This is a genomic window from Halopiger goleimassiliensis, assembly GCF_000455345.1.
Lineage (GTDB): Archaea > Halobacteriota > Halobacteria > Halobacteriales > Natrialbaceae > Halopiger_A > Halopiger_A goleimassiliensis.
Window position 1 is genome coordinate 1,501,360 of the sequence record NZ_HG315690.1, and the last position, 113,117, is coordinate 1,614,476.

110 protein-coding genes and 2 pseudogenes (1 of these 112 running past the window's edge) are annotated in these 113,117 nt (G+C 65.6%); 72 read left to right on the top strand and 40 right to left on the bottom strand.

Annotated features, from left to right (window positions below; genetic code table 11):
• A partial coding sequence (locus TX79_RS20090) for a hypothetical protein (protein ID WP_394324998.1) occupies positions 1-55 on the top strand: 55 nt, incomplete at its 5' end.
• Positions 56-273: 218 nt separating this feature from the next.
• On the opposite strand, the gene TX79_RS07345 is transcribed toward TX79_RS20090, so the two are convergent.
• Positions 274-1,071: an SDR family oxidoreductase gene (locus TX79_RS07345; RefSeq protein WP_049926816.1), complete on the bottom strand. Its 798-nt coding sequence runs from the start codon at positions 1,069-1,071 to the stop codon at positions 274-276.
• Positions 1,072-1,452: 381 nt separating this feature from the next.
• Between TX79_RS07345 and TX79_RS07350 the strand changes: the two genes are divergently transcribed.
• Entirely contained in the window at positions 1,453-2,223 is a 771-nt protein-coding gene (locus tag TX79_RS07350; protein WP_049926818.1) for an IclR family transcriptional regulator, read from the top strand.
• An 839-nt stretch (positions 2,224-3,062) separates the two neighbouring features.
• Here the strand turns inward: TX79_RS07350 and TX79_RS07355 are convergent.
• Positions 3,063-3,884: a fumarylacetoacetate hydrolase family protein gene (locus TX79_RS07355; RefSeq protein ID WP_049926819.1), complete on the bottom strand. Its 822-nt coding sequence runs from the start codon at positions 3,882-3,884 to the stop codon at positions 3,063-3,065.
• Between the two features lie 272 nt (positions 3,885-4,156).
• Here TX79_RS07355 and TX79_RS07360 point away from each other — a divergent pair, with 272 nt between their 5' ends.
• The 4 genes and pseudogenes from TX79_RS07360 to rdfA all read left to right on the top strand — a co-directional run bounded on the left by TX79_RS07360 (position 4,157) and on the right by rdfA (position 10,331).
• A complete protein-coding gene (locus TX79_RS07360; protein ID WP_049926820.1) occupies positions 4,157-5,458 on the top strand; it encodes a lactate racemase domain-containing protein in 1,302 nt (433 codons plus the stop codon).
• A gap of 218 nt (positions 5,459-5,676) precedes the next feature.
• Positions 5,677-7,928 (top strand): annotated as a pseudogene (locus tag TX79_RS07365) (NADP-dependent malic enzyme).
• Positions 7,929-8,102: 174 nt separating this feature from the next.
• On the top strand, positions 8,103-9,482 hold the full coding sequence (locus tag TX79_RS07370; RefSeq protein ID WP_049926821.1) for a glycerate kinase type-2 family protein: 1,380 nt from the start codon (positions 8,103-8,105) through the stop codon (positions 9,480-9,482).
• 207 nt (positions 9,483-9,689) lie between these two features.
• Positions 9,690-10,331 carry a rod-determining factor RdfA gene (gene rdfA, locus TX79_RS07375; protein ID WP_049926822.1) on the top strand — a complete coding sequence of 214 codons (642 nt, stop codon included), beginning with the start codon at positions 9,690-9,692 and terminating at the stop codon, positions 10,329-10,331.
• 254 nt (positions 10,332-10,585) lie between these two features.
• On the opposite strand, the gene TX79_RS07380 is transcribed toward rdfA, so the two are convergent.
• Positions 10,586-11,665 (bottom strand): Vms1/Ankzf1 family peptidyl-tRNA hydrolase, encoded by a 1,080-nt coding sequence (locus tag TX79_RS07380; RefSeq protein ID WP_049926823.1) that lies wholly within the window; start codon positions 11,663-11,665, stop codon positions 10,586-10,588.
• A 12-nt stretch (positions 11,666-11,677) separates the two neighbouring features.
• On the opposite strand from TX79_RS07380, the gene TX79_RS19250 reads away from it, so the two are divergent.
• The 3 genes from TX79_RS19250 (at position 11,678) to hemH (ending at position 14,312) form a co-directional block, all read left to right on the top strand.
• Positions 11,678-11,836 carry a hypothetical protein gene (locus tag TX79_RS19250; RefSeq protein ID WP_154660473.1) on the top strand — a complete coding sequence of 53 codons (159 nt, stop codon included), beginning with the start codon at positions 11,678-11,680 and terminating at the stop codon, positions 11,834-11,836.
• A gap of 28 nt (positions 11,837-11,864) precedes the next feature.
• Complete coding sequence (gene hemG, locus TX79_RS07385) at positions 11,865-13,142, top strand: protoporphyrinogen oxidase (protein ID WP_049928316.1); 1,278 nt, start codon at positions 11,865-11,867, stop codon at positions 13,140-13,142.
• Between the two features lie 108 nt (positions 13,143-13,250).
• The gene (hemH, locus tag TX79_RS07390; RefSeq protein WP_049926824.1) at positions 13,251-14,312 is read left to right on the top strand and encodes a ferrochelatase; all 1,062 of its coding nucleotides are present in this window, start codon (positions 13,251-13,253) and stop codon (positions 14,310-14,312) included.
• 26 nt (positions 14,313-14,338) lie between these two features.
• Here the strand turns inward: hemH and hemE are convergent, their stop codons facing one another.
• A complete protein-coding gene (gene hemE / locus TX79_RS07395) occupies positions 14,339-15,343 on the bottom strand; it encodes a uroporphyrinogen decarboxylase (protein ID WP_049926825.1) in 1,005 nt (334 codons plus the stop codon).
• A 90-nt stretch (positions 15,344-15,433) separates the two neighbouring features.
• A complete protein-coding gene (locus TX79_RS07400) occupies positions 15,434-16,672 on the bottom strand; it encodes an HD domain-containing protein (RefSeq protein ID WP_049926826.1) in 1,239 nt (412 codons plus the stop codon).
• Positions 16,673-17,107: 435 nt separating this feature from the next.
• Here TX79_RS07400 and TX79_RS07405 point away from each other — a divergent pair, with 435 nt between their 5' ends.
• A complete protein-coding gene (locus TX79_RS07405) occupies positions 17,108-17,575 on the top strand; it encodes a GNAT family N-acetyltransferase (RefSeq protein ID WP_049926827.1) in 468 nt (155 codons plus the stop codon).
• A gap of 180 nt (positions 17,576-17,755) precedes the next feature.
• Positions 17,756-18,016: a hypothetical protein gene (locus TX79_RS19255; protein ID WP_154660474.1), complete on the top strand. Its 261-nt coding sequence runs from the start codon at positions 17,756-17,758 to the stop codon at positions 18,014-18,016.
• Positions 18,017-18,137: 121 nt separating this feature from the next.
• Here TX79_RS19255 and TX79_RS07410 read toward each other — a convergent pair whose 3' ends face one another.
• Positions 18,138-19,316, bottom strand: a complete 1,179-nt coding sequence (locus tag TX79_RS07410) for a redox-regulated ATPase YchF (protein ID WP_049926828.1) — start codon at positions 19,314-19,316, stop codon at positions 18,138-18,140.
• A gap of 110 nt (positions 19,317-19,426) precedes the next feature.
• Positions 19,427-19,630, bottom strand: coding sequence for a hypothetical protein (locus TX79_RS07415; protein ID WP_049926829.1), 204 nt, complete (start codon positions 19,628-19,630; stop codon positions 19,427-19,429).
• 139 nt (positions 19,631-19,769) lie between these two features.
• Here TX79_RS07415 and priS point away from each other — a divergent pair, with 139 nt between their 5' ends.
• The 4 genes from priS to TX79_RS07435 all read left to right on the top strand — a co-directional run bounded on the left by priS (position 19,770) and on the right by TX79_RS07435 (position 23,078).
• Positions 19,770-20,945 carry a DNA primase small subunit PriS gene (priS, locus tag TX79_RS07420; RefSeq protein ID WP_049926830.1) on the top strand — a complete coding sequence of 392 codons (1,176 nt, stop codon included), beginning with the start codon at positions 19,770-19,772 and terminating at the stop codon, positions 20,943-20,945.
• Entirely contained in the window at positions 20,942-21,955 is a 1,014-nt protein-coding gene (locus TX79_RS07425; RefSeq protein WP_049926831.1) for a DNA replication complex subunit Gins51, read from the top strand. The genes priS and TX79_RS07425 overlap by 4 nt, the downstream gene beginning before the upstream one ends.
• A 107-nt stretch (positions 21,956-22,062) precedes the next feature.
• Positions 22,063-22,536: a peroxiredoxin gene (locus tag TX79_RS07430; RefSeq protein WP_049926832.1), complete on the top strand. Its 474-nt coding sequence runs from the start codon at positions 22,063-22,065 to the stop codon at positions 22,534-22,536.
• Positions 22,537-22,601: 65 nt separating this feature from the next.
• Positions 22,602-23,078: an Lrp/AsnC family transcriptional regulator gene (locus TX79_RS07435; protein WP_049926833.1), complete on the top strand. Its 477-nt coding sequence runs from the start codon at positions 22,602-22,604 to the stop codon at positions 23,076-23,078.
• A gap of 66 nt (positions 23,079-23,144) precedes the next feature.
• Here TX79_RS07435 and TX79_RS07440 read toward each other — a convergent pair whose 3' ends face one another.
• Complete coding sequence (locus TX79_RS07440; RefSeq protein ID WP_049926834.1) at positions 23,145-25,409, bottom strand: CDC48 family AAA ATPase; 2,265 nt, start codon at positions 25,407-25,409, stop codon at positions 23,145-23,147.
• Positions 25,406-25,705: a DUF7127 family protein gene (locus tag TX79_RS07445; protein WP_049926835.1), complete on the bottom strand. Its 300-nt coding sequence runs from the start codon at positions 25,703-25,705 to the stop codon at positions 25,406-25,408. The genes TX79_RS07440 and TX79_RS07445 overlap by 4 nt, the downstream gene beginning before the upstream one ends.
• 206 nt (positions 25,706-25,911) lie before the next feature.
• On the opposite strand from TX79_RS07445, the gene TX79_RS07450 reads away from it, so the two are divergent.
• From TX79_RS07450 to TX79_RS19260, 3 genes are all read left to right on the top strand, one after another.
• Positions 25,912-26,694 (top strand): alpha/beta fold hydrolase, encoded by a 783-nt coding sequence (locus tag TX79_RS07450; RefSeq protein WP_049926836.1) that lies wholly within the window; start codon positions 25,912-25,914, stop codon positions 26,692-26,694.
• Positions 26,695-26,769: 75 nt separating this feature from the next.
• The gene (locus tag TX79_RS07455; protein WP_154660475.1) at positions 26,770-27,069 is read left to right on the top strand and encodes a hypothetical protein; all 300 of its coding nucleotides are present in this window, start codon (positions 26,770-26,772) and stop codon (positions 27,067-27,069) included.
• On the top strand, positions 27,066-27,425 hold the full coding sequence (locus TX79_RS19260; protein WP_154660476.1) for a hypothetical protein: 360 nt from the start codon (positions 27,066-27,068) through the stop codon (positions 27,423-27,425). The genes TX79_RS07455 and TX79_RS19260 overlap by 4 nt, the downstream gene beginning before the upstream one ends.
• A 175-nt stretch (positions 27,426-27,600) precedes the next feature.
• Here TX79_RS19260 and panB read toward each other — a convergent pair whose 3' ends face one another.
• Entirely contained in the window at positions 27,601-28,413 is an 813-nt protein-coding gene (panB, locus tag TX79_RS07465) for a 3-methyl-2-oxobutanoate hydroxymethyltransferase (protein WP_049926839.1), read from the bottom strand.
• 105 nt (positions 28,414-28,518) lie between these two features.
• On the opposite strand from panB, the gene TX79_RS07470 reads away from it, so the two are divergent.
• A complete protein-coding gene (locus TX79_RS07470; RefSeq protein ID WP_049928317.1) occupies positions 28,519-28,752 on the top strand; it encodes a DUF5822 domain-containing protein in 234 nt (77 codons plus the stop codon).
• Between the two features lie 29 nt (positions 28,753-28,781).
• Here the strand turns inward: TX79_RS07470 and TX79_RS07475 are convergent, their stop codons facing one another.
• Together TX79_RS07475 and TX79_RS07480 are read right to left on the bottom strand one after the other, a co-directional pair.
• Positions 28,782-29,306: an HAD family hydrolase gene (locus TX79_RS07475; protein ID WP_049926840.1), complete on the bottom strand. Its 525-nt coding sequence runs from the start codon at positions 29,304-29,306 to the stop codon at positions 28,782-28,784.
• 80 nt (positions 29,307-29,386) lie between these two features.
• Positions 29,387-30,547, bottom strand: a complete 1,161-nt coding sequence (locus tag TX79_RS07480; RefSeq protein ID WP_049926841.1) for an acyl-CoA dehydrogenase family protein — start codon at positions 30,545-30,547, stop codon at positions 29,387-29,389.
• A 132-nt stretch (positions 30,548-30,679) separates the two neighbouring features.
• Here TX79_RS07480 and TX79_RS07485 point away from each other — a divergent pair, with 132 nt between their 5' ends.
• A complete protein-coding gene (locus TX79_RS07485) occupies positions 30,680-31,750 on the top strand; it encodes a hypothetical protein (protein WP_049926842.1) in 1,071 nt (356 codons plus the stop codon).
• 78 nt (positions 31,751-31,828) lie between these two features.
• Here the strand turns inward: TX79_RS07485 and TX79_RS07490 are convergent, their stop codons facing one another.
• Together TX79_RS07490 and TX79_RS07495 are read right to left on the bottom strand one after the other, a co-directional pair.
• Entirely contained in the window at positions 31,829-32,506 is a 678-nt protein-coding gene (locus tag TX79_RS07490; protein ID WP_049926843.1) for a helix-turn-helix domain-containing protein, read from the bottom strand.
• Between the two features lie 231 nt (positions 32,507-32,737).
• Positions 32,738-34,015 carry an HAD family hydrolase gene (locus TX79_RS07495; protein ID WP_049926844.1) on the bottom strand — a complete coding sequence of 426 codons (1,278 nt, stop codon included), beginning with the start codon at positions 34,013-34,015 and terminating at the stop codon, positions 32,738-32,740.
• Positions 34,016-34,136: 121 nt separating this feature from the next.
• On the opposite strand from TX79_RS07495, the gene gfcR reads away from it, so the two are divergent.
• Positions 34,137-34,787, top strand: a complete 651-nt coding sequence (gene gfcR, locus TX79_RS07500) for a transcriptional regulator GfcR (RefSeq protein WP_049926845.1) — start codon at positions 34,137-34,139, stop codon at positions 34,785-34,787.
• Positions 34,788-34,920: 133 nt separating this feature from the next.
• Positions 34,921-35,589 (top strand): DUF4399 domain-containing protein, encoded by a 669-nt coding sequence (locus TX79_RS07505; protein ID WP_081655507.1) that lies wholly within the window; start codon positions 34,921-34,923, stop codon positions 35,587-35,589.
• Positions 35,590-35,679: 90 nt separating this feature from the next.
• Here TX79_RS07505 and TX79_RS07510 read toward each other — a convergent pair whose 3' ends face one another.
• Positions 35,680-36,642: a transcription initiation factor IIB gene (locus tag TX79_RS07510; protein WP_049926846.1), complete on the bottom strand. Its 963-nt coding sequence runs from the start codon at positions 36,640-36,642 to the stop codon at positions 35,680-35,682.
• 162 nt (positions 36,643-36,804) lie between these two features.
• Here TX79_RS07510 and rnhA point away from each other — a divergent pair, with 162 nt between their 5' ends.
• Together rnhA and TX79_RS07520 are read left to right on the top strand one after the other, a co-directional pair.
• Complete coding sequence (gene rnhA, locus TX79_RS07515) at positions 36,805-37,398, top strand: ribonuclease HI (RefSeq protein WP_049926847.1); 594 nt, start codon at positions 36,805-36,807, stop codon at positions 37,396-37,398.
• A 60-nt stretch (positions 37,399-37,458) separates the two neighbouring features.
• Positions 37,459-38,106, top strand: a complete 648-nt coding sequence (locus TX79_RS07520; protein WP_049926848.1) for a DUF7108 family protein — start codon at positions 37,459-37,461, stop codon at positions 38,104-38,106.
• A 39-nt stretch (positions 38,107-38,145) separates the two neighbouring features.
• Here TX79_RS07520 and TX79_RS07525 read toward each other — a convergent pair whose 3' ends face one another.
• Positions 38,146-38,514: a PadR family transcriptional regulator gene (locus TX79_RS07525; RefSeq protein ID WP_049926849.1), complete on the bottom strand. Its 369-nt coding sequence runs from the start codon at positions 38,512-38,514 to the stop codon at positions 38,146-38,148.
• 201 nt (positions 38,515-38,715) lie between these two features.
• Between TX79_RS07525 and TX79_RS07530 the strand changes: the two genes are divergently transcribed.
• The 5 genes from TX79_RS07530 (at position 38,716) to TX79_RS07550 (ending at position 42,723) form a co-directional block, all read left to right on the top strand.
• The gene (locus tag TX79_RS07530) at positions 38,716-39,249 is read left to right on the top strand and encodes an inorganic diphosphatase (RefSeq protein ID WP_049926850.1); all 534 of its coding nucleotides are present in this window, start codon (positions 38,716-38,718) and stop codon (positions 39,247-39,249) included.
• A gap of 521 nt (positions 39,250-39,770) precedes the next feature.
• On the top strand, positions 39,771-41,114 hold the full coding sequence (locus TX79_RS07535; protein WP_049926851.1) for an alkaline phosphatase family protein: 1,344 nt from the start codon (positions 39,771-39,773) through the stop codon (positions 41,112-41,114).
• A gap of 87 nt (positions 41,115-41,201) precedes the next feature.
• Positions 41,202-41,891 carry a DUF6498-containing protein gene (locus TX79_RS07540; protein WP_154660477.1) on the top strand — a complete coding sequence of 230 codons (690 nt, stop codon included), beginning with the start codon at positions 41,202-41,204 and terminating at the stop codon, positions 41,889-41,891.
• Positions 41,892-41,977: 86 nt separating this feature from the next.
• Positions 41,978-42,391 carry a DUF371 domain-containing protein gene (locus TX79_RS07545; RefSeq protein WP_049926853.1) on the top strand — a complete coding sequence of 138 codons (414 nt, stop codon included), beginning with the start codon at positions 41,978-41,980 and terminating at the stop codon, positions 42,389-42,391.
• 152 nt (positions 42,392-42,543) lie between these two features.
• The gene (locus TX79_RS07550; protein ID WP_049926854.1) at positions 42,544-42,723 is read left to right on the top strand and encodes a hypothetical protein; all 180 of its coding nucleotides are present in this window, start codon (positions 42,544-42,546) and stop codon (positions 42,721-42,723) included.
• Positions 42,724-42,904: 181 nt separating this feature from the next.
• On the opposite strand, the gene TX79_RS07555 is transcribed toward TX79_RS07550, so the two are convergent.
• Entirely contained in the window at positions 42,905-45,802 is a 2,898-nt protein-coding gene (locus TX79_RS07555; protein ID WP_081655595.1) for an MEDS domain-containing protein, read from the bottom strand.
• A 263-nt stretch (positions 45,803-46,065) separates the two neighbouring features.
• Here TX79_RS07555 and TX79_RS07560 point away from each other — a divergent pair, with 263 nt between their 5' ends.
• Complete coding sequence (locus tag TX79_RS07560) at positions 46,066-46,878, top strand: endonuclease III domain-containing protein (protein ID WP_049926856.1); 813 nt, start codon at positions 46,066-46,068, stop codon at positions 46,876-46,878.
• 37 nt (positions 46,879-46,915) lie between these two features.
• Here the strand turns inward: TX79_RS07560 and TX79_RS07565 are convergent, their stop codons facing one another.
• Positions 46,916-47,380, bottom strand: a complete 465-nt coding sequence (locus TX79_RS07565; RefSeq protein WP_049926857.1) for a GNAT family N-acetyltransferase — start codon at positions 47,378-47,380, stop codon at positions 46,916-46,918.
• Between the two features lie 314 nt (positions 47,381-47,694).
• Between TX79_RS07565 and TX79_RS07575 the strand changes: the two genes are divergently transcribed.
• The 6 genes from TX79_RS07575 (at position 47,695) to TX79_RS07600 (ending at position 53,615) form a co-directional block, all read left to right on the top strand.
• Positions 47,695-49,203 (top strand): TrkH family potassium uptake protein, encoded by a 1,509-nt coding sequence (locus TX79_RS07575; RefSeq protein ID WP_049926859.1) that lies wholly within the window; start codon positions 47,695-47,697, stop codon positions 49,201-49,203.
• Positions 49,203-49,508 carry a hypothetical protein gene (locus TX79_RS07580; RefSeq protein ID WP_049926860.1) on the top strand — a complete coding sequence of 102 codons (306 nt, stop codon included), beginning with the start codon at positions 49,203-49,205 and terminating at the stop codon, positions 49,506-49,508. Before TX79_RS07575 ends, TX79_RS07580 begins: the two co-directional genes overlap by 1 nt.
• A 105-nt stretch (positions 49,509-49,613) precedes the next feature.
• Positions 49,614-50,744 carry an ABC transporter substrate-binding protein gene (locus TX79_RS07585; protein ID WP_049926861.1) on the top strand — a complete coding sequence of 377 codons (1,131 nt, stop codon included), beginning with the start codon at positions 49,614-49,616 and terminating at the stop codon, positions 50,742-50,744.
• A gap of 6 nt (positions 50,745-50,750) precedes the next feature.
• A complete protein-coding gene (locus TX79_RS07590; RefSeq protein ID WP_049926862.1) occupies positions 50,751-51,878 on the top strand; it encodes an ABC transporter ATP-binding protein in 1,128 nt (375 codons plus the stop codon).
• Positions 51,879-51,883: 5 nt separating this feature from the next.
• Positions 51,884-52,816, top strand: a complete 933-nt coding sequence (locus TX79_RS07595) for an ABC transporter permease (RefSeq protein ID WP_049928319.1) — start codon at positions 51,884-51,886, stop codon at positions 52,814-52,816.
• The gene (locus TX79_RS07600) at positions 52,809-53,615 is read left to right on the top strand and encodes an ABC transporter permease (RefSeq protein ID WP_049926863.1); all 807 of its coding nucleotides are present in this window, start codon (positions 52,809-52,811) and stop codon (positions 53,613-53,615) included. Before TX79_RS07595 ends, TX79_RS07600 begins: the two co-directional genes overlap by 8 nt.
• Positions 53,616-53,658: 43 nt before the next feature.
• Here the strand turns inward: TX79_RS07600 and TX79_RS07605 are convergent, their stop codons facing one another.
• Together TX79_RS07605 and TX79_RS07610 are read right to left on the bottom strand one after the other, a co-directional pair.
• A complete protein-coding gene (locus TX79_RS07605; protein ID WP_049926864.1) occupies positions 53,659-54,072 on the bottom strand; it encodes an EamA family transporter in 414 nt (137 codons plus the stop codon).
• Positions 54,073-54,373: 301 nt separating this feature from the next.
• The gene (locus TX79_RS07610; RefSeq protein WP_049926865.1) at positions 54,374-56,305 is read right to left on the bottom strand and encodes a beta-CASP ribonuclease aCPSF1; all 1,932 of its coding nucleotides are present in this window, start codon (positions 56,303-56,305) and stop codon (positions 54,374-54,376) included.
• 325 nt (positions 56,306-56,630) lie between these two features.
• Here TX79_RS07610 and TX79_RS07615 point away from each other — a divergent pair, with 325 nt between their 5' ends.
• Positions 56,631-57,116, top strand: coding sequence for a hypothetical protein (locus tag TX79_RS07615; protein WP_049926866.1), 486 nt, complete (start codon positions 56,631-56,633; stop codon positions 57,114-57,116).
• Positions 57,117-57,145: 29 nt separating this feature from the next.
• Here the strand turns inward: TX79_RS07615 and TX79_RS07620 are convergent, their stop codons facing one another.
• Positions 57,146-57,745, bottom strand: coding sequence for a hypothetical protein (locus TX79_RS07620; protein ID WP_049926867.1), 600 nt, complete (start codon positions 57,743-57,745; stop codon positions 57,146-57,148).
• A gap of 115 nt (positions 57,746-57,860) precedes the next feature.
• Here TX79_RS07620 and nucS point away from each other — a divergent pair, with 115 nt between their 5' ends.
• Complete coding sequence (gene nucS / locus TX79_RS07625) at positions 57,861-58,646, top strand: endonuclease NucS (protein WP_049926868.1); 786 nt, start codon at positions 57,861-57,863, stop codon at positions 58,644-58,646.
• A 3-nt stretch (positions 58,647-58,649) separates the two neighbouring features.
• Here nucS and TX79_RS07630 read toward each other — a convergent pair whose 3' ends face one another.
• Positions 58,650-60,116, bottom strand: a complete 1,467-nt coding sequence (locus TX79_RS07630; protein ID WP_230198551.1) for a M48 family metalloprotease — start codon at positions 60,114-60,116, stop codon at positions 58,650-58,652.
• Between the two features lie 187 nt (positions 60,117-60,303).
• Here TX79_RS07630 and TX79_RS07635 point away from each other — a divergent pair, with 187 nt between their 5' ends.
• Together TX79_RS07635 and TX79_RS07640 are read left to right on the top strand one after the other, a co-directional pair.
• Positions 60,304-60,762: a DoxX family protein gene (locus TX79_RS07635; protein ID WP_049926870.1), complete on the top strand. Its 459-nt coding sequence runs from the start codon at positions 60,304-60,306 to the stop codon at positions 60,760-60,762.
• 52 nt (positions 60,763-60,814) lie between these two features.
• On the top strand, positions 60,815-61,243 hold the full coding sequence (locus tag TX79_RS07640; protein ID WP_049926871.1) for a hypothetical protein: 429 nt from the start codon (positions 60,815-60,817) through the stop codon (positions 61,241-61,243).
• A 71-nt stretch (positions 61,244-61,314) separates the two neighbouring features.
• On the opposite strand, the gene mutS is transcribed toward TX79_RS07640, so the two are convergent.
• The 5 genes from mutS to gvpA all read right to left on the bottom strand — a co-directional run bounded on the left by mutS (position 61,315) and on the right by gvpA (position 68,135).
• The gene (gene mutS, locus TX79_RS07645; RefSeq protein ID WP_049926872.1) at positions 61,315-64,101 is read right to left on the bottom strand and encodes a DNA mismatch repair protein MutS; all 2,787 of its coding nucleotides are present in this window, start codon (positions 64,099-64,101) and stop codon (positions 61,315-61,317) included.
• Between the two features lie 51 nt (positions 64,102-64,152).
• Complete coding sequence (locus tag TX79_RS07650) at positions 64,153-65,910, bottom strand: gamma-glutamyltransferase family protein (RefSeq protein WP_049926873.1); 1,758 nt, start codon at positions 65,908-65,910, stop codon at positions 64,153-64,155.
• Positions 65,911-66,226: 316 nt separating this feature from the next.
• Positions 66,227-66,775, bottom strand: a complete 549-nt coding sequence (gene gvpO / locus TX79_RS19835; protein WP_049926874.1) for a gas vesicle protein GvpO, halophile-type — start codon at positions 66,773-66,775, stop codon at positions 66,227-66,229.
• A gap of 46 nt (positions 66,776-66,821) precedes the next feature.
• The gene (gene gvpN, locus TX79_RS07660; protein ID WP_049926875.1) at positions 66,822-67,844 is read right to left on the bottom strand and encodes a gas vesicle protein GvpN; all 1,023 of its coding nucleotides are present in this window, start codon (positions 67,842-67,844) and stop codon (positions 66,822-66,824) included.
• A gap of 6 nt (positions 67,845-67,850) precedes the next feature.
• On the bottom strand, positions 67,851-68,135 hold the full coding sequence (gene gvpA, locus TX79_RS07665) for a gas vesicle protein GvpA (protein ID WP_008159420.1): 285 nt from the start codon (positions 68,133-68,135) through the stop codon (positions 67,851-67,853).
• A gap of 186 nt (positions 68,136-68,321) precedes the next feature.
• Here gvpA and TX79_RS07670 point away from each other — a divergent pair, with 186 nt between their 5' ends.
• The 10 genes from TX79_RS07670 (at position 68,322) to gvpM (ending at position 74,121) form a co-directional block, all read left to right on the top strand.
• Complete coding sequence (locus tag TX79_RS07670; RefSeq protein WP_049926876.1) at positions 68,322-68,894, top strand: hypothetical protein; 573 nt, start codon at positions 68,322-68,324, stop codon at positions 68,892-68,894.
• Between the two features lie 74 nt (positions 68,895-68,968).
• Positions 68,969-69,364: a hypothetical protein gene (locus TX79_RS07675; RefSeq protein WP_154660478.1), complete on the top strand. Its 396-nt coding sequence runs from the start codon at positions 68,969-68,971 to the stop codon at positions 69,362-69,364.
• Positions 69,365-69,514: 150 nt separating this feature from the next.
• Complete coding sequence (locus TX79_RS07680) at positions 69,515-70,138, top strand: GvpL/GvpF family gas vesicle protein (RefSeq protein WP_049926877.1); 624 nt, start codon at positions 69,515-69,517, stop codon at positions 70,136-70,138.
• Between the two features lie 2 nt (positions 70,139-70,140).
• Positions 70,141-70,395, top strand: a complete 255-nt coding sequence (gvpF, locus tag TX79_RS07685) for a gas vesicle protein GvpF (protein WP_049926878.1) — start codon at positions 70,141-70,143, stop codon at positions 70,393-70,395.
• Positions 70,395-70,964, top strand: coding sequence for an Hsp20/alpha crystallin family protein (gene gvpH / locus TX79_RS07690; protein WP_049926879.1), 570 nt, complete (start codon positions 70,395-70,397; stop codon positions 70,962-70,964). Before gvpF ends, gvpH begins: the two co-directional genes overlap by 1 nt.
• Entirely contained in the window at positions 70,957-71,889 is a 933-nt protein-coding gene (locus tag TX79_RS07695; RefSeq protein WP_049926880.1) for a hypothetical protein, read from the top strand. The genes gvpH and TX79_RS07695 overlap by 8 nt, the downstream gene beginning before the upstream one ends.
• 95 nt (positions 71,890-71,984) lie before the next feature.
• Entirely contained in the window at positions 71,985-72,569 is a 585-nt protein-coding gene (gene gvpJ / locus TX79_RS07700; protein WP_049926881.1) for a gas vesicle protein GvpJ, read from the top strand.
• 24 nt (positions 72,570-72,593) lie between these two features.
• Entirely contained in the window at positions 72,594-72,938 is a 345-nt protein-coding gene (locus TX79_RS07705; RefSeq protein ID WP_049926882.1) for a gas vesicle protein K, read from the top strand.
• A gap of 11 nt (positions 72,939-72,949) precedes the next feature.
• A complete protein-coding gene (gene gvpL / locus TX79_RS07710) occupies positions 72,950-73,843 on the top strand; it encodes a gas vesicle protein GvpL (RefSeq protein WP_049926883.1) in 894 nt (297 codons plus the stop codon).
• On the top strand, positions 73,840-74,121 hold the full coding sequence (gene gvpM / locus TX79_RS07715) for a gas vesicle protein GvpM (protein WP_049926884.1): 282 nt from the start codon (positions 73,840-73,842) through the stop codon (positions 74,119-74,121). The genes gvpL and gvpM overlap by 4 nt, the downstream gene beginning before the upstream one ends.
• A gap of 111 nt (positions 74,122-74,232) precedes the next feature.
• On the opposite strand, the gene TX79_RS07720 is transcribed toward gvpM, so the two are convergent.
• From TX79_RS07720 to grpE, 5 genes are all read right to left on the bottom strand, one after another.
• On the bottom strand, positions 74,233-74,448 hold the full coding sequence (locus tag TX79_RS07720; RefSeq protein ID WP_049926885.1) for a hypothetical protein: 216 nt from the start codon (positions 74,446-74,448) through the stop codon (positions 74,233-74,235).
• Between the two features lie 593 nt (positions 74,449-75,041).
• Entirely contained in the window at positions 75,042-76,103 is a 1,062-nt protein-coding gene (locus tag TX79_RS07725; RefSeq protein WP_049926886.1) for a zinc-dependent alcohol dehydrogenase family protein, read from the bottom strand.
• A gap of 237 nt (positions 76,104-76,340) precedes the next feature.
• Positions 76,341-76,679 (bottom strand): hypothetical protein, encoded by a 339-nt coding sequence (locus TX79_RS07730; protein ID WP_230198552.1) that lies wholly within the window; start codon positions 76,677-76,679, stop codon positions 76,341-76,343.
• A 315-nt stretch (positions 76,680-76,994) separates the two neighbouring features.
• The gene (gene dnaK / locus TX79_RS07735; RefSeq protein ID WP_049926887.1) at positions 76,995-78,920 is read right to left on the bottom strand and encodes a molecular chaperone DnaK; all 1,926 of its coding nucleotides are present in this window, start codon (positions 78,918-78,920) and stop codon (positions 76,995-76,997) included.
• A 187-nt stretch (positions 78,921-79,107) separates the two neighbouring features.
• Positions 79,108-80,271, bottom strand: a complete 1,164-nt coding sequence (gene grpE / locus TX79_RS07740) for a nucleotide exchange factor GrpE (protein WP_049926888.1) — start codon at positions 80,269-80,271, stop codon at positions 79,108-79,110.
• 156 nt (positions 80,272-80,427) lie between these two features.
• On the opposite strand from grpE, the gene TX79_RS07745 reads away from it, so the two are divergent.
• Together TX79_RS07745 and TX79_RS07750 are read left to right on the top strand one after the other, a co-directional pair.
• Entirely contained in the window at positions 80,428-81,294 is an 867-nt protein-coding gene (locus TX79_RS07745) for an SDR family oxidoreductase (RefSeq protein WP_049926889.1), read from the top strand.
• Positions 81,295-81,365: 71 nt separating this feature from the next.
• The gene (locus TX79_RS07750; protein ID WP_049926890.1) at positions 81,366-82,805 is read left to right on the top strand and encodes a DEAD/DEAH box helicase; all 1,440 of its coding nucleotides are present in this window, start codon (positions 81,366-81,368) and stop codon (positions 82,803-82,805) included.
• A gap of 28 nt (positions 82,806-82,833) precedes the next feature.
• Here the strand turns inward: TX79_RS07750 and TX79_RS07755 are convergent, their stop codons facing one another.
• On the bottom strand, positions 82,834-83,406 hold the full coding sequence (locus TX79_RS07755; protein ID WP_049926891.1) for a diadenylate cyclase: 573 nt from the start codon (positions 83,404-83,406) through the stop codon (positions 82,834-82,836).
• 135 nt (positions 83,407-83,541) lie between these two features.
• Between TX79_RS07755 and TX79_RS07760 the strand changes: the two genes are divergently transcribed.
• The 5 genes from TX79_RS07760 to TX79_RS07775 all read left to right on the top strand — a co-directional run bounded on the left by TX79_RS07760 (position 83,542) and on the right by TX79_RS07775 (position 87,288).
• Positions 83,542-85,095 carry a DUF790 family protein gene (locus tag TX79_RS07760; protein ID WP_049926892.1) on the top strand — a complete coding sequence of 518 codons (1,554 nt, stop codon included), beginning with the start codon at positions 83,542-83,544 and terminating at the stop codon, positions 85,093-85,095.
• Between the two features lie 81 nt (positions 85,096-85,176).
• Entirely contained in the window at positions 85,177-85,314 is a 138-nt protein-coding gene (locus TX79_RS19630; protein ID WP_195892475.1) for a hypothetical protein, read from the top strand.
• Between the two features lie 257 nt (positions 85,315-85,571).
• On the top strand, positions 85,572-86,420 hold the full coding sequence (locus TX79_RS07765) for an alpha/beta fold hydrolase (protein ID WP_154660480.1): 849 nt from the start codon (positions 85,572-85,574) through the stop codon (positions 86,418-86,420).
• 114 nt (positions 86,421-86,534) lie between these two features.
• Positions 86,535-86,813, top strand: coding sequence for a hypothetical protein (locus TX79_RS07770; protein WP_230198553.1), 279 nt, complete (start codon positions 86,535-86,537; stop codon positions 86,811-86,813).
• Between the two features lie 109 nt (positions 86,814-86,922).
• On the top strand, positions 86,923-87,288 hold the full coding sequence (locus TX79_RS07775; protein WP_230198554.1) for a hypothetical protein: 366 nt from the start codon (positions 86,923-86,925) through the stop codon (positions 87,286-87,288).
• Here TX79_RS07775 and TX79_RS07780 read toward each other — a convergent pair whose 3' ends face one another.
• The gene (locus TX79_RS07780) at positions 87,289-88,170 is read right to left on the bottom strand and encodes a UbiA family prenyltransferase (RefSeq protein ID WP_049926895.1); all 882 of its coding nucleotides are present in this window, start codon (positions 88,168-88,170) and stop codon (positions 87,289-87,291) included.
• 115 nt (positions 88,171-88,285) lie between these two features.
• Here TX79_RS07780 and TX79_RS07785 point away from each other — a divergent pair, with 115 nt between their 5' ends.
• The 4 genes from TX79_RS07785 (at position 88,286) to TX79_RS19635 (ending at position 91,781) form a co-directional block, all read left to right on the top strand.
• Complete coding sequence (locus TX79_RS07785) at positions 88,286-89,977, top strand: thiamine pyrophosphate-binding protein (protein ID WP_049926896.1); 1,692 nt, start codon at positions 88,286-88,288, stop codon at positions 89,975-89,977.
• A gap of 115 nt (positions 89,978-90,092) precedes the next feature.
• Positions 90,093-90,428: a hypothetical protein gene (locus TX79_RS07790; protein ID WP_230198555.1), complete on the top strand. Its 336-nt coding sequence runs from the start codon at positions 90,093-90,095 to the stop codon at positions 90,426-90,428.
• Between the two features lie 91 nt (positions 90,429-90,519).
• Positions 90,520-91,527, top strand: coding sequence for a TIGR04024 family LLM class F420-dependent oxidoreductase (locus TX79_RS07795; RefSeq protein ID WP_049928325.1), 1,008 nt, complete (start codon positions 90,520-90,522; stop codon positions 91,525-91,527).
• A 95-nt stretch (positions 91,528-91,622) separates the two neighbouring features.
• On the top strand, positions 91,623-91,781 hold the full coding sequence (locus TX79_RS19635) for a hypothetical protein (RefSeq protein ID WP_195892476.1): 159 nt from the start codon (positions 91,623-91,625) through the stop codon (positions 91,779-91,781).
• Positions 91,782-91,833: 52 nt separating this feature from the next.
• Here TX79_RS19635 and TX79_RS07800 read toward each other — a convergent pair whose 3' ends face one another.
• A complete protein-coding gene (locus TX79_RS07800) occupies positions 91,834-94,134 on the bottom strand; it encodes a hybrid sensor histidine kinase/response regulator (RefSeq protein WP_049926897.1) in 2,301 nt (766 codons plus the stop codon).
• Between the two features lie 432 nt (positions 94,135-94,566).
• Between TX79_RS07800 and TX79_RS07805 the strand changes: the two genes are divergently transcribed.
• The 3 genes from TX79_RS07805 to TX79_RS07815 all read left to right on the top strand — a co-directional run bounded on the left by TX79_RS07805 (position 94,567) and on the right by TX79_RS07815 (position 97,919).
• A complete protein-coding gene (locus TX79_RS07805; protein ID WP_049926898.1) occupies positions 94,567-95,823 on the top strand; it encodes an RNA-guided endonuclease TnpB family protein in 1,257 nt (418 codons plus the stop codon).
• Positions 95,824-96,038: 215 nt separating this feature from the next.
• On the top strand, positions 96,039-96,263 hold the full coding sequence (locus TX79_RS07810) for a hypothetical protein (RefSeq protein WP_049926899.1): 225 nt from the start codon (positions 96,039-96,041) through the stop codon (positions 96,261-96,263).
• 87 nt (positions 96,264-96,350) lie between these two features.
• The gene (locus TX79_RS07815; RefSeq protein ID WP_049926900.1) at positions 96,351-97,919 is read left to right on the top strand and encodes a spermidine synthase; all 1,569 of its coding nucleotides are present in this window, start codon (positions 96,351-96,353) and stop codon (positions 97,917-97,919) included.
• A gap of 576 nt (positions 97,920-98,495) precedes the next feature.
• On the opposite strand, the gene TX79_RS07820 is transcribed toward TX79_RS07815, so the two are convergent.
• Together TX79_RS07820 and TX79_RS07825 are read right to left on the bottom strand one after the other, a co-directional pair.
• Positions 98,496-99,560 (bottom strand): TrmB family transcriptional regulator, encoded by a 1,065-nt coding sequence (locus TX79_RS07820; protein WP_049926901.1) that lies wholly within the window; start codon positions 99,558-99,560, stop codon positions 98,496-98,498.
• Between the two features lie 243 nt (positions 99,561-99,803).
• Positions 99,804-102,014 (bottom strand): glycoside hydrolase family 3 N-terminal domain-containing protein, encoded by a 2,211-nt coding sequence (locus tag TX79_RS07825; RefSeq protein WP_049926902.1) that lies wholly within the window; start codon positions 102,012-102,014, stop codon positions 99,804-99,806.
• 222 nt (positions 102,015-102,236) lie between these two features.
• Here TX79_RS07825 and TX79_RS07830 point away from each other — a divergent pair, with 222 nt between their 5' ends.
• The 4 genes from TX79_RS07830 to TX79_RS07845 all read left to right on the top strand — a co-directional run bounded on the left by TX79_RS07830 (position 102,237) and on the right by TX79_RS07845 (position 106,669).
• On the top strand, positions 102,237-103,583 hold the full coding sequence (locus TX79_RS07830) for an ABC transporter substrate-binding protein (protein ID WP_081655509.1): 1,347 nt from the start codon (positions 102,237-102,239) through the stop codon (positions 103,581-103,583).
• Between the two features lie 3 nt (positions 103,584-103,586).
• A complete protein-coding gene (locus tag TX79_RS07835; RefSeq protein WP_049926904.1) occupies positions 103,587-104,579 on the top strand; it encodes a carbohydrate ABC transporter permease in 993 nt (330 codons plus the stop codon).
• 2 nt (positions 104,580-104,581) lie between these two features.
• A complete protein-coding gene (locus tag TX79_RS07840) occupies positions 104,582-105,409 on the top strand; it encodes a carbohydrate ABC transporter permease (RefSeq protein WP_049926905.1) in 828 nt (275 codons plus the stop codon).
• 102 nt (positions 105,410-105,511) lie between these two features.
• Positions 105,512-106,669 carry an ABC transporter ATP-binding protein gene (locus TX79_RS07845; protein WP_049926906.1) on the top strand — a complete coding sequence of 386 codons (1,158 nt, stop codon included), beginning with the start codon at positions 105,512-105,514 and terminating at the stop codon, positions 106,667-106,669.
• 609 nt (positions 106,670-107,278) lie between these two features.
• On the opposite strand, the gene TX79_RS07850 is transcribed toward TX79_RS07845, so the two are convergent.
• The 3 genes from TX79_RS07850 to TX79_RS07865 all read right to left on the bottom strand — a co-directional run bounded on the left by TX79_RS07850 (position 107,279) and on the right by TX79_RS07865 (position 110,010).
• The gene (locus TX79_RS07850; RefSeq protein ID WP_049926907.1) at positions 107,279-107,494 is read right to left on the bottom strand and encodes a hypothetical protein; all 216 of its coding nucleotides are present in this window, start codon (positions 107,492-107,494) and stop codon (positions 107,279-107,281) included.
• 181 nt (positions 107,495-107,675) lie between these two features.
• Positions 107,676-108,098 (bottom strand): universal stress protein, encoded by a 423-nt coding sequence (locus TX79_RS07855; RefSeq protein WP_049926908.1) that lies wholly within the window; start codon positions 108,096-108,098, stop codon positions 107,676-107,678.
• A gap of 235 nt (positions 108,099-108,333) precedes the next feature.
• Entirely contained in the window at positions 108,334-110,010 is a 1,677-nt protein-coding gene (locus tag TX79_RS07865) for an acyl-CoA synthetase (protein WP_049926910.1), read from the bottom strand.
• Positions 110,011-110,363: 353 nt separating this feature from the next.
• Between TX79_RS07865 and TX79_RS07870 the strand changes: the two genes are divergently transcribed.
• The 4 genes and pseudogenes from TX79_RS07870 to TX79_RS07885 form a co-directional block, all read left to right on the top strand.
• Positions 110,364-110,867, top strand: a complete 504-nt coding sequence (locus TX79_RS07870; protein ID WP_049926911.1) for a hypothetical protein — start codon at positions 110,364-110,366, stop codon at positions 110,865-110,867.
• 69 nt (positions 110,868-110,936) lie between these two features.
• A pseudogene (gene mvk / locus TX79_RS07875) lies at positions 110,937-111,926 on the top strand (mevalonate kinase); the annotation flags it as partial.
• A gap of 307 nt (positions 111,927-112,233) precedes the next feature.
• Positions 112,234-112,485, top strand: coding sequence for a hypothetical protein (locus TX79_RS19270; RefSeq protein WP_154660481.1), 252 nt, complete (start codon positions 112,234-112,236; stop codon positions 112,483-112,485).
• A 216-nt stretch (positions 112,486-112,701) separates the two neighbouring features.
• Positions 112,702-113,117, top strand: partial view of an isopentenyl phosphate kinase gene (locus TX79_RS07885; protein WP_049926914.1) — the 5' portion only. 328 nt of this gene lie beyond the right edge of the window; the window shows 416 of its 744 coding nt (coding positions 1-416); it begins with the start codon at positions 112,702-112,704; its stop codon lies beyond the right edge, outside the window.

Below are 113,117 nucleotides of genomic sequence, written 5' to 3' on the forward strand. Positions count from 1 at the left end.
AGAGCTTCTCGCACTCTCGCGGTGTAACCGCGTGAATATCGAGCGACTCGCGTAGCGTCGCTCGGACTCTCGCGGCACGGTTGCGAAACGTGCCGATTCCCTCGACTCGTTCGCCTGGGTGACGAAGGGACGACGTTCAGTGTGCGTATGAGGACGCTACCGTACAGGAACCGAACGGTCGTCGGTCCGTACTGGTTCCCTCGGTAAAACGTGGACGTGCCACACCGAATCCAACTGTCGTCGCGGACAGCAGGGACAACCGATCGAGCGCCGTTAGAAGGCGTGTTCGGACCAGCCGCCGTCGACGGTGAGCACCGCGCCCGTCGTGAACCCGGCGGCCGGCGACGCGATGAAGGCGACGGCCCGCCCGAACTCCTCGGGGGAGCCGAGCCGGGAGAGCGGTAGTTCGTTCTCCCGGCGTTCGGTCGCTTCCTCGATGGAGATGCCTTCGTCTTCGGCGAGTTGCGTGATCTTGTGGTCGATGCGGTCGGTGTGGACGCCGCGTGGCGCGACGCAGTTGACGCGGACGCCGTCGTCGCCGTACTGCCTCGAGAGGGTCTTCGAGAGACCGTAGATTCCCGATCGGAAGACGTTGCCGAACAGCCCGAATTCGTTCGGTTCTAGCGCAGAAGCCGCGACCAGATTCGTGATCGAGCCGCCGCCATCACGGAGGTGGGGCAGCGCGATCTGACAGGTCTGGATCGTACTCCGGAGGATGGACTGGTAGTGGTCGTCGAACTCCTCGAGGGTGGCGTCAGCGAACGCTTTGGAGGCCGGTCCGCCGTGGTTGGTCACGAGAACGTCCAGTCCGCCGAGCGAATCGATGGCGTCTGTCACGCCGGCTTCGATCGAATCGGGATCGGTCAGATCACAGACCTGATAGCCGACGCGGTCGGGATCGCAGTCCGTCTCGGCACGGATGTCCGCGACGGCGGCTTCCAGATTGTCCGGATCGCTCGAGGTGACGACGACGTCGGCCCCTTCGGCGGCGAACTGTGTCGCGGCGGCCCGGCCGAGTCCCTTGCTTCCTGCCAGTACGAGCGCGGAGTTGCCCGCTAATCCGAGATCCATACCTCCGGTACAGAGACTGTACACTTATTCTCGTCGGAACAAGTAATCGAGACGACCTGTTTCGGTCACAACCGTGGTACTGGTGAACCGCTCGTCCCATTCCGATCGGTGAGATACGACAACCATATGGATCGGATCGAAAAAGACGGACGGATTCCGATCCGTGTGCGTGATCCCGACCGGATCGGCACCAAAACCCTATCCCGGCATATTGTTCACGGAGTATGTGGGCCGGGGAACACCGAATTTACGTCCCGCATCGTGGGATTTTATACCTTAAACTCCGATTCATATTCGAAAAGTTTGCTAAATTCCGCCCAAGAAATGGGTGAAGGTTTCGCGTGATGGGATTTTATAAGTGGTGGGGCCGTAGCAGTGAGCATGAAACAGGAACAGTCCACGCCACCAGTCCAATCGACCGAAACGACGCTGGACGTGATCGAGGCGCTCAGATCCCTCGAGGGCGGCCGAGTGAACGAGATCGCGGAATACCTCGAGAAGTCACCGAGTACCGTCCACCGCCACCTGAACACGCTACTAACGCACGATTACGTCACGAAGGAGGGCGACACCTATCACCTGGGCATGCGGGTGTTGACGCTCGCTGGCGTCGTCCAGACGCGGGACCCAGCGTACCAGCTGGCCAAGACGAAGGTCGACGAACTCGCCGAGGAAACCGGAGAACACGTCCAGTTCCTCGTCGAAGAACACGGGAAACGGTACTACGTCCATACGGGAACCGGAAAACAGGCCGTACAGACGGATAGCCAACTCGGGAAGACTGGCTACCTCCACTGCAGCGCCGCTGGCAAATCCATGCTTGCGAAACTCCCCGACGCGTACGTCGAGGAAATCATCGACTACCACGGTCTGCCGCCGATCACGCCTCACACGATCACGGACGAAAACGCCCTGTACGACGAACTCGAGACGGTTCGAGAGACCGAGATCGCGTTCAACTTCGAGGAGTCGACGGAAGGATTGAACGCTATCGGAACGGCCATCACCGATCCCAGCGGATCGGTGATCGGTGGTCTGAGCATCTCCGGACCGGCACACCGAATGAAAGGCGAACGACTCGAGTCCGAGATGGCGGACCTGTTGTTAGGAATCGCGAATGAACTCGAACTGAAGATAAAATACGAGTTGTGATTACAGGGGTACTCCTGTAAATGAAGGTCGTTCGTTCCACGGGTCGGCCGAGAAATATGTGGGACGGTGAACGCCAGTTATTTTACACCAGTACTTCCGTAAACAGTCCTGGGATGATTCGTTTACGGAACTGAGTTAGTAACCCGGTTGGTTTTACACTGTTGGTGGTAACGCAATTAGCCATTCCCTTCGGCGGCGGTTCGGGCGGTCGATTTTCGCCGCACGAATTTGAAAAGGAACGATTTCACGAGGAGAAATCGACCCCATGGGAGGACTTACGAAATAGTAGTGTTTTCTTTCCGGGCCGGTTAATGGTCGATCGTTCGAAATTGGTAGGGAATATACGAAGATCCAACGATCGCAGATGTGGGGAACCGATAGCAGGTCGACTCGACGGCTCGTCCGTCCAGTCGCGTTCGGCTTCCGACGATCGTCTCGAGCCGAGGCCGATCGCTCTGGGATCGATCGCTCTCCGTATTCCAAATATTATCGGATTTGTATTATGTGTGTTTCATATATACGTAACGTACGTATCACGGTTTCGGCGACATGGAATAATCGGAAGATACCAAGTGGACGATACGCCGTATCCGAGCTTTCAGAATTCGAAATCCGATGATTGGTGGAGTATATCCGATACTGGCGGTGGTGGTATACTTCGGTCCCTTCCGATACGACGGCGTGCTAGGTGGATCCAGCCGTGATTCGAAGTTCCGGAAGATAATAGTCGATGACTAGATAGAACCCAAAATTGTCAGATGAGTATGTATTGGCGTGACGGGGTGTTCGACGGGATGATCGTCGACTCGGGAGACCGGGGTGACGGAGACCGACGGTCGTTATCGGACCACGTCGGCGCTTACGTCTCCCACGACGTCGACGCTCGCGGTTACGTGATCGCCGGCGTCGATCGGCGACGCTCCTGGCGTACCGGTCGAGATCACGTCCCCCGGTTCGAACGTCATCACGTCCGAGTGGAACGAGACGAGTTCCTTCGGGGGCGTCATCATGTTATGAACGCGGTTTTCGGCCACGACCTCGTCGTTGACGATTGTCCGGACCGTGATCGACTCGAGGTCGTCGACTTCGTCGGTCGTGATGATCGAGGGGCCGACGACGAGAAACGTGTCGAAGCTCTTCGATCGGGTGAGGAAACGCGGGTTCTGCTCGAGGACGTCCTCGGCGGTCATGTCGATGACGGGCAGGTAGCCGGCGATGACGTTTTCGGCCTCCTCGCGCTCGAGGTCGCGACAGGTCTGCCCGAGAACGACGGCGAGTTCCGCCTCGGCGGTAACGCGGTCCGTGATCGCCGGGTCGGGGAGGCGAATGGGGCCGCCGGGCCCGGTCGCTGCCGTCGTTGGTTTCATGAAACTCGCGGGTTCGGTCGGTCGGTCCTCGTCGAGGTCCGAAGCGTGTTCCGCGTAGTTGAGCCCGATCCCCCAGAGTTTGCCGTACTCCGCGAGCGGCGACGCGAACGCGAGGTCCGACGCCGGGACCGGTTCGGCAGAGGCGTCTGCTGGATCGGCGAGGTCGCCGGCGGCAGCGAGCGGCAGGGCGTCACGAACGGTCTCGAGCGACGGATCGGCGGCCGAAAGCGGGACGAACCCGCTGTCGTCGCCCAGCAGCGGCGTGCCGTCCGCGGAGCGAGCGAGACGAACCATCGTCAGCGGCTCCCCTCCTCAGCGCCGGGCAATCGGTCGGACTCGAGCGTGGCGGCCGCGTTCGTCTCGATTTCCGTTCCGTCAGTGGACCGCGTCGTCACTGTACACATACGGACGGCTATCTCGCGGTCGCGTGGAAAACGTTGTCGATCGTGTTGATTGGTAACGTGGGATCGGACGGCCGGATTCCGGAGTCACGTCGCTCGAGATTTTCTCGACGGAGCGAAACGTCGGAACTGACTTACAGCAGCCGGTTCGACCCAACGACAGACATGGAGTTTCCGACCCGGGACGACGTCGACGGGTTGCTCGACCCGCAACCGCTGCCTCCGTTCGCCCGCGTCGCCTACGAGCCACCGACCGAGACGGTCACGAATCCACGACAGCGGCTCCGGTCGGAACTGGCTACGCTCCCGCTCGAGGAGCTCGAGCGGGGAGCGACGGTCGCGCTGGGGGTCGGCAGCCGCGGCATCCACGACCTCGCGGCATACGTGACGGAGGCGGTATCCGCACTCCGGGATCGGGATCTCGAGCCAGTGATCGTGCCGGCGATGGGGAGCCACGGCGGGGCGACGGCCGAGGGCCAGCGCGATCTGCTCGCGGCGCTCGACGTCACGGAAGAGCGGATCGGAGCCCCGATCGATGCCCGGATGGACGTCGAGGAAGTTGGGGAGGTGACCGTCGGCGAGACCACGGTCCCGGCGTACGTTTCGACCGCAGCCCTCGAGGCCGATGGCGTCGTCGTGCTCAACCGGGTCAAACCGCACACGAACTTCACCGGACGGATCGAGAGCGGCCTCGTCAAGATGGCGGTCGTCGGGCTGGGAAAACAGGCCGGAGCGAACGCCTTTCACTCGACCGCGATCGCGGAGGGATACGTGCCGACGCTGGAGGCGCTGCTGTCGGTCGTCAGGGAGGCCCTGCCGTTGCTCGGAGGGATCGCGCTCGTCGAGAACTTCTACGAGGAGACCGCCCACGTCGAGGGTGTTCCCGCCGACGCGTTCGAGGAACGCGAACCCGATCTACTCGAGCGCGCCCGCGAGGAGATGGCGACGTTGCCCCACGACGACCTGGATCTCCTCGTCGTCGACGAGATCGGCAAGGAGATTTCAGGGGCCGGCATGGATACCAACGTGATCGGCCGGTACGAGGTCCTCAACGCCCCGGAACCGGAACGGCCGGACGTCGACCTGATCTACGTGCGCGGCCTCACTGCTCACACCAAGGGCAACGGCAACGGGATCGGCCTCGCCGACCTCACGCGTCGATCGGCGGTCGAACAGCTCGACCTCCAGCAGACGTACGCGAACGCGCTGACCAGCGGGTCGCTCGCGAAAGCGCGGCTCCCGGTGGTCGCGCCGGACGACGAACTCGCGGTCAGGATCGCATGCAGTGCGCTCGGCGGCTACGACCCCGACGAGGTCCGGATCGCCTGGATCGAGAACACCACCGACCTCGAGGAACTCTACGTCTCCGAGGCGCTGCTCGAGGAACTCACGGACGACGTGGCGGTGCTCGAGCACGGACGGCTCTCGTTCGACGACGGGGCGATGACGTTCGCGGCCGAGGAGTGACGGGTACGGCCCGGCCGACGTGACAGCCTTGCCCGGGATTCGATCCCCGGCAGTCGAGCGGGTATCGACTCCGGCCGTCCGGTCGGCTCCCGGCAGCGATCCGGTCGAACGCACGTAATCGGTCGTTCAGATACCCGAACGTGGACGCTTCGCCGTCGTCACGACGTGTTCGCCCTTCGGATCCACAGGCTTTTGCCCGTCTGTTCGGAACGAAACCTATGTCACTGGAAGACGACTCCCTCGGCTATCACGAGACGGAGCCGCCGGGGAAGATCGAGGTACGGACGACGAAACCGACGAACACCCAGCGGGAACTCAGCCTCGCGTACTCGCCGGGGGTCGCGGGTCCGTGTCGCGAGATCGCGGACGATCCCGACGCGGCCTACCAGTATACGATCAAGGGGAACCTCGTCGGCGTCGTCTCGAACGGCTCGGCCGTGCTCGGACTCGGCGACATCGGTCCGCAGGCCTCGAAGCCGGTCATGGAGGGGAAAGGCGTCTTGTTCAAACGCTTCGCCGATATCGACGTCTTCGACGTGGAACTCGATCACGACGACCCCGACGCGTTCGTGGAGTCGGTCGCCGGCATGGAACCGACCTTCGGGGGATCAACCTCGAGGACGTCAAGGCCCCCGAGTGCTTCGAGATCGAGGAACGATTGCGCGAGCGGATGGACGTGCCGGTGTTCCACGACGACCAGCACGGGACCGCGATCATCTCCGGCGCGGCACTGTTGAACGCGGCTGAGATCGTGGGGAAGGACCTCGAGGACCTCGAGGTGACCTTCGCGGGTGCGGGGGCGGCGGCGGTCGCGACGGCTCGCTTCTACGTCTCGCTGGGCGTCCGCAAGGAGAACGTCACGATGGTGGACATCGACGGCATTCTCACCACGGAGCGAGCCGAAGCCGGCGATCTGAACCCGTACAACCGCGACTTCGCCCGCGACGTGCCGGAGGGAGATCTGGCGGACGCGATGGAAGGCGCGGACGTCTTCGTCGGGCTCTCGGTCGGCGGCATCGTCGATCAGGCGATGGTGCGCTCGATGGCCGAGAATCCGATCATCTTCGCGATGGCCAACCCCGATCCCGAGATCGGCTACGAGGAGGCCAAAGCGGCCCGCGACGACACGGTCATCATGGCCACGGGCCGGTCGGACTACCCGAACCAGGTCAACAACGTCCTCGGGTTCCCGTTCCTCTTCCGCGGGGCACTCGACGTACGCGCGACCGAGATCAACGAACCGATGAAGGTCGCGGCCGCCGAGGCGCTGGCCGATCTGGCGAAAGCGGACGTGCCCGACGCCGTCCGCAAGGCATACGGCGATCAACCCCTCCAGTTCGGTCCCGAGTACATCATCCCGAAGCCGATGGATCCCCGCGTCCTGTTCGAGGTCGCACCGGCCGTCGCCGAGGCGGCGATGGAGAGCGGTGCCGCTCGATCCGCTGTCGAACGCGACCAGTACGTCGAACGCCTCGAGGCCCGCCTGGGGAAGTCCCGGGAGATGATGCGCGTCGTCCTGAACAAGGCCCAGAGCGATCCCAAACGGCTGGCGCTGGCGGAGGGACACAACGAGAAGATGATCCGGGCGGCCTACCAGCTACAGGAGCAGGGCATCGCGGAGCCGGTCCTGATCGGAAACCGCCAGGAGATCGAACGCACGGCCGGTGACCTCGGCCTCGAGTTCGATCCCGAGGTCGTCGATCCCGAAACCGGTGACTACGACGAGTACGTCGACGCGCTGTATCAACGGCGCAAGCGAAAGGGGATCACTCGGAACGAAGCCGCGGAGTTCATCGAGGACAGCAACTACTTCGCGTCGGTGATGGTCGATCAGGGCGACGCCGACGCGATGCTGACGGGGCTGACCCACCACTACCCCTCGGCGTTGCGTCCGCTCTTGCAGGTCATCGGGACTGCCGAGGACGTCGAGTACGCCGCCGGCGTCTACATGCTCACGTTCAAGAACCGGGTCGTCTTCCTTGCCGACGCGACGGTCAACCAGGATCCCAACGCGGAAACGCTCGCGGAGGTGACCCAGCACGCGGCAGACATCGCGCGACGGTTCGACGTCGACCCGCGCGCCGCGTTGCTATCGTACTCGGACTTCGGTAGCGTCGACAACGAAGGCACCCGGAAACCCCGCCGTGCGGCCGACATGCTACGGACCGATCCGTCGGTCGAGTTCCCCGTCGACGGGGAGATGCAGGCCGACACCGCCGTCGTCGAGGACATCCTCCAGGGAACCTACGAGTTCGCCGACCTCGACGACCCCGCGAACGTGCTCGTCCTGCCGAACCTCGAGGCGGGGAACATCGCGTACAAACTCCTCCAGCGACTCGGCGGCGCGGAGGCCGTCGGACCGATGCTCGCTGGCATGGCCAAACCGGTCCACGTCCTCCAGCGCGACGACGAGGTCAAGGACATCGTCAACCTCGCGGCCGTCGCGACGGTCGAGGCCCAGCAGAAGTAGTCCGTCCCCGGCAACGGGGGACGGTCCATGCTTCTGAACGGAGGCTCACGCACGAGGAACGGACCATCGTCGTCACCGGTACGAGCCAGGGGGATCGGACGGACGATCGCGCTCCAGCCCTCCGAGCAGGGGCGAAGGTCGCGGTTTGAAACCGCTGGCGCGCGATGGACCGGTATGGAACCGGTCACCGTCCCCAATCGCGACGCGCTTCAAGCGACCCCTGCCCACGCGGTGGCTCTCGACTGTCTCGTCAGCGGTATCGAGGCCGCCCATCCTCGCCGACTGGTCGAGGAGCGCGTCTCGGTACGGGACGATACCCTCCGGATCGAGACCGTCGACGGAAACAGCACCGCGTACGACCTCGAGCGATACGACGACGTCGTGGTCGTCGGCGGCGGAAACGCAGTGAGAGGGTTCGCCCGAGCGCTCGAGGACGCGCTCGACGATCGGCTGACCGGCGGCGCGGTAGTCACCGACGATCTGGCGGCGACAGTCGAAGATGGAGTGAGCGACGAATCGGACGAGCGCATCGAGGTACTCCCGGGCGAGCACCCGGTTCCGACCGAGACGAACGTCCGGAACACCCGGCGATTGCTCGAGGTCGCGGCCGACGTTAGCGCGGACGATCTCGTCGTCGCGGTCGTCACTGGCGGGGCGAGCGCGCTCCTCACGGCTCCCGCGCAGCCCCTCTCGCTGGCCAACCTCCGGTCGACGACCGAGGCGCTGCTGGGGAGCGGAGCACCGATCGACGAGATCAACGCCGTTCGGAAACACTGCAGCGCGATCAAAGGCGGGCGGCTGGCGGAGACGCTCGCGCCGGCGACCGTCTGTGCGCTCGTTCTGAGCGACGTCGTCGGCGACGACCCGAGCGTGATCGGGAGCGGCCCGACGGTCCCCGATCCGTCGACGTACGCCGACGCCCGGGCGGTTCTCGAGCGATACGATCTCGAGGTCCCCGACGCGGTCGAACGGCTACTCACGGACGGATCGACAGGTGACCGTCCCGAGACGCCCACGGCCGACGATTCGGCGTTCGATCGCGTGACGACCCACGTCGTCGGAAGTAATCGAACGGCGCTCGAAGCGGCCCGCGAGACGGCGAGCGAGCGCGGATACGAACCGCTCGTCCTCTCCTCGCGCGTCCGGGGTGAGGCCCGCGAGGCTGCACTCACGCACGTCGCCATCGCCGAGGAGTGTCGCGAAACCGCGACGCCGATCGAACCGCCGGCAGTGCTGCTCTCGGGTGGTGAGACGACCGTGGCTCTCGGCCCGTCGGCCGGCGAAGGTGGTCCGAACCAGGAGTTCGTGACGGCCGCCACGCTCGCGCTCGAGGCCGATCGGGTGGTCGTCTCGAGCGTCGATACGGACGGAATCGACGGCTCGACGGATGCAGCCGGAGCGATCGCCGCCGGATCGACGCTGGACCCCGCGTCAGCCCGCGATGCCCTCGATCGCAACGACGTCGAACCACTGCTTGCGACCGCCGGTGCGCTCGTCCGGACCGGACCGACGGGGACGAACGTCAACGACCTACGCGTGATCGTCGTCGAGTAGTTCAGGGTTCACGGTGCCCGATTAGTATCCGAATTAGAACCATATTCAGATATTATCATATATGGTATATCTTCTGCGCTGTTTCTCGGACGCCGAGGTTCCGGCTCGGGACGAGTCGACAGTTGGTCGGCCGTTACGGCCGTATTCCTGTAAACGGTCTTCTTCAGGCGGAATCTTTTTTACGACCAGTCGGGTACGTTCAGTTCAGTGAGCGAACGTAGTACGGAGTCGACGGGTGAACCGTCGTGCGGATGCAAAGTCGGTCGGGTGGCCGGCGAGTACGACCTCACCGGTCTGGACGAGGAACTGGTCACCTACTGGACCGACCAGTCCGAGGACCGATACAGCACCCGTGATCTCGCCGCTCACGTCAACCAGCGCATCCTCGAGTCGGCGCTCGTGGAGGCCGGCCTCCAGTACCGGGACGGCGAGGTCGAGAACACCTACCGGTTGCTCACCGACGACGACGTCAGCAGCGGGACCCGCGTCCAGACGCGCAAAGAACTCGAGCGCGACGGCGTGCCCGTCGAGGACATCGAGAGCGACTTCGTCTCCCACCAGACCGTCTACAACCACCTGACCGCCTGTCTCGAGGCATCGCTCGAGTCGCCCAGCGACGAGGAGCGCATCGAACGCAGCCGGGACAAACTGGGGGCGCTCCGTAATCGGACGAGCGCGGTGACAGCCGATACGATCGAACAGCTCGATCGCAACGACGTCCTCGAGATCGGCGAGTTCGACGTCCTCGTCGACGTCACCGTGACCTGCAAGGACTGCCGCCAGCAGTACACCGTCCGCGACCTGCTCGAGCAAGGCGGCTGTGACTGCGAGTCCGTCGCCGACGACTGAGGCCGGTTCTCGTCGCCGTACCGACGTAGTTGGATCCAGATTATTTCGTCCAACCGGTCGTGTCGATGTCCCCGGAGAGGCGAGTGTGGGTTCTTCTCCGCTTTCCGGAGGCCCATGGCGAGCGTGAGCTATCGGATTTGAATGATATATTCCAGATAGACAAAAGGTGGGTGGGGGCGGTTCGATGGTTCTCGGCCACCGGTAAAACGCCGGTCCGGCCCGGACGGCTAGCAATCGACGGGGTTGTGTCGGAGTCACTCGATCGGGAACCGCAACAGGGCACCGATGCCGTCGAACGCCTCGGCAAACCGGTCGCCGCCGGGGAAGTCGTCCGGGACGACGACCGTCTCCCCGCCCTGCTCGACGGCCCGGTCGCCGAACCGCTGGAGCTGTCGGCCCTCGAGCGCGGTCGAGAGCAACAGCGTCTCCACGGCGTCGTACTCGAGGGCGTCGTCGACCTCGTCCGTACCGTACGCGACGGGACGATCGTCGTCGCGCACCACGTCGAAAAACGACGAGAGCGTCTCGCGAGCGTCGCGTCGGTCCCGCTCTGCGAGCGCGGACTCGCCCTTCCGCGCCAGTTGTCGGAGGCCCTGTTCGCTCGCGTACTCGACCGCGAACGTGTCGACGATGCGATCCTCGAGTTCGTGATCGAGGTCGGCCTCGTCGCGAAAGCGTTCGATCGTTCCGGTAGTGCCGCCGAACAACACGCTGTCGACGGGATCGTCGTCCAGAAACTCGAGCGCGGCGCGTTCGGCTACCTCGTCGAAGAACTCGCGTTTCTGTCGTTCGCGGTCCCGCTCGAATCGCTCGGCGGACTGTCCGCCGGCGCTGGATTTTCCCGGCACGTCGCTGTCGAACGTGTCGATCGGATCGACGCCTTCGTCGGTGAGTCGCCCGATCGCCGCGCCGCCGCGTTCGACCACCAGCAGGCCGTGCGTCGACGCGGGTTCGGTGACGCCCTCGAGCGGGTCGAGGTCGAACTCGTTGGCGTGTTCGTACCGTTCCGCCTCGATCGGCGCGGGGAGGTCGTCGAACGTCGCCGTGAGCAAGTCGCCGTCGACGACGCCGGCGTAGATCGCCAGTCCGTCCTCGGGTATCTCGTCGTACTCGTTCAACGCCTGTCGCGTCGCCTCGAGCGCATCGGTCAGGGGCTCCGGCGCGGTGCTCTCGTCGAGTTGCGTCGCCTCCGCGTAGTCGGTTTCGACGGGCTGGCGGGCCGCGCCGATCGATTCCTCCGGCGGGACGGTCCGGGTGACGAGTACGTCCCGGTCCGCGTCGGCGTTCGCGAGTCGGTCGAGACGGTCGTGTAGTTCGTATTCCTCGAACGTCATGGAGAATCGTTGGTGGCACGTGGACCACCGGTTCGGCTTCGTCCATCGTTGGCCGACGAGGAGGGAGAGGTGCCGGCCGGCGTGGTCAAGGCGGTCGAGGTGCGCGAACGCGAGCCTGGCTCGAGAACCACACCCCGTAGCGGCAATCCCATCGCCGTGACGACACAGTGAAATGCGTCCGATCGAAACCATCGGAGAGATGAGAGTTGGCGTCGTGGGGGCCGGGATCTCCGGCCTGTCACTCGTACACGCGCTCGCGGACCGGGACGTAGACGTCGTCGGGTTCGAGGCGCGGGCGGAACCGGGCGGTATCATGCGGAGTCGACGGGTGGACGGCCGGACCGTCGAACTCGGGCCACAGCGACTGCGACTGACGCCCGGACTCGAGTCGATGGTGACCGACCTCGGACTCGAGGATCGGCTCCGAACCGGCGACGACGACCAGCCGATCTACATCTACCACGACGAGTCGCTACACGTCGCGCCGCTGTCCGTCCGCGAGGCGCTGACGACCGACCTGCTCTCCCTGCGGGGAAAGCTCCGCATCCTCCTCGAGCCGCTGTACGGGCCGCCGAAGCCGGACGAAACCGTCGACGAGTACCTCACCCGAAAGTTCGGACGGCAGGCCGCACGCCGCTATCTCGGCCCGTTGTACAGCGGCCTCTACGGCACCCATCCGGACGACATGCTCGTCGAGTACTCGCTCGGACGAGCCCTGGAGAAGGCCGGCATCGATCGGAGCGTTCTCCTGTGGGTTGCCAGGAAACTCCTCTCCGGCCGGGAGACGCCCCCGATCGTGACCTTCGAGGACGGCCTCGGCGAGCTATCCACGGCGCTGTACGAGGCCCACAGCGACGCCGTCCGGCTCGAGACGCCGGTCGAATCGATCCACGAGACCGACGACGGCTACGAACTCCGGACCCCGGAGGACAGCGAACGCGTCGACGAGGTCGTCCTGACGACGCCGGCCGAAACCTGTGCCGACCTGCTCGAGCCGGTCGACGCGGACCTCGAGTCGGTGCTGCGACGGTTCACCTACAACCCGATCGGGATGGTGTACCTCGACTCCGGGTTCGACGGCGAGGGCATCGGGACGCTCGTCCCGCCGGGGTCCGACGTTCGGATCAGCGGCCTCACCTGGAACGCGAGTTTCCTCGGGCGGGAGCGCCTTTACACCTGCTACGTCGATCCCGGCACGTATCCGGAGATGGAGTCGAGCACGGACGAGGAACTCGGCGACGTCGCGGCCGCCGAGTTCGAGCGGATCACGGGGGCGTCGGCGACGCCGATCCACGTCCACCGGTGGGATCCGGGCATGCCGGCCTACGATCGGTCCTGGACGGCGATGGACGACCTCGAGCCGCCGGCGGGCGTCCACTTCTGTACGAACTTCGTCGACCGGCCGGGGATTCCCGGGCGCATCCGCAGCGCGAGGCGACTCGCCGACGAACTGGCCGACAGATCGACCGGAAAATAACCTGGACGCGTTCAGCCGGGTGCCGAACGCGTTCGTCTCCGTCGGCGGGCGACGCGGGCGACTGCCGGCTTCGAAGTTCCTATACCGGGCCTGTCCTAACGGCCGCGTATGGACACTGGGATCGTGCTCTTGAACTTCGGCGAGCCGTCCGAACCCGACCGGGACGTCGTCTTCGAGTACCTCACGCGCATCTTCTTCGACAACGCAGACCTCGAGGAGGCCGAGTCCGAGGAGGCCGCCTGGGAACGGTCCGAAGAACTCGCACGTCGCCGACTCCCCGGACTCATGGAGGAGTACGAGGAGATCGGCGGCTCGCCGCTGCAGGAGCAGGCCGACGCGCAGGCGGCCGCGCTCGAGGAACGACTCGCCGAACGCGGCCACGATGTCGAGATCTACCGGGCCATGCAGTTCATGGAACCGCTGATCCCCGACGTGGCCGAGGAACTGGCCGCCGACGGCATCGAGTCGGTGATCGCCGTCCCGATCTACCCGCTCTGTGGCCCCTCGACGACGGTCGCCTCGATCGATTCCCTCGAGTCGGCGATCGAGGACGTCGAGGGCTACGATCCGGATATGACGGCGATCACGGGGTGGCACCGCGTCCCCGCCTACAACCGCATCCGGGCCGAGACGATCTCCGAGTTCGTCGAGGCGGAGGGCGTCGACCTCGACGATCCCGACACCGCCTTCGTCTTCTCGGCTCACGGTACCCCCAAGAAGTACCTCGAGGAGGGGAGCCGCTACGACCAGTACGTCGAGGAACACGCGGCCGCCATCGCGAGCATCGTCGGCATCGACGACTACGAGATCGGCTACCAGAACCACGCCAACCGCGGCATCGAGTGGACCGAACCCGACACGGAGGACGTCGTCGAGGGGCTCGAGGGCGAGGCCGAGCGCGTCGTCGTCGAGCCGATGAGCTTCATGCACGAACAGTCGGAGACGCTGGTCGAACTCGACGTCGACCTCCGCGAGGACGCCGAGGCGGTCGGCCTCGACCTTCACCGGGTGCCCGTTCCCCACGACGATCCCCGGTTCCCGACGCTGCTCGCCGACACCGTCGAGCCGTTCCTCTCGGGTTTCGAACCCTCCTACTACCAGCTTCGGCCGTGTCAGTGCCGGGACGAACCGGGTACGTACTGTTACAACGCCGGATTGCCGCCACAGTGAGGCGGCGCGAGTAGACGCGACTCGGTTCAGGCGGCGTCCTTCGCCGCCTCGAAGAACGCCTCGACGTTTTCGACGGGCGTGTTCCGATCGACGCCGTGGCCGAGGTTGAGGATGTGGCCCTCGGAGCCGCCGGCTTCGACGACGGCTCGAGTGCGCTCTCTGACGGTCTCGGGATCGCCGTAGAGGAGCGCCGGGTCGAGGTTCCCCTGGATCGCGACGTCGCCGAGTTCTTCGCGGGCGGCCTCGAGGTCGACCGTCCAGTCAAGCGCCACGACGTCTGCGCCCGTCTCCTCGAGCAGTGCGAGGTTACCGCTGACGTTGCGGACGAAGACGATGGTCGGCACGTCGACGGCGTCGACGATCTCCCGGTGGAGCGGCAGGAGGAACTCGCGGTAGTCCGCGGGCGAGAGCAGGCCGGCGTACGTATCGAACAACTGTATCGCGTCGGCCCCCGACTCGACCTGGTACGTGACGTAGTCGACGACGACGTCGGTGAACGCCCGCAACAGCCGTCGGAACGCCTCGGGGTGTTCCGCCCGGAGCCGACGGACCGCCATGAACGATCGGGACGGCGTCCCCTCGCAGACGTACGCCGAGAGGGTGAAGGGGCCGCCAGTGAACCCGAGGACGGCCGCCTCCGAGCCGAGCTCCGCCGAGAGGCGCTCGAGCAGTTCGCCGACGTAGGGGAGTTCCTCGGCGACCGGCTGGTGTTCCCGGTGGGTATCGGCTGGCGACTCGACCGGGTTCTCCACGACCGGGCCGACTCCGGACTCGAGGTGATAGGAGAAACCCAGCGGCTCGAGCACCGTCAGGATGTCAGAGTACATGACGACGCCGTCCGGCGCGAACCGCTCGTAGGGCTGGAGGCTGATCTCGGCAGCGACCGACGGCGTCGAGATCGCCTCGAGAAACGAGTACTCCTCCCGAAGCTCCCGATACTCCGGGAGATAGCGCCCCGCCTGTCGCATCATCCACACCGGGGGCCGATCGGTTCGCTCCCCGCGCGCCGCCCGGAGGAATCGGTCTTTCATACCGCCGGATTGCCATCCGAGCGGCCTAATTGTTGTGAAAGGAGCACGGACGACGGGTGCCGCGTCCCGCACGTGTTCGGCGGCCGTCGCTCACGCCGAGTCGACGAACTCGTCGAGCGTCGCGTCGAGTCCGTTTCGGACCTCGCTGACCAGCGCGCCGTCGATGTCGAGGCCGAGCACCGATACCGCCGCGCGGCCGACGCGCTCGCGCATCTCGGCCGGCGAGTAGACGCCAAGCCGCCACTGGGAGTACTGGGCCGCTCGCAGCGCGCCGACCAGCGGCGACTGCTGGTCGAGTCGGCGGATCTCGCCGTTGACCATCACTCGCGAGGTCGACTCCTTCATGGACGGCCGACTCGGCACGTCGACGATCACGCACTCGGGATCGACCTCCGCTCGGGCGGCGATCTCGCGTTCGAACTCGCGGATCGCCTCGTGGTCCGACTCGATGATTCCGCCGGGAACGTCGTCGATCTCGGCCCAGACCGCGCGCTTGTAGAGGTCGCGCTGATCCAGCCGCCGGGAGAACTCCGCGGTCGCCTCGCTCGAGCGCAGCGCGACGGTGAGATCGGCGTCGTCCATCCGCTGGAGCGTCGCCGCGTCCACGTCGTTGTCGGACGACTCGAGCAGGCGCTCGGCGGCCCGACGGAGCATCGCCTTGCTGATCCGGGCGACGCTGTGGCTGTAGACCGTCGGGTTCATCAGCGCCCGGGCGACGAGCAGGCTCTCGGCCGTCTGGACGTTGCCCTCGGTGAGGACCAGTTCGCCGTCCGTGAAGGTCAGTTCGCGGACCAGCCGGCCGGTGTCGATCGTCCCGTAAGGAACGCCGGTGTGGTGGGCGTCCCGAACCAGGTAGTCCATCCGGTCGACGTCGAGTTCGCCCGAGACGAGCTGGCCGAACCGGCCGTCGCCGGCCACCAGATCCGCTACGGCCGCCGGCTCGATGTCGTGGTCGCGCAACACCTCGCCGACCGTCCCCTCAGCGAGGAGGTCGTGGACGTCGTCGTGATAGCGGCCGGTACGGCGGTAGGTCAGCGACTCGAGATTGTGACTGAAGGGGCCGTGTCCGATGTCGTGGAGGATGGCAGCCGCCTGCACGCGATCGGCCTGTTTCCCCTCCACGCCGAGGTGCTCGAGGGCGCGACAGGCCAGGTGATAGACGCCGAGGCTGTGTTCGAACCGCGTGTGGTTCGCCGACGGATAGACGAGCGAGGCGGTCCCCAGCTGGCTGATCCGCCGCAGCCGCTGGAGTTCGGGCGTGTCGACCAGGTCGCGGGCGACCCCCTCGACCTGGATGTGGTCGTGCACGCTGTCCTTGATGACCTTCATACCCGGTCTTCGGCCGGTTCCTACAAAAACCGTCGGATGCTCGAGACGTTTCGGCCCGCGACGGGGCTCGAGCGATCGGTACGGCTTTCACCGCCGAATTCGAAGGTCGAATATGGTCGCACCCTGGTGGATGACGGTCGGGCTGTTCGCCGTCGTCATCCTCTGTCTGATCGCGTTGCTGTACATCTCGACCCAGTGGGAGGAGTGACGTATTCCCCTGTGTGCCAGTCGTCCCCCGATATTCCGCTCTTCGTTCCCGGCTTGGGCCGTTCGATGGCCGTCCCGGACCGAACTGTGCCGCTTTCGATCGGCCGTCCGTCAGTCGTCGACGCTTGTTCCAGTCGCCGTCTCATCGATCGTCCGGTTGTCGGTTCGGTGTGTCAGAACCCAACACATCGTCCAAACCCTGACAAGTGAGCGCCACCCCGTCCACCTATGAAGCTCGTCGAAGCAACCGACGCCGACCTCGAGGCGCTCGTCGATCGCTGGTACGATCTCGCAGTCGCGATGGAGGAGTACTCCCAGTTGAACGAACTCACCTCCGCGGACGTAGACGAGGTTTCCGAGGAGGTCTTCCGGGCACACCTCGAGGACGAGGAGATCACTGACCACCTCGTCGTTCACGACGGCGAGACGATCGGTTTCGTCACGCTTCGCGAGGGTAGCCATCCGTCCCGACAGTACTCGAAATACCTCCGCATCGTGAACCTCGCTATCGACGAGGGCCACCGGAATCGGGGGCACGGCACGGCGGTCGTCGAGCGGGTGAAAGCCCTCGCTCGAGAGCGCGGCTGTGACCACCTCAAGGTCTCCTGCGAGTGGGAAAACGAGGACGCGCGCCGATTCTACCGTGCGACGGACTTCCGGCCGAAGCAAGTCGATTACGCACAGCCGCTCGAGTGAGTTGACAGACGCCAGCCTCGCTGCCAGTTTTGAATTCTGGCGAGGATGCCATTCTCACGGGGTGCTTCTGGTCGATCCGTCCTCACGGTATTCGCTTGAACGATCACTTACGTAGTGTGTTCTGCCGAGACTGTTCTAATACTAAATATATATTAGTTCACCACTGTTAGCAAGCGGATAATGAGTCGAGCGATACTGGTCGTCATCTCACTATATCTGCTTATCGTCGGTCCAATTGCTGCCCTAGTGTGTTGGGATGCTCGAAAAAGCGAACTGGAGAGCCCGTTACAGTGGGCTGCCTTCGTGTTCGTCTTCAATGGTATCGGATTGATCCTCTATTTGTCCGAGAAGGATACACAACTCCACGATGAGGCGGATGCCACTCCGTACTCGTTACCTGGGAAGAAGAAAAACGGTCACGACGACCAACAGCGCGAGTGATGACGTAATGGACGATCGCCGACGAGAACTCGTCCAGCGGGTGGCAGCGGCTGACCGGGACGCGAACCGCGATATCTACGACCCGCTCGAAAACGAGTAACGCACTTCGACTCTCTTTTTATCAGTTGGTGCTCACGATCTTGATCACGTCGCCTTCCTCGAGTTCGTAGTCCTCGCCGACCTCCCGGTTCGACTTGGCGTCGACGGCGTGGAGGTAGCCGTCGCCGATGTCGGAGTGGACGGCGTACGCGAGGTCGACGGGCGTCGACCCCTCGGGCAGGAGATGCGCGTCTGGCAGTACGTTGCCGCTGCCGTCGGACCACTTCGCCGCGTCCTCGACCGGATAGGCGGTGAGGTGCTCGAGCAACTCGTAGACGGCGTAGTTCAGCGCACCCTGGACGCCGGTGCCGCCGTACTCGGCCATCGTCTCCGCGAGGTCCTCGAGGGCCTCGCGCTGGGCGTCGTTGACGCCGTCGCCGATTTCGAGCGTCTCGTCGCCGGGGTCGTAGTCGACGAGATCGTTGTCCGCGGCCCGGCGAAGCGCGAGTTCGCCTTCGGCGGTCGTGGGGATCACCGGCTTGTCCAGCTCGAGCAGTTTCTCGACGTGCCCCTCGGGGGCGACGTCGATCTTGTTCGCGGCGACGACGATCGGCTTGGTGCGCTCGCGGACCAGCCGCGCGAGTTCCTCGCGGTGGTCGTCCTCCCACTGGATCGGATCTTCGGGGTAGTCGAGTTCCCGAAGCACTTTCGCGATCTGGGTCGGCGACGCGCCGAACCCCGAGAGCATGTCCGCGAGCGCGTCGTCGATGTCGAAATCGGGTGACCGGGACTTCCGTTCGACGGACTCCCAGTTGTTCTCGACGATGCCGGCCAGCCAGAGGTCCATCTCCTCCTCGACGAAGTCGATGTCCTCGAGCGGGTCGTGGTCGCCGATATCGACGGGTTCACCCTTCTCGTTGGTCCCGCCGGAGGCGTCGATCACGTTGACGATGACGTCCGCGTTCGTCAGTTCGTCGAGGAACTGGTTGCCCAGGCCCTTCCCCTCGTGAGCGCCCGGAACCAGGCCCGCCACGTCGAGCAGTTCGATCGGAACGTAGCGCTTGCCGTCCTCGCAGTTGTCCGCGTTACAGCGCTGGTCGCGCTCGAGGCAGGGACACTCCGTCCGGACGTAGCTCACCCCCCGATTGGCGTCGATCGTCGTGAACGGGTAGTTGGCGACGTCCACGTCGGCCATCGTCGCCGCGGTGTAGAACGTGGACTTGCCGGCGTTTGGCTTCCCGGCAAGCGCGATCGAGAGCATACGGAGCGCTACTCGTGTGGCTCAAAACTGCCTTTCGATTCCGGGACCCCGGTGACGCCCTCGAAAAATCGAACCACGAGCGACGATCGGCGAGGGCCGACCGTCGGCACCTACGGACTCGCCTCGACCGATTCGGGGTCGTCGATGGCGTCGTCCAGGCCGTGGAACGACGCCGCGTCGACCGTTTCGTCGGTCGCGTCGGTCCGCAGTTCGCGGGAGGACGAATCCGCCTCCTGTGGTTCGACCACGGAATCGCTCCCGGTCACCGATACGAACAGCGAGCCGAGGTCGTCGGTTCGGTCGGTATCGGTCATCGGTCGACACCTCCGCGGCGGGCACGTATACGCAGTCGGACAGGAAATATGCACCGAACCGATCCGCGCCGCGCCGGGAACGCCAGCGTCGATCGTTCCGGCAGCGTTATACTCCCCCACCGACGAATACCCGAGGCGCATGGAGGAGCGAACGAGGGCCTATCTTCGGGGGCGGTTTCGCGATCATTACCGACGGACGGAGATCACGCCACCGCCCGCGGCCAACGAACGCGAGTGGGGGTTCATCCCCTGGACCGAGGGACCCGGCACGACGATGGTCCGCCACCGATCCCTGCTCGAGCTCGGCGACCTCTCGGAGTTTCTCGTTCGCAAACGGCCCCGGCACGTCTACTTCTCCGCGGGCCGGTTCCGCGACCCGGGGGCCAAGTCGATGCACGCCAAGGACTGGCAGTCGGCGGATCTGGTCTTCGACCTCGACGCCGACCACCTCCCCGGCGTCACCCTCGGCGAGGACTCCTACGCCGAGATGCTCGCGACCTGCAAGGACGCCCTCGTTCGCTTGCTCGACTTTCTGGAGGACGACTTCGGCTTCGAGGACCTCGAGATCGTCTTCTCGGGCGGCCGCGGCTACCACGTTCACGTCCGCGACGAGAACGTGCTCCACCTGGAGCGCGAACACCGCCGCGAGATCGTCGACTACGTCCGGGGCATCGGACTCGAGTACGAGGAACTGATCGACACCGAGACCGTCGCCGGGATCGGCCGCAAGACCCCGACGGAGCGACGAACCCTCCGGACCGAGGGCGGCTGGGGCGAACGCATCCACGCCCACTTCATGGCGTTCGTCGACGAGTTGCTCGAGATGGACGAGGAAGCAGCCCTCGAGCGGCTCCAGGCGTTCGACGGCATCGGCCAAGGGAAAGCCCAAGCGACGTTAAACGCCGCCCGGAACAACCGCGAGCAACTCGAGGCGGGCAACGTGACGGTTCACACCGCCGTCTCCCAACTGGCCGAACGCTTCGCCTCGCGGGCGGTCGAGCGTGACAACGCGCCGATCGACGAACCCGTCACGACCGACACGAACCGGCTCATTCGGCTGCCCGGCAGCCTCCACGGCGGCAGCGGCCTCGAGACGATGCGACTCGAACGCGGGGAGATCGACGACTTCGAGCCGCTGGTCGACGCCGTCCCGGAGACGTTCCGGGGCCAGGAGATCGCCGTCGACGTCACGGACGGTGGCACGGTCGAACTGGGAGGAGATAGTTTTACAATCGCGGAGGGCGACCAGTCACTTCCGGAGTACGTTGCCGTGTTTCTGATGGCGCGCGGCAGGGCTGAAAAGGAGAAAGAATGAACTTAGACGAGTTGCGCTCGGTCCAGAGCACGGAGCGAAAGAAAGACAGCCTCCAGAACCTTCGCCCGTCGTTCTACCAGGAGGTCGGCGAGTACATCGCGGACCTCGAGGACGAGCGCGACCGGGTCGCCGAGCAAGCGGACGATCCGTTCTCCTCCCCCGAAGTGAGCCGCCTCACCGACGAGATCGAGACGGCCAAAGACGTGGTCGAAGCCATCTACGAGCGGCGGATGGGCAAACTCGTCAAGCAGGCCAGCCTCGCGGCGGCCGGGATGCCGGCCGACGACGAGGGGCTGACCGCCGAGGAACAGGACCTCTTCGAGGATCTGGTCGGGCGCATCGAGTCGAACAAGTCTCACGTGCTCGACGTCCTCGAGGGTAAGACGGTGGACGACACCGCGGAAACGGAATCGGCCCCTGGGGCCAGCGCCACGGATACGCCCGGCCAGGCGGGGACCGAGCCTCGAGCGGACGCCGGAGCCACACGCGACGAGCCACGGGACGTGGCACCACCGGAGTCGTCCGATCCGGACCCGCCGGCCCCGCCGGCACCCGAACCGGATCCGACGGCGAACCCAAACGACGACGCAACCGAAAGCGGTCTCTCGCCGGCCGACGCGATGGGCGGTGGCTCGCCCGCCGAAACGTCGTCGGGCACCGCACCCGACTCGTCCGGATCGCCGGACTCCACAGCTGACGCTCCTGGATCACCGGGTGCTGCTCCCGATCCCAGCCACCCGGATGCAGGTGGGACCGACCTGGACGGATCGGTCGAAACGGCGTCCGGATCGACGGACCCAGCGTCGGGTGCGGGACACTCCGACGCCGCCGCTCGAGCGCCGGCCGACGAGGACGTCGACCGCGTCACCGTCAGGATCACCCGCGACGTCGGCTCCATCCTCGGCGTGGACAACCGCGAGTACACCCTCTCCTCGGACGACATCGTCACCCTGCCGGAACAGAACGCCGATCCGCTGCTCGAGCAGGAAGCGGCCGAACCGCTCGAGTGACGGATCGATTCAGCCGCGGTTTCGAAAGCGGTGGATTCGACCGTGGAGCGTCCGCTCGCGACGGCAGAAATCGGAATACCTACAACGACCGTCGCGAACACGCCCCTATGCTCGACGTAGGCGACAGCGCTCCCGAGTTCGAACTCCCGAACCAACACGGCGAGACCGTCCGCCGATCCGACGTCGACGGTCGGCTGATCGTGTACTTCTTCCCCCGGGCCAACACCGACGGCTGTACGACAGAAGCCCGCGAGTTCGACGAGGTGATCGCCCGGGCCGACGACGTCGACTGCGAGGTCGTCGGCATCAGCGACGATCCCGTGGCGGATCTGGCTGACTTCGCCAACGAGTACGATCTCTCGTTCGATCTGCTCTCGGACGAGTTCGGCGAGGTCGCCACGCTCTACGACTCCTACGGAGAGAAACAGATGTTCGGCAACACGTTCGACGGCGTCTTCCGGAACACCTACGTCGTCGATTCCGACGGCACCGTCGAAGCGGCCTACGAGAACGTCTCCCCGGAGGGCCACGCCGAAACCGTCCTCGAGGACATCCACGGAGCGATTGCGGAACTGGACTGACGCCCCACGGTCCAGATCGCGAAAAGCGTTGAAAGACCCAAATAGGTCGATCGAATAAGCCGTCTATGGACGGTCCCCTCGACAGCACCGACGAGGCGATTCTCCAGGCGCTCCAGGACGACGCGCGGAACGTGACGACCGAGGAGATCGGCGAGCAGGTCGGCATCGCGGCGAGTACGGCCGCCTCGCGGCTGGCCGACCTCGAGGAGCGCGGGGTGATCGAGGGCTACATGCCGGTGATCGACTACGAGAAGGCGGGTTACGACTATCACATGCTCCTCGTGGGGACGATCCGCGACGACGAACGGGATTCCATCGTCGATCGCATCACCGAGATCGAGAACGTCATCTCGGTGACCGAACTGCTCGTCGACGAGAACAACGTCCACGTCGAACTGATCAGTCGCTCGCAGGAACGCACCGAAGACGTCGTCGAGGAACTAAACGAGCTCGGGCTCGAGATCACGACGACGGGCGTCGTCACCGACGAGCGGGATCGGACGTTCGATCACTTCGGCACGGAATCGACGAGCGGGGAGTGAGCCGGTCGCCGGAGCGTCGTCCGTCGGGCGTGAAAGAACCGAAAATCGGACCGCGGGACCGACGAGCTACTGGAAGGTGCGACCGAGCTGGTCCTGTTCCTGGGCCGGTTCGGCCCTGTCGAACTCCTCTTCGATCTCCTCGTAGCGCTCGCGCGTTTCGGGGGTCACGCTCGGGTTGACCTCCTCGAGGGCGTGCTCGAAGTGCTCGCGGCTGATGCGGACGTTCTCGATGGTGTCGGCCATCTCCTCGGGGTCGACCGAGTTGATGAACTCGCGGCTGGCGGCCATCGAGGCCTCGCGGCAGACCGCCTCGATGTCGGCACCGACGTAGCCCTCGGTTTCGCCCGCGAGCCAGTCGAGGTCGACCGCGTCGGCCAGGGGCTTGTCGCGGGTGTGAACCTCGAAGATCTTCTTGCGGGCCTCCTCGTCGGGGACGGGCACGTGGACGTGGCGGTCCAGCCGTCCCGGACGGAGCAACGCCTGGTCGATCAGGTCGGGACGGTTGGTCGTCGCGATGACGACGACGTCCTCGAGTTCCTCGAGGCCGTCCAGTTCCGTCAGCAGCTGTGAGACGACCCGCTCGCCGACGCCGGAGTCGGTCTGCGTGCGGCCGCGTTCGCCCGCGATGGAGTCGATCTCGTCGAAGAAGATCACCGTGGGTGCGTTCGCACGGGCCTTCTCGAAGATCTCGCGGACGCCCTTCTCCGACTCGCCGACGTACTTGTTCAGCAGTTCGGGACCCTTGATCGAGATGAAGTTCGACTGGGCCTCGTTGGCGACGGCTTTCGCGAGCAGCGTCTTCCCGGTGCCGGGCGGACCGTACATGAGGACGCCCTTGGCGGCCTGCATGTCCATCTGCTCGAAGACTTCGGGGTAGTCCAGCGGCCACTGGATCGTCTCGCGGAGGCGTTCCTTGGTGTCCTCTAAGCCGCCGACGTCGTTCCAGGTGACGTCGGGAACCTCGACGAAGACCTCCCGCATCGCGGAGGGCTGGATGCCCTTGAGCGCCTCCTTGAAGTCCTCCTCGCTGACCTGCAGCGACTCGAGCACCTCGGCGTCGATCTCGTCCTCCTCCAGGTCGAGGTCGGGACGGATGCGACGGAGGGCGTTCATCGCCCCTTCGCGGGCCAGCGACTCGAGGTCGGCCCCGACGAAGCCGTGGGTGTTCTCGGCGTACCGCTCGAGGTCGATCTCTTCCTCTAAGGGCATCCCGCGGGTGTGGACCTGCAGGATCTCCTTGCGGCCGTCCTTGTCGGGGACGCCGATCTCGATCTCGCGGTCGAAGCGACCGCCGCGACGGAGCGCGGGGTCGATGTCGTCGACGCGGTTGGTCGCGGCGATGACGGTGACGCGGCCGCGCTCCTCGAGGCCGTCCATCAGCGAGAGGAGTTGGGCGACCACGCGGCGTTCGACGTCGCCGCCGGCTTCCTCGCGCTTGGCCGCGATGGAGTCGAGTTCGTCGATGAAGATGATCGCGGGAGCGTTCTCCTCGGCCTCCTCGAAGACCTCGCGGAGTTGCTCCTCGCTCTCGCCGTAGTACTTGGACATGATCTCCGGACCGGAGATCGTCTCGAAGTGGGCGTCGATCTCGTTGGCGACGGCTTTCGCCATCAGCGTCTTGCCGGTGCCCGGCGGGCCGTGCAGGAGGACGCCCTTCGGTGGCTCGATGCCCAGCTGCTGGAACAGCTCGGGGTGGCGCATCGGCAACTCGATCATCTCGCGGACCTGGTCGAGTTCGTCGTCCAGGCCGCCGATGTCCTCGTAGGTGACGTCCGGGACGCCCTCCGGGGAGGCCCCGGTGCCGGAACTGACCTGTTCGGCGGGCGTCTCGGAGATCTCGATGTTCGTCGAGTCGGTGATGACGACCGTACCCGAGGGCGAGGTGCTCGCGATCTTCAGCGGCACCGACTGGCCGGAACTGGCCATCGGGCCGAACGAGAGCGAGAACGGCACCGTCTGCCCCTCGGTGACGGCCTGTCCGGAGAGCTTATCACGGACGAGCGGGCCGATGTCGCCGCGAATACGGAGGTTCTGCGGGAGCGCGACGGTGATCGACTTGGCGGGTTTGACGTCCGCCTGCTCGATGGTGACGGTGTCGTCGATCCCGACGTCGGCCTCCTGGCGGAGTCGTCCGTCGATCCGGACGATTCCGCGGCCCTCGTCCTCGGGATAGCCTGGCCAGACGCGAGCGACGGCCTGGCTGTCGCCTTTGCCCTGAATGACGATGTAATCGCCGTTCTCGAGGTCGAGTTCGCGCATCGACACGCGGTCGATGGCGGCCAGTCCGCGACCAGCGTCCTTCTGCTTGAGGGGTTTGACGGTGAGTTTCATACGGAAGCCTCCGTTTCGATAGTGAGGACCCCGTTTTTGATAAACGTGTGCGCGTCGTCAGCGTGCTCGGGGAGGTCGATCTCGTACTGCTCGTCGTCTTCGAGCGGCGCATCGCCGCTCGAACGGTCAGCGGAACGTCGTTCCGCGCTATCGACCACCACGATCACGGTGTCGTCGACGATGTCGACGGACGCGTCCGTCGCGGGCCCGAAGTCCACCGCCAGCACCGTGCTGTCGTCGTACTGGTACTGACGGGCTACCGTGCCCTCCTTGCGGGTGAATTGTTCGAGAGTCATATCGTACTAACTCGAGGTAAGCACTGCTACTATTTAAATCTTTCTCCAAGTAAGTCGGAGACGGTAGTACGATTCCTCGGAAATGATTGTTTGTGGTTCACAGCACTCCATCGGTGAACCGACCCGGATCGACTCGATCGGGGGACGTGCTCTCAGCAGGCTGGGTCGGTTCGAGCTTTTATGCGTACGTCCGGCGTAGTACGCGTATGTCGACGGTAGAACACCACGGTCGAGGGACGGCCTACGAGGTCGCCGATCGGTCCGGGGGTGGCCCTGCAGTCTGTTGTATCCACGGAAGCGGCGGGTCGCGGTCCGTCTGGCGCGCCCAGCACCGACTCGCCGACGACCGACCCATCGTCACGCTCGACCTCAGCGGTCACGGCGCGTCCGACGACATCGACGCCCGTCCGGGCTACGCCACGTTGTCGGCCTACGCCGACGACGTCATCGCCGTCGCCGAGGCGACCGACGCCCGCTATCTCGTCGGAAACTCGCTCGGCGGGGCGGTCGTCCTCCACGTCCTGCTCGAGCGCGACCTCGACCTCGACGGCGTCGTTCTCGCGGGAACGGGTGCCCGCCTGGGCGTGCTCGAGGACCTCCTCGAGTGGCTGAACGACGACTTCGACCGGGCCGTGGAGTTCCTGCACGGCCCGGGACGGCTCTTCGACGATCCGGACCCGCAACTCCGGGAGCGATCCAAGGAGGTGATGTACGACTGTGGGCAGGCCGTCACCAGGCGGGACTTTCTGACCTGCCATCGGTTCGACGTCAGGGATCGCCTCGACGAGATCGACGTCCCCGCGTTGGCAATCTGCGGTGAGAACGATCGACTGACGCCGCCACGATACCACGAGTACCTCGCGGACGGGATCGACGACGGGCGCTGCGTCACGATCGAGAACGCGGCCCACCTCGCGATGCTCGAGCGGCCGACCGCGTTCAACGACGCCGTCCGTGACTTCCTCGAGCGCGTCGGCGGGGACGCGTAACACTCTCCTGCCCGGGGTTCTCTACCTGGCGCTCACCGGGCGTTCTCGAGCGCCACGAACGACTCCCCGTCGGCCGTGATCCACCGGGAAATGATATTATCTTCCTCGAAATGCATGGTAATAAATATGCTCCGGAGACACATTCTCGCGGTGGTCGGTGGGATCGCTGCCGTCGGAGGGTATCTGGCTGGTCGATTTCACGGCGGCGATCGGTGGGGGACGCCGGACTACGAACAGCGATACGAACTGGGACACGCTGACAGGTTGTCGGTGGACACTGTTCCCAACCGGGAGTTCGAGTTACAAGACGACGGAGAGACGGTTGTGCTCGATCACGAACCGGGGGACACCTACGAAGTCGAACTCGACTCGTGAGCACAGGCGTCGCCGCCAGCGTGGCGAGTACGGCAGTCAGGGAGGAACTTCGCTCATCCCTTTCGATCGACCACATCACGATCGGATTTGGAGGCGTAGAGTTCAACCGGCTTCCGGACGCAGACGCTTCGGAGTTCGACGCCGACGAGGGCGTGAAAGTGACGTGGCCCGCCCAAGTAGACGTCGATGCCCCGGCGACGACCTTCGATGATCTCGTCGATGCCCCGGCGACGACCTTCGATGATCTCGTCGATGCCAGTCCGCGATCGGTCACCGTCACCCTTGACGTTGACGGGCACGAGTACACGGCAGTCGTGCCGGTTGTGTGCGTTATCCGAGCCAGGAAACGCTACTGAGGCCGGTCCTCGTGACGACAACGACTCTCCGAATCGGTCTTTGAACTGACTACTTCCAGGATGAGAACCGATAGGTTTGGCTCCTATTCGATATGAGATACGACTGGAACGTCGTCTTTTACTCGGCGAAAACCGCAAGATGTGGCGGCTTATTGTACTTTCGCTCTTTTTGAGTTCAGTAGATGTCCTCGAGGTCGCCCTCCTCGTGGCTGTGTTCCTCGGCGGGGAACGCGCCGGATTCGACGGCCTCGACGTACGCCTCGACTGCGGACGCCATCTCGGCGCGGACGTCGCCGAACTGCTTCGCGAACGAGGGTGACCACTCGCTCAGCCCCACCGCGTCGTCGACGACGAGCACCTGGCCGTCGCAGTCCGGCCCCGCGCCGATACCGATCGTCGGCGTCTCGAGGGTCTCGGTGACCGTCGCCGCGAGGTTCGCGGGCACGTGCTCGAGGACGAGCGAGAACGCGCCCGCGTCCTCGTGGGCCTGTGCGAGCTCGAGGATGCGCTCGGCGGCGTCCTGATCGGTTCCCTGTCGCGGGTAGCCGCCGTACTGGTTGACGTGCTGGGGAGTCAGGCCGAGGTGAGCCATGACCGGGATGCCCAGTTCGACCAGCCGTTCGGTCAACTCGACCGTGTGCGGGCCGCACTCGAGTTTGACGGCCTCGGCGTCGGCCTCCTTGAGCATCCGGCCCGCGTTCTCGATGCTGTCGCTCTCGTCGACGCCGAAGGAGAGGAAAGGCATATCGGCGACGACGAGCGCGTCGTCGATCGCCCGCGAGACGGCGCTGACGTGGCGAACCATGTCGTCGACGGTGACCGGCAGCGTCGTCTCGTAGCCCAGCGACGTGTTGCCGACGCTGTCGCCCACGAGGACGATATCGACGCCCGCCTCGTCGACGATGGCGGCGGTCGGCGCGTCGTAGGCCGTCAGCATGGTGATCGGTTCGTCTCCCTCGTTCGTTCGGATGTCCCGAACCGTGGGCATGCCCGACCGTTGGCGTGCGAGCACTAAACGTCACCCGTTCCACGGTGCGGCCGGGCGAACGCGTAACCCGCGAGGCTTAAGGGGACACGCTCTGGAGTGTCCATCGTGCCGGAACCCGTCGAAACGACCAACCCTGACGGCGTCGATTACGGGTGGGTGATGCAGGTCACCTTCCTGCTGACGATCCTGGTCGGCGTCCCGATCGTCGCCCTCCTCTCGACGCTCGTCGACCTGCCGTCCTGGGGCGCTCGAGCGGAGTTCGCGGTCCGGGTTGGCGCACCCATCTGGCTGGTGACGTCGCTGGCCGTGTTCGCGTACGCGAAGCGAACCCAGGAGTGACGGAGCGTCGTCTCGAGCGTGCCCCGCTGTCACTCCTGCACGTACTCGAAGGCCGTTCCCGCCCGTTCGGCGGTCAGTTCGTCGCGAGGGGAGTCGCCGACGAACAGCGTTCCCTCGGGCGTTGCGCCGAGTCGCGATATCGCCTCGAGCAACGGCTCCGGATCCGGTTTTCGCGTATCGACCGTATCGCGACCGACGACTGCCGCTACCTCGCCCGTCAGGTCGTGTTCCTCGAGCGCGATCCGGCAGGCCCGCTCGCAGTTCAGCGAACAGACGCCGACCGGCACCGACAGATCGACGAGTTCGTCGGCGTGAGCGAGGCGTGGCGCGGATCTGGCACCTTCCCGCTCGTACCTCGCGACGGTCGACTCGACCTCGCCGTCGAGTCCGGCCTCGGCGGCCCCGTCGAGGAGGTCCCAGAGATCGCGGCTCGGCGGTTCGACGCCGGCGGACTCGTACACCGAGCGGACGTCCGAAGCGACGGCGTCCCAGTCGACGTCGAGTTCCACGAGGGTGCCGTCGAGGTCGTAGACGACGGCGTCGTACTCGCTCATGGTCGCCGATAGGACGGGGAGCGGAATAGCGACTTCGGTGCCGAACGCGGCCCCCGAGTGGAACGGATCGGGGCGTCCGGCTACTCGAGCAGTTCCCGGGCGATCACCGTCTTCTGGATTTCGGTCGTCCCCTCGTAGATTTCGGTGATCTTGGCGTCGCGGTAGAGCCGTTCGACCTCGCCCTCGGTGACGTAGCCGTAGCCGCCGTGGATCTGGACGGCCTCGTTCGTGACGAACATCGCGGTCTCGCTCGCGAAGTACTTCGCCATGCTCGCCTCGAGCGCGGCGGCCTTGCCCGACTCGTCCTCGTTGTCGGCCCGCTTGCGGGCCGCGTCGCGCGTGAGCAGGCGGGCGGCACGGACTCGAGTGGCCATCTCGGCCAGTTTGTGCCTGATGGTCTGGACGTCCGCGATGGGCTGGTCGAACTGCTCGCGGTCCTGTGCGTACGCGAGCGCTTCGTCGAGGGCCCGCTGGGCGAGCCCCACCGACTGGGCTGCGATGGCGATCCGGCCCCCGGTGAGGATGTGGAAGGCGGCGGAGAGGCCGTCGCCGACCGCGGTCAGGCGGTTCTCCGCGGGGATGCGTACGCCGTCGAAGGTAAGGCTCGTGGTGTCGCTCGCGCGCAGGCCGAGTTTGTCCTCGGGGTCGCCCACGGAGAGACCGTCGACGTCACCTGGAACCAGGAACTGCGTGACCGTCGACGGATCGTCCCGGTCCGTCTTCGCGAACAGGACGTAGACGTCGGCCCGCTGTCCGTTCGTGATCCACTGTTTCTCGCCAGTGATCTCGTAGGCCTCGACTTCGCCGTCCGGCCCCTCGACGGGGCGGGCCTCCGTCGTCATCTCCGCGGGGTTCGATCCAGCGTGGGGTTCCGAAAGTGCGAACGCACCGACCGGGCGGCCCTCGGCCATCTCGGGCAGCCACCGTTCGCGCTGTGGTTCGCTTCCGAACGCGGCGATGCAGGAGGTGGCCAGCCCGTGGACGGACAGCGCCGTCGCGACGGCCAGGCTGCCGTAGGCCAGTTCCTCGTAGACGACGCTCGCGGTGACGGGATCGGCGTCGAACCCGCCGTACGTCTCGGGAACCGTCATCCCGGTCAGGTCGAGGTCCGCCAGCCCGTCCCAGACGCCTTCCGGAAACTCCGCGTCCCTGTCGGCCTCGAGCGCGATCGGATCGATCTCGTTCGCGACGAACTCCCCGACCGTCTCACGGATCGCGGCCCGTTCCGCACTGCGTTCCATGGCGGCCATTCGAGGCCCGTCGGAAAAAGGTTCCACCGACTCAGGGTGTTTGACCGATTCGGATTCGATTCAGCCGACCGATCCCGGTCGGTTCCGCAATCCTTTTCGGATTTCGATCGCCTCGTGCAGTCGATGAAACAGTACACGTCGCGTCGTGAATTTATCCGCACGGGCGGCTGCTGTCTGACCGCTCTCGGGACGGTCGGACTGGCCGGCTGTGCGAGCAGCTTCCCGGGCACGGGCGGAGACGATGACGACGGGATCGACCCGTGGCTCGTCGATCCGGAGCCGTCGGCGTTCGTCCGCGAGGGCTACGAGATCGAGGCCCACGAATTCCGCGAGCGCCGATTCAGGTATCAGGAGCCATCCGTCGTCCTCGAGTACGACGATCACCTCTCGAGCGACGAACTCTGGGGACGGCTCGTGCGGGACGCGTTCAACGTGCCCGCGATGGAGGTCGACTGGCAACTGTACCAGCACGTCGACTGGTGGCTCGACCTCTACAACGTCGACAACGGCGCGGACGTCGACGAGACCCTCCAGCCGGAGATTCACGTCCTCGCGGGCTCGTTCGATCCCGAGGAGATCGCGACCTACCTCGAGGACGACTCCAACGGCGACGTCGTGTCTGTGGGGTCGGTCCACGGCTTCGACCGCTACGAACTCGGGAGTTTTCGGTTCGCCGTCCGGGACGACTACCTGGTGCAAACGCGGGGTGACGTCTGGATCGATCCAGACGCCGTCCTCGAGTACGTACTCGACGCTCGCTGGGGCGAGGACGGTGACGGGTCGGGGAATACGCGCCGGTGGACCGACGACGACCGCGCGGGTGCCCTCCTCGCCGAGCGCGGGTCGGGACAGTTCGTCCGCGGGACCGTCTTCCCGCCAGTCGACCCCGTCGAGGAACCCGCTTACGACTGGGAGTGGCAGACGGACCTCGTGGGTACGTCGCGAGCGCTCGAAGTCGACGGAGCGACGACCGACGTCGTCGACGCCGTCTGCTACGATTCCGAAGCCGACGCCGAACGCGAGGCCTTCCGGGACTTCGTCGACGCGAATCGCGACGTCGACGACGAGGCGTTCCCCACGCTCGAGGAGTACGACGTCGAGCGATCCGAAGAGTTCCCCGCCGTGCTCGTGCTCGAAGGGACCGCCCGCACGGGTTCGATCGTCGGCTCTCGCGGGCCGGAGCGGGAGTTCTAGCTCCGACGACGGCCGAATCCGCGACTGCGGGCGACGGCTGCCGTACCAACCCGACGCAGTCCGACGGTGACCACAGCCTCAATCCGTGGCTACCGGCTCCGACGCCTCGTCGAGTTGCTCGCTGGCGAGAACGCGATTAGCCCGACGCAGGCGCTCCGAGAGCGCCTGGTGGGAGATGTCCAGTTCGTTCGCGAGTTCCTCCAGCGAGATTTCGCGGGGAACGTCGTAGTAGCCCTGGCGGTACGCCTCGGCGATTGCCTCCTGCTGGGGTTCGGTCAGGGCCGCGGCGGTCTCGAGGTCCTCGTCGGCACCCGCGTCGACCATCCGTCGGACGTCGACGCGGACGCCGCGGTCCTCGATCGCGTCTACCGCATCTGAAAGGCCCTCACGTTCCGGAAAGAGGAGTCGAACCGTCCACTGGCCGTCCGAGACCTGGGCGTCGAGGACGGTTCCCTCGTGTTCGTAGATCAACTGACAGACCGAGGCGACGTCCTCGCCGTACTGGAGTCGGTAGAACCATTCGTCGTCGTCGCTGCTCTCGAGCAATCGGAGGTACTCGTCGACGGTCGGATCCGCCTCGAGGGCGGCCTCTAGCTCGTCGGGATCGACGTTGGAGAACCAGACGAGTGGCATCGTCCGCACCGGCCCCTCCGCGACGACGCTCTCGACGCGAAGTTCCAGGTCCGGCAGTCGCTCCTTCGTCGCTGCGAGTGCGAACTCCTCCGTCGGAAGCGTGAGTTCTGCGATCGTGGTCATGGGTAGTCACCTCGGGTGAAACGGACGAGTCCGAACCGAACGATGTCGCTCTCGAGTCGGGGGACTCGAAGCGCTTCGAACGGGACGCCGATCCCGGCCACCGAACCGGTCGCCGAGCACCGATCCGGCGGGATCGCGCTACGAGAAGGAAACCGGCCGACGCGGTTGATGGGCAGGCTTTTGTGTTCCGGTCGTTTAAGTGGCCGACTCGCGGCGCGGACGGTGCAGCCCTCAGTGCAGGCGATTCAGTCGATTGAGCGCGTAGACGGTCCGGAGGACGTCGACGCTTTTCCCCCGGTCGAAGATCAGTTCGTCCGTCTCGAGGACGTGTTCGACGGTGTCCCGCGAGGCGTGCTCCGGTGCCGCGGCGATTCCGGCGTCGTTCTCGGCGATCCACTCCATCACGCGCAGGTCGCTCTTCGAGTCGCCCATCACGAGCGCGAACGGATCCTCGACGTCCAGCACGTCCAGCGCCCGCTCGACGCCGACGACCTTGTTCAACTCGAGGCTGCCGATCTCGGCGGCGTCGGCCTCGTAGTAGGCGACGTCGATCCGCTCGAGTACCGCCTCGAGCGCGTCGGGAACGGCGTCGACGTCGAGGTCCGGGTAGGCCCCCTCGCTCTCGAGGACGGCCCTGATCTCGGGGTCCTGATCGGCGTAGAACGCGCGGGTCCAGTGGGCGATCGGTTCGCCCGCGAGCGTTCGTCCCCCGTTCCCGTCCGCGTCGCCGTCCTCGAGCGTCGCGCCGACGGCGTCGGCCAGCAGATCGATCAGGTAAATCAGCGCCTCGTCGATGATCTCGCGGGCCCGCGAGGAGCCGGTCTCGTAGTTGGGCTTCATCGTCACGTTGAACTCGTTGCCCTGCAGGTGACAGCCCCGTCGCAGATCCTCCGGGGCCTCGGGCAGCACCCGCGAGCGGACGTCGTCGAAGACGGTCCGGATCTCCGCGTCCAGGTCCTCGTAGAGCAACTGCTTGGTGTCGGCCCCGTGGCCCGGCGTGAAGACGCCCGTTCCGGCTTCGTAGACGATCGAGAGGTCGCCGGAGTGGACGATCTCACTGCCCAGCCCCTGGATCGCGAACCCCTTGACGTTCTCTAAGGTCTGGCCCGTACAGATGACGATGGGGACGCCCGCCTCGTAAAACTCGGTCAGCATGTGCAGCGTCTCGCGCGGGATCTCGTTGTCCGTTCCGCCGGCCGAGCGGAGCGTCTCGTCGACGTCCAGGACGAGTACGTTCACGGCCCGGCCGTACTTGGCCTCGAGGTCCAGCGCCGTGAACGCCTGATCGCGGGTCGCCCGGGCGGCGACCTCGGCGAACGTCTCGCCGGCCGCGAACGCCGATCGGATCTCGTCCTTCCGTTCCTCGAGTTCCTCCGTCGCCGACTGCCAGTGTTCCAGCGCGACCCGGGAGTCGACCGGCGGGAAGACGTCGACGAACTCCTGGTACTCCCGGAGGGTCTTCGTGTCGTACTCGTCGTAGAGCCGATAGACGAGGTCGTACCGTTCCATGTCACCTACAGGCAGGGGCAGTCGGATAACCGTTTTCGGTCGTAGTGCGTGCGCACCCGTTGGCTCGATCACGCCGAAACCGGACGACACGTCTATAAAAGCGGCCGGCAAAGTCCACCGTATGAAAAACGTCGACGACCTCATCGAGAGCGCCGCCGAGCTGGCCGATCGCGGGCTCTCGAAGGGTGAAATCGCGGACGAACTGAACGTCTCGCGGGAGACCGCGAGCTGGCTGGTCGAGCGCAGCGGCGCGACGCCCGAACCGCAGGAGAGACCGACCGACGACGAATCCAGCGCCGGCGGCCCGCAGGACATCCACGTCGACTGGTCGGCGATCGGTCGCGACAGCGAGCGGATGAGCCACATCGCCGCCGCGATGGCGAACCTGCTCACCAAACACGGCGAAGACGTCGACCTCACCGTGGGTATCGAGAAGGCCGGCGGCCCCATCGCGACGCTGGTCGCCCGCGAACTCGAGACCGACCTGGCGACCTACACCCCGGCGAAACACCAGTGGGAGGAAGGCGACATCGAGGACCTGGGCGGCACCTTCAGCCGGAACTTCGCCGGCATCCGCGACCGCGAGTGCTACGTGGTCGACGACACGATCACGAGCGGGACGACGATGCGCGAGACCATCGACGCGATCCGCACCGAGGGCGGCGAACCGCTCGCCTGCGTCGTCATCGCGGACAAACAGGGCCTCGAGCAGGTCGACGGCGTCCCGGTGTACTCGTTGGTACAGGTCATCAGCGTCGGCCAGCGGGACTGATACATCGGGGCGATCGGCCCGTCGGCGCGTCTCGTTCGCCCGTGAGTCTGCGCCCGATTTCCCTGGAGATTCGCCCGTAGCGAACGCAAGGCCGGTTCTTTTCGGTTCGAGTCGTCCAGCTACATCGAGACCAATGACCGAGTTTACACGCCGTCGACTGCTGGCCGGGAGCGGGGCGCTGGCCGCGGCGACCGTCGCGGGCTGTACCGACGCCGGACCGGGCGAATCGGACGAACCCGATCAGGACGGAGACGCACCCATAGGAGCCGGCGGCAACGAGTCGGAGGCGACCGACGGAGAGGGGGAGAACCAGACCGAAGAGGACGCGCAGGAGGAAGCCGTCGAAGACGTCAACCACGCGGATCCCGACGGCTCGATCGAGTTCGTACAACCGGAGGACGGCGACGAGAGCTCGAGTCCCGTCCAGATCGAGGCCGCGGTCGAGGGGTTCGAACTCGCGTCCGTCGAGGAGGACGACGTCGAGGACGGCACCGGCCACCTCCACGTGATCGTCGACGAAGGCTGTATCGAGCCCGAGTACACGATCCCTCAGGAGGAGGGGTACCACCACCTCAGCGAGGGCGAAACCGAGATCGAACTCGACCTCGAGCCGGGCGAGCACGATCTCTGTCTCCAGGCCGGCGACGGCCTCCACGACGCGTACGATCTGACCGACGAGATCACGATCGAGGTGACGGACGGCGGGAACGAGAGCGAAGAGGCCGACGATAGCGACGGGGGGAACGGAAACGAGAGCGCGGAGGCCGACGACAGCGACGGAGCGGACGACGAGACCAACTGAGCAGGGACCCATTCACGAGGTCGGACCGGCCGGGAGAGCGGCCGCTCCGTCGTACGTGGCGGGCCAAAAAACGAGCGGTGAACGGACGACTTAGCCGTGGATGCCCATCGCTTCGATCTGTTCCTGATACCGGTTCCGGATCGTCACTTCGGTCACCTGCGCGACGTCGGCGACTTCGCGCTGGGTCTTCTTCTCGTTACAGAGCAGCGAGGCGGCGTAGATCGCGGCGGCGGCGTATCCGGTCGGCGACTTGCCCGAGAGCAGGCCTTCCTCGGCCGTCTTCTCGATGATCTCGTTGGCCTTGGTCTGGACCTCCTCGGACAGTTCGAGTTCAGAACAGAAGCGCGGGACGTACTTTTTCGGGTCGACGGGTCGCATCTCCAGGCCGAGTTCCTGCGAGATGTATCGATACGTCCGACCGATCTCTTTTCGTTCGACGCGTGAGACTTCCGAAATCTCCTCGAGACTGCGCGGAATGCCTTCCTTTCGACAGGCAGCGTACAGCGCGGAGGTCGCGACGCCCTCGATCGAGCGTCCCCGGATGAGGTCTTCCTTGAGCGCGCGCCGGTAGATCACCGACGCGACCTCGCGGACCGAGCGCGGGACCCCCAGCGCGGAGGCCATCCGGTCGATCTCCGAGAGCGCGAACTGCAGGTTGCGCTCGCCGGCGTCTTTCGTTCGGATGCGTTCTTGCCACTTGCGCAGCCGGTGCATCTGACTGCGTTTCTTCGAGGAAATCGAGCGCCCGTAGGCGTCTTTGTCCTTCCAGTCGATCGTCGTCGTCAGCCCCTTGTCGTGCATCGTCTGGGTCGTCGGCGCGCCGACGCGGGACTTCTCCTGCCGCTCCTGGTGGTTGAACGCCCGCCACTCAGGACCGGGATCGATCTTCTCCTCCTCCACGACGAGCCCACAGTCTTCACAGATGAGCTCACCCCGGTCGGAGTCTTTCACGAGATTGTCCGATTCACACTCGGGACACGCACGTACCCCCTCTTGTTCCTCGGTCTCGTCCGTCTCACGCGTTCGCTCCCGCTGGCGGGTGGACCGTGTCATCGCACTTTTATAGTAGTAGCACCATACTATATAAATGCTTGGTAACTGTTTTTCCCGTTTGAGTGTTATTCGCCGATCCTCGGCGATACAATGCCTCAGGGCCGGAGTTTACGCTTTGAAACCGGAAAGACTTTATCCCGATCCGGGCCATCCCGGAGACGAATGCCCGTCATCGAGTGTGACGTCGACGCCGCCCGAGAGCGCCTCGAGGACGCCGGCGTGTCGGTCGAATCGGGGAACACCGACCACGAACGCTGGCGCGCGAGCCGGGGCGACGCCACCGCTGTCGCCTACGACGAGAAGGTCGTGATCCAGGGGGCGAACCCGCAGGACCTCGAGGCGATCCTCCGCGAGGGCGGCGGCCGCGCGCACGTCTACTTCGACGGCGCGTCACGGGGTAACCCCGGCCAGGCGGCCATCGGCTGGGTGATCGTCACCGGCGACGGCATCGTCGCCGACGGCAACGAACGAATCGGGCGCGCGACGAACAACCAGGCCGAGTACGAGGCGCTGATCGCCGCGCTCGAGGCCGCGCGCGACTACGGCTACGACGAGGTCCACGTCCGGGGCGACTCGGAACTCATCGTCAAGCAGGTGCGGGGCGAGTACGACACCAACAACCCCGAACTGCGCGAGAAGCGCGTCACCGTCCACGAACTCCTCTCCGCCTTCGACGAGTGGACGCTCGAGCACGTCCCCCGGGAGGTCAACGAGCGCGCGGACGACCTCGCGAACGAGGCCCTCGACCGGGGCTAGCCCGTCGGTGGGGACCGACACTGGCAAACCCGCGCGTCGGCTACGCGGGTATCGAGGACAATGAGCGATCCGATGGACGAGGGAGACCGACGCCGCGAGCGAGCCGACGGCGCGGGCGAGGCCGACGGATCGGACACCGAGACCGACGACGAACTCCCGCGCGACGTCGTCCAGGAGGCCGAGCGCCTCACGCGACTCGAGCGAACGGTCCCCGACGAGGACGAGGCGTCCGCCCACGCCGAGCGGCGGGCCGAACTGCTCGACGACCACGATTTTACCGCACGCATCCGCGACGACGACGGGGACGACGTCCTCGTCTTGCATCCCGCGGAGTGGCAGGAGGACGGCGTCATCAGGACCGACCGGATCGAGGACGTCTCCCGCGCCGAGGAGATCCCGCTCGAGGGGACGGGGGATCCGGACGAGTGGGACGACGTCGACGCGCACAACCGGTCGCTCGTCGAGGACGTGAGAACCGCACACGGCGAGGTTCACGGGGACAACGCGGCGGCGCTGGCCGATTTCGTCGGCAATCACTACGCGAAGACCATCGAGTCGCTGACGGCCGCAGAACTCGCGGAGTTTCGGTACGACTACTTCGTTCGAAACGCGTGGCCGTCCGAGAAGCAACGAGACGCGATCGACGAGTCGATCGGGCTCGTCTACGAGACGGCCGGTGAACCGGTGCCCGACTACCGGACGGAGTGACCGATCGCCGGGGTGCCCTGAACCGGTATCAGTCGTGTATCAGTCGTCGGACTGGCTCTCGTCGACGATCTCGCGGATCTCGTCGGCGCGGTCCTCGTCGGTAACGACCTTCGACAGCGTCCAGCGAACCCCGTCGAGGACGGCCTCGTAGCCGTCGTCCGTCAGGGAGTACTGGTTCGTTCGCTTGTCGAGTTCGCTCTTCTCGACCAGCCCGAGGTCGACGAGTTCGTCGAGGTTGGGGTACAGACGGCCGTGGTTGACCTCCGTGCCGTAGTAGTCCTCGAGTTCTCGTTTGATCGCCAGACCGTACATCGGCTCTTTCGCCAGGATGACGAGGATGTTGGTCTGGAATGCGGTGAGTTCGCGTGCAATGCTCTGTTCGCCGGTGATTGATTGTGCCTCTGACATACTTCTGTAAATGTCACCAGACTATTTAAGACTTGCCAACCATTCGGTTTCGTCGCCGGTTAGATGCGGTCTAACCGACTGCGGCAGTGCCGGACGAGCCGCAGCGTGGGGGGTCTGTCTGTCGGCTGTCTGGCAGCCGTCCATTGGGAGTGAAACGTGATTACGAAAGTACTTTTTGATCGACCGTGAAATCTCCGGTACATGGTGAACCTCTGGGAAGAGCTAGAGACCGGACCGAACCCGCCCGAAGAGATCTACGCCGTCGTCGAGTGTCTCAAGGGCGAACGCAACAAGTACGAGTACGACAAGGACGTTCCCGGCGTCGTGCTGGACCGCGTGCTCCACAGCAACGTCCACTACCCCAGCGACTACGGCTTCATCCCGCAGTCGTACTACGACGACGAGGACCCCTTCGACGTGCTCGTCCTCGTCGAGGACCAGACGTTCCCCGGCTGCGTCATCGAGGCTCGTCCCGTCGCGCTGATGAAGATGGACGACGACGGCGAGCAGGACGACAAGGTCATCGCCGTCCCCGCCGAGGATCCCCGATACGACCACATCGAGGACCTCGAGGACATCCCCCAGCAACAACTCGACGAGATCGACGAGTTCTTCGCGACCTACAAGAACCTCGAGGAGGGCAAGGAAGTCGAGACGCAGGGCTTCGAGGACAAACAGGCCGCCTACGACGCGATCGAACACGCCCAGGACCTCTACGAGGAACACTTCGGGTAACGCCACCCTCGACGCCGACCTTTTCGCTCCCGCATCACGCCGTCGCGATACCCGTCAGTTATCCGCGGCCGACGGCGGATACGTTATGAGCATGGGTAATTTTATTGGGTGAGGCGGGCTAGATACACCTGTCATGGCCGCCAGCAACCCCACCCCTCGAGAGTCCGCCCGCGAACGCCAGGCCCCCGAAGTCGGCGTCGACCACCCGACCGTCGTCCCGTCCAACTTCGATCCGAACGAGGACGACGAGTGAGGCGAATCGGCCGAGCGAACGGACAGCGGGCAGTCGGCGACGTAAGCACGTCCGACTGATGGACCGCCGAGGCCACAGCGCCAGTACGTTTTCCATCACTGATACGTCAGTCCCACTCGAGTGGGGCAGTCTTTCGAGCGAGTGAGCCCCCGCTTCGGGCCTGAAACCGCCCCGACCAATATTCGGACGTTCCGGCCGTCGTCGTAGAAATTCTCAAAATAGTGTCCGGAAACGAACCTTCTTGTATCCGGTCGAACAACGACCGCCTATGGGTCTATTCGATCGCCTGCGGGGTGACGGCGCACCCCGGGTCGCGTTTATCGGCGTCGACGGCGTCCCGTATAGTCTGCTGTCGGACAACGAGGAGCTGTTTCCGAACTTCGCCGCCATCGCCGACGAGGGGACTGCCGGGGAGATCTCGAGCATCGTCCCGCCCGAGTCGAGCGCCTGCTGGCCGTCGCTGACGACCGGCGTGAACCCCGGAGAAACGGGCGTCTACGGCTTCCAGGATCGCGAGATCGGAACCTACGACACCTACGTGCCGATGGGCCGGGAGGTCCAGGCCAAACGCGTCTGGGATCGCGTGCAGGAAGCGGGTCGTCAGGCGACCGTGATGAACGTTCCCGTCACCTTCCCGCCCCAGCGCAACGTCCAGCGGATGGTTTCGGGCTTTCTCTCTCCCGGCCTCGAGAAGGCCGCCTACCCCGACGACGTCCGCGACTATCTGGAGACGCTCGACTACCGGATCGACGTCAACCCGAAACTCGGCCACCAGGAGGACAAATCCGAGTTCATCGAGGACGCCCACGACACGATCGACGCCCGGTTCGAGGCGTTCGAACACTACGTCGAGAAGGACGACTGGGACCTCTTTTTCGGCGTCTTCATGACGACCGACCGGGTCAACCACTTCCTCTTCGAGGACTACGAACGCGACGGCAAGTACAGGGAGGAGTTCCTCGAGTTCTACCGGAAGGTCGACGACTACATCGGTCGCCTCCGCGAGGCGCTGCCCGAGGACGTGACGCTGATCGTCGCGTCGGATCACGGCTTCACCAGCCTCGATTACGAGGTCCACTTCAACGAGTGGCTCCGGGAGGAGGGACTGCTCTCGTTCGAGACCGACGATCCAGAGGAACTGGGCGACATCGCGGACGACACCACGGTCTACTCGTTTATCCCCGGCCGGTTCTACGTGAACCTCGAGGGGCGCGAACCCCGCGGCTCCGTCCCTAAAGCGGAGTACGACGCGGTGCGTGACGACCTCAAGGAGCGTCTGCTGGCGCTCGAGGGACCCGAGGGTCGACAGGTCGTCGACCGCGTCGTCGAGAAGGAGGAAGCGTTCCGGGGCGACCACGACGACATCGCGCCGGATCTGGTCGCGATTCCGAACGACGGCTTCGATCTGAAGTCCGGCTTCAAGGCCGACTCCGACGTCTTCACGTCGGGACCGCGTAACGGGATGCACAGCTTCGACGACACGGCGCTGTTCATCGATCACGCGGACGCGTCAATCGGCGACGCGGACCTGTTCGACATCACGCCGACCATCCTCGACCTGCTCGACGTCGAGTACAGCCGCGGCGAGTTCGACGGCGCGAGCCTCGTCTAACCTGCGCCGTCGAGCCACCTCGACGATTCGTTCCGGGAACTGAATCGCCCCTCAATCGTTTCAAACTCCCAACTCGTAGTAGCGGCCGTGCGATCGTTCGGAACCGGGTCCCGGACCGCCGTTGCGGGACTCGTCCTCGCGAACCTCGTGCCGCTGGTCGGCGTCCTCGCCGTCGGCTGGACGCTGCACTCGCTGCTGGTCGTCTACTGGCTCGAGAGCGGGGTCATGGGGGTGGCGTACTACGGGAAGATCCGCCGTGCGGAAGGCGGGGACGACCCCGACCGACTCCCCGACTGGGAGATCAAATCGTTCGGCGAGACGGAACCACGGCTACTCGAGTCGTTCGTCGGGAAACCGAACGGGCGGATCGCACGGTACTTCGCGACGTACTTCGGTGCCTGCTGGCTGCTCCACGGCGCAGTGGTCGTCTACGGGTTCCCGGACGAGTTCCCGACCATGACGGTGGCGTCGCCGTCGGCCGTCGTCCCCGCGGTGCTCTCGCTGACCGCGTATCACGCCCTCTCCTATCGGCTGAACTTCCTCGAGGGACGGGAGTACGAACGCGTCGGTCCGGTGACGCTGCTGGTCGATCCCCTCGAGCGGGTGCTCGTCCTCCACCTGACCGTCGTCCTCGGGGCGATTCCCATCGAGTGGTTCGGCGCGCCGACCGGCGCGGTCGCCGTGATGGTCGCGGCGAAGACCTACGTCGACCTCGAGGCACACAGACGGGAACACGAGCGGGCAGGGCCACGTCCGGACGCGGCTTCGACCACCTGAGCCGACCGTCGCTCCGCGGCGAACGGGAGGGCAGGACGGCGGCCGGAATCCGGGGTCGTTTTCCGGCCGGCGACGAACCGCCGGGCATGGAAGAAATCATCCGCGCTCGCGGCCACGAGAACGTCAGAGCCGAACACGCGAGCACGTTCGAGGTGACGACCGACGACTACCTCACGCCGGCGGGCGATTGCATCCTCGCCATCGACGCGGACCGCGCACCGGCTGATTTCGATCCCGCGTTCGTCGAGGCCTGTCGGGATCGAGACGCGACGATCACCGTCGAGATCGAAGCCGGCGGCCACCGAGACGCCGTGACCGGGCGCGGCGATCCGGCCCTCGAGTTCACCAACGAACGCAGTGCGGTGGGTCGGACCAGTGACTACGTCGACGATCGGACGATCATGAACGACGCGTCGTTCGCGGCCGAGGGGTTCGACCGCGACCTCGTCGCCGCGCTGGCCGACGGCGCGGCGGCGACGGTGCGGCTTCGCGTCGAGTGAGTGTCGCGGATCGCGGCCGGGAAGCGATCCTGTCGACGACTCGGTGGAACAGGCGAGGCGCGGGGTCGTCCCTCGAGGCCGCTATCAGGTATCGTCTCGATCGGCGGGCGCTGGCCACAACAGTAATACCTAGCTGTTCTCTACCAGTTTTCATGGCCCAAAAGGTGGTGTGTCCACACTGTTCGGATCGGGTGTACGTCGATATCGATTTCAAGGTGCTCAGAACGCGGAAGAAGGTCGGATCACTCACCGACGGCTTCGATCGATCGGCCCAGTGTCCGGACTGCGGGGAGAAGTTCGCCTGCAAGATCGAAGATCCGCTGGCCCGGTAACGGTAACGTCCCTCGCACTGCGGTACTACTCTTCTCCGCTCGTTCGTGAGGGCGAGAGGCAATTCGCCGGACCCCTCGGACGCGGGGATGGCGGATCCGAAACCGTCGGTCAACACCAGCGGTGGCGACGCGGACGGCCGCGTCGGGGCGGAGGTCGATCCGACGACCCCGACGCCCTCGATCATCCGGCGGGGAGCGTAAACGAGAAGGTCGACCCCTCACCGGGTTCGGAGTCGACCCAGATCTCGCCGCCGTGGCGCTCGACGATCCGCTGACAGAGCGCGAGACCGATCCCCGTCCCGTCGTACTCGTCGCGACCGTGTAATCGATCGAAAATGTCGAAGATGCGGTCCTGATTCTCCGGGTCGATGCCGATTCCGTTATCGCGAACCGAGATCACCCACTCTTGTTTCCGGCGTTCCGCGTCGACGTGGATTCGGGCCGTCGACTCCCCGCTATAGGTGATAGCGTTTTCCAGGAGGTTCTGGAGGACCTGTCGGAGTTGGTTGCCGTCGCCCTCCACCCGAGGCAGTTCGCCGGCCGTGATCTCCGCGTCGGCGTCCTCGATCTGGAGCTGGAGATCCTCGAGCACGTCGTCGAGAACGGTGTCCAACTCGACCGGTTCGAACGGGTCGCCCTGCGTCTCGACCCGGGAGTACGCCAGCAGGCCGTCGATCATCTCCCGCATTCGGTCAGCACCGTCGACCGCGAACGCGAGGAACTCCTCGCCGTCCTCGTCGAAGGCGTCGCTGTACTGGGTGTCGATCAGCTGCAGGTAGCTCGAGACCATTCGCAGCGGTTCCTGCAGGTCGTGGGAAGCGGCGTAGGCGAACTGCTCGAGCCGTTCGTTCGACGCCTCGAGCGCCTGCTCGCGGTACTCGCGTTCGATCTCGTAACTGACCCACTGCCCCATCAACTCGAGGAACGTTCGTTCGGTGTCGGAGAACTCGCGCTCGCGAGGGTCGGTGCTACCGACCCACAACGTTCCGTACGGCGTGGACCCGTTCATCACCTTCGTCCCGAGGTAGCAGGTCAGGCCGTGTTCTCGATAGATGTCGTCGTCCTCCCACTCGGTGCCGCGGACGTCCGCCATTCCGACCGGCTCGTCGCTCTCGATGACCTGGCGGCAGTAACATCCCTCGCCGGGATCGGTCCACAGTGCCCCCGATTCGGCGGCCCCCTCGTCTCCGTACCCGACGGTGTACTCGTTCCGGAATTTGTCGTCCCACGACGGGAGATGCGTCAGCCCGGCCGCGTCGAGGTCCATCCAGTCGCGTCCGAGTTCGAGGAGTCGCTCGAGTTTCGCCTCGAACTCGAGGTCGGGATCGGCCGTGATCTCGTAACTCTCCCGCAGGAACCGCTCGCGTTGCTGGCGCTCGAGTTCGTACTTCACCCACTGGCCCAGCAACCGCTGGAAGGTGTGCTCGTCGTCCGAGAACGCCCGGTCGCGCGGCTCCTCTGAAACGAAAAAGAACGTTCGGTCGTCGTCACCTTCGACTTCGATGTAGGTGCCGAGATACGCGTCCATACCGAACTCGTCGTGGACGCGGATATCGTCGCGGCCGGCTGCGACGGGATCGACGACGCTTTCGACCCCTTCGTAGTCGGCGGTTGCGGCACAGTACGTCTCCGACAGCGGGAGGTCGAGTCCGGGTTCGAAGTGCTCGTGCTCGTCGCTGACGTACTCTACCTCGAACCGATCTTCGTCCGGATCGACCTTGGCAATCGCGCCGAGTTCGAGGCCGAACTGCTCGCTGCCTAGCTCGAACAACGCCTGTAACTTCTCGTCGAACGCGAGCGACGGATCGGACGCGATCCGGTAGCTCTCTCGCAGGTACTCCTCGCGTCGCCGCCGCTCGAGTTCGTACTCGACCCACTGGCTCATCAGATCGAGGAACGTCCGCTCGGCGTCCGTGTACGGCCTCTCGCGGGGTCGTTCGGACGCGAAACACAGCGTCCCGTACTCCTCGCCGCCGACGTGAACGGTGGTCGCGAAGTAGGCGTCCAGCCCGAACCGCTCGTAGGCGCGGTCGTCGGTCCAGCCCGCCTCGGCCGCGTCCGTCACGGCGATCCGGCCGGGTGCCGCGAGGAGTTTTTGGCAGTACGTGTCACACAGCGAGTCCGTAACCCCCGCCACGATCCGGTCGTGATCGCCGACCGCGGTGACGATCTCGAACGTCTCCTCGTCGAGGGTCTGCGTGAAGTAGCCGACCTCGAGGTCGAACCGTTCGCTGCCCAACTCGAGCAGGCGGTGGACCTTCTCCTCGAACGATCGGCCGGAGCCGGCCGTCGCGTCGTGGAGGGCCTCCAAGAATCGTTCGCGTTGCTGCAGTTCGGTCTTGGCCGTGGCTCGGTCGCGGAGCGTCCGGAGCATCCGATCGTTCTCGCGGGCGGGCGCGTCGTCGCCGAAGAACTCCTCGGGCGGCGTGTAGTAGAAGTTGTGACAGGCCGCGCCGTCGTAGATGAGGTGGGGATGGGTCTGAACGACGGTTCGGATGACTTCCGGCGCGAACAGGTCGCGGTCGTACTGGCAGATCGCGAGCGACTCCGACTCGGCGAAGAGGGCGTTGATCTTCTGTTCGTACTCCATGAACTTCTCGATCGACGTCTCGTCGTCCTCGATCCAGCTCATCTCGGCGACGATCCGCAGGGCTTCGTACTCCGCTGTGGCCTCTGCGACGGTGTCGCCGTAGAACTCGATCATCTCGTCGACGTCGAACGATCCGTTGCGGAGGTAGGTCTCGTCGACGGTGTTAAACGACAGCGCGCCGGACTCGAGGGCCGCGTCGACGTCGATGCCGCCCTCACGAAGCGCCGCCCGTACGTCGGCTTCGGAGCTCTGATCGACGACGTACATGATCCGCTCGCCGCGCTCGAGGCCGTGGCGGACGAACGGAACGGCGGCCTCGAACTTCTCCTCGGGCGTCTCGTAGATGTGGGCGAAGTGGTCGTTACAGTGGTGTCCGTCGAGCGCTTCGACCGGTCCGCTGAACTCCGTGCTGCGCTGGAACGCTTCGAGTCCGGTCTCGAGGGTCACCGATTCACCGGTCACGTCAGTCGAGGGCGCGTTCTTACTCACGATCCACCTCCGTTCGATCCGAAACCGGATCACAGCTCGTCGAACTATCGAAGGGAGGCGATAGGCCGATCCGCAGAACGACCTCGGTTGGCAGTATCGGCGATCCGATCATATAGCGAAGGGAGCGGAGCGAGAGGGAAAAACCCGTCGTGGGCTCGGGTGGTATGCCGACGATCCGGCGCGTTCGGCCGGAACCGGGTCGTCCTCGAGCGTAGTCAGTATCGTTCAGTACAACTCCTTCGAGTACGTATCGGGTGGCAACGATGGCCGAAGATCGGGAACCCGCCGTCAACATCAGCGGTGGCGACGCGGGCGGCGGCGTCACGGCGGAGTTCGATCCGGCGACCGCCGACACCCGCGCGGAGGAGGTCGTCGACCGACTGGGCGAGCTGTACTGGCAGAAGACCTACGGCGGACGGGACGCCTTCACCTGTCTGGTCCGGACGATCCTGAGCCAGAACACGAGCGACAAGGCGAGTCAGCCCGCTCACGACGCGCTCGTCGAGCGGTACGGTGGCGAGGGCGTCGACCTCGCGGAATCGCTCGCAGCGGCCGAACAATCGGCCCTCGCGGAGACGATCAGCGCCGCGGGGCTGTACAACCAGAAGAGCGAGGTCCTGATCGACGTCGCCGAGTGGGTCCTCGAGGAGTTCGGCTCCGCCGCGGCGTTCGACGCGTTCGTCAAAGAGGAGGCTCCCGAAACGGTCCGCGAAACCCTGCTCGAGGTCCGCGGCGTCGGCCCCAAAACCGCCGACTGCGTCCTGCTGTTCGCGGGCGGCCGGGCCGGCGTCTTCCCCGTCGACACACACGTCCACCGGATTTACCGCCGACTGGGGATCGCACCCCCGGACGCCGATCACGAGGAAGTGCGGGCCGTTCTCGAGCGCGAGGTGCCGGCCGAGAAGTGCGGCTTCGGCCACACCGCCTCGATCCAGTTCGGCCGCGAGTACTGTACGGCGCGCAACCCCGCCTGTCTCGAGGATCCCGATGCCTGTCCGATGGGCGATCTCTGCGACCAGGTCGGCGTCTACCCGGAGACGGGCGAGGTCGTCGACCCGGCCGACGCGTCCAACTAATCGACGCGATGCGCGGCCTCCGAAGCTCGGTCGTCGCTCACCGTTCGCCCTCGCTCGTCCGATCGGCCGCGTATCGCATCACCACGAGTCCCTCCTCGCCGTCCGCTCGCGGGACGAACTGGTCGTGGCGTTCGAACCCACAGTCCTCGTAGAACTCGACGAGTCCCTCGCGACAGTCCAGCGTCAGGACGTCCACGTCGGCGAGGTCCGGGTGGGAGACGATCGCCTCGAGCAACTCGCTGCCGAGGCCCCGACCGCGCAACTCCTCGGTGACGATCACGTCGTAGATCTTCCCGTAGTAGACGAAGTCGGTGAGCACGCGCCCGGCGGCGACGAGTTCGCCGCTGCTCTCGTCGCGGAGACCGACGACGACGTCGGTGTGATCGACCGCTCGGCGTACGTCCTCCCGGTCGCGGTCGTCCCACCACTCGTACGTCAGGTAGCACGCGTGGAGGTCGTCGACCGCCTCGTCGTCGAGTTCGTGGACTACCTCGTACGTCATCCGTTGGTCCGACGTGCGGGCCGACCGATCGTAACGGTTTCTGATTCGATACGTTCGGGCCGTTCGCGAGGGGACCCGTCTGATCTCATCGTCGTCCCTTGTGGTCGTCCAGACGGGACCCACACCGACGAGGCCCTCGTCGCGGACACCGATCGCGGGGCCTCGAGTTTCGAAACCGAAGACGGCGACGAAGACCGTTCCACACCTGCGATCTCCTGACAAACGCTTTTTCGCGTTATCCCCGTACTGCCCCCGAAACGCCGTTCTGCGATCGGCTCCCCTCCGAACGCCGGACGGCGATCGACCGGACGACGATGGACGAGATACTGCGACGCGCACTGTACGACTTCGGGACTCTCCTCACGGTGTACGCCGCGCTCCCGTCGATCACCGTCCCCGTCGCGATCGGTCTGGGCGAGGGGTACGCGGCCCCGGGGTTCGCGGTCGCCGCCGCAGTCGCGTTCGGGTTCGGACGGGGAATCGAAGCCGTCTTCGATCCGCCGGAGGACGCGAACGGCCTTTCCGCTGGCGTGATCACCGTCTCAGTCGGCTGGTTCCTCACGGGCGTGTTGAGCGCCCTCCCCCTGTTGTTCGTGGCCTGGACCGTGCGCCTCGAGCCGTCGGTGCTCGCCACGCCGCCGATGACGGGATCGCTCGCGACGTTTCTCGCGCCGATCGACGCGACGTTCGAGGGGATGAGCGGCGTCACCGGGACCGGATTCAGCATGGCGTCGGATCCGGGCGAGTTGCCGCGGAGCCTGCAGTGGTGGCGGTCGCTCGTCCAGTGGGTCGGCGGGATCGGCGTGATCGTCCTCGCGGCGGCGTTCGCGAGCAGCGAGGAGAGCGACTCGTTCTCGGCGATTCACGGTAGCATGGCCCCGACGGAGTCGATCCGATCGACGACGCAGGGAACCGCGGCGGCGCTGTGGTGGCTGCTCGCCCTGGTGACGGTGGCGGCCGCGCTGTGGCTCTGGCTGGTCGGCATGGGACCGTGGGCGGCGCTGAACCACGCGATGACGGGTGTGACGACCGGCGGGTTCACGATCACCGGCTCGAGCGTGGAGTCGTACGACGACGCGGTGATCGAGACCGCCCTCCTGCCGGTGATGATCGTCGGTGCCGTCTCGTTCAGCGTGCTCTTTTTCCTCTTTCGTGGCGACCTCGAGCGGATCTGGGGTGACGCCCAGACGGTCTGGCTGTTCGGGGCGCTCGCTCTCGGGGCGGTCGTCACCGTCGGTGCGCTCGTCGCGACCGGTTCGTATCCGACGACGACCGCAGCTGTTCGCTACGGGACGTTCCAACTCGTTTCGGGGCTCACCTGTACGGGATTTCAGTCGGACACCGTGCTCGGGGACGCGTGGGCCGCGCCCGGCCTGCTCGCGGTGACGCTCTCGATGGTGGTCGGCGGCGCGGCCGGCTCGACCGCGGGCGGCGTGAAAATCGTTCGCGTCCGACGCATCCTGCTCGACGCGCCCGAACACGGGATGGACGTCTACGAGCCGAGCGAGTCGTCGGCCGACACCGCGGGCGAGGCGTCGGCGGCGTTCGACACTGCGGCCGTAATCGCCGTCCTCTGGTTCGTCCTGCTGTTCGTCACGAGCCTGGTTGCCCTGCTGGTCCTCCCGGCGGAGTACGCGACGGGAGAGGTGCTCTTCGAGGTGGCAAGCGTCCAGGGCAACGTCGGCCTCAGCACCGGTATCGTCGACGCGACGATCCCCGCCACGCTCAAAGTGACGCTCCTGCTCGCGATGTGGATCGGCCGCCTCGAGATCGTTCCCGTGGTCGTCTCCGCGAGACTACTGTACGACGAGGTGGTCGGCTGATGGACCTCGAGTCCGTTCTCCAGGCCCCGTTCGAGGAGGCACCGAATCGGTCGTTCGAAGCCGTGTTGCTGGTCGGCGTCGTGCTGTTCGTGGCGGTCACCGTCCTGGGACGCTCGTGGGCGACGATGGTCATCGTCGGAGCGTATCTCTGTTTCCTGCCACTCTACGTCGGCTACCGGACGCACAGACGCGTCCAGGAGGGGGACGGACCTGGAGGCCGTGACCGGAGAACGGACGCGAACGGCGAGTCAAACTCCGGCGCAAGCGTCGAATCCGAACCTGACGCGACCGACGGCGGCGACTGACGATACCCGAAGGAACCGTTCCGTGAGGGAATTGGTACCGTGTTGAAACGTTCACTCGAGTCCACAACGCCTTTACGTCACCATCAAAGAAGACCCGGAGCACCAATGGCTGCAGACCCTGAAGGGGTTGCAGAGACGAGCGAAACGCGCGCGGAATCGCCTGCGGACACATCGGCGGTCTCACGCCGCCGGCTGCTGTCGGCGACCGCGGTCGGTTCGGCCACCGCGCTCGCGGGCTGTACTGATCTGCTCGGCGCTGAGCAGGGACTGCGCGTGATGGTCTGGAGCGGAAACTACGCGGATCGGTTCGAGGAGGGCGTCATCCCCCAGTGGGAGGAGGAACACGACGTCGAGATCGACCTCCGGCGCGGCTGGGGCGAGGTCCTCGAGGAGATCCGCAACGCGCCCGCGGACGATCCGCCGTTCGACGTCACCGTCACGGAAGGAAACTTCTACTATTTAGGCCGCCAGGACGACCTGTTCGAGCCGATCGACGTCGACAACATCTCGAACTACGACGAGATCATGGACTTCTACACGGAGATCCGCGATCCCGAGTACGGGATGCCGGTCGACGGCGCGCCGTGTACGATCATCTACCGCGACGACGCGGACGTCGACCCCGAAACCTGGGCCGACCTCTCCTCGGAGGCCGTCCGGAACAGCGGGGGCGTCGGCATCGACACCAGTTTCTGGTGGTTCCCCATGTACGCCGCGGCGATCGGTATGGACGACCGCGAGGGCGACGGGGAGATGTACGAGCCCGACCTCCACGAGGACGTCCTCGAGACGGTCGAAAACTGGGGCATCGAGGAGTGGGCCAGTTCCGGGGAGGAGATCTGGCAGGCCTTCGAGAACGGCGTCATCGACGTCGCCCAGTGGTACTACGAACAGACTGCCTACGACATCGACGACTACGACGGGTTGAGCCACACGATGCCGGAGCAGACCACCGGTTACTTCAACAACTGGTGTGTCGTTCGCGGCACCGACAAGCAGGACGAGGCCGAGGAGTTCATCGACTTCCTGCTGGACGCCGAGGTCCAGTCGCAGTGGGCCGAGTCCATCCCGCTGATGTTCAGCAACGAGAACGTCGAGTACCCCGACCGGGTCGCGGACGATCTCCCAACGACGGACGAGGAAGCTCGCAACGTCGCGTTCCCCGACTGGGAGTTCCTCGCAGAGCACCGACGCGATCTCTCCCGCGAGTTCACCAGCATGCAACAGTCCTCCTGACGAGCCATGTCCGAGATTACACTGCAGGGACTCGAGAAACGCTACGGCGAGACCACAGCCGTCGAGGACGTCTCGATCGAGATCGCCGACGGCGAGTTGCTCTGTCTGCTCGGGCCGAGCGGCAGCGGGAAGTCGACTACGCTCCGGATGATCGCCGGCCTCGAGAGCCCGACCGAGGGGACGATCCACATCGACGGCGAAGACGTTACGGACCAACCCGCCTACGACCGGAACACGTCGACGGTGTTCCAGGACTGGGCGCTGTTCCCCCACAAGACGGTACTCGAGAACGTCGCCTTCGGCCTCAAGATGCGGGGCGTCTCGGCCGAACGGCGCGAAGAACGCGCCCGCGAGATGCTCGAGCGCGTCCAGATGGCCGGCCACGAGGACGACGATCCCACAAATCTGAGCGGCGGTCAGAAGCAACGGGTCGCCCTCGCCCGCTCGCTCGCGGTCAATCCGGACGTCCTCCTGCTGGACGAACCACTGTCGAACCTCGACAAGCGACTGCGCGAGGACATGCAGATCGAACTCCGCGAGATCCACGAGGACGTCGAGGAGACGTTCGTCCACGTCACGCACGACCAGGACGAGGCCTTTACCCTCGCCGACCGCATCGGGATCATGAACGAGGGGAAGCTGATCCAGGTCGGCGACCCCGACGAGGTCTACGAGAACCCGAAGAACCGGTTCATCGAAGGGTTCCTCGGCGATACGAACTTCGTCGACGCGACGGTGACCCGGACCGCCGTCGACGCCGTCCACGTCGACACCGAACTCGACCACGAACTCGTGTTGCCGACGGATCGCGACCACGACCTCGAGGCGGGGACGGAACTGACGCTCTCGTTGCGGCCCGAGATCCTCTCGATTACGCAGGCCTCGGCTGAAGCTGACGACCAGCGCGTCGTCGCGGACGGCAGCACGACCACGGCCGTCCCCGGACGGATCGACAACGTCATCTACCGCGGGTCGACCGTCCGGTACTCGGTATCGGTCAACGAGACGTCGCTGTTCGCCGAACGGAACGCCGGCGAGACCGGCGACCTCTCGGCCGGCGACGAAGTGAACCTCGAGTGGGACGGCGAGGAAGTGCTGGCGTTCCGAACGGACGGGAGCCGCGTCTCCCTGTGATCACCATGCCGGAACCCACTCCGAACTCGGACGGGACCGCGGGCCTGCCGGGACCGATCGCGACACTCTGGTCGCGACTCGCGTCCCGATCGGCTTCGAAGCGCGCCCTGCTGTTGATGTTGCCGCTGCTCGCGTTCGAACTGTTGATCTTCGTGATCCCGTTCGTCATCCTGTTGCGGATCAGCGTCGCCGGCTCCTCGACCGATACCGCCTACGCGGAGGGGACCTGGTCGCTCGAGGCCTACCGGGAGGTGTTCGCGAGCGACGTCCTCTGGAACGTGATCACCTACTCGTTCCAACTGGGGCTGATCGTGACGGTGTTGGCCGTCCTGATCGGCTTCTTCTACGCCTACGCCATCTGGCGCACGTCGGGCGTTCGGAAGTCGCTGCTGTTGTTCTCGGTCGTCCTGCCGCTGCTGACGACGCTCGTGATCCGGACGTACGCGTTCCGCCCGCTGTTGTCCCCGACCGGGACGCTCAACGAGGCGCTGCTGTCGCTGGGGCTGCTCTCGGAACCGATCCAGTTCGTCCCCGCGACGGTCGGGGCCGTCGTCGGCCAACTGTACATCGTGCTCCCCTACGCCGTGCTCGCCATCTACAGCGTCATGGCGACGACCGACTGGCACGTCGTCGAGGCCGCCCGCGACCTCGGTGCGAGTCGACCGCGGTCGGTCCTCGAGGTCGTCGTCCCCCAGGTAATGCCGGGGATCATCGTCGCGACGGTGATCTCCTTTGCCTGGAGCGCGGGCGCTTACGCGGCACCGGACCTGCTCTCGAACGGCATCACGTTCGCCATGCACGTCGAGGAACTGATCCTCTCGGACGTGCGCTACCCCGTCGCGGCCGCGCTGGCGGTCGTGATGCTCGGACTGATGCTCGCCACGATCGGACTGATCTACGCGGTGCTCGGACGGTTCGGAGGTGACGTCGATGCATAGGGAGACCGTCGAATCCGTCGCGTTCCGCGCGGGCTACCTGACGCTGGTCGCCCTGATGCTGTTGCCGTTGCTCGTGGTCGTCGCGACCTCCTTCTCGGCCAGCCCCCGGATCGCGTTCCCGCCGGAGAGCTTCTCGCTGGTCTGGTACGGCGAGTTCTTCGAAAGCATCCGCTGGATCCAGGCGTTCGTAAACAGCATCGTCATCGGCGTCGGGACGGCGCTTTTGGCGACCGTCCTCGGCGTGCTCGGCGCGTTCGGCCGGGAGTTCGACGACGGGGGCGTCCTCGGAACGGTGGTGCCGCCGCTGGTACTCGTGCCGCTGTTGATCCCGCCGGTGATCCTCGGGATCACGCTCCTGATCTACGTCACCGAGATCGGGCTCAGCGGCTCCTACTCGAGCGTCATTCTGGCGCACACGCTGTGGGCGACGCCGCTGGTCTACTTCGTGATGCGGTCGGTGTTCAGCCGGTTCGACTGGCAGCAACTCGACGCGGCCCACGACCTCGGGGCGGGACCCGTCCAGTCGTTCGTCCACGTCGTGTTGCCGAACGTGAAACACGGCGTCTTCGTCGGCGCGTTGCTCGCGTTCATCATCAGCCTCCAGGAGTTCGTGATGGCGCTGTTCCTCACGACCGCCAGCACCGAGACGATTCCGGTGCTGGCCTGGACCGAGATCCGGCAGGCGCTCGACCCGATGGTCAGCGTCGTCTCGACGTTCCTCATCCTGATCTCGCTCGGCGCGCTCGCGCTGGCGGTGATCGCGACGAACCTCGAGTGGGTCTCGAAGCAGCTCTCCTGACTGTCTGATTCCGCTTTTCGCGCTCCGTCCCGCAACGGTACGATCAGGACGCGATCAGCACGACGGCGACGACTGCGAGTCCGATCCCGGCTACGTTTGCCGGACTCAACGCCGTGTCGAAGTAGAGCACCCCGAAGAGGACGGGGACGACGAAATAGAGGGCCGCGATGGCCGACACGACTGCGATGTTTCCTCTCGTGAGCGCCTCGTAGAAGCTGATCGTCCCGATCGCGAGGAACAGTCCCGACGCGAGCGCGAAGACCACGTCCGTACTCGTCCCGACGATCGGTCGGCGACTCGCCACCACGTACGCGCCGACGATCCCCAGACTCGAGACGTACGACAGTAACACCGCGTTGACGGGCGTGAGCGACCGCGTCGCCAGATCAGCCGTGATAACCCACCCGCCGAACAGCAGCAAGGTAGCGAACGCCAGTGCGATCGCGAACGCGACCATGGCCCTGCCTCTCGACCGCCACCACATGAAATCGGCGATCCCGGACGACCACGACGAGGAGACCCGACGAGGAGCGTCACTATCAGGCGACTCCAGCAGCCGGGTGGCCGTCTCGAGTACTCGTCGCCCGCTTGTCCCAGGACAGTGGCCGACTCGAGCGCTCGCCGCGCCCGGCGGCGAGTGCTCGAGGCCGGGGAAGGGCAGGCGACCGGCGCGGCGCGCAACCAGCGCGCCGCGCACCGATCCGGTCCTGGCGGAATTGTAAAGGGCGAACGAGGCCCGCCAGGGCCGAGTGAGGGCTTTACAAGAAGCGGAAGGTCTCGAGGTTCTTCGGCGCGAACGTCCGCATGTTGTACTCGTGGTACAGCGCGCTCGAGAGGTCCTGCGTGGAGCGTTCGTCGCCGTGGACGCAGAGCACCTTCTCGGGGCGGGGGTTCATCGTCTTGACGAAGTTCTCGAGGCCGGCGCGGTCGGCGTGGCCGGAGAAGCCGTCGACGGTCTCGACGTTCATGTTCAGCGAGAGGGTGCCGCGGCCGTTGTCGCCGACGGCGCCGATCTCGCTGGTGGGAATCTCGTCCCAGCCGTTCTGGATGCGGCGGCCGAGGGTCCCCTGTGCCTGGTAGCCGACGAAGGTCAGCGTCGAGTCCGGATCGGAGCCGAGGTGGCCCAGCCAGGACATGATCGGGCCGCCGGTGACCATCCCGGACGTCGAGAGGATGATACAGGAGTCGCCGTCGGCGACGTCCTGGCGTTCTTCCTCGCCGCCGTCGATGTGGTTGAACTCCTCGGCGAGGAAGGGGTTCTCGTCCTCGTGGAAGATGCGATCCCGGAGGTCGTCCCGGAGGTACTCGGGGTAGGTGGTGTGGATCGCGGTCGCCTCCCAGATCATGCCGTCGAGGTGGACCGGCATCGAGGGGATGTCGCCGTTGCGCATCGCCTCCTCCAAGACGAGCATGATCTCCTGGGAGCGACCGACGGCGAACGCCGGGATCAGCACTTTCCCGTCGCGCTCGTAGGTCTCCGTGATGATCTCCTTGAGTTTACGTTCGGAGTCCTCCTGGTCGGTCTGGTAGTCGTTGCGCCCGCCGTAGGTCGACTCGAGGACGAGCGTCTCGACGCGCGGGAAGTCGTTGACCGCGCCGTTGAACAGGCGGGTGTCCTCGTAGTGGATGTCGCCGGAGAAGCAGACGTTGTAGAGGCCGTCACCGATGTGGAAGTGCGAGACGGCGGAACCGAGGATGTGGCCGGCGTTGTGCAGCGTCAGTTTGACGTCCGGCGCGATGTCGGTGACGTCGCCGTACTCGAGCGGGATCGTGTGCTTGATCGCTTCCCGGACCTGCTCGGAGTCGTACGGCGGCGTCCGCCCTTCCTTGGCCGCGACGTCGAGGTAGTCGAGCGTCAGCAGGCCCATCAGGTCGCGCGTGGGCTCGGTACAGTAGATCGGGCCGTCGTAGCCGTACTTGAACAGGAGCGGGATGAACGCGGAGTGGTCGAGGTGGGCGTGGGTCAGGACGACCGCGTCGATCGTCTCCGGACCCGCGCCGAACGCCTCGGGAGCGTGGAGGTACGGAACTTCGCCCTCCGCGCCGGGTTTGTCACCGCAGTCGACGAGGATGCGCGTCTCGGGCGTCGAGAGGATGAAGGAGGCCCGACCGACCTCGCGACAGCAACCCAGCGTCGAGATGCGGACGTACTCGTCGTCGGACATCTCCTCGCGGTGGATCTGCCGGCCGACCTTCTCCAGAATGTCGCGTCGGTCGTCGCGTTCCTGTTTGAGGAAGCTGCGGACGTTCGAGACGGTCGAGGACTCGATCGGCGGCGTGCGGACGACCTCGGGCGTCCAGCCGACGTTTTTCGTGATGTCGCGGAGCGTCGAGCCGTGGCGGCCGATCACCATGCCGGGTTTCTCGGCCTCGATGACAACCTCGCCGGTGTCGGCGTGGAAATCGAGGTCCGTGACGCCCGCTTCCTCGGGGATTACGTTCATGATCTCCTCGCGGGCCTCCTCGGGTCGCGAGAGGACGCTCGGGTCCGGCCGGACGGTGATGCGCTTGCGGAGTTTGCTCGCGAGCTTCCGGATGAGATCGCCTTGCTGGGCGAATTTCTTCGGATCGCGGGTGTAGACCACCAGCTCCGGGCCTTCGTACTTCACCGAGGAGACCGAGATATCGCTCGGTAACTCGCTCGTGATCTCTGCTTTCAAATCGTCGAGTTGCTGCTCTACAGTGCTCATAGGTCGCCGAATTGGCTTGCGTGAACTCGCCGCCGGGAGCGCCCGCCCGAACCAGGGACACCGGCAGGACGGCAGGTCGCCTCCGTGGTCGTCGATGCTCGTCCTGATCGACGACACCTGCGAGAGACGTCCCCTGCGTCGGACGGCACAGTACGTCGCTGTGTCCGAATCATCCTGTGGTGCAGTGGCGTGACGAACGCGCTCCCAGGTCGGTTATCCTGGTTGATGCGGGACAATTCCGGGAGAACCCGCTTACCTGACGCTATTCTTTGCGTGGTATAAAAGCCTTCGCAAAAGCAAGGGCACTCGAGGGGGTAGGCCGGGTATGGAGTTGACACCCGATCGCGTCGCGACGGAACGGGACTGGGTCGCTGCCCGCGCCGACACTGTCGTCCCGATCATCAACGACGTTCGCGCGGAACTCGGCGTCGCGTTCGAGACCGACGTCGATCCAGTCACCGACGGACAGTACCGAGACGAAGTCGACGCCGTCTTCGCCGACGGGGATCTGGCGGTCAACGTCGCCGCGCTGGTCGCCATCCTCCGGGATCTCGACGTCCAGGACGACTACCCGGGGTTCGTCGTCGACGAGATACTGGGTCGTGAACTCGCCGCGACCATCGCGGGGACCCAACCCCTGCGGACCCTGGGTGAGGCGACGTTTCACTACGCCGACGTCCACGTCCACGGCGGGACGGACGAGATGGCCGGCGTCGACGACCTCGAGGCGGCGCTCGCGGCTGGCTTCCAGGAACGACTGCCGGGGTGGAACTGGACCGAACGCGAGAGTCCGTTCGGCGTAGAGCGGTAACGATCGAACCGGCGATAGGGAGGAACGCGTTACGCGGTGGATTCGTTGTCGGCGGCCGATCCGTCGTCGGAACCCGATCCGTCGTCGGCGTCCGATTCGGTGTCGGCGTCGGAATCGTTCGTTCCGTCGTCCGTCTGCTGATCCTGCCCCTGTTCCTGTTGTTCCGCGATCATCCGCTGTTGCTGGACGCGTTGTTGCTCCTGCTGGACGAACGCGTCGTACTGATCGCCGGGATAGATGCCCTCGATGTCGCCGCTTCGGAGCGCATCCATGATCGCGGTGTCGTCACCCGTGACGCGAAGAAGTCCGAACGCGGGTTCGGAGGCTTCGATCGAAATATCCCGCTCGCTCGCCGACGCTTCGAAGGCGGACGTAGCGTCTTCGGTCAACGCTTGTTGCTCGTCGATCGCTTCCGTTTGGCTGAGTTCTCCGCTCTGGAACCGCTCGTTGAGACTCGCTAGCTGCTCTTGGGACGGCGAGACGGCTACCGTGACCGCATCGCCGGCCCCGCTATCGCCCTGGTCGTCCGATTGGGTCAGCGATTCGAGTCGCGAACAGCCGGCGAGGCCAGCCGCTGTGCCGGTACCGGTGAGTGCGAGAAAGCGACGGCGAGAGGGGTGATTCGACATCGTGTCTCCGGAACGCGGGCAGGCCGAAAGATAAGCCTTGTTATCCACACAGGTAATCCCGCGTCGGGCATCGGGGTCGCGCCACTTTTATCCGCGCCCCCGCTAGCCGAGACCAGTGAGCGACGCACCGGACAGTCCCCGCGTCGAAACGCTCGAGCGGCCTCCGCTGGAAGCGGCGCGCGCGACGGTCGCGGACGGGATCGCGCGCGACGCCCTCGTGACCGTCTTCGGTCGTTGCACCGTCGACTACGAAGGCCGTGCGACGAGCAGGCTCGAGGCTGGGGATCGCCACGTCATGCTCAAACCCGACGGCGCGGCGCTGGTCCACACCCACGAGGGCCAGCAGCCGGTCAACTGGCAGCCGCCAGGCTGTGAACACGACGTCTACCTCGAGGACGCCGGCGACGATCGCGACCCCGACGACTCCGACGACGGCACCCGGCTCGTCCTCGAGAGCGTCCGGTCGACGCCGGACGAGCGACTCTGCGTCCGATTCGATCGCGTGGGCCAGGTGTCGGCCTTCTCGGGCACCGACGACTCCGACCTCGCGCTCTCGGGAACGGAGGAGGACCTGCGCCAGCGGATCCTCGAGACGCCGGCCGTCCTCGAGTCCGGCTTTACGCCGCTGGCGACCGAGCGCGAAACCGCCGCAGGGGCCGTCGACATCTACGGTGAGGACGCCGTCGGGCGCGCTGTCGTGGTCGAACTGAAGCGCCGCCGCGTCGGTCCCGACGCCGTCAGTCAACTCCGGCGCTACGTCGACGCCGTCGAACGGGACCTCCACGCCGATGCAACGGTCCGGGGGCTGCTGGTCGCGCCGTCGGTGACCGATCGCGCGGAACGGCTGCTCGCCCGCCACGGCCTCGAGTTCGTCTCGCTCGAGCCCGCACCCGAGGACTGACGATCACTCGAGGTCCTCGCGCTCGAGCGCGCTGAGTTCCTCGACGCGCCGTTCCGTGGAGGGATGGGTCCGGAAGAACCGTCGGAGTCGCTCCGGCGGCGACCACGACAGCGGTCCGTCCCGATCGTCGAGCGCGACGGGATCGAACGGCAGGATCGAGAGCCGGGAGACGCTCGAGACCTCTCGCAGGTCGTCGGCGGGCGTCGCGTCGATGCGCTCGTCCAACGTCTCCAAGGCCGTAGCGAGTGCAGCGGGATCGCCGGTGAGTTCCGCCGCCGTCCGGTCGGCCGCGAGTTCCCGCGTCTGTGAGAGCAGCGAGACGATCGCGTGGCTGACGATCCAGACTGCCGTCGCGAGGACGTAAAACAGGTACTCGAAGACGTTGTCGTCGTCCTCGTCGTCGCTCGAGTCGGTACGGGAGCCGTAGGTCAGTTCGTCCCATTCGGAGTCGTACGGATCGACCTGCGGGCCGTCGTACTCGTCGTCCTCGTCGTCGGTGATGCGGTCCCACATCCGCGTTCGGAGCCCGTCGGCCAGCAGCACCGGCAGCGAAACGACGGTCATCGCCATCGCGTCCCGGTTGGCGACGTGGGCGAGTTCGTGCGCGACGACGGCCTCGAGTTGGTCGTCCGAGAGCGCAGTGACGGCCCCGTAGGAGAGAACGAGGTGCGTCTTCTCCGGTCGAAAGCCGACGACCATCGCCTCGGGCGCGTGCGTCTCGGAGATCGAAACCGTCGGCTTCGGGACGTCGAGTTGCGCCGCGATCCGCGTCACCGTCGCGTGGATCTCGGGGAGGTCCTCCGCCGTCGTCGGCGTCGCGTCCGCCCCGGACTCGACGAACCCGATCTGGCCGTACTCCCGGTAGCCGATCAGTCCCATCGCGACCAGCGTCGCTCCCCACGAGACGTAGGGCGCGAGCGTGACCCCGATCGTCAGCACGGCTACGAGGTAGACGACCGCCCAGACCGCGACGAGGAAGACGACGAGGACGAACGCCAGCAACAGTACCGTGACGACCATCCGCAGCGTCAGCGACCAGTCCGTGCTCGAGCCGACCGTCCCGACCGTCAGCACGGAGAGGGCGACGAGTACCGCAGCGAGACCGAGCGTCACGGTCGTTGCGGCCTCGGCCGCAGCCGTCGTCCCGATGGCGACTGCGATCCCCCCGAAGACGGCCCCCCAGACGGCCAGCAGGAAGCCAAGCGCCGCACCGGCGAATCCCAGCAGGTAGCCCGACAGCGCGAGGGTCAGTTCGTCGGCAGCCGAGTAGCCCACGTAGCCGGCGACGAACGCCGCCCCCAGGGCGAACAGCGAAGCCGCCACCGGGGCGTACTGGGGGCCGATCGCCGACGCCCAGAGTCGTACGCTCCCCAGCCAGGTCCCCACCGTGATGAGAAGTCCCGTGAGCCCGTAGACCACTACCGGGGCCGTAACCGGAGACTGCCGACCGGTTCCCGTCGATCCAGCCATGGGTTGCTGTAGTTAGATATCGTATATAAATGGGCGGGAAGAGCGGTGATCCGATCGCTCGACGTCCCTTCGCGCGTCGATTTCGACTCGAGGGGCGGCGGTAGAACCCACACGACGGTACCGTCCCGACAGCGACCCATGCAACTGCCGACGGGATGCCTATTTCGCTCGCCGTGGGAGGGCCGACATGGAACTCCTCTCCCAGGAGCGTCGGCGACCGCACGACTCGACGCAACGTCCCGCGAGCGAACCGACAGAACCCGATCTTACGGAGTCGTCGCTGTTCCGGTTGGGTCGGTTCCTCTTCGGCGGCATCCTGGCGTTCAACGCCGTCGACAACCTGCGGAACCTCGAGGGGCGGATCGATTACGCCGACGCCAAAGACGTGCCGATGACCGGCGTCTCGGTGCCGGCGATCAGCGGGAGCCTCCTGCTGGGTGGGATCAGCGTCGCCCTCTGGCGGGCCCCGGCGGCCGGCGCGGCGGCGGTCGCCACCTTCCTGATCGGCGTCACGCCGTTGATGCACGACTTCTGGAACGTCGACGACCCGGACCGACAGCAACAGGAACTGATCCACTTCCTGAAGAATACCGCACTGCTCGGCGGCGCGCTCGCGTTCCTCGAGGTCGCCCAGCGCGAGGAGTGATCGACCGTCTCGTACCAGAACTATTTTCATGTTGGGAAGTTGACCTGAATACATGGGTCCCCACGACGGAGGTGGGCTGTCGGACAACCCCCTCTATCGCCCGTCGTTCTCGGGCGGACGCCCCGTTCCGGTCGACGACGACTCGTCGACACCGTTCGGCGTCAAACTCTGCTGTGTGGTCGCCGTCGTCTGTTGGCTCGACCACGTGACGTTCCTCTCGCGGCTCGTCACCGACGGCGATCCAACGGCGCTCGCACCGTTCGGCGCGTTCGGCGTCGCCTTCGCCGGTATCATCTACGGGCTGTGGACCCGCCGCGAGTGGGGGTGGGCCGGCGGGATGGTCTGGTTCGCTCTCGTCGGCGCGTTCTCGGTCGCGACGCTGGCGTACGGTCGCGCAATCGTCTGTTTTCTCGTTCTGGCGTACCTGAACGACGTGAACGAGGCGTTTCAGCTTCCTGACCGGTACCGGAACCGGCACTAACCGACTCGAGATCGTTCAGATCGGCTTCCAGAAATCGCCGAGCAACGGCAGGTGTCGCCCAGGATCGATCCTCACTCCTCGAGCATCCGTTTCAACCGATCCAGTTCCGTCAGCGCCTCGACCGGCGTCAGGTGGCCCAGATCGAGCGCGCGGAGTTCGGCGGCGACGTCGGTGGGATCGTCGCCACCGTCCGCCGTCGCGGCCGTCGATGGCTCGTCCGCCGACTCCTCCGCCGTGGCGGGTCCAGCCGCCTTCGCATCGGCTGTCGACCCGAGCGCGTCCGAGTCGGCGTCGGCCCGCTCCGCGACCACCTCTCGAGCGCGCTCGACGACGGCCTCGGGGACGCCAGCGGCAGTCGCCACCTCGACGCCGTACGACCCCGTCGCCGCGCCGGGGGCGATCTCGTGGCGGAAGACGACCTCGCCCTCGTCCTGGTCGACCTCGAAGTGCAGCGTGAAGGCGGCCTCGAGGTCGTCGGCGAGTTCCGTGAGCGGGTGGTGGTGGGTCGCGAACAGCGTGGTCGCACCGACCTCGTCGTGGACGTGCTCGGTGATCGCCTGCGCGATGGCGAGGCCGTCGGCCGTCGAAGTGCCGCGACCGACCTCGTCCAGCAACACGAGCGAGCGATCGTCGGCCTCGCGGAGGATCGTCGCCAGTTCGTCCATCTCGACCATGAACGTCGAGCGGCCGCCGGCGATGTCGTCGCTCGCGCCGACGCGGGTGAAGATCCGCTCGACGGGAGTGATCCGGGCCGAGCGGGCCGGAACGAAGCTGCCGACCTGCGCGAGCAGGACGATCTGGGCGACCTGTCGCATGTAGGTCGACTTGCCCGACATGTTCGGCCCGGTGATGATCGCCACGCGGCGGTCGTCGCTCAGGTGTGCGTCGTTCGGGACGAACGATTCCTGCGTGCGCTCGACGACGGGGTGGCGACCGCCTTCGATGTCGATCTCGAGGCCGTCACCACCGATTCCGTCGCCGAAGTTGCCGTCGTTGCCGCTGTTCCCGCCGTTTCCGACTGCTTCCTCGTGGGGTACGATCTCCGGCCGACAGTAGTCGTACTGGGCGGCGACGGTCGCGAGCGAGACGAGTGCGTCGAGGCTCGCCACCGCGTCGGCCAGCGCCTGCACGCGCTCGACCTCGTCCGCGACAGCCCGGCGCACCTCGCGGAACAGTTCGTACTCGCGGTCGTCGGCCCGCTGTTCGGCCCCGACGATCTCGTCCTCCCGGGCCTTGAGTTCGGGCGTGACGAATCGCTCGGAATTTTTGAGCGTCTGCCTGCGCTCGTAGTCGTCGGGCACCCGATCGAGGTTCGGATTCGTCACCTCGATGTAGTAGCCGTGGACGGCGTTGTGGCCGACCTTGAGCGAGTCGATGCCGGTCCGATCGCGCTCGCGTTCCTCGAGGTCGTCGATCCACTGCTTGCCGTCTCGAGCGGTCTGCCTGAGGTCGTCGAGGTCCTCGTCGTAGCCCTCGGCGATGATTCCGCCCTCGGTGATCTCGATCGGCGGGTCCGCGACGACGGCGTCGTCGATCAACTCGCGAACGTCGGCCAGCGGGTCCAGCGCTTCGTGGAGTTCCCGCAGGCGGTCACAGTCGGCGTCGGCCAGTTCGGCCCGCAGGTCGGGGACGACCGCGAGGGTGTCCCGCAGCGAGCGCAGGTCGCGGGCGTTTGCCCGTTCCCGCGAGATCCGACCGATGAGTCGCTCGAGGTCGTAGACGTCCCGGAGCAGATCGTGGAGCCGCTCCCGGCGTTGCACCGAGCCGGTCAGTTCCTCGACGGCGTCCAGCCGCGCCTCGATCCGGGACGGCTCGAGCAGCGGGCGGCGGATCCAGTCGCGCAGTCGACGGCCGCCCAGCGCGCTGGCGGTTTCGTCGAGGACGCCGACGAGGGTCGCGTCCTCGCGGCCGTGGACGGCCCGCGGTTCGAACAGTTCGAGGCTGCGCAGGGCCACGGCGTCGAGCAGCAGGTACTCACGGGGGTCGTAGCGGGTCAGCTGGGTGATGTACTCGAGCCGCGTGCGATCCGACTCGAGATCCACAGCGTCGTCGGCGTCGGTCCGGACGGCCCCGCGTTCGCCCTCGTGTTCGCCGCCGCGGACGTACTCCGCGTAGGACAGCACCGCGCCACAGGCCCGGATCTCGGCGTCGCTCGCCAGCAGGGCGTCAGGGTTCCGGAAGTACGCCGCCAACTTCTCGCGGGCGTGGTCGTCCGCGAAGGCCCGCTCCTCGAACGGCGTCACCATGCAGTCCTCGGGGAAGACATCGGCCGGCGCGTCGGGACCGAGGACGGCTTCGGCCGGATCGAAGCGGCTGATCTCGTCCGCGATGGCCTCGCTCGAGCCGGAACTGGTCGCGAGGAAGTCGCCCGTCGAGACGTCCAGCAGGGCGAGGCCGAGCGTCGCGTCCCGGCCGTCGCCGCTTCGGGCCACCGCGGCGACGAAGTTGTTGTCGTCGCTGGAGAGCAACTCGTCCTCGGTGAGCGTCCCCGGCGTGATGACACGCGTCACGGCGCGCTGGACGACGCCGGAGGTCTCGCCGGGCTCTTCGACCTGATCGGCGATGGCGACCCGATAGCCGGCCTCGAGCAGTTCCTCGATGTACGACTCGGCGTTGTCGATCGGAATCCCCGACATGGGGTACTCGCCGGTCGAATCCTCGCGGCTGGTGAGCGTGATCTCGAGCAGCCGCGCGGTGCGCTCGGCGGCCTCGCAGAAGGTCTCGTAGAAGTCCCCGACCTGGAAGAGGACGAGCGCGTCGTCGTAGCGCGCACAGAGGTCGTGGTACTGACGCATCATCGGCGTCAGCTCGTCGCGTTTCTCGGCCATCTCCTCGGGAGGGCCAAGCGCCGGGTCCATACTCGAACCCCGAAGCCGGATGCGGAAATACCTTGCTGGATCGACGCCGGCTCAGTCGTCGAGAAGTTGCGAGACGATGCCTTCGGCGGTCTCGATCCTGGATTCGGAACCCACGTCGAGCGACCCGTCCTCGTCGACGACGATGGCGTTCGCCGTGCCGAAGGATCTCCCGAGATCGACGTCGTGTCCCCGTTCCTCGAGGTCCGCGACGACCTCGTCCGGGAACTCGCGTTCCATCTCGAGCGCGTTCTCGACCTCGTAGGGGTACTGCGTCGATGGGAACGCGGTCGTCTCGAACCGAGGACTGTCGATCGCCGCCTGGGCGTCGAGGCCGAACGCGACGACGTTGACGAACTGCTGGGTCTGGCCCTGCGGCTGGGTGTCAACGCCGGTGTTGCCACCCAGCACGTACGGCTCGCCCTCACGGGTCGCCATGTAGGGATTGGAGGTGTGCCGGACCTTGGATCCGGGCGTCAGCCGGTTCGGATCGTCCTCCTCGAGGGCGACCATCCGCATCCGGTTGTTGATATGGATGCCCGTGTCGCCGACGACCTGGAACTGTGCCCCGAGGCTGGTGGTCACCGCGGCCGCGTTGCCCGCGGCGTCGACGACGTGGAAGGTCGTCGTGTGAGCGGCGCTTTCGCCCTCGAGCCCGCTGTCGATCGGCCACGCCATCGCCTCGTCGGTCTCGATCCGATCGCGCTGGGCGGCGGCGTACTCGTCGTCCAGGAGGTCGTCGACGGGGACGTCGACCCGGTCCGGATCGCCGACGTGGTAGTGCCGATCGGCGAACGCGAGTTTGAGCGCCTCGGCCTGGAGGTGGATCGCGTCGGGGTCGTCCGGATCGTACTGCTCGAGGTCGAACCCCTTCAGGACGTTCAACGCCAGCAGTTGCGTGATCCCCTGACTGTTCGGCGGGTTCTGGTAGACGCGGACGTCCTCGTTCCAGTCGATCGCGATCGGGTCGACGATCTCGGCCTCGAACTCGTGAAAATCCTCGAGCGTCAGGTAGCCGTCGCGCTCGTCGGAGAAGTCGACGATCGCCTCGGCGATCGGTCCCCGGTAGAAGTGATCCCTGGCGGCTTGGATCGCTTCCTCGCGGCCCTCCTCGCTGCGCTCCTCGTACGCGTCCGCGAGCGCCTCGAAGGTGTCGGCCATGTCGTGCTGATACACCGTGTCGCCCTCCTCGAGGAGGTCTCCGTCGGGCGCGTAGATCGCCTGCGCGTCGGGCCGAACCTCTAGCTCCTCGGACTCGGTCTCGAGCCAGGACGCCATCCCCGGACTCGCCGGATACCCCTCGCGAGCGAGCGTGATCGCCGGTTCGAGCACCGTCTCGAGGTCCAGTTCGCCGTACTCGCGGAGCCACAGCATCCAGCCGTCCCAGGCACCGGGGACGATCGACTGGTGCATGCCGGCCTCGTCCGCACGCGCCTCGTAATCCTCGACCGACGCCTCGGAGCCGATCGGGCCAACTCCGTCGAGGCTCGTCACCTCGCCCGAGTCGGCGTCGTAGTACAGCGCCCAGGTGCCGCCGCCCAACGCCGACGAGAACCAGGGTTCGACCACCGACAGGGCACAGGCCACGGCGACCGCGGCGTCGGCGGCCGATCCGCCCGCTTCGAGGATTTCCAGCCCCGCGTCGGTCGCGAGGGAGTGCTGGGAGACGACCGCGACCTCGTTCGATCGTTCGTCGGAACTCTCCGCTCGCTCAGTATCCGCCTGTGAGACACCCGTGGCGTCGACACCGTTCGCGATCCCGATTCCGCCGCTCGCCAGGAGAAACGCCCGGCGCTCGAGAGTCGAGACCATTGGGGACCCCACGGAGGAGTCGGGTAAAGTGGTTGGCCGTGGTCGTGACGGCCCGCTACTCGACGGGGTTGCGGTGCGACTCGCTGTCGATAACCGGCGTCCGGAGAACCGAGCGAGGGACGGAGCGCTCGGGGGGAGGAGGAGCGACGTCCGGTCTCGAGGGCGGGGTCGACCCTCGAGGGACGGGATCAAACATCGATCGAGGTGGTCAACCCTCGAGGGACGGGATCAAACATCGATCGAGGTGGTCAACCCTCGAGCGACGGAGTCAGACCTGATCGACGGGGTCAGAACCCCGCAGACCGGACCGAGGGCGTCACTCGAACTGCGTGGTGTCGCCGCGTCGGTACCGATCGAGGCGGCGGTAGCCGTGGACGGTAGCACCCTCGTCGAGTTCGATCTCGTAGCGGCCGATGACGTCCTGGGTGTCGGGGACCGAGCGCCGCTCGACCACCTCGACGATGGCTCGCCAGCCCTCCTCCGTCGGCGTAATTTCGCTGACGGCGTCGAACTCCCGTCCGATGAGTTCACCGGCCGTCGACTCGACGGTTCGCCGGACCGCGAGGACGCCCTCGATCTCCTCGTGATCGGTCTCGACGTCGGCGTCGACGTCCTCGGGGTCGGTCCGCTCTTCGGCCGTCATATCGGGACCGAGCTGTCGGCTGCGGCTCTCGCCCTCGGATTGTTCTTGCTCGCTCGCTTCCTGTTCCTCCTCTGTCGCTGTCTGACTGTCGCTCACGGTTGGATCACTCTCGTCGTGTTGGTAGCAAAACCCGTCGTCGGAGGCTGGCCGCGAGCAGCGCTCGCCGGACTCGGTGAGCGCGATGCAGCGGTCGGTGGAGTCGTTCGCGTCTGCTTCGGCCATTGCCCTGGGTTCGGTTTGTCGGTTCCTCGAGCGCGGCGTCCGCGGGTCAGCAGACGCCGGCGATCGACGATCGAAGCGCCTCGACGTCCGCGGCGTCCTCCCCCGCGACTTTCGGCGCGAGTACGTCCGTGAAGACCTCCACGAGCAGGTCGTCGTCGACCCCCTCGTCTCCCTGACCGTCGAAGACGGCCAGGCCCTTCGCGGCCGTGATGGCCGCCCGGGTCCCGACGACGACGTCGAGTTCGTCGCGCAACGCCCGCGTCGTGTCGACGATCGTGTCGACGGCTTCGTCGGAGAGGTCGACGTGCGCCCGAACGATCTCGCGTTCGGTTTCGGCGTCGTAGTAGTCGAGGCGGACGCCGACGAACCGGTCGAGCAGGGCGTCCTGCTGGTCGTGGACGCCCGCGTACTCGACGTCGTTGGAGGTGACGATCGCCCGGAACTCGGGGTGGACCTCGATGGTGCGATCCTCGCCGCGTTTGCCCGGTCGCTCGAGGACGCCCTCCTCGAAGACCGAGAGCAAGACGTTGTGGGCCGCGGGATCGCTGCGCGAGAACTCGTTGTATACCAGCGTCGCGCCCTCCCGGACCGCGACCGAGAGGGGGTTGTCCACCCAGCGTTCGCGGACGATTTCGGTCTTCTTGCTGACGCCGCCGACGAACTGGTCGTTCTCCTTGTAGCGTTCGCCGCCCGCGTGGTCGCCGACCAGCGCCGCGGTGTCGACGGCGTCGTCGCCGTTGAGCCAGACGACCGGCCGGCCGCGTTCGGCCGCGGCCGAGAGCGCGAGCGCGGTCTTGCCGCTGCCGGTGGGGCCGATCAGGTGGACTGGCTGGTCCGCCTCGAGCCAGCCGGTGATGCGACTCCGGAGCGACGCGACGGCGTCGGTCTCGACGAACGGCTCCGGAACGACCTCCTCGGGATCTTCGAGGGGGCTGTCCCCGTTCCGTTCGCGAGCCTGCGACGCCTTGCGGGCGAGTTCCTTCTTCGCTTTCCGACCCTCCTTCCGCTTGCGGCCGCTGCGGATCTTCCGACCGCGCACCTTGCGCTCGCGAGAGGTGTCGTCTGCCATGCGGGGTTACTCCGCGGACTGGGGCGACGATTCCGGCCGCGGCTCGACCTCGAGCTCTTCGAGTTCCTCGAGATCGCCCTCCGCGGTGGCTTGCTCGATTTTTGCGATCTCCTCCGCGTAGTGCAGGAAGGTGTCGACCGAGGCCACGACGACGCGGGCCTCGATCGTCAGCAGTTCGATCCCGACGACCGAGACGCGCGCCCAGACGTCGATGACCACACCCTTGTCGAGGATGCGGTCCAGTACCTCCGCGAGACTCGAGGAGTCGGGGCGTCGTTGTGGTTGTGCCATAGCCGTCTCGACGTTCACGACTTGCACCCAACACGACTGGCACTGCGTCTGCAAGGCTTCGAGGCTGCGAAACTCCGTCACGGACCGTCCGGCGGGCCCACCAGCAGGGGCGAACGATGGGTGCACCGAGGAAAACGACGGGACGCCGGACCCAATCGACTTGACCCCATCCGTAGAACGCCTCGTATGAGTTCCGTGATCACCCTCCACGGTATCCACCGGATCTGCAAACGATACGGCCCCGGTCGGCTCCCCGGTGCGGATCGTCGACACCTCGGTGCGGGCTACGCCGCCGCGAGCGCCGCGCTGGCGCTCGCTCTCGCGTTCGCCGCCGGCGTGGTGCTGTTGGACTGGCTGGGATCGCCGTTCGGCGTGGGGCACGTCTTCTGGGCAGCGAGCGCCGTCGTCGCGATTCCGATCGTCGTTCCGACCGCGTTCGCCGTCTCGACGCTGATCTGGAGCGCGTTTCCGGTCGACGGGACCGCGATGGGTGCCCTCGCCGGAGGCGTGACGGTCGCGGCGACGTATCTCGGTTCGCTCGCGGTCGTCTTCGCTATCGTGACCGTCGGACTCGTTTCGGGTTCCGACGGCTCCTCGATCGTGGCAGCAGTGGTCGATGCGGGGCGGTTCACCGCGGCGATCGGTCTCTTTGCTGTGATCCTATCGGGCTGGCTCGCCGTCCCGGTCGGCTGTCTCGGCGGTGCCGTCTACGAACGTGTACGGGCTGGGGCGAAATCGCCAGCGGAGACGACTTCGTAGGTGTCCTCGATCCGTAAACCGCCCCACGTATGCCGGCACCATCGTTAGCCCGCTGGCCATCGTGGTGACGAGTCATGAGCGACCACGGTTCACTCGAGCGAACGGATCCGATGACACAGCGAGCGGCCGGCCTCGCAGGTGGGCTCGGAGCCCTGATTCTCGTCTCGGGGGTTTTCTTCACCGGAAACGGGCTCGTCGTCGTCAACAACGTGCTCTCAGGGGCAATCATCGCCGCTGCCGCCGCCTACACGGCGTCGGTTCCCGACGGCGGCAGACTCCCGGGAATCCTCGCGCCGGTCGTCCTCTTCCTCGGCGGCGTCTGGGTGCTCGCCGCTGCACTCATCGTCTTCGACGTGAGCGGCATCCTCTACTGGGCTTCCCTCGTCCTCGGCGGGCTGGTTGCCCTCCTGGCGCTGGTCAGCGCGTACGGGAGCGTCCGTCTCTCGAGGCGGTCGGCGACGCGCGCGTAATACCCGAAGCGCCCACGGGCTGCGTCTGCAAGCACTACGGTGAGGCGTCCACCTGTCGAAGGCCGCCACGAGTTCCTCGAGCGGCCCAAATCAGCCAGCTATGACAACGTTACGTTCGATCCACTACGTCTCCCGGAGCGTGATTCGCCGATGAGCAACCGGTACGTTTACGGGATCGTCGACGGCGATCCGATCGAGTTCGAGACCGACGCCGTCCGCGACGCCGACTACGTCTACACGATCTCCCACCGTCGCCTCGGTGCGGTCGTCTCGGACGTCGACACGACCGATCCCGAAGAAACCGACGAAGACGCCCAGCGCCACGACGACGTCCTCCGGGAGATCATGAACCGGGACGGTGGCCGAGCCATCGTTCCGATGCAGTTCGGCATGGCCTTCGAGAGCGATCGCGCGCTGAAGAACGTGTTGCGCGGCGCACGGCCGGCGTTCCGGCGGGCGCTGAACGACGTCGAGGGGCGGATCGAACTCGGCCTCAAGGTCGTCCGCAGCGAGGACGAGGAGGTCGACGCGGAAGCGATCGAGACCGCGGTCGCCGACGACCTCGAGTCGATCGCCGCCCAGTCGGTCCCCAACGACATGTTCAGCGATCGCCTCGTGCTGAACCGCTCGTACCTGGTCGACCGCGACGACCGCGAGCGCTTCGACGAGGCCGTCGCCGACCTCGAGGAGCGTTACGAGGAGTTGACCTTCCGGTACACCGGACCGTTCGCCCCGTACAGCTTCGTCGACGTCGAGATCGGAGCCCAACGATAACCATGTTCATCCTCGACGACCTGCTCTTCCGACCGTTCGTCGACATCGTCGACACGATCCACACGATGGCTCTCCACGAGCTGTACGACGTGGAGGCGATCCAGGACGACCTCAAGGAGAACCAGTTGCTGTACGAGATCGGCGACCGCTCCGAGTCCGAGTACCGGCGACGCAAGGAGGAACTCGAGGCCGAACTCGAGATCGCTCGCGACGTCCACGAACGGTTCGCCAGCGGCCGCGTCGAGGTGAAACGATAATGTCTCCACACGGCCCCGACGATCCGAGAGACGGTGACGGCCCCGCCGACAGGGACGACCGGCCATCCGACGCGGGCGACGATGGTGGAATCGACTGGCTCTCGAACCTGCTGTCGGCGCTCGAGGCCCTCGAGGAGGGGGCGTTCTCGGGCCAGCGACGGTCGGGCCGGACGAGCATCGACTACGACGTCTCGGTCGGAATGGGCGAGGACATCCTCGACGGCTCGCGGTTCGAGGGCAACCCGTTCTCCGAGCACGAACGGTCGCGTCGGGACCGATCGCGGACGACGCGGACCCGGGCGACCGACAGCGCGACCGATCACCGACTCACGACCAGACGGGAGGACGACGAACTGCTGGTGATCGCCGACGTTCCGGGAGCCGATCCCGACGAGGTCACCGTCGGGTTCGACGACGCGAGCCTGGTCGTCGGCGTCTCGGGGCGGGAACTCGAGCGCATCGACGTCCCCTGGCCCGAGCGCACGGCCGAGGCGGTGTTCAAAAACGGCGTGTTGACCGTCCGGATCGAACGCGACGATCGAGCCGAGGGAGGTGAGGACGATGGCTGAAGAATCGGCCACCGGGGAATCCCTGGACGCCCTGCTCGAGGAAGCCGAAGACAGCCTCGAGAACGTCCAGGAGTACCTCGCCGACGTCGAGAGCGTCGAGGAACTCGAGGACGACACCATCGAGGGACTGCTCGGCGACGTCGACACCCTCGCGACGGTCGCGACGGAGGCGGTGGAGTTGCTCGAGACGATCGACCTTTCGGACCTTCCGGAGGCCGTCGACGTCGACCAGCTGCTCGAAGCGATCGAGGTCGGCGAGGTGCCCGAGGTGGTGGCCGACGACGATACGGGCGTCGGCGACGCCGTCGATGTCACCGAGCTCGTCCGCGCCCTGAATCTGTTACAGGCCTGGGACGCGACGGAGCTGGGCGAGATGTGGGACGCCGGGCAGGAACTCGAGGCAGCCGTCGACGACTTCGCCGAGACCGGTGAGGACGCGGGGATGGTCGAGGAGGCCGCGGCGTCCGTGGCCGACGAGGGATCGGAACTCGTCGGAGAGGACGGCCTGGGGGGCGAGGACGGACTGCTCGGTGGCGAGGGAGACCTGCTCGAGGACGTCGACCCTGCAGAGGCCCTGGGTGACATCGACGTGATGGACGATCCGCAGGCCTACCAGATAGCGATCCAGCGGGCGGCGATGCAGGGGATCGACGCCTTCCGGGCGGCGCTGCTCGAGACCCACGCGAAGTTCGAGCGTCTCGTCGCGTTCAACCGCGATCGGATGCGCCGACGCGACACGAGTACGAACTCGCGGAACCCGACCGCGGCCTCGACGATGCCGACCGAGCGGGCTGCGGTCGGTAGCGGCGTCAAGCACTCGACGGTGCCCCAGGACGTCCGGCTCTCGACGGCCCCCAGCCGGAAGCGAATCTACGGCCAGCGGTTCGAACGAGAACGACAGAAACGGAGGAGCGAGGATGACTGACCCACCACTAACTACGACCGGCGGCGAATCGCCAGCATCGACGACTACACCGACCGCTCGGGGAGCACCGACGCGCGATCCACCAACCCACGGAGGTGAGCGCCGTGCCCCATGACTTCCAGCCGAGCAGACAGAAGACCGACCTCGCGGAGGTCGTCGAGATGCTGCTCGACAAGGGCATCGTCATCAACGCCGACATCGCCGTCTCCATCGGCGATACGCAACTGCTCGGCGTCCAGGTACGGGCCGCCATCGCCTCCTTCGAAACGGCCGCGAAGTACGGCCTCGAGTTCCCCGAGGGCACCGACATGCGACGGGTCGCCGAGGCGGCCGGCGATCCGGAACTCGCCGAGATGGAGCGACCGAACCCCGCAATCGATCCGACCCGTGGCGTCAACGTCACTTCGGACGAAGCGGGCGACGAGGTGACCGACTCCGACGACGGAAGCACCGATGGCGACGCGAGTTACCGACCGCCGGATCGCGGCAGCGAACGCGTCGGCGCACGACCGAACCCTGATCGCCCGACGAGCGGCGGGTTCGACATGCTCAGCGACGACTCGAGTGCCGATAGCTCGGCTGACGAGTCCGAAACCGACTCGAGCGACGATGGCGACGCGAACGACGAGGAATCGAGCGCCGAGAGCGAGGAGTCGACGGCCGAACCGGAGGGGAGCTAGCGTGAGCGACGGAGGTGTACCCGCGTGACGAAGATCGACGTCGGCGACGGGGAGGACGCTCGCCAGGGGCTCGTGACGCTCGTCGTCACCGTCGTCGAGATCCTCATCAGCGCGCTCGAGCGCGAGGCGGTCCGGCGCATGGAGTCGGGGAACCTCACCGACGAGGAGATCGAACGCCTCGGGAGTCAACTCGCGGCGATCGAGGCGGAGATCGACCAGCTGAAACGCGACGAGGGGATCGAGGAGAGCGTCGACGACCTCCACGGCGAACTCGACGGGTTGGTCAACGACGTGATCGAACAACTCCACGGCGAACCGCGGTCGACGCACCAGCCGGGATACTCCGTGTTCGGAGGTGACGGGCAGTGAGATTCGACGAAATGGACGAAATAGAACGCGTCGAACAGGAGGGCGACGTCACCGAGGGAGTCGAGGCGGCGGACGTTCCCGAGTTCGAGGAGGGTCGCTACCTCTACTGCATCGTGGACGCCGAGGAGAACCCGGACGCCCTCGAGACGACCGGCGTCGACGGCGAACCCGTCTCGGTGATCACCGCGGACGGGATCGGTGCGGTCGTCCACGCCTGTGACAGCCTCTACGACTCCGCTGACCTCGCCCAGGTCAGGCGCTGGCTCGTCCGGCACCAGACGGTCGTCGACGAGGCCGGCCGGATTTTCGGCACGCCGATCCCGTTCCAGTTCGACACCATCCTCCGGGGCGACGACGAAGGCGTCCGCGAGTGGCTCCGGTCGGAGCGCGAGACGCTCGCCCACGCGCTCGAGGCGCTGGCCGACCACTGGGAGTATCGCGTCGAGGTCGTCGAGATCGATCCGCCCGAGGACGAGACGCTGATCGAGGACCACGACGACCTGCGCGACCTCGCGGACCGGATCGAGGCCGCCGACGAGGGGACGGCACACCTCCTCGAGAAACGCCTCGATCAGCAACTGACGGACCTTCGGGCGGCCCGCCGGGAATCGATCGCTGCCGACCTCGAGGCGCAACTGACCGACGTCACCAGGGAGGTCCACGCGCTCGAGCGCTCGCCGACGGCGTCGCTCTCTGACGAGATCGAAACCGACGAGGACGGTGAAACGGTCTGCCGGTTCACGCTGCTGGCCCACGAGGACGACGAGGATGCTATCGGGTCGATCCTGGACGACGTGGCGTCGACCGACGGTCTCGAGGTGCGGTTCACGGGTCCGTGGCCGCCGTACACGTTTGCCCCGGAACTGGGCGGCGAACCCGGGACTGAATCGATGGAGGACCCATGAGACCCCGCAAAGACGACGAGGCGCTGGTCGACGTGCTGGACGTGGTACTCCGGGACGGTGCCATTCTGCGGGCGGACGTGATCGTCTCCGTCGCCGACATCCCGCTGGTCGGAATCAAACTCACTGCCGCCATCGCCGGCATGGCAACCATGCAGGAGTACGGCCTCTTCGAGGAGTGGGACCTCGAGCACCGGCGTTCGGCGATCACCAGACGACAGTACGGCGACCGGGACCAGTCGATCGCCATCGGCGACCGCTCGAGCGACGAACGACCCTGAGAAACCGTCGACCTCGAAATCGCGTTCGGAAGACGTTCGAACGAATAGCGTGCAGAACACCTCGATACCCCTGGAACCGGCGAGTACCCGGCTGAGCGCCGGGCGAGCCTGTCAGGCGTACTTCGGGCGCTCTTTCGTGAGCGTGACGTCCCCGGTCACCGTCTCCTCGTCGCGGTCCTCGTCGTAGATGTACTGCCCGGTCGCCCCGCAGAGCGTACACTCGTACGTTTCCGAAATCTCGTTGATCATCTCGCCGTCTTCGAAGTAGACGCGACTCTGGGTGATCTGCAGGAACTGCGGGGTGTCGCACTGTTCACAGGTGATCATATCCGACCGATAGCGGCAGTCGGTTGTAGTTATCCGGCTTGTAACCGAAAGTCGCCCCGGTATACGGCCGTATTACCGGCGATACGCTCGTTTCAACGGATGACGCGGCTGAGTCGGGCGCTCCGAAACTGACGGCGGACGAATAGAGTATGCGCCGCATAATTGCGGTGAGTCCTCGGTTTCCAGGCGCGTATCGTCCTACCAGCAGTCATCCTGCCGAACGTCGGACGATCCCGAACCGGAGCCTCCCGGACGACGATCCCGTCGGCGAAACCGGTCCCTCACTCGTCGTAACCACGACCTATCAGCGGTGTAGAAGCTCTCTGTCGAGAGTTCGTCCCGCTTACGTCCGATCGGCCACCCGCATAACAAAGGACGACGGCCCCCTCGAGCCACCTGCGGGGAGGAATGCCCCGCCGGGTACGCGTTCGACGCACTCCGGATCGAGACGCACTGACCGGCCGATCGCGTTCGTCCGTGCCCGGATCGATCGGAAGTGGACTCGCCCCCGCTTCGAGTTCGCTCATGTCTCTCACACCGGGGCGGGCGTCCACCCCCGTCCCGGCGTTCCGACCACTAACGACACCGACCGATCAGAACTCGGTGATGACGGGGATGCCGACCGTCTCGTACTCGTCCATCGAAGCCAGCGTTTCGGGCACCTCCTCGAGCGAGAGTCGCTCGCCGATGATCTTGCTCGGCTCGAGGGTGCCCTGGGCGATCAGGTTGAACAGTTCCTCGTAGCGGACCAGCGGCATGCCGAACGAGCCGTGGAAGTCGATCTCCTGCATCGTCATCACGTCGACCGGCAGGTCGATCTGGCCCTCTTCCTCGCCGGTCGTCAGCCCGACCTGGACGTGGCTCCCCCGCGTCCCGAGGCTGTTGACCGAGTTCTTGCAGGTTTCGGCGACGCCGAGCGCGTCGATGGAGACGTCGGCCCCGCCGTCGGTGATGGCCTGAATCTCCCGGGCCGCGCTGTCGACCTCCGTCACGTTGATCGTCGCCCGAGCGCCGAGTTCCTCCGCGCGCTCGAGTTTGTCCTCCACGAGGTCGACCGCGATGGGATGGGCACCCAGCGCGTCGGCGATGTGGATCGCCGAGAGGCCGACGCCGCCACAGCCGTGGACGGCGACCCAGTCGCCGGGCCGGAGGTTCGCGCGATCGGCCAGCGCGTGATAGGCGGTCATGAACCGACAGCCCAGTCCGGCCATCTCCGCGTAGTCGACGTCCTCGGGCAGCTTGACGCAGTTGAAGTCCGCCTCGCGGACGGGGAACGCCTCCGCGAACGCCCCCTGTGAGTACTCCGAGAGCCCCAGGGGAATAACGGTCTCACAGTTGTTCGCGCGTCCCTCGCGGCAGTGCGGACAGCTTCCGTCGCCGAGGTGGAACGGGACGGCGACCCGGTCGCCCTCCTCGAGCGTCTCGACGTCCTCGCCGACCTCGCTGACGACGCCGGCCGGTTCGTGACCGAGGATCTGCCCCTCGGGGACCCCCGCCCCGATCCAGCTCCAGTCGCCCTGCCAGGCGTGCCAGTCGCTACGACAGACCCCACACGCTTCGGTTTCGACGATTACCTGATCCGGCCGCGGTTCCGGATACTCGACGTCTTTCAGAACCAGCGGTTCCCCGTGTTCCTCGATTACAGCGGCGCGCATGATTGGTGGTTCTCCACCATGGCATAAAAGTGTGGTATATATAATAGTTTACAATTGGAAACGAGTTTTCGGTTCTCGGGGAACGATGGAAACGCCCCCGGGTAGTTCGGTTGCCGCCGATCACGAGGAACGCGACGTGACCTCGGTACCATCGCTCGGTGCGGAACAATCCGCGAGGCTCTCGGCTCGAGCACTTCGGACCGTGACTCGAGGTCGTTCGAAGACGACGACGCCGGCCTACAGTAGTTCGAAAGCACCGTCCGCCGAACCCGATTCGAAGGACGCACCGTTGACGGCGACGAACGCGATCAGCAGGAACGCGGCGGCCCCGAGACACGTCAGCGAGCACCGCCGTCGGGTCTCCGCGGCGAGACCGACGCGAGCGCCGACCTGCTCGGTGGCGAACAGTCCCGAAAGCGCCAGCGAGAGTCCGATCGCCGCGATCCAGACGCCACCGAGAACCGTTACTGGAACGAGAAGGAGGCCGTATCCGATCACCGCCGCTCCGACCACTATCGCCAGTCCAGCTCCGACGGCGATGGTGGTTCCACCAAACCGCCTCTCAGTACGTGACATACGACATCAAGGGGGGATAACTCGATATAACTGTTGTGTGGCTGCCACTCCCGTTCGCTACGAAATACCGGCAGGACGGAGCGATACTTCACGTTACCCGTCCTCGTCGCCGACGTCGGCAGCCTACGTCTGACGGGCTGAAGAGGACGACGTACTCGTCGTCTTCAATTCGAAAAGTTCGCTTCGCTCACTTTTCGAAACTACGATGGACTCGCTACGCTCGTCCATCGAGCCCAAGAAGACGACTCCTCGTGTTACTCGTCGTCGTCTTCTTGGACGTCGGCAGACTACGTCTGACGGGCTGACGAAACCGACTCAGTCTTCGTCGGTTTCGTCAACGTCTTCGAAGTCCGCGTCGACGAACTCCTCGTTGTCACCGCCAGCGGTGCCGCCCGGGCCGGGGTTCGGGCCGCTGCCCATGCCGGCACCGGCCGCGCCAGCGCCGCCAGCGGCACCGCCCGCAGCGCCTCCGGCACCGCCAGCGCCGGCTGCACCGGCCTGTTCGTACATCTGCTTACCGATCTCCTGCAGTTCGGAGCTTAGATCCTGGGTCGCGGCTTCGATGTCCTCCGCATCTGCCTCGTCGTCGTCGATCGTCGCCTCGAGGTCCTCGATGGCTGCTTCGATGTCGGCGCGCAGGTCGTCGTCGACCTGCTCGTCGTTCTCCTCGAGGAGGGTCTCGGCGCGCTGGATCGTCGCCTCGGCGGCGTTGCGGGCCTCGATGCGCTCGCGGCGTTTCTGGTCTTCCTCGGCGTGCTCTTCGGCCTCGCGCTGCATCTGCTCGATCTCCTCGTCGGAGAGGCCAGCGCCGCCCTCGATGGTGATCTCCTCGCTCTCGCCGGAGCCTTTGTCCTCGGCGGTGACGTTGACGATGCCGTTCTCGTCGATCGAGAACATCACTTCGATCTGGGGCGTGCCAGCCGGCGCGGGCGGAATGCCGGTCAGGTGGAACTCGCCGAGCAGTTCGTTCTCCTCGGCGAGTTCGCGTTCACCCTGGAAGACGCGCACCTGAACGGAGGTCTGGTTGTCGACGGCCGTGGTGAAAATCTTCGATTCCTCGGTCGGAATCGTCGTGTTCTTCTCGATGAGGCGCTCGAAGAGACCGCCCTTGACCTCGATCCCCAGCGAGAGTGGCGTGACGTCCAGCAAGACGATGTCGTCGACCTCGCCCGCGAGGACGCCACCCTGGATCGCCGCGCCCAGCGCGACGGCCTCGTCGGGGTTGACGTTCTTCTGGGGCTGTTTGCCCGTGAGTTCCTCGACCTTCTCTTCGACCTGGGGCATCCGCGTGGAACCGCCGACCAGGAGGACCTCGTCGATGTCGTCCTTGGTGTAGCCGGCGTCCTCGAGGGCCTGCTCGGTCGGTTCGACCGTGCGGTCGATCAGGTCCTGGGTCAGCGACTCGAACTTCGCGCGGGTGAGCGACTCCTCGAGGTGGATGGGACCGTCGTCCGTGGCGGTGATGAAGGGCAGGTTGATCTCGGTCTCCTTGCGCGAGGAGAGTTCGATCTTGGCCTCCTCGGCGGCGTCTTTCAGGCGCTGGAGTGCCTGACGGTCCTCGCGGAGGTCGATGCCGTGTTCCTCCTCGAAGTTGTCGGCGAGCCAGTCGATGATGGCCTCGTCCCAGTCGTCGCCACCGAGGTCGTTGTCACCGTTGGTCGCGACGACCTCGTAGACACCGCCACCGAGTTCGAGGATGGAGACGTCGAACGTGCCGCCACCGAGGTCGTACACGAGAACCGTCTGGTCTTCCTCCTCGTCGAGGCCGTACGCCATCGACGCGGCGGTCGGCTCGTTGATGATGCGCTCGACCTCGAACCCGGCGATCTCGCCGGCGTCCTTGGTCGCCTGGCGCTGGCGGTCCGAGAAGTACGCCGGGACCGTGATAACCGCGCGTTCGATCTCTTCGCCGAGGTAGTCCTCGGCGTCGCGCTTGATCTTCTGGAGGGTCATCGCCGAGATCTCCTCGGGGGTGTACTCCTCGTCGTCGATCTCGACGGTGTAGTCCTCCTCGCCCATGTGGCGCTTGATCGACTGGATCGTCTGCTCCGGGTTCTGGACGGCCTGGTTCTTCGCAGGTTTGCCGACCAGGCGTTCGTCGTCCTCGGTGAACGCCACTACCGAAGGGGTCGTCCGTTCGCCCTCGGCGTTGACGATGATCTCCGGATCGCCACCTTCCATCACTGCGAACGCGCTGTTCGTCGTCCCCAGGTCGATTCCGAGAATCTTGTTGCTCGCCATTATGGGGGTTGTTGTGCGCACTTTGGTTTAAACGTTACTAGGGCAAGCGAGGCGGAGAATAAAAACTCGAGCCGTCGGATTCCGGTCGGTTCGTTCGACGACGTGACCGGCACAATGGGGCCACCGTCCCCGGAATCGATACGCGTCCGCTTCGCTCTCTCGGTCGAGAAACAGTCGGCTGGCGCGTTCAGGAGTCGTCCTCGTCGGCGTCCTCGGGGTCCTCGACTTCGCCGCCGAGTTCGATCGCCTCCTGGACGTCCTGGTCGGTGGCGGTCCCGTCTGCCGTCGCGTCCGCGGTTTCGTCGTCTTCGGACGCGGAACTCGATGACTCGTCGTCCGCGGATGCACTGTTCTCGGGTTCGGTGTCGTCGCCCGCTGTACTCGGGTTGTCGTCCTCGGTTGCGTCGTCGGCCGTCTCGCCGTCGTCGTCGGGAGCCTCCTCGTCGTCCGCATCGTCCTCGTCGTCTGCGGCCAGCGCGCCGTTCGAGACCGTCACCTGGGCGTTCTGGATGACCTTGTCGCCCATCTCGTAGCCGGGGGTGTAGACGTCGGCGATGGTCCCTTCCGGCTGGTCGCTGTCGACCCGCATCATCACCTCGTGGCGCTGCGGATCCGTCTCGGTTCCCGGTTCGGGATCGATCTCCGAGACGTTCTCGTCCTCGAGGATGCGGTCGAACTCCCGCAGGGTCATCTCGATGCCCTCCCGGAGGCTCTCGACGTCGTCGCTGTCCTCCTCGAGCGCGCGTTTCAGGTTGTCACGAACGTCGACGAGTCGTTCGACGAGGTCCTCGGTCGCGCGCTCTTTGATCTGTTCCTGGCGCTTCTTGGCCCGCTTCTTGTAGTTCTGGAAGTCGGCCTGTTTGCGTTTGAGCCGGTTTTTCAGGTCCTCGACCTCCTCCTCGTAGCTCTCGAGTTGCTCCTCGCGGTCCTCGAGGGCCTGCTCGCGGGCCTCGAGTTCGTCCTGCAGCTCGGAGATGGTCTCGGCCTGGGCGTCGACCCGTTCGCTCAGGTCGTCGAGTTCCTCGCGCTGGTGGTCGACGGTCCCCGCGAGGTCCCGGGCCTGTTCGACGATCGCGTTGACCTGCGAGGCGAGTTCGTCGTCGTACTCGGTCACGCGATCGAGGAGGTTCCGGACGTCCTCGGCGGTCTCGGGCGCGTCCGCCCCGCTCGAGTCGGCCGACGCTTGAGCGGTCGCGTCCGCCTCGGCGGTTTCACCCTCGGACTCGGCAGCCTCGGCGTTCGATCCCGCGTCGTTGTTCCCGTCTTCTGCAGCGGCCGTCTCGTCGTCCTCGGCCGCCTCCTCGGACGGGACACCCTGGGCTGGAGCGTTCGTGCCCTCGTCTTCGCTCATGTTCGGGTCAAGGTACAGCGGTACTAAAAGGATTGAGGTCCCCACGCGAGAGCGAACCAACTTCTCCGGCCGTCGGTAGCCTGGCGGTGCTGGTCGTTCTCGCTCCCCGGATTGCGATACGGTAGCAATTAGTAGGCGGCGGGTAACAGGTGGGCTATGGGACTATCGAAACCCGACCTCTCGGGGAGCACGGCCTTTATCACGGGAACGACCCGCGGAATCGGGAAGGCGATCGCGCTCGCACTCGCGGAACAGGGGTGTAACGTCGTCTCGACCGGGAAGACGAGCGAGCACGACGACTACGGGGAGGACCGTGACCTCGAGGGGTCGATCGAGCAGACCGCGCGCGAGGTCGAGGAACGCGGTGCCGAAGCGCTCCCGATCAAACTGGACGTCCGCGACGAAGGGAGCGTCGAGGCCGCGGCCGAGGAGGCCATCGATCACTTCGGCGAGGTGAACGTGGTCATCAACAACGCCAGCGCGATCCAGCTCCTGCCGACGGCGGACCTGCCGCCGAATCGGTTCGACCTCATGACCGACGTGAACGTCCGCGGCACCTACCTCACCTGCCGGGCGTTCGCCGACCACCTCAAATCGCTCGAGCGGGACGCCTGGGTGCTGACGAACGCGCCGCCGATCGAAATCGACCGGAGTCCGGGCAGCGGCCCCTACACGTGGTCGAAGCTGGGAATGTCGTTCATCACGCTCTCGCTCGCCGGGGAACTGTCCGGCCACGACGTCGGGTGCAACACGTTCTGGCCGGTGACGGCCATCGATACGCGGGCGACGCGACACTTCGGACTCGGCACCGAGGACGACTGGCGGACGCCCGAAATCGTCTCTGACACCGTCCTCGAGATCCTCAGCCGGGACCCGTCCGCGTTCACGGGCAACGCCGTCTACGACGAAGAACTGCTGCGGGACGCAGGACTCGAGGACTTCTCGGAGTACAACCTCACGCCCGGCGATCCCGAACCGCTCTCCGCGATGATCGCCGACCCCGACTACTCGCGTCCGGCGTAATCGGTGTCGGCCACCGGCGGTTCGAAACGGGATCCAGACCGCTTTTGAGGATCGGTCACGCACCACTGGCCGTGAGTCGCCTCCCGAACTCGGGTTCGACGACGGTGCACCTCCGCTACGAGGACGGTACCGTCCGGATCGACGGCCTCGAGTCGTCCCTCGCGGAGAGCGTCCGCGAAGCGGTCCCGGAGCTCGCGGCCGATCACCGCACCGACGGTCGACGGGTACCGGCGTTTCGCTACGCCGAACTGCGGCGGGCGCTCTCGCAGGCGGGCGTTCCGTCGGACGGTCTCGACGACGAGGTGCTGGCGCTCGAGTCGCTCGCCGACCTCGAGTCGACGTACGAACTGCGCTCGTACCAGCGGGAGGCGCTCGAGGCGTGGCTCGAGACGGACCGCTGGGCGGACTCCGTGGGTCACGAGACGCTGGAGCGCGCGCCGGCGGGCGTCCTCGAGTTGCCGACCGGGAGCGGCAAGACCGTCATCGGGATCGAGGCCATCGAACGGCTCTCCGTCCCGACGCTCGTGGTCGTCCCGACCATCGACCTGCTGGAGCAGTGGATCGACGAACTCGAGACGGAGTTCGAGTGCCGGATCGGCCGCTTCGGCGGCGGGGAGCAGCGACTCGAGCCGATCACCGTCTCGACGTACGACTCGGCGTACCTCAAGGCGGACGCGGTCGGCGACCGGTTCGGCCTGGTCGTCTTCGACGAGGTTCACCACCTCGGCGGCGAGGGCTACCGCGAGATCGCTCGCCTGCTCGCCGCGCCGGCGCGACTGGGGCTGACGGCGACGTTCGAACGGCCCGACGAGGCCCACGAGGTGGTCGAGGAGCTGGTGGGGCCGGTCGTCCACCGCCTCCAGCCCGACGACCTGGCCGGCGACCACCTCGCGGCCTACGACGTCAAACGACTCGAGGTCGAGTTGACGCCCGCGGAGCGCGAGGCGTACGAACGCAACCAGGAGACGTTCACCGACTACCTCGCGCGATCGAACATCGACATGCGCCGCGGGTCGGACTACCAGGAACTCGTCAAACGATCGGGCTCGGACCCCGAGGCTCGCGAGGCGTTGCTCGCGCGCCAGCGGGCCCGCGAGATCATGTACGGCAGCGAGGCCAAACTCGAGGCGCTCGCGGGGATCCTCGACGACCACCGCGGCGAACGGACGATCGTCTTCACCGCGCACAACGACCTCGCGTACGACGTCAGCGAGCGATTCCTGATCCCGACGATCACCCACCAGACCGGCGCAGCGGAACGGCGGGAGATCTTGGAGCAGTTCCGCGAGGGCACCTACACCCGGATCGCGACCTCGAACGTGCTCGACGAGGGCGTCGACGTTCCCGACGCCGCCGTCGCCGTGGTCCTCTCGGGCAGCGGCAGCGAGCGGGAGTTCACCCAGCGCCTGGGGCGGATACTGCGCCCCGCCGAGGACAAGGAACGCGCGTTGCTCTACGAGGTCGTTGCCGCCGAAACATCCGAGGAGAACGTCGCGGAGCGGCGGCGCTGACGGTCCGGTTGGCGACGCCTCAGCGCGATCACGAGCGCCCGTCGGCGTTCCACGGGCCGCCCAGTTCGGACCGTTCGTTGGTCTCGAGTTCGCCGTCGTCGAACGCGCTCACCCGTCCCGTCTCCTCGCTGAGCGTCAGCGTCGTGACGACGTTCGGTCGTCGAGACGTATCGAGTGCGCTCATGTGTCTCGAGCCCATCCAGTCGGCGTAGTCGTCACGCTGGGGAGCGAGATCGTCCGTCTCCCCCGGAACGAGGTCCCGGAACCGGACCATCTGGCGCTGGACCACGCCGTCGACGCTGACGACCAGCCCGCCGTCCTGCGTGAGCGCGACGTGGCGAGCGGTCTCGTAGAACGTCTGGAGGTCGAGACAGACGTCCCGACAGCGCTCGACCGGCCACTCGTTTTCCCCCATCGGGTCCGCGAAGTCGGCGACTGACGGCCCGGTGACCACGGCGACGTACATCCCCGGCCCGGTGACGTACTGCTCGTCCCACCGATCGAACGAGAGGCTGATCCCCTCGAGCGTGAAGCGAAGACAGTCGATCAGTTCCTGGACGCCGTCGTGGCGCTCGTAGGCGATCCGGAGGTCCTCGTCCATAGCGACCGTTGTGTCGCCACGACGTAATATCCGTCCCCGGCAGCCGCTTCTCGAGCCTCCCGGGGCCGTCCCCGTCGGCAACTCGCGTCAGTTGGACGAACGGTTTTTGCCCCATCGGCACCCATCTCGAGTCGAATGCTCCGGAAGGACCTGTTGCGCGTCTCGCGTGCCGGCGGCGGGTATCACCCCCAGTTCGCCGACCGGGAACACCGCCCGCTGGCCGCTCGCGTTCTCGGGACCTTCCAGGATCACGTCGGCGAGACCCGGGCGACTCTCGAGGACGCGCTAACGGAACTCGAGCGCGAGAGCGAGGACTTCAAACTCGTTCGGGGGCTCGCCTCGCTGGTCGAGCGCGACGCCCGTTTCGAAACCGACGCCGCGGTCGATCCCGAGCGTGCCCGGGAAGCGGTCTTCGAGGCCGCGGAAGCCGTCGGCGTCGTCACCGAGGACGAGCGCGCGATGGCGTTCATTCGAGCGGGGGAGCAACTGGACGTCTCCGCGGACGACCTCGAGCGCGCGATGTACGCCGACCTGGAGGAGCGGCAGGTCCTCGACGCGGTCGAGCCGCGCTGGGAGCCGGACGACCTGCTCGCCCAGTACAACCTCTCGCTCGCACAGACCGCGCTGTTCGACGCGACGGAGCTTCGGGTTCGAACGAGCGACCCCAAAGCCCTCGTCACGGCCATCAAGCGACTCCGACTGATGTACGAGATTCGACGCCCGGCGGGTGGGGACGACGCCTCGAGCGTCGAGAGCCTCGCGAGCGACCGCGAGGTGATCGTCACCGGGCCGACGCACCTGTTCCGGGCGACCAGACGGTACGGCACCCGGTTCGCGCGGCTCCTGCGAACGATCGCCGGAGCCGAGGCGTGGCACCTCGAGGCGACGATCGACGACCGCGGCACCGAGCGGACGCTCTCGCTGGCCCACGAGGCTCCGGTCTCGGTGCCCGACACCGAACCGGTCGCCGACGTCTCCTACGACAGCGGCGTCGAGGCGGAGTTCGCGGCCCGCTTCTCGAGTCTGGACCTCGACTGGGACCTCGTGCGCGAACCCGAACCGCTGGCGACGGGCACGCGCGTGATGATTCCCGACTTCGCGTTCGACTACGAGCACGGCGACTTCCGCGTCTTCTTCGAGATCATGGGCTTCTGGACGCCCGAGTACGTCGAGAAGAAGCTCTCGCAGCTGTCGGGTCTCGAGGACGTCGACCTGCTCGTCGCCGTCGACGAGTCGCTGGGCGTCGGCGAGGCGATCGAAGCCCGGGACCACCGCGCGATCGCCTACGACGGCTCGGTCCGGGTGAAAGACGTCGCGAGCGTCCTCCGGGAGTACGAGCGCCAGCTCGTCGCCGACCACGCCGCCGAACTGCCAGAGGAGTTGCGGCCCGATGGGGAGGCGATCTCGCTCGCGGCGCTGGCCGAGCGCCACGGGGTCAGCGAGGACGCGCTGGTCGACAAGACCTTCCCGGAGCACGAACGCGTCGGCCGGACGCTGGTCCGACCGTCGGTCCTCGAGGCACTCGCCGACGAACTCGCGGTCGGACTGTCGCTCTCGGAGGCCGAGGCGATCCTCGACGAACGGGGCATCGAGGACTCGAGTGCGATCCTCGCCGAACTCGGCTACCGCGTCGAGTGGGAGGGATTGGCCGGCGGCACGCTCGTCGAACGGGAGCCGACGGACGAGTAGCCGTCGGCGGATCGGCCGCCCCGTCCCAACGAGCGTTGGGGACGGACGTATGTGCGCGCCGCCGCTCGTTCGGGTAGGATCATGACCGACGACTCCCACTCCGACGACCCCAGCGGACTCGAGGCGGCCGAAGACGAAATCGACGAGGAACCGGAACCCGGGCTCGGCCCCGGAGCCGACGACGGGGACGAAGCGGAGATCGACGACGACGGCGAGTGACTCCTCACTGCGAGTGGACCCACTGCGAGACGACCGGTGACGTTTCCGTCTCCCCCGGTCGGTAGTCTCTGAACGTCGGATAGCGGCCCAGTCCAGCGACGGTGCCGGATCGCGAGGACGAGAACGGGACTCGAGCGCACCGTCGCCTCTCGTCGCTATCGGCTGCGGCGCGGGCCGTACGCTACCCGAAGCCGACGGAACACGGCACGCCCACGTCCAACCGTTTTGCCGATCGCCGTGGGTGGATGGCTCGAGCGATGGCACTCCCGCTACACACGGACGCAGGTTACCTCGGCGGCACGCATCCGTACGTTCGGGTCGGTGACGGTCCGAAGACGTTGCTCGTGCTCCCCGGCATCGGCGACGCGCTGTTCGACGGCGAGTACGGCCGCGCGCGGACCGCACTCGCATGGAGCCGGTTTCGCCAGTTCACCGACGAGTACACCGTCTACCTGGTGAGTCGGCCGCGCGGACTGGCCGACGACGCATCGATCGAGACGATGGCGGCGGACTACGCACGCGTCCTCGAGTCGTCGATCGGACTGGGATCGGTACTGGGGCTCTCGATGGGCGGACTCATCGCCCAGGAACTCGCCCGCATCCGGCCGAGCCTGGTCGATCGACTCGTCCTGGGCGTGTCGGGCTGTCGCGTCGCCGCGGACGCGCGACCGATCCTCCGGGAGTTACACGGGCACGCGATCGATCGAAACTGGACCGCGATCCGCTCGCGGCTGTACGAGGAGATGTACACCGGGATGCGACGACGGCTGTATCCGTCCCTCTCGAACGTAATCGGACGACTCCGGCCGCCGACGCCCGCTGAATCGCGGGACGTGGTCGTCTCGTTCGAGGCGGTCCGCGACTACGACGGTACCGACCGTCTCGAGCGGATCGACAGACGGACCCTCGTGATCGGGGCCGACGAGGATCCCTTTTTCCCCGAGGGCATCCTCCGGGAGACCCACGCCGGGCTTCCCGACTCCCAACTGGCGCTGTTCACCGGCGCGCGCCACGGCGTCTTCCTCGAGCAAAAGCAAGCGTTCGACAACTGGGTCCGACGATTCCTGGCCGGCGAAGCGGCGACGGTCCGTCGACGGACCGGTTGAGCTCCGGACGCGGGTCGAGTCGATCCGTGCGTCGGTCGACGGTCCTGGAGCGTCCACCGACGGTCTGACTGACCAGTCAGTTTAAATTCGTGGCGATCGTACGCTCGAGCGGTTATGAACGAACCGGCACCGACGTTGATGGAAGACATCGAACGGGCGGGGGAGGACCACATGCTCCATCTGCTCGGCGCAATCGTCTCCGCGGTCGTTTCGCTGCTGCTGATCCCGATAGTGGGCCTCGTCGCCGTCTACAGCGGCTACCGGCTGTCGACCGCCATGCACCGCTCGTGGTTCGGAATGCTGTTCGTCGCCGTCGGACTGACGAGCGTGGCGCTGTGGATACTGACGCTCGTCCTCTGGCAACTCGGCTACGTCCAGCTTCCCGGAACGTAACGGCTACTCAAGGGACTCTCGCTGGTCCGTGTACACGAATCTGGGAGGAACGCGTCGCTGGTCCCGAATACACACAAAATACTTATCCTGTTAACTGGTTGTCGTGTCCATGTCGTCTCGCCCTCCAACGGCCTCACGCACGCCGTCGACCCGCTCGGGCACCTCGAGCGTTCCGTTCGGACTGGTGATCATCGTCTTCCTCGGGTTTATCGGAGTTCTCTACTCGGGACTCGTCGGACTCGGCCTCCTCGGTGGGGAGTTCGGAGGGCTCGGAGCCGTCATTCTGGTCCTCGCTCTGTTACAGGCAGTCGTTCTCGTCGGCCTTCTCGGACTCCGGGCGTGGGCACTGGGCGTCGCGTTTCTGGTGTACGGCCTCGGATTGCTCGTCGATCTCCTCGGCGGCAACGTCGTCGGGGCTCTGATCAGTCTGATCATCGTCGTCTACCTCGCCAGCATATCGGAACGGTTCGACTGATCAGCCCAGTGCGGAGAGCGGTTCGAACCGGACTGCCGCAACGAGCACCGCGAGGAAGACGTACGACCCACGAATGAGGAGCATGGTCGCGAGGCGGGGCTCCGCCCGCCGAGCGACGACTGCGACGGCCCCGAACGCCACGACCGCGAGTACTGTCGTCGGAGGAAAGACCCGTGCGACGGCGAGCGCGACGACGACCAGCAACGCGCCGGCCATGAGCCCGTACGCGAGGTCGTACGCTCGAGTCGGGCCGAGTGCGACCGCGACGGTCCGTTTCTCGATGGACCGGTCGTAGTCGACGTCCTGGGCGTCGTCGATCACTTTGATTCCGGATAGCAGGACGAGAAAGACGAGGGAGAATCCGAGTGGCACGGCCGCGACGGTCCCGGTCTGTACGTAGTAGCCGCCCAGCAGCGCCAGCGCGATGCCGAGCGGATAGCCGGTCGTCGCCGACAGCGGATTCGTGTCCAGTTGCGGCGCGTGATGGTACGCGATCAGCCACGTCGGGAGCGTCACGGCGACGGCAACCCAGTCGACGAGAGCGAACAACGCCAGACAGCACAGCGCGAACGCCGCCGTCGAGCCCACGAGTCCGACTCGACAGCCGCGTTCGGTGAGCGGATGGTCCTCGTCTTCGCCGCGCACGTGGAAGTCGACGTAGCCGTCCTTGAGGTGGGCCGTGTAGACGGCCGCGAACATCGCCGTGACGTGCACGGCGGCCGTCGACGGCGCGACTGCACCGCCGAGGATGGCACCGAACAGCGACGCTGCCAGCGGTGGGAGCATGAACACGGGATGGACCTGCGACCAGTACGCACGCACGAGACCGCCTAGCCCTCGCTCGTGGCGGACCAGTGACCGGTCCCCTCGCACCAGGGACATGCGGGCAACGACAACGAACTGACGTATAATACCCACCCCGGCCCGAAGTCGGCGCGTGGCGACCGGCACTGGGAAACCACCTACATTGATGTGTCGTCTCGTACCACGAACGAGCATGACGGACGAGTACACCGGGGCGGATCTCTTCGTCGATGCCCTCGAGTCCTACGGTGTCGATTACGTGTTCGGTAATCCCGGAACGACCGAGTTGCCGATCGTCAACGCCATCGGGGAGAGCGACCTCGAGTACGTCCTCGGCCTCCACGAGGACGTCGCGGTGGGGATGGCCGGCGGTTACGCCCAGACCCGGCGCTATCACGCCCATCACGACGACTCGATCACGCCAATCGGCGTGGCGAACCTCCACATCGCGCCGGGACTGGCCCACGGACTGGGCAACCTCTACGCGGCCAAGGTTACCGGCGCACCGCTGGTCGTGACCGCGGGCAACCACAGCACCGACTTCCGCCACGAGGAACCCATCCTCTCCGGCGACCTCGTCGAGATGACCCAGCAGTTCTGCAAGTGGTCCGACGAGGTGCTCGACGTCTCGGCCCTGCCGACGATGCTCCGGCGTGCGTTTCGCGTCGCGATGACGCCGCCGACCGGACCCGTCTTCCTCGGGTTGCCGCTCGACGTCGTGATGGACGAGACGGACGCGGAGCCCGAGCCCCTGGGACCGATTCCGAACGCCGGCAGCGGCGATCCGGCACAGCTCGAGCGGGCGGCGGACCTGCTGGTCGAGGCCGACAGTCCGGTGATGATCGTCGGCGACCACGTCGCCCGCGCCGGCGAGGACGCCGTCGCCGCGGCGGTCGAACTCGCCGAGGCGGCGGGACTGCGCGTCCACGGCGAGATCCTCTCCTCGGAGGTCGCCTATCCGACCGGCCACGACCAGTGGGTCTCGCACATCCCGCCGGACGAGGGACTGGCCTCGATGCTGATGGACGCCGACACGCTGCTGTTCGTCGGCTGTTCGACGAACACGACGTTGACGCGCCACGAGGAACCGCTCGTCGACACCGACGCGACGACGATCCACGTCGGGGCCGACGCCTGGCAACTCGGCAAGAACGAACACGCCAATGCGACGGTCATCGGCGATCCTGGCCTCGCCCTCCAGGAACTCGTCGAGCGCGTCGAGCCCAGAATCGACGACGCGACGCTCGAGGACCGCCTCGAGACCGTCGCGGGGATCAAGGAGATGGTCGAGGCGAAGATGGCGGGGATGGGAACCGGCGACGCCGAGGACGATCCGCGGGCTTCGAAGGCCGAACTCGTCGATGCGATGGAGCGCGTCGCCGGCGACGCCTACGTCGTCGACGAGGGCATCACCTCGAAGTACGCGATGTTGACCCGGTGGGAGATGGTCCCCGAACAGTACATCTCGAACAAGGGCGGCGGCCTCGGCTACGGCCTCCCGGCCTCGGTCGGCGCGGCCATCGCGGAAGGCCAGCGCGACGACTCTCGGGACGTCGTCGGCTTCATCGGTGACGGCTCCTACCAGTACTACCCACACGCGATCTACAGCGCGACCCGTCACGGCGTCGATCTCACCGTCGTGATCTCGGACAACCGCAACTACCGCATCCTGAAGAACAATACCGTAGACATCATGGGCGGCGAGGAGGACGACTACGCGTTCGTCGGGATGGACTTCGATCCGCCCGTCGACCTCGTGAAGAACGCCGAGAGCCACGGCGCACGCGCACAGTTAGTCGAGGAGCCTGACGACATCGAGGGCGCGCTCGAGGCGGCGCTGGCGAACGACGGCGTCGACGTGCTGGACGTGCTGGTCCACGACTAACCGACTGGCAATCACGGCGGCCAGTCGGTTCGGGTCCGACCGCAGTCGAGCGGACCGTCCGCCCCGGGACGAGACTACGAACAATGCTACCTACCTCGAGCACGTACTCCCGCCTATGCCGCCGGAATCCGACTCGCCCCCGGCCCTCCGGGACGCCATCGACGAGGTAGCTCTCGAGCGCCGACTCGCCCGCCTTCACCACCATCTCGAGGCGACGGGCGAACTCCCGATCGACAGGGAGACGAACCGCTGGCTGGGCGAGGCCGAAACGATCGCAGCGGATCTGCACGCGAACGACCTCGACCGGGCGACCGTCGCGGAACGGGTCGCGAAGGTACAGGAATTGCTCGCCGAGGTCGAGGAGACGGGCCACGAGGAGGCCGACCGCCACCTCGCGGCCGCGAAACGGGAGTGCGTGGACCTCCTCGCGTCGGACCCGTCGCTCGAGTAGCCGGAACGGATACACTTTTTTGTGTATTGCTGTCACGATAGAAGACGATGGTACGCCACCGACACCGACCAGCGACGTGGAGGGGAGCAGCGTGAACGCCGAACTCGACCTCTTGATCCGGTTGAACGACTACGAGCGACCCCAGGACGTCGCCGAACGCGCCGTCGAAGCCGAGAAGCTGGGCTTCGATCGGCTGACCGTCGGCGAGACGACCGGCTGGAACATCGTCCCGCCGCTGACGCTCGCCGCCGACCGGACCGACGACCTGGGCATCTCGAACGACGTCGTCTCGCCGTACGGCCGGTCGCCGGCGCTGCTCGCCCAGACGGCGCTGACGATGCAGGCCGCCGCCGACGGCCGCTACCGCCTGGGACTCGGCCCGAGTTCGCCCGCGATCACCGAACGCTGGCACGGGCTCGAGTTCGACCGCCCGCTGCGCCGGACCCGCGAAACCATCGAGGTCGTCCGGGCGGTCTACGAGAACGGCAACCCGGCCTACGAGGGAGAGATCTACGACATTCCGGGGCTGGACTACGAACGCGGGACGCCCGAGAACCCGCCGCCGATCGACCTGGGGACGCTCGGCCCCAAAGCAACGGAGATGGCCGGCCGGTTCGGCGACGGCTGGGCACCGCAACTGTTCACCGCCGACGGGCTCCGGGACCGTCTCGAGGACCTCGAGCGAGGCGCGGACCTCGCGGGGAAGGACCTCTCCGACCTCCGGGTGGCACCGATCGTCCGCGGCATCGCGGGCGAGGACCGGGAGACGGTCCGGCGGAAAGCCCGCAGTACGATCGCGTTCATGCTCGGCGCGTACGGCCCCTACTACGGGAACTCGGTCGCCGAACAGGGGTATCCCGACGTCGTCGAGGAGGTTCGCGAGGCATGGAACGATCGGGACACGGACGCGATGGCTGCTGCGCTGCCGGACGAGCTGCTGGACGAACTGGCGTTCGCCGGGACCCCCGAGGAAGTCCGCGAGTGGATCGAGGAGTACGCCGCGATCGACGGCGTCGACGCCGTCCGAATCGGGTTCGTCAACGGAATGACCGAGGACGAGAAGCGCACGACGATGGAAGCCGTCACCGACCTCGTTTGAGGTGCGGTGGCCGTTGATCGTCCACGTCCCGTTCTCCCGGCCCGACCATCGTGTGTTGGACTAACAGTGAACCGACCAGAACGTGAGGGAGGTGTATGGCAATCGCAGATCGGCAGTCGAAAACGGTCGTCCGCTGTGGTAGCTGTGGGACGATGTTCGGCGCGGCGATCGAACCCGACGGCTCAGTCGTCCCGCTCGGCACGAGGGACGTCTGTCCCTGTGGAAACGACGGCAACTTCGACCGGCTTCGGTGAGGCGACGGAGCGGCCGTCGCTCCCCTGCCCGGCTACGGGTCCCGCGTGGGCGTTACTCCGACGAGCCTCCGTCGCGACTCGCACCGGGGCGTTCCGTGGGATCGTCGGCCGCCACAGCGTCGACGCCGACGACCTCGAATCGCGTTCCGCCAGTCGAGCCGTCCGTGACGTTGACCTCCCAATCGTGTGCCTGAGCGACCCGATCGACGATCCGTAACCCGAGACCGGTACCGTCCGCGGACGAGGAGTATCCCCGGTCGAAGACAGCTTCACGGTCGGACTCGGGAATTCCGGGGCCGTCGTCCTCGACGTAGAAGCCGTCGGGTACCGAGCCGACTGTCACTTGCACGGTCTCGCCTCCGTGTTCGACGGCGTTCCTGAACAGGTTCTCCAGCAACTGCTGCAGCCGGGACCTGTCGGCCTCGATGGTTCGATCGACCGTCACGGACAGCGTCGCGTCGACCGTCTCGACGTTCCGCCAGCAGGATTCACACACCGACGCGAGGTCGACCGACCTCGTCTCACGCACCTGTGCACCGTCGCGAGCCAACGTCAGGAGGTCCTCGACGAGCGTCTCCATCCGGGAGAGCGCTCGATCGAGTTCCTCGAGGTGGTCCGTCGCGTGGTTCTCGAGTGCAAGATCCAGTCGGCCACGGGCCACGTTGAGTGGGTTTCGCAGGTCGTGGCTGACGACGTGGACGAACTCCTCGAGGCGTTCGTTCTGGCGCTGTAGTTCGGCCTCCCGTTGCTTTTGCTCCGTGACGTCCGTCGCGGTGCCGACGAGCATCCGACCGTCATCGGTCTCCTGGACGAAGCCGACCGAAAGGATCCATCGAACGGAGCCGAGTTCGGGATGCGTTCGGAACTCGACGCGGAACTCGTCGGTCGTACCGCGGGAAACCTGCTCGTACGTCCGTTCGACTGCGTCCCGATCCTCCGGGTGAATCACCGTCTGCGAGAACTGTTCGGCGGAGATTCGCCTGTCACCGGCCCGAGGGCCGAAAAACCGCTTCGGGGACCCCATCAGGGTGCGTAACTCCCCGGACTCGAAGTCACCCGTCCAGATGATCGTCTTCGTGACCTCGAGGGCGAACTCGACGCGGTCGTGGAGCCGCTCGAGTGTCCGCTCGCGCTCGAGGACGTCGAGTGCGTTCTCCGTGTGACGCACGAGTAGCTTCGCGAGTTCGAGGTCGTACTGGTCGAACGCGTCGGGCTCGTCGTCGATCACCTGAAAGACGCCGTGTAAGCCGACCGGAACGCTGATCGCGGCCCGCATCCCTTCGCCTTGCGGGTCCGCCTCGTCGGCCTCGACGACGTCGGAGATGAGCTGGGGCTCGCCGGTTCGATACGTCTTGCCGGCGATTCCCTGATCGACCGACATCGTCGGCCGCTCGTCGAGGGGCAGGTCGTTGGACATCGCTTTTACGTGTAACAGCCCGTCGGATTCGATCGCGAGCGCCGCCTGATCGAACTCGAGGATGGTGTCGGCGGCCGTAATCGTCCGCCGATAGATCTCTTCGCGTGAATCACACTCGGTGAGGGCGGTCGCGACCTGGTGGAGGTCGGCGACCGCCTCGCGTCGCGTTCGACGTTCGGTGACGTCCTGAAACTGGGAGTAGATGGCGACGACTTCCTCGTCGTCGGTCACGATGCGATTGTGCCACTCGCAGATGCGCCGGTCGCCGTCCTTGGTGACGATCTCGTTGATGTTGTGATATCCTCCCTCGTCCTTCGAGAGTCGGTCGAACAGGGATGCGACCTCGTCCTGATGCGCGTCAGGGACGAACGTCTCCCACGACCGGCCCACGAGTTCGGCCTCCGAATAGCCGAGGATCGCTTCGGCGGCCGGGTTGACGCTCGTTACGGTGTAAGACTCGTCCCACTCGATGACTCCCAGCGGCGACTGCTCTACGAACAGCGAGAGTCGCTGCTGATTCCGGGCGAGGGCCCGGTGGGATCGATACTGGTCGACCGCGTTCGCGATCCGATTCGCGAGGACGGTAAACTGTGCGCTGTTGCGTCCCTTTCCGAGGTAATCCGTGACGTTCGCCGAGATCGCCTCGCTCGCGAGCTCCTCCGAGCCCGTTCCGGTAAACAGGACAAACGGGAGGTCGGGATACTCGGCTCGAACTGCCTCGAGGAGCTCGATGCCGTCCATCTCCGGCATCTCGTAGTCCGAGACGATACAGTCGACGGCCTCGTCGACTCGGTCCAGCGCCGCCGACGGGTCCGTCGTCGTGGTGACCTCGAATCGGTCGTCCTCCCGCTCGAGAGACTCCGCGGTCAGCCTCCCGTACTCGGGGTCGTCGTCGACGTGTAGGATCGAAATCCCCCGCTCGTTCCCGTCGGCCATTGGGTATCCGTTCCACGGGAACGGTTGTGATAGTTTCGGCTATCTAACGTAACTGGCTGTGCGTCGAACGACTCGAAGTGACTGAATTAGTGGTGAAACGGTCGAACTGCCAAGAAACGGTACCGCCAATAGCCACCAGAGATATTCCACTATGGTTATATTTATGTGTCCTATCTTTAAACAGCGAGAGAATCCCGCCGTTCACGGCGGGCGTGAATCGCGTCACTCGACTACGCAATCCACAGTCTACAGCAGTCCGAATACCGAACAGGAGTTACTAGTACCAAAATAACGTACAAAGAATTGTGCGAACTGAAATCGATATGGAGCGAGGGAACGACCTCCACGAACGGGTGAAAGAGTACGCCCGCGACAATGGCATTCGACATCCTCGTGCCTACGCTGAACTAATCGAAAAAGGATTAGACGCCAGTGACAACGATAACTAAGACACTTCAAGCGACGTTCGCGTCACCCACCGCGCACAAGCAGTCGAAACTCAACGACCTACTCGAAACGTACCGTGACGGTCTGCAAGAGGCGTTCGACGCCGGGGCGAGTACCATGTCGGCGGTGAGCGACATCGTGACGCCCTACGACCTACCGTATCAAGCGAAGGCAGCACTCTGCAACTACGTCCCGAAGCTCCACAAGACGTACAACGCCAAAGAGTTGGACGACGGACACCCGATACGACTCACGAATCAGGCTGCCAAGTTCGACCACTCCGACGAACGCGACTACGAGTTTACGTGGTGGGTTCCGCGTCCCGATCGGGGAACGAACTTCTGGATACCGCTCCGCATCAACCCCGAACAGGAAGACCTCTGGCACGACCTCGTATCGGAGGACGCGAAGGTGGGCGAGATACGCCTTCAGAAGCGTCGGAAGAACTGGGTACTGCACGTCACCGTCGAGTACCCAGTTGAAGAACCGACGACTGACGGTGACGCCACGCACATCGGCTTAGACATCGGAGAAAACGCCCTGATAACGGGCTGTGCCCTCAAGGACGGTTCTCCGACTGACCCGTTCGTGTGTAGCGGAAGTAGAGCGAAGCATCTCCGCAAAGAGATGCACACGACCCTGAAACGCCTCCAAGAGCGTGACGCATCCGAGTGGCGCATCGACGAACGATTTACCCACTACCAGAACGCGCTCACAGACATTGTGGAAAAGGCGTCTCGGCAGGCCGTCGAGTACGCCAAACAGTACGAGAATCCGGTATTGGTGATGGAGGATTTGACGTACATCCGTGAGCGTCTCGATTACGGGAAGTACATGAACCGTCGCCTTCACTCGTGGGCGTTCGCCCGACTTCAAGGGCGTATCGAGGACAAGGCGACGGAAGCAGGCATCCCGGTCGAGTACGTAAACCCGGCGTACACCTCGCAGACGTGCCACTCGTGCTACAGTATCGGTCGGCGGGACTCTCAAGCCGAGTTCCGGTGTCCGAACGATGACTGCCACGTTTCGACGTTTCAGGCCGACATCAACGCTTCCGCGAATATCGCACGACGGGTTGACCCGTGGGGAGAGAGCGTCCCGCTTGACAAGGCGGAACGCGATGACTCGCCTCGGGATGGGAGCGGTAGTGACACCGCCACGACTCACCGTGAGAAGAGCGTACCAGCGCAGATGACGCTCACGGCCTACGAAGAGTCGAAACCCTCTGCCAGCGACGATTAACTGGTATTCCCCATGCGTGGGAAGCCTCGCCGTTTACGGCGAGGAGGATGTCACACGAAACCGACTTCATACTATCAGAACGAGAGGGTCGCCGATCGATCGACTCGAGCCACGACCTCCCTCGAAGCAACAGACCAGTGTCGAACGGGGCCACGCTCGGGTACCGACCCCGGGCCACGAAAACGGCTAAGTGAGCGCCGGACGCTGTCACAGCCATGGCCGATACGGACGACGACCGCGAGGGGTTCCGGGACGGACTCGAGGCTTCGGAAGGGGACCGACGGGTCCTCGTCGTCCTCAACGCCGTGCTTTCGGGGGCCTTCGCGTGGCTGTTGGTCTGGGGAGCGGCCCTCGTCGATCTGGTCGCCTTCTCGCCGTCGACCGTCGCGGTCGTGGCCGTCGGCGTATTCCTGCTCACCTTCGTCGTGACGAGGCCGTAAGTCGCTCGAGTCTCTCCGGACCCGCCCCTCGCCCGTCACTGTTGGGAGGCGACAGGTACTCACCGCCGGCGCTCGTTCGTCCCGCTGATGGAGTGGTGGAGCCCCGCGTCGTACCGGCCGACCAAACCCGAACTAGCGGTGTTCGTCTCGGGAGTCACGAGTATGGGTATCGAGATTCTCGCGGTCAGAATCGTCGCGCCGCAGTTCGGCTCCCACATCTACACGGTCGGGGGTATTCTCACGGTGCTTCTGGCCGCGCTGAGCCTGGGCTACTGGCAGGGTGGCAAGCGCGCCGACACGGCGACGAACAGGGAGATGAGCTGGCTCATGCTGGCCACCGCGGTCTACATCGCGGTCGTCGTCTACGCGAGCGATCTGCTGGTCTCGTACACGTCGACGCTGGCGTTGCCGCCCGAGTACGCCTCGTTACCGGCTGTGATCGTGCTCTTCGGCCCGCCGACGTACCTGCTCGGATTTATCAGCCCGTACGCGGCCGAACTCTCCCGGAAAGTCGGCACCGGCGAAGCCTCGGGCCACGTCTACGCGCTCGGGACGATCGGCAGCATCGTCGGGTCGGGCGCGACGACGTTCGTCTTCATCCCCGCGATGACCGTCGACGGGATCGGCCTGCTGTTCGGCTTCGCGCTCGTGGCGACGGCGCTCGTCCTCCTCTCTCCGTCACTCCCCCGGCGGCCGGTCGTCGCCGCCGTCGTCGTCTCCGTCGCGCTCGTCGGTGCGGCCGGCGCGACGCCGATCGACGCCGATTACCGGGGTGACGTCGTCTACGAGACCCAGACGCCACACCAGCAACTCGAGATCGTCGACGACGGGACCGAACGGACCATGTACCTCGACGGCTCCCGGCACAGCGCGATCGACCTCGAGAACCCCGACCGCCACGTCTTCACCTACACGAAGTACTTCCACCTGCCGATGTTGCTGACCGACGACGTCGAGGACGTCGACCGGGTGCTGTTCGTCGGCGGCGGGGGGTACACGGGACCGCAGGACTTCCTCGAGCAGTACGACGTCGAGGTGGACGTCGTCGAGATCGATCCCGCGGTGACAGCGGCCGCCGAGGAGTACTTCGGGTTCGACGCCGACCACGAGGACGTCACGGTCTACGACGAGGACGCCCGTCAGTACCTCCAGCGGACTGACGAGACCTACGACGTAATCGTCCTGGACGCGTTCAAGCAGGATCAGGTGCCGTTTCACCTGACGACCCAGGAGTTCATGCAGGTCGCTTCGGATCGGCTGACCGACGACGGGGTTCTCCAGGCCAACGTGATTAGCGCACCCAGCGGCTCCGCCGCCGAGTTCTACCACGCTCAAGAACGGACGATGGCGTCCGTCTTCGCCGACACCCACAGTTTCCGTACCTCGGACTCACACTCGATCCAGAACATCCAGGTCGTCGCGACGAAGACGCCGACGTCGTTCTCCGAGGCCGAACTGCGCGAGCGAAACGATCCGCGGGACCTGGGGGTCGACCTCGAGGGGGCCATCGACAACCGACTGCCCGATCCCGACGCCGACGATGCGCCGATCCTCACCGACGACCGCGGCGAGGTCGACAGCCTACTCGACCCGATGTTCGGCCAGCGCTACGTCATCGAGGAGACCGACGGCGAATCGGTCGAAGCACCCGCCTGAGAAATCCACCGACAGTCGTTCGTGCGGTTCGGAGCCACTCGTTTACAGCGACGGGCGAAACCGGTCGGAAGGCTATGGGTACCATTTCTCGGAAACCGATCACGCGCAGTGCACGCTACGTAGTTCGTGGCGGTTCGTGGCGGCTCGACCTTTTCGCATGCACAATACATATGGAAACATTCTATAACTGAAAAGGGTGTGAATTATGATTGTTTTCGTCCAGATCGCGGAACTGTGGTTCTCTCACTTCCAAAACGGGCTATATCCACATCATGGCGGCAATATATGGGGATTCATCGAAGTGGCGGATTCGTAGTGAACGTCTCAGACGACGTCTTGGAACGACGGACGGGCCACAACTTGATGGCAGCAAGAACCTATTCACAGGGCAATATACGCTGTTTCTCGATCTCTTTTCTCAATTCTGGTCTCAACTTGGCTAAATAGTTCGGTAGATAACACATCAAATCTAAAAGTATCCTATATTCCATAGTGGTTTTGGAGAGCAGTAGGGGTGGTGTTGCCTCGAGCGAACCAAATTACAGCCATACGGCCGTAAATCATCGGCGGAAAAACTCAGACGGGGTCGGGGAGTTCGATCCCCTCGACGGTGATGATCTCGGCCTCGACGTCCTCGTAGACGGCACCCCAGCCGCCGATCGTGTACTCCCGGTCGCCAGCGTCGACGACCAGCGTCGCGTAGCCCGATAGTTCCGTCACCGTGGGGTCGCGGGACGGCGGCCGTCCCTCGGCGGCCGCGATATAGGTGAGTTCGCCGCGGACCTCCGTGTACTCGCCGGACTGGGGATCCTGTCCGAGAACGCGGACGTCGATCGTCGCGCCGTCGTGCCACAGGGAGACGACGTCGATGATGAACCCCTCGATACTGATGTAGGTCGGCGGCTGATCGGGGTCAGCGTAGCGTCGTTCGCAGGGTAGCCACATGAGCGTCAGGTAGAACCAGTGCAACACCAGCGTCAGGATGTCGTCGTTGATGACGATGCCGTACGGTTCCCCGTGATGGACCGCCGGTGCGAAGAACGCCCGTCTCCTGTCGACGACCGCGAGGAACGGTCCGGGAAGGTTGCGCCAGCGAACCTGCAGGACGCCGGTCGTGCTCGGATCGATGGAGCGGCCGTCCCCACAGAGGGTCAGCCACGTCATGACGCCCCGGTCGGTGGCCTCCCGGAGCGCCGGCTGGAGTTGCTCGAGTTGTTCGGGCGTCGCCGCGACCTCGACGGAGACCTCGGCGTCGGCGATCGCGTCTCGAGCGTTCTCGATGAGGCTCTCCCGGCGTTTGAGGACGTTGACCCGGTACTCCTGTGGGTCGGGCCGCTCCCAGCGGTCTTCGATCTCGTCCGCGGCGTCGGCGAGCATCTGGCTCTTCTCCCGTAGCTGACCGATAGCCTCCACGGGTTCCCTGGCCCGTGCGTGGAGTTTGTCCCGTTCGATCGTCTCGACGAACCCGCGGTCCTCCAGACTGCGAACCGTCTCGTAGATCTGCGGGGCCGGGACCGACGACCGTTCGGCGACCGTGACGACGGGTGCCGAGCCGACCTCCAGTAGCGTCAGGTAAGCGTCGATCTCGTACTCCGTAAGCCCGCTTTCCCCGAGAGCGCGGCGCAACGTGTTCGTATCCATACACAACCGATGACACCGCGTCCTCAAAATTGTTCCCCTCGGGCGGATCTCCCCGTACCGGCCGACAAACAACTCTGCCGACACGTCCACGAAAAGTAATGAGTGATAGAAATCGCCCGAAAGCAACGGGTCGAATGAAAATTCGCGTCTAGTAATAGCGGTACAAAACAACTCAGTGAGAGGAGTGGTGGAGTCGAGACAGCATTCGTTCGCATCGCTTCCGAACGACGATTGAAAAGGGGGTCAGTAGGTCGAGTCGACCTCGAGCGTCGCCGACTGCTCACCGCAGAAAAGGCGGAAGGTTCCCGGTTCGACCGTTCGGCGTCCGTCCTCGTCGACGACGCCCAGCGCCCGGTTGGGAACCGTCAGGTCCACGGTCGTCGTCTCGCCGGCCTCGAGGGACACCTTGTCGAAGGCGACGTGTTCGCGGACGGGTCGGACGCGGGAGGCGACCTCGTCGCGCAGGAACAGATCGAGCGCTCGAGCGCCGGCGCGGTCGCCGACGTTCGCGACGGTCACGGACGCGGTGACGTCCTCGCCGGGACCGATCACGTCGTCGGCGACGGCGACGTCGCGGATCTCGAACTCGGTGTAGCTCAGCCCGTGGCCGAACGGGAAGAGCGGATCGTAGGAGTCGGGATGCTCGTCGTCGCCGATCGGCGTCGGGTGAGCCAACTGATCGAAGTGCGAGGGGAGATGAGCGGTCGATCGAGGGACGGTGATCGGCAGTCGACCCGAGGGGTTGTGGACCCCGAACAGGGTCTCGGCGATGGCCGTTCCGCCCTCGCTGCCCGGGTAGTAGGACATGAGAACGGCCGGAATCTTCTCGGCGGCCCACTCGATCGCCAGGGGTCGCCCTGTGATCAACACGAGAACGGTCGGCGTCCCCGTCTCGTGAAGTCGCTCGAGGAGGGTCCGCTGGGCGTCGGGCAGTTCGAGTTCCGTCCGCGTAGGGAACGCGCCCGTCTCGCCCGCGATCTCCTGGGGTCCGAACTCGTGGTAGTACCAGTTCTCGCCGAGCGCCACCACCGCGGCGTCCGCGTCGGTGGCGGCATCGACGGCGGCGTCGACGTCGTCCGGTTTAGCGATCCCGGCACCGCGCTCGTACCGAACCGTGGTATGATCGGAAACGACGGACTGGACGCCCTCGAGGAGGGTGGTGCCGGCGTCCGGTTCGGGCTCCTGGACGCTCCAGCCGCCGAGCTGGTTGCGGAGCGAGTCGGCGTTTGGCCCGGCGACGAGTATTTCGTCGAGGCCGGGATCGAGCGGCAGAACGCCGTCGTTTTTCAGCAGGGTCTGTGACTCGCGGGCCGCCTTGCGGGCTGTACGCCGGTGCTCCTCGGTGCCGACGATCTCCGGGGCCGAGACGGGATCCACGTAGGGGTCTTCGAAGAGTCCGAGGTCGATCTTGAGCCGGAGGATGCGCCGGACGGCGTCGTCGATCCGCGCTTCGGAGAGCTCGCCGCTCTCGACGAGGTCCCGGAGATGCTCGGCGTACTCCGCGCGCCCGATCGAGATGGAGTCGAGGCCCGCCTCCACCGAGCGACGTGCGGAGTCGCGCTGGTCACGGGTCACGCCGTGGTCTTCGTGGAGGTGGTCGACGCCACCCCAGTCGGAGACGACCGGGCCGTCGAAACAGAGCCGTTCGCGTAACAGCTCGGTCAGTAGTCGTTTCGAGCCGTGAGCGGGATCGCCGTTGACAGCGTTGTAACAGGGCATCACGATCGACGCACCCGCATCGATCGCCGCCTCGAACGGCGGCAGGAAGTCCCGGTACAGCGTCGCCTGCGAGCACTCGACGGCACCGGTGTCCTCCCCGCCGGTGGGATCGCCGTAGGCCGGGAAGTGTTTGATCGTCGCGGCGACGCGGTCGCCATCACTCGATTCGAGGCCGCGAATCGTCTCGGAAGCGAACTCCCGACAGAGGAGCGTACTCTCGCCGAACGTCTCGAACGTCCGGCCCCACCGCGGATCGCGGACGACGTCGCCCGTCGGGCCGTAGTTGACGGTCGCACCCGTCGCGCGCATCTCCGTCGCCGTCACGGTACCCGCAGTGCGTGCGAGGGCAGGGTTGCGGGTCGCCGCGATACCCAGTCCGTGGGGAAAGACGGCGGCGTGGTCGACGTACGCGTGACCGTGGACGGCGTCGACAGGGAGCAACAGCGGAATACCGTGATCGGTCTCTTCGATCGCGGTTCGTTGCATCTCGTTGGCCACTTCGGCGACGCGTTCCGGATCGTGGAACCAGGAGACGCCGATACCGAAGGCTGCAACCGTCCCGAGGTTGGCCTCCTTGACCAACGTCTTGGCGTCTGCTACCGTAACGTCCTCGCCCATCGACCCGATCCACGTGCCGACCAGCTGGCCGACCTTCTCCTCGAGCGTCAGATCCTCCAGAATCGATTCTGGGTCGCGGACGACAGTCTCCGTCCCATCGACTCCTTGGCGAGCCATACAGAATACATCACAACCCGGAAAATAAATACTGCGGTCACGGAATCGGTTCCCTCACGCGCGAACGCGGACAAATAGGTTACTTCGTGGACGGGACGGAATTCGGTCGCTCGTCGCCTCCGGTCTGCGGGCGCTGTGCGTGACCCACGACTGGTCTGGGTTGGTGAATGATCTATCCTGAAACAGGAAGTTTTATCATGTAGCCCCTACTCGGGACCGTGTATGTCACGTGGGTGTGACTCCACCGTATCGCGACGACAACTCGTGAGTGCACTGGGCGCAGGGACGACGGCTGCGATGCTGGCCGGCTGTGTGGGAATCGGCGAGGAGGGAGAGGAAGGATCCGTCGGTGTTCCGGAGGACGCCGACCTCGCCGACAGCCTGCTCATCTGGAGCCTCGGGACCCAGCCCGAAGGCCTCGAGGTAGTCAAAGAACGGTACCTGGAGGAGACGGGCGACGACGTCGAGTTCGACATTCAGGAACTCGGGTACGACGAACTCCACGACTCCCAGCAGGCGTCGATCGCCAGCGGCAGCGGGGGTCCCGACATCGGCGCCTACGAGGGGCGCTGGACGAACCAGCTCGTCGGTACCGGGGGCCTCGTCAACCTCGAGAACCAGATCGACCAGGAGACCGAAGACGCGATGGTCGACTGGACGTGGGACATGGTCTCTGACGACACCGGCGACGGTCGGTACGGACTACCGATCGACATCGCGCCGGTCGTGACCTTCTACAACCGCGAGATCTACGACGAGATCGGGATCACGCCGGAGGACATCGAGACCTACGACGACTTCATCGAGTACGCCGACGAACTGCCCGAAGACGCCAACTGGATGGGTATCGGCAGCGGCGTCCTCGAGTGGCGCTGGGAGATGTTGCTTCGCCAGCAGGGCGGCGAAGCCTACGACGAGGAAGGGAACCTGATGATCAACACGGAAGAGACGCGCCGCGCAGCCGAGATCATCAAGGAACTGTACGATACCGGCACCGCGACCGACACCGAGGAGTTCACCGAACCCTGGGTGACCGGTCTCCAGGAGAACCGGATCGCGACGGTCACCAGCGGCGCGTGGATGGCCGGCTCACTGATCGACACGGTGCCGGACATGGAGGGCCAGTGGGGGATTCACCGACCCCCTGCAGTCACCGAGGGCGGCAACCGTGCGACGAACCACGGCGGTTCCAACCTCATCATCCCCGCCCACAAGGACGAGGAGACGATCGCTCGAGCCTGGGACTTCATGGAGTTCGCGCTGACCAACGAGGAGCAGATGATGACGATCGCCCGCGAGGCCGGCATCTTCCCGCCGCTCGAGGCGACTTACGACGACGAGTGGTGGGAGCAGGAACAGGAGTTCTTCGGCGGCGATACCTACGAGGAGATCGTCGACCTCGCGACGGAGATTCCGACGATGCGCATGATCTCGGACCACCGCGAGGTCTACGAGCGGATGGGCGATTTCATCGCCGACTACGTCAACGACGGGTACGACTCCGCCGAAGAAATGGCCGCAGACGCCGAGGAAACGCTCGCAAACGACCTCGGCCGGGACGTCGCGTGAGACATGTCGTTACGGGACAAGCGACGCGTTCAGGCGATCAAAACGCGCGTCCGGACGACCCGCAACGGGCTCCGAGATGCGTTGCCGAGCTTCCCGGGCGTCCCGTACCTGTACATCCTCCCGTTCTACGTGCTGTTCGCGCTGTTCATGGCGTTCCCAGTCGCGTACACGCTCTACCTCTCGTTCTTCGAGTACAACGGGCCGGGATCGGGGTACGTCCTCGAGTTCGACTTCGGCCTCTTCCAGACCGGGATTCCACGGATCTCGAACCTCGAGTTCGTCGGGCTGTCGAACTACCAGTGGGTGTTCAGCAACGGGCAGTTCATCCAGTCGGTCGAGAACACGGTCGTCATCACGCTGTTGCAGATGCCGCTGATGGTGATCGTCGCCCTGCTGGTCGCGTTGTTCCTCAACGCCCAGTTCGTGAAGTACTCGGGGTACTTCCGGACGGCGATCGCGCTACCGGTCACGGCGAACTACGTCGCCTACTCCGCGATCTTCCTGGTGATGTTCGCGGAGAACTTCGGGTTCATCAACTACATGCTCGGAGCGATCGGACTGCCGACGATCCCGTGGCGAACCGACGGCCTCTGGGCGAAAATCTCCCTGGCGTTATCGCTGGACTGGCGCTGGATGGGGTACAACATGCTCATCCTCTTCGCCGGTCTCCAGGGGATCGACAGACGGCTCTACGAGGCCGCCGAGATCGACGGCGCAGGCCGGTGGGAGAAGTTCCGCTACGTCACGCTTCCACAGTTGCGTCCGATCCTGCTGTTCGTGATCGTCCTCTCGACGATCGGCTCCCTGCAACTGTTCTCCGAGCCGATGATCATCACCGACGGGGGGCCGACCAACGAAACCTTAACGGTCGTGATGTACATGTACGAGGAGGCGTTCAGTCGATTCAACCTCGGAAGGGCGAGCGCGATCACGTACGTGCTCGTCGTGTTCGTCACCATCCTCGCGTACATCCAACTGAAAGTCGGAGGTGAGTAACGATGTCGACAACCACCAAGGAACCACTGCCAGTTCGATTCGCCGTCTACATTACGCTGCTCGTCATCGTCGTACTGACGTTCATCCCGCTGTACTGGATGGTCGTCGCGGCGTCGCTCCCACAGGAAGAGTTCTTCACGCTGCCGCCGCGGCTCCTGCCGGGGTCGCACTTCTTCGAGAACCTCGCGGCGCTCGAGGAGCGGTTCCCGTACCTGCGAAGCGTCTGGAACAGCGTCTTCGTCGCGACCGTCTACACGGTCATCTCCGTGTTCCTGTGTGCGCTGGCCGGCTTCGCCTTCGCGAAGTACGAGTTCAAGTACCGGGAGCCGCTGTTTTACTTCATCCTCGCGACGCTCGTGTTGCCCGTCCAGATCATGGTCATCCCGATGTACCTGCTGATGGCCCAGTTCGGGCTGCTCGACACCCACATCGCGTTGATCCTGCCGTTCCTCGCCAACCCCGTCGGGATCTTCCTGATGCGCCAGAGCATGCAGTCGATCCCCGACTCGTGGCTCGACGCAGCCCGCATCGACGGGGCCTCGGAGTTCCAGATCTTCTATCGCGTCGCGCTGCCCGCGATGAAGCCCATGCTGGCGGCGCTCGCGGTGATCCTCTTTATCTCCCAGTGGAACGCGTTCCTCTACCCGCTGGTGATCCTCGAGAGCGAGGAACTGTTCACCATCCCGCTGGCCATCGAGCGGCTGACGGGCCACCACCGCATCTACTTCGACCAGATCATGACCGCGGCGAGCATCGCGATCATCCCGATGATCGTCCTGTTCCTGTGGCTGCAGGAACACTTCGTCCGCGGCTTCACCAACTCGATGTAGGTGGCGGTGGCTCCCTCTCCTTTCCAGTAGCAGTGATACGTTCGCATCCCCCGTGGTGAAACCCCACATATTAATATCATCAGCGGAGTAAGGGATGATCGAATGACGTCGATCGAACTCGAGAACGTCGAGAAAGTGTACGATCCCAACGGCGAGGCCGTAGAGGCAGTGACGGACCTCGACATCTCGATCCGGGACGGGGAGTTCCTGGTGTTCGTCGGTCCGAGCGGCTGTGGCAAGACCACGACCCTTCGCATGATCGCGGGACTCGAATCGGTCAGCGAGGGAACGATTCACTTCGACGACCGCGACGTCACCGACGTCCGGCCGCGCGAGCGCGGCGTCGCGATGGTGTTCCAGGATTACGCGCTCTATCCCCACATGACCGTCCGGAAGAACATTGGCTTCGGGCTCCGCTTGTCCTCGGGGCTCTCGGAGCAAGAGATCGAGCAACGCGTCGAAGAGACGGCCGAAATGCTCGGTATCGAGGACCTCCTCGACGATCAGCCCGACGAACTCTCCGGCGGCCAACAACAGCGGGTCGCGCTGGGTCGGGCGATCGTTCGCGATCCGACCGTCTTCCTGCTCGACGAACCCCTGTCGAACCTCGACGCGAAGCTTCGAGACGACATGCGCAAGGAGATCATGCGCCTCCAGCAGGAACTCGAGGTGACGTCGGTGTACGTGACCCACGACCAGACGGAGGCGATGGCGATGGGCGACCGGGTCGCCGTCATGAACGAGGGGCGACTCCAGCAGGTCGGCCCACCGGAGCAGGTGTATCTGGAGCCCGCGAACGAGTTCGTCGCGGGCTTTCTCGGAAGTCCGAGCATGAACTTCGTCGACGCAGCGGTCGAATCCACCGAGAAGACGGTCCAGTTCGACGGTCCGGGTTCCTTCACCGTCAGCGTCTCGAGAGAATCGATCTCGGCCTCGGCCGAGGAGTACGACCGTCTCACCGTCGGGATTCGGCCGGAGGACCTGACCCTCGTCGAAAGCGGCGGCGTCCCCACCGAGGTCACCGTCGTCGAAGCGATGGGCGACGAGAACGTCGTCTACCTCGAGGTCGGCGACACCGAACTGACGGCCCGCATCGACTCCCACCGACGCCTCTCGAGCGGCGACCGCGTACACGTCGACTTCGACGTCGAGGACCTCTACCTGTTCGAACCCGATTCGGGAGAAGCGATCGAAACGAAATCGACGGCACGCATCGACGAGACGCAACCGCCGCAGGCCGACGTGACGAATCCCGGATGAGTTGCGACGACGGCTCGAACGCCACCCGACTCGAGGAGTCTCGCCAGTCACCGTTTGCTTGAAAAGAATAACCTCTCACCAACATATCATAATTAGTATGTAGTGGTTTTTCTGATATCTACGGAATATACGTCCGTTTTCCGTTCGATCTAGGACAGCAACGAAATCCGTTCGCTCCACTGGTTATAGCTGGGGAGAACGCGATAAACGTCCCTCTCAACAACTCGATACACGAAGATCACAAGTGATTCGGTCACCACTGGACGCGTTCAGCCATTATTGGACGATAGGCCATGTATATACTTTCTATCGCCATTATTTTACCAATTATTGTACTCGGGAAGAAGTAATTTATATATGGGGTGTGGTTATGGCTACAATTGTATCGAAGGTTTCCTCACCTCCGAAAATAGTATATGGGTTCTGGTACTTCGTCTAAAATATCCGAATTCGGATACTCGTTTTCCGCTCTGGAAACTCGAGTTACTGACTTCCTCGAGAGCAATAGTGAGTAGGTACTCGAGGGGAGCCTTCGAGTAGCGACGGGCGGGAGAAGCGATTGGGACGCAGACGACGAGTACGATTCGACGGCCATCAGCGGCCGTTCGATTAGCGGTAGATGTTCCGATAGCGCTCCCGATACTCCCGGAGGCCGATACGCGCCCGGCGGCGGGACGTGAATCCGAATCCGACGGTCGGACAGCCTTCGCGTGGACATTCCCAGTAGAACGTCTCCGAATCCGGGTCCCTCGAGACCGGCACGTCCGTATTACATCGCGGACAGCGCCATCCCCAGCGGAGGTCGTCGATTGGCTTCCGGCTCATACGCAGTGGTCGGCCTGGCCTCGGGACGCCCGCTGCATAACGGCTGGACTGTCCCAGTCGCGACTTTAAGGGACGATCGCACCGGGTGACGCTCCGGAAGTGAAACGACAGTGACCGACGAGCGGTAGAACGGGAGACGGTGTCGTCTCGAGATGCGGATCCGGCAGTCGTCGCGTTCCCGTTACTCGGCTCCGCCGCCGGTGACGACGACCGGTCGATCCGAGCTGAGAATAATCGACTGGGTGACGCTCCCGAAGACCGCCTTGCCGACGGGAGAGCGCTTGCGGCCGCCCAGGACGATCGAATCGACGTCGTACTCCTCGGCCTCGTTGCGGATGTCCTCCTCCGTGTCGCCGCTGTCCTCGAGGACGGTGACGTCGACCCCCTCCTCCTCGAGGTGTTCTTTCGCGCGACGGACCGACCCGATCCGGGAGGCTGACTTGAACTTCTCGAACTCCTTGGGGAGGTCGTCGCTCTCCTCGGTGAACACGAACAGGAGGTACGCTTCGACCGACTCGGCGGCGTCGGGCAGCGAGGTGACGTACTGGGCCTGCCTGACCGCGCGATCCTCGTTCGTATCGACCGGGACTAGAACGCGATACATAACCGACGTTTTGCATGGATGACTTATAAAACCGCTCCCTCGGCCCCACGAACTGGAAGCTGTGAGTCGGTTCGGCTTCGGAACGAGCGTACCGGAGCGGTGGTTGGGGCTTCGAATTCGAAATCCCCGGCCACCCGCTGGCGATCCGGAGAAAGCGAACGATGAGGGAACGTGGATCGAGACGCCCGTCGAGGTCCGGAACCGGGTCCGCGCTCCGTTCTCCCTCGAGTGCGAGTTAGGACGCGTCGTTCCGGTCACGGAGTGACCGGCGTTTGATCTTCCCCGTCGTGGTCGTTGGCAGGGACTGGACGAACTCGATATATTTCGGGTACTCGTACTCCGCGAGTCGGTCCCGGACCAGGTCACGGATCTCCTCGCGGAGTGTTTCGGGGTCGTAATCGTCGCTCGCCGGCTGGACGTACGCCTTGATCGCCTCGCCGCGGGTGTCGTCGGGGACGCCGACGACGCCGGCCTGTTCGGCCTCGGGATGGTGGAGAATGGCTTCCTCGACCTCCATCGGACCGACGCGGTAGCCGCTCGTCAGAATCACGTCGTCCGTCCGGGAGACGAACCACAGGTAGCCGTCGTCGTCGCGTTCCACGAGGTCGCCGGTGAGGAACCACCCCTCATCGGTCCGCTTCGCTTCGGTCTTCTCCGGCAGGCCCCAGTACTCGTCGAAGAAGACCCGTCGGTCCCCGGGCTCGACCGCGAGTTCGCCGACCTCGCCGGCCTCGAGGGGTTCGTATGTCTCGGGATCGAGCACCCGCACCTCGTAGCCGGGGAACGGTTTGCCCATGCTGCCCGGGCGCGTGTCGAACCAGTCGTCGGAGTTACCGACGACGAGATTCAGCTCCGTCTGACCGTAGAAGTCGTTGATCGAGACGTCGTCGAACGTCTCCCGGACCCAGTCGACGACCTCCGAGGTGAGGGGTTCGCCCGCCGAGGCCAGCGTCTCGAGCGCGAGGTCGTACTCGCGTTCGGGGTCGTCGACCGACGACAGCAGTCGGAGCGCCGTGGGTGGCATGAACGCCTTCGTCACCTCGTGGCGTTCCATGAGGTCGAACGCCGCCTCGGGATCGAAGCCGTCGCGCGGCCAGCCGACGATCGTACAGCCGTGGTGCCAGGCGGCGAACAACGTCCCGCCAAGCGCCGCGCCCCAGGCCCAGTCGGCGGGCGTCCACAGCGTGGCCTTACCCTCAGCGAGGCCCTGATCGAAGTAGTTGTACGCGGCCGCGGCCCGGCCGAGCCAAAGCGCGTGGCTGTGGAGGACGCCCTTCGGCGGCCCCGTCGAGCCGCTCGTGTACATGATCGCGGTCGGCGTCTCGGGCGTGGCGTCGTAGACGTCGAACCCGGTCTCGTACGCCGCGATGAGGTCGTCGAAGGCGTGCGTCGTCACCCCGTCGGTCGTCTCGCCGACGCCCGTGACCGCCTCCCTGCCGCCGAGTTCGATCACGCGCTCGAGCGCGGGACACTCCCCGCGAATCTCGTCGACGGTGTCGCGGACGCTCGGATCGACGACGACCGCGGTCGCCTCGCTATCGGCGAGCCGATACTGGAGCGCGTCGCGACCGAACAGGACGGTGAGCGGCACTGAGACGGCCCCCAGCTTCCAGTTTGCCAGGTGGGTGACGGGGTTGTCCGGTTTCTGCGGGACGACGACGCCGATGCGGTCGCCGGGTTCGACCCCCAGATCCGCCAGGGCGGCGGCGAGGCGGTCCGATCGGTCGTCCAGGTCCTCGAACGAGTAGGTCTCGAGGCCGTCGTCGCCCTCGTACCGAAGCGCTGTGCGGCCGGTGTCCTCGTGTTTCCGGAGGAAGTCGACCGCGGGATTGAACTCGCCGGGCAGGTCCCACGCGAACTCCTCGCGGGCCCGCTCGTAGTCCTCGAACGACGGCATGACCGTCCAGCTCATGGCCCGTTTGTTTCGGCGGGGAGGGAGTGGCTCTTTCGACTACGGCGAATTCGTCGCGACCGATCAGTAGTATGTGTGAACCGCACGAGCCTCGAGCTATGGCAGGAGACGCGCTCGAGCGGGACCTCTTCGACCTCCGAACGCGGTGTTCGAGCACACCTACGACGAGCCGACGCCCCGACTCGAGGAACAACGCGAGTCTCTCGAGGAGCTCCGATCGCATCACGGCGACGACGAACTCCTCGACTACGACTGACTGTCTCGTACTCGGATACGAGTTTTCATCGGCGGTATAAAGCTGCGACTGGGACAGGCACACGGCTATCCGGCCCACGTTACGAGTGTCGAGCGACATGCAACTCGAGCAGGGGCCTCGATCAGCCGAGGCCGACTGGAGCGGGACGGTACCGAACGCCTTCGACGGACGGGTACTCGGTTTCGTCGTCGTGATCGCAGGGCTGGCCGCTTCGTTGAACGTTCCCTACGGCGGGATCCCGTTCGCTGCGGTCGCGTTCGTCGTCCTCGCTGTGCTGGGGGTCGTCGCGCACGTTCTCGGCGAACGACAGTTGCGCCGCATCACGGACGGCCTCGTCGAACGCTGGGTCGAGGCTGGCGGCCACGTCGAAGACGTGACCCGGTCCGACAGCGGCATGCGAACGGAGTGGACCGTCCACACGCCGGACGGCGACGTGACGATCGGCGGCATCGCGCTGGTCCCCATCTCGCGGGTCTCGATCGAGTGGCAGGGCGTCACTGACTCGATGGACGCGAGCGAGGCCGACGAGAACATCGACGCGCTCGCGGCGAGTCTCTACGAGGAACTGTTCGAGATCGGTCCGGCAACCCGGCGACGCTGACGGTCTCACTGCTCGTGCCCCGGTTCGCGACGAGAAGATAGCTATTAACCGTCGTCGTACGAACGCCGGGATATGACTCTCTCGAGCGCCCCCGGCAAGGTCTATCTGTTTGGGGAACACGCGGTGGTGTACGGCGAGCCCGCCGTGCCGTGTGCGATCGAATTACGGGCACGGGTCGAGGCCAACAGACGCGACGACGGGAAGCTACGCGTCCACGCGGAGGATCTCACCCTGGACGGCTTTACGGTCGAGTACGGTGGTAGGACCGACGAGCGGCCGGACGTCGACGTCTCGGAGTCGCTCGTGAGCGCCGCCATGGGCTACGTCGACGAGGCCATCGAACAAGTCCGGGACGTGACCGGGGAGGACGACGTCGGCTTCGACGTTACCATCGAGAGCGACATCCCCCTGGGCGCGGGGCTGGGGTCGTCGGCCGCCGTCGTCGTCGCCGCCATCGACGCCGCGACCCGCGAACTCGGCGTCACCCTCGAGGTCGACGAACTCGCCGAGCGGGCCTACCGGACCGAGTACGAGGTCCAGGACGGGCAGGCCTCCCGCGCGGACACCTTCTGTTCCGCGACCGGCGGAGCCGTCAGGGTCGAGGGCGACGACTGCCGGTCGATCGACGCGCCGGACCTGCCGATCGTCATCGGCTTCGACGGCGGCGCGGGCGACACCGGCAAACTCGTCGCAGGGGTCCGGGACGTGCGCGAGGAGTACGGCTTCGCCGCCGACACCGTCGAAGCGATCGGCGACGTCGTGCGAACCGGCGAGGACGTCCTCGCGGAGGGCGACCTCGAGGAACTCGGTCGGCTCATGGACTTCAACCACGGACTGCTCTCGGCGCTGGGGGTCTCCTCGCGGTCGCTCGACGCGATGGTCTGGGCGGCCCGGGACGCCGGCGCTTACGGCGCGAAGCTCACGGGAGCCGGTGGCGGCGGTTGCATCGTCGCGCTCGATCCCACCTCGGAGACCGAGACCGCACTCTCGTTTACCCCGGGCTGCGAGGACACCTTCCGCGCCGAACTCGCCGAGGAGGGGGTGAAACGGCTCGCATGATCGTTCTGTAACACGGAACCGTCCTGTGACCGAGCTACGCGTCCGGAGCGAGCGAGAGCGGTGATAACTAGTCCGACGGTTATTTGTGCTAATATATTGGTGTTGAATACAACTCCGTATGAATGGAGTCCTTCCGGTGGTGTCGGTTTCGCATCTCTCCCGAACTCGCTGGAACAGACCGTGGCTCTGGGATACCGGTATCTTTCTCGGCCTGATCAACGGTGGTGTCGGGACGCAGGTCTTCTCTCGGGAAACGACACCGTATTCGGTTCAGGCCGCGGTCGTTCTCGTTGGATTCGGGATCACAGTGGGGATCTTCGTCGGTGCGGATCGACTGGTTCCACGGCAGTTCCCGCGCATCGACCCGGTGCCGTCGACGTTCTCCCTCGTCGTCCCGTCTACGATCATCGTCGCCTTCTTCGGTACGTCGTTCCTGCTCGGAACGGTACTGGGAGTTGATACACGAGTTCACGAGTGGCTGCTGTTCGCCGCCGCCAACGTCGTTACGCTGCTGGCCATCGGTATCGTCGTCCGATACTACAGCTCTAGTAGCAACTGAAACTCATTGCACGCCTGCTCACGGTTCAGCGGACAGTGGTTGCGGAAATCGCCGGCACCTGCTGCATTGCTGTGAGCAGTGTGAAACTCGTCGGTGATACTGTATCGTCGTCGACTGCCAGCACGCGAGCGGGTTGTCGGAACGAGTCGCAACACCTGTTACGAATGCGTGGGGAGACTATCCCATGAACTACGAGTGGGAGGTGAGACGGCTCGCATGATCGTCCTGAAACTCGGCGGGAGCGTCATCACCGAGAAGGACCGGCCCGAGACTCTCGACGGGCCGGCGCTCGAGCGGGCGGCCGACGTGATCGCGGCGGCGCTCGAGGACCGCGATCCGGAGGGGCTCGTCCTCGTCCACGGGGCCGGCAGTTTCGGCCACCACTACGCCAGCGAACACGGCGTCGACACGACCGCAGGCACCCACGACGCTGGCGCGGTGCTCGACATCCACGGCGCGATGAAGACCCTCGACGAGTTCGTCCTCGCGCGGCTTCGCGACCGGGACGTCCCCGCTGTGCCGGTCCACCCGTTCTCGGCCGGCCACCGCGACGCGGCGGGCGAACTGGACCTCCACACGGGCCAGGTCGGGACGCTGGTCGCGGAGGGGTTCGTCCCGGTCCTCCACGGCGA

What these genes read in the sequence shown, in the direction of transcription:
- TX79_RS07345 (WP_049926816.1), bottom strand. Translation starts at nt 1,071, where the DNA reads ATGGATCTCGGATTAGCGGGCAACTCCGCGCTCGTACTGGCAGGAAGC.
- TX79_RS07350 (WP_049926818.1), top strand. Translation starts at nt 1,453, where the DNA reads ATGAAACAGGAACAGTCCACGCCACCAGTCCAATCGACCGAAACGACG.
- TX79_RS07355 (WP_049926819.1), bottom strand. Translation starts at nt 3,884, where the DNA reads ATGGTTCGTCTCGCTCGCTCCGCGGACGGCACGCCGCTGCTGGGCGAC.
- TX79_RS07360 (WP_049926820.1), top strand. Translation starts at nt 4,157, where the DNA reads ATGGAGTTTCCGACCCGGGACGACGTCGACGGGTTGCTCGACCCGCAA.
- TX79_RS07370 (WP_049926821.1), top strand. Translation starts at nt 8,103, where the DNA reads ATGGAACCGGTCACCGTCCCCAATCGCGACGCGCTTCAAGCGACCCCT.
- TX79_RS07380 (WP_049926823.1), bottom strand. Translation starts at nt 11,665, where the DNA reads ATGACGTTCGAGGAATACGAACTACACGACCGTCTCGACCGACTCGCG.
- hemG (WP_049928316.1), top strand. Translation starts at nt 11,865, where the DNA reads ATGAGAGTTGGCGTCGTGGGGGCCGGGATCTCCGGCCTGTCACTCGTA.
- hemH (WP_049926824.1), top strand. Translation starts at nt 13,251, where the DNA reads ATGGACACTGGGATCGTGCTCTTGAACTTCGGCGAGCCGTCCGAACCC.
- hemE (WP_049926825.1), bottom strand. Translation starts at nt 15,343, where the DNA reads ATGAAAGACCGATTCCTCCGGGCGGCGCGCGGGGAGCGAACCGATCGG.
- TX79_RS07400 (WP_049926826.1), bottom strand. Translation starts at nt 16,672, where the DNA reads ATGAAGGTCATCAAGGACAGCGTGCACGACCACATCCAGGTCGAGGGG.
- TX79_RS07405 (WP_049926827.1), top strand. Translation starts at nt 17,108, where the DNA reads ATGAAGCTCGTCGAAGCAACCGACGCCGACCTCGAGGCGCTCGTCGAT.
- TX79_RS19255 (WP_154660474.1), top strand. Translation starts at nt 17,756, where the DNA reads ATGAGTCGAGCGATACTGGTCGTCATCTCACTATATCTGCTTATCGTC.
- TX79_RS07410 (WP_049926828.1), bottom strand. Translation starts at nt 19,316, where the DNA reads ATGCTCTCGATCGCGCTTGCCGGGAAGCCAAACGCCGGCAAGTCCACG.
- TX79_RS07415 (WP_049926829.1), bottom strand. Translation starts at nt 19,630, where the DNA reads ATGACCGATACCGACCGAACCGACGACCTCGGCTCGCTGTTCGTATCG.
- priS (WP_049926830.1), top strand. Translation starts at nt 19,770, where the DNA reads ATGGAGGAGCGAACGAGGGCCTATCTTCGGGGGCGGTTTCGCGATCAT.
- TX79_RS07425 (WP_049926831.1), top strand. Translation starts at nt 20,942, where the DNA reads ATGAACTTAGACGAGTTGCGCTCGGTCCAGAGCACGGAGCGAAAGAAA.
- TX79_RS07430 (WP_049926832.1), top strand. Translation starts at nt 22,063, where the DNA reads ATGCTCGACGTAGGCGACAGCGCTCCCGAGTTCGAACTCCCGAACCAA.
- TX79_RS07435 (WP_049926833.1), top strand. Translation starts at nt 22,602, where the DNA reads ATGGACGGTCCCCTCGACAGCACCGACGAGGCGATTCTCCAGGCGCTC.
- TX79_RS07440 (WP_049926834.1), bottom strand. Translation starts at nt 25,409, where the DNA reads ATGAAACTCACCGTCAAACCCCTCAAGCAGAAGGACGCTGGTCGCGGA.
- TX79_RS07445 (WP_049926835.1), bottom strand. Translation starts at nt 25,705, where the DNA reads ATGACTCTCGAACAATTCACCCGCAAGGAGGGCACGGTAGCCCGTCAG.
- TX79_RS07450 (WP_049926836.1), top strand. Translation starts at nt 25,912, where the DNA reads ATGTCGACGGTAGAACACCACGGTCGAGGGACGGCCTACGAGGTCGCC.
- panB (WP_049926839.1), bottom strand. Translation starts at nt 28,413, where the DNA reads ATGCCCACGGTTCGGGACATCCGAACGAACGAGGGAGACGAACCGATC.
- TX79_RS07475 (WP_049926840.1), bottom strand. Translation starts at nt 29,306, where the DNA reads ATGAGCGAGTACGACGCCGTCGTCTACGACCTCGACGGCACCCTCGTG.
- TX79_RS07480 (WP_049926841.1), bottom strand. Translation starts at nt 30,547, where the DNA reads ATGGAACGCAGTGCGGAACGGGCCGCGATCCGTGAGACGGTCGGGGAG.
- TX79_RS07485 (WP_049926842.1), top strand. Translation starts at nt 30,680, where the DNA reads ATGAAACAGTACACGTCGCGTCGTGAATTTATCCGCACGGGCGGCTGC.
- TX79_RS07490 (WP_049926843.1), bottom strand. Translation starts at nt 32,506, where the DNA reads ATGACCACGATCGCAGAACTCACGCTTCCGACGGAGGAGTTCGCACTC.
- TX79_RS07495 (WP_049926844.1), bottom strand. Translation starts at nt 34,015, where the DNA reads ATGGAACGGTACGACCTCGTCTATCGGCTCTACGACGAGTACGACACG.
- gfcR (WP_049926845.1), top strand. Translation starts at nt 34,137, where the DNA reads ATGAAAAACGTCGACGACCTCATCGAGAGCGCCGCCGAGCTGGCCGAT.
- TX79_RS07505 (WP_081655507.1), top strand. Translation starts at nt 34,921, where the DNA reads ATGACCGAGTTTACACGCCGTCGACTGCTGGCCGGGAGCGGGGCGCTG.
- TX79_RS07510 (WP_049926846.1), bottom strand. Translation starts at nt 36,642, where the DNA reads ATGACACGGTCCACCCGCCAGCGGGAGCGAACGCGTGAGACGGACGAG.
- rnhA (WP_049926847.1), top strand. Translation starts at nt 36,805, where the DNA reads ATGCCCGTCATCGAGTGTGACGTCGACGCCGCCCGAGAGCGCCTCGAG.
- TX79_RS07520 (WP_049926848.1), top strand. Translation starts at nt 37,459, where the DNA reads ATGAGCGATCCGATGGACGAGGGAGACCGACGCCGCGAGCGAGCCGAC.
- TX79_RS07525 (WP_049926849.1), bottom strand. Translation starts at nt 38,514, where the DNA reads ATGTCAGAGGCACAATCAATCACCGGCGAACAGAGCATTGCACGCGAA.
- TX79_RS07530 (WP_049926850.1), top strand. Translation starts at nt 38,716, where the DNA reads ATGGTGAACCTCTGGGAAGAGCTAGAGACCGGACCGAACCCGCCCGAA.
- TX79_RS07535 (WP_049926851.1), top strand. Translation starts at nt 39,771, where the DNA reads ATGGGTCTATTCGATCGCCTGCGGGGTGACGGCGCACCCCGGGTCGCG.
- TX79_RS07545 (WP_049926853.1), top strand. Translation starts at nt 41,978, where the DNA reads ATGGAAGAAATCATCCGCGCTCGCGGCCACGAGAACGTCAGAGCCGAA.
- TX79_RS07550 (WP_049926854.1), top strand. Translation starts at nt 42,544, where the DNA reads ATGGCCCAAAAGGTGGTGTGTCCACACTGTTCGGATCGGGTGTACGTC.
- TX79_RS07560 (WP_049926856.1), top strand. Translation starts at nt 46,066, where the DNA reads ATGGCCGAAGATCGGGAACCCGCCGTCAACATCAGCGGTGGCGACGCG.
- TX79_RS07565 (WP_049926857.1), bottom strand. Translation starts at nt 47,380, where the DNA reads ATGACGTACGAGGTAGTCCACGAACTCGACGACGAGGCGGTCGACGAC.
- TX79_RS07575 (WP_049926859.1), top strand. Translation starts at nt 47,695, where the DNA reads ATGGACGAGATACTGCGACGCGCACTGTACGACTTCGGGACTCTCCTC.
- TX79_RS07580 (WP_049926860.1), top strand. Translation starts at nt 49,203, where the DNA reads ATGGACCTCGAGTCCGTTCTCCAGGCCCCGTTCGAGGAGGCACCGAAT.
- TX79_RS07585 (WP_049926861.1), top strand. Translation starts at nt 49,614, where the DNA reads ATGGCTGCAGACCCTGAAGGGGTTGCAGAGACGAGCGAAACGCGCGCG.
- TX79_RS07590 (WP_049926862.1), top strand. Translation starts at nt 50,751, where the DNA reads ATGTCCGAGATTACACTGCAGGGACTCGAGAAACGCTACGGCGAGACC.
- TX79_RS07595 (WP_049928319.1), top strand. Translation starts at nt 51,884, where the DNA reads ATGCCGGAACCCACTCCGAACTCGGACGGGACCGCGGGCCTGCCGGGA.
- TX79_RS07600 (WP_049926863.1), top strand. Translation starts at nt 52,809, where the DNA reads ATGCATAGGGAGACCGTCGAATCCGTCGCGTTCCGCGCGGGCTACCTG.
- TX79_RS07605 (WP_049926864.1), bottom strand. Translation starts at nt 54,072, where the DNA reads ATGGTCGCGTTCGCGATCGCACTGGCGTTCGCTACCTTGCTGCTGTTC.
- TX79_RS07610 (WP_049926865.1), bottom strand. Translation starts at nt 56,305, where the DNA reads ATGAGCACTGTAGAGCAGCAACTCGACGATTTGAAAGCAGAGATCACG.
- TX79_RS07615 (WP_049926866.1), top strand. Translation starts at nt 56,631, where the DNA reads ATGGAGTTGACACCCGATCGCGTCGCGACGGAACGGGACTGGGTCGCT.
- TX79_RS07620 (WP_049926867.1), bottom strand. Translation starts at nt 57,745, where the DNA reads ATGTCGAATCACCCCTCTCGCCGTCGCTTTCTCGCACTCACCGGTACC.
- TX79_RS07630 (WP_230198551.1), bottom strand. Translation starts at nt 60,116, where the DNA reads ATGGCTGGATCGACGGGAACCGGTCGGCAGTCTCCGGTTACGGCCCCG.
- TX79_RS07635 (WP_049926870.1), top strand. Translation starts at nt 60,304, where the DNA reads ATGGAACTCCTCTCCCAGGAGCGTCGGCGACCGCACGACTCGACGCAA.
- TX79_RS07640 (WP_049926871.1), top strand. Translation starts at nt 60,815, where the DNA reads ATGGGTCCCCACGACGGAGGTGGGCTGTCGGACAACCCCCTCTATCGC.
- mutS (WP_049926872.1), bottom strand. Translation starts at nt 64,101, where the DNA reads ATGGACCCGGCGCTTGGCCCTCCCGAGGAGATGGCCGAGAAACGCGAC.
- TX79_RS07650 (WP_049926873.1), bottom strand. Translation starts at nt 65,910, where the DNA reads ATGGTCTCGACTCTCGAGCGCCGGGCGTTTCTCCTGGCGAGCGGCGGA.
- gvpO (WP_049926874.1), bottom strand. Translation starts at nt 66,775, where the DNA reads ATGGCCGAAGCAGACGCGAACGACTCCACCGACCGCTGCATCGCGCTC.
- gvpN (WP_049926875.1), bottom strand. Translation starts at nt 67,844, where the DNA reads ATGGCAGACGACACCTCTCGCGAGCGCAAGGTGCGCGGTCGGAAGATC.
- gvpA (WP_008159420.1), bottom strand. Translation starts at nt 68,135, where the DNA reads ATGGCACAACCACAACGACGCCCCGACTCCTCGAGTCTCGCGGAGGTA.
- TX79_RS07670 (WP_049926876.1), top strand. Translation starts at nt 68,322, where the DNA reads ATGAGTTCCGTGATCACCCTCCACGGTATCCACCGGATCTGCAAACGA.
- TX79_RS07675 (WP_154660478.1), top strand. Translation starts at nt 68,969, where the DNA reads ATGAGCGACCACGGTTCACTCGAGCGAACGGATCCGATGACACAGCGA.
- TX79_RS07680 (WP_049926877.1), top strand. Translation starts at nt 69,515, where the DNA reads ATGAGCAACCGGTACGTTTACGGGATCGTCGACGGCGATCCGATCGAG.
- gvpF (WP_049926878.1), top strand. Translation starts at nt 70,141, where the DNA reads ATGTTCATCCTCGACGACCTGCTCTTCCGACCGTTCGTCGACATCGTC.
- gvpH (WP_049926879.1), top strand. Translation starts at nt 70,395, where the DNA reads ATGTCTCCACACGGCCCCGACGATCCGAGAGACGGTGACGGCCCCGCC.
- TX79_RS07695 (WP_049926880.1), top strand. Translation starts at nt 70,957, where the DNA reads ATGGCTGAAGAATCGGCCACCGGGGAATCCCTGGACGCCCTGCTCGAG.
- gvpL (WP_049926883.1), top strand. Translation starts at nt 72,950, where the DNA reads ATGGACGAAATAGAACGCGTCGAACAGGAGGGCGACGTCACCGAGGGA.
- gvpM (WP_049926884.1), top strand. Translation starts at nt 73,840, where the DNA reads ATGAGACCCCGCAAAGACGACGAGGCGCTGGTCGACGTGCTGGACGTG.
- TX79_RS07720 (WP_049926885.1), bottom strand. Translation starts at nt 74,448, where the DNA reads ATGATCACCTGTGAACAGTGCGACACCCCGCAGTTCCTGCAGATCACC.
- TX79_RS07725 (WP_049926886.1), bottom strand. Translation starts at nt 76,103, where the DNA reads ATGCGCGCCGCTGTAATCGAGGAACACGGGGAACCGCTGGTTCTGAAA.
- TX79_RS07730 (WP_230198552.1), bottom strand. Translation starts at nt 76,679, where the DNA reads ATGTCACGTACTGAGAGGCGGTTTGGTGGAACCACCATCGCCGTCGGA.
- dnaK (WP_049926887.1), bottom strand. Translation starts at nt 78,920, where the DNA reads ATGGCGAGCAACAAGATTCTCGGAATCGACCTGGGGACGACGAACAGC.
- grpE (WP_049926888.1), bottom strand. Translation starts at nt 80,271, where the DNA reads ATGAGCGAAGACGAGGGCACGAACGCTCCAGCCCAGGGTGTCCCGTCC.
- TX79_RS07745 (WP_049926889.1), top strand. Translation starts at nt 80,428, where the DNA reads ATGGGACTATCGAAACCCGACCTCTCGGGGAGCACGGCCTTTATCACG.
- TX79_RS07755 (WP_049926891.1), bottom strand. Translation starts at nt 83,406, where the DNA reads ATGGACGAGGACCTCCGGATCGCCTACGAGCGCCACGACGGCGTCCAG.
- TX79_RS07760 (WP_049926892.1), top strand. Translation starts at nt 83,542, where the DNA reads ATGCTCCGGAAGGACCTGTTGCGCGTCTCGCGTGCCGGCGGCGGGTAT.
- TX79_RS19630 (WP_195892475.1), top strand. Translation starts at nt 85,177, where the DNA reads ATGACCGACGACTCCCACTCCGACGACCCCAGCGGACTCGAGGCGGCC.
- TX79_RS07765 (WP_154660480.1), top strand. Translation starts at nt 85,572, where the DNA reads ATGGCACTCCCGCTACACACGGACGCAGGTTACCTCGGCGGCACGCAT.
- TX79_RS07770 (WP_230198553.1), top strand. Translation starts at nt 86,535, where the DNA reads ATGAACGAACCGGCACCGACGTTGATGGAAGACATCGAACGGGCGGGG.
- TX79_RS07775 (WP_230198554.1), top strand. Translation starts at nt 86,923, where the DNA reads ATGTCGTCTCGCCCTCCAACGGCCTCACGCACGCCGTCGACCCGCTCG.
- TX79_RS07780 (WP_049926895.1), bottom strand. Translation starts at nt 88,170, where the DNA reads ATGTCCCTGGTGCGAGGGGACCGGTCACTGGTCCGCCACGAGCGAGGG.
- TX79_RS07785 (WP_049926896.1), top strand. Translation starts at nt 88,286, where the DNA reads ATGACGGACGAGTACACCGGGGCGGATCTCTTCGTCGATGCCCTCGAG.
- TX79_RS07790 (WP_230198555.1), top strand. Translation starts at nt 90,093, where the DNA reads ATGCCGCCGGAATCCGACTCGCCCCCGGCCCTCCGGGACGCCATCGAC.
- TX79_RS19635 (WP_195892476.1), top strand. Translation starts at nt 91,623, where the DNA reads ATGGCAATCGCAGATCGGCAGTCGAAAACGGTCGTCCGCTGTGGTAGC.
- TX79_RS07800 (WP_049926897.1), bottom strand. Translation starts at nt 94,134, where the DNA reads ATGGCCGACGGGAACGAGCGGGGGATTTCGATCCTACACGTCGACGAC.
- TX79_RS07810 (WP_049926899.1), top strand. Translation starts at nt 96,039, where the DNA reads ATGGCCGATACGGACGACGACCGCGAGGGGTTCCGGGACGGACTCGAG.
- TX79_RS07815 (WP_049926900.1), top strand. Translation starts at nt 96,351, where the DNA reads ATGGAGTGGTGGAGCCCCGCGTCGTACCGGCCGACCAAACCCGAACTA.
- TX79_RS07820 (WP_049926901.1), bottom strand. Translation starts at nt 99,560, where the DNA reads ATGGATACGAACACGTTGCGCCGCGCTCTCGGGGAAAGCGGGCTTACG.
- TX79_RS07825 (WP_049926902.1), bottom strand. Translation starts at nt 102,014, where the DNA reads ATGGCTCGCCAAGGAGTCGATGGGACGGAGACTGTCGTCCGCGACCCA.
- TX79_RS07830 (WP_081655509.1), top strand. Translation starts at nt 102,237, where the DNA reads ATGTCACGTGGGTGTGACTCCACCGTATCGCGACGACAACTCGTGAGT.
- TX79_RS07835 (WP_049926904.1), top strand. Translation starts at nt 103,587, where the DNA reads ATGTCGTTACGGGACAAGCGACGCGTTCAGGCGATCAAAACGCGCGTC.
- TX79_RS07840 (WP_049926905.1), top strand. Translation starts at nt 104,582, where the DNA reads ATGTCGACAACCACCAAGGAACCACTGCCAGTTCGATTCGCCGTCTAC.
- TX79_RS07845 (WP_049926906.1), top strand. Translation starts at nt 105,512, where the DNA reads ATGACGTCGATCGAACTCGAGAACGTCGAGAAAGTGTACGATCCCAAC.
- TX79_RS07850 (WP_049926907.1), bottom strand. Translation starts at nt 107,494, where the DNA reads ATGAGCCGGAAGCCAATCGACGACCTCCGCTGGGGATGGCGCTGTCCG.
- TX79_RS07855 (WP_049926908.1), bottom strand. Translation starts at nt 108,098, where the DNA reads ATGTATCGCGTTCTAGTCCCGGTCGATACGAACGAGGATCGCGCGGTC.
- TX79_RS07865 (WP_049926910.1), bottom strand. Translation starts at nt 110,010, where the DNA reads ATGAGCTGGACGGTCATGCCGTCGTTCGAGGACTACGAGCGGGCCCGC.
- TX79_RS07870 (WP_049926911.1), top strand. Translation starts at nt 110,364, where the DNA reads ATGCAACTCGAGCAGGGGCCTCGATCAGCCGAGGCCGACTGGAGCGGG.